Annotated in this window: 113 protein-coding genes and 1 riboswitch (2 of these 114 running past the window's edge); of the genes, 108 read left to right on the top strand and 5 right to left on the bottom strand. The window is 37.6% G+C overall.

The window, feature by feature from the left end; genetic code table 11:
- The 97 genes from codY to hfq form a co-directional block, all read left to right on the top strand.
- Positions 1 to 38, top strand: partial view of a GTP-sensing pleiotropic transcriptional regulator CodY gene (codY, locus tag RGB74_RS10780; protein ID WP_310261701.1) — the 3' end only. The gene continues 742 nt to the left of window position 1, outside the view; only the last 38 of its 780 coding nucleotides appear in the window; the start codon falls outside the window, past its left edge; its stop codon occupies positions 36 to 38.
- A gap of 607 nt (positions 39 to 645) precedes the next feature.
- Positions 646 to 1,008, top strand: a complete 363-nt coding sequence (gene flgB, locus RGB74_RS10775) for a flagellar basal body rod protein FlgB (protein WP_310762843.1) — start codon at positions 646 to 648, stop codon at positions 1,006 to 1,008.
- 2 nt (positions 1,009 to 1,010) lie between these two features.
- A complete protein-coding gene (gene flgC, locus RGB74_RS10770; RefSeq protein ID WP_310759320.1) occupies positions 1,011 to 1,460 on the top strand; it encodes a flagellar basal body rod protein FlgC in 450 nt (149 codons plus the stop codon).
- A gap of 12 nt (positions 1,461 to 1,472) precedes the next feature.
- A complete protein-coding gene (gene fliE, locus RGB74_RS10765) occupies positions 1,473 to 1,772 on the top strand; it encodes a flagellar hook-basal body complex protein FliE (RefSeq protein ID WP_310759319.1) in 300 nt (99 codons plus the stop codon).
- A 77-nt stretch (positions 1,773 to 1,849) separates the two neighbouring features.
- Entirely contained in the window at positions 1,850 to 3,442 is a 1,593-nt protein-coding gene (fliF, locus tag RGB74_RS10760; protein WP_310759318.1) for a flagellar basal-body MS-ring/collar protein FliF, read from the top strand.
- A gap of 13 nt (positions 3,443 to 3,455) precedes the next feature.
- Positions 3,456 to 4,469, top strand: a complete 1,014-nt coding sequence (gene fliG, locus RGB74_RS10755; protein ID WP_310759317.1) for a flagellar motor switch protein FliG — start codon at positions 3,456 to 3,458, stop codon at positions 4,467 to 4,469.
- Positions 4,462 to 5,259, top strand: coding sequence for a flagellar assembly protein FliH (fliH, locus tag RGB74_RS10750; RefSeq protein WP_310759316.1), 798 nt, complete (start codon positions 4,462 to 4,464; stop codon positions 5,257 to 5,259). The genes fliG and fliH overlap by 8 nt, the downstream gene beginning before the upstream one ends.
- The gene (gene fliI / locus RGB74_RS10745) at positions 5,256 to 6,575 is read left to right on the top strand and encodes a flagellar protein export ATPase FliI (protein ID WP_310759315.1); all 1,320 of its coding nucleotides are present in this window, start codon (positions 5,256 to 5,258) and stop codon (positions 6,573 to 6,575) included. The genes fliH and fliI overlap by 4 nt, the downstream gene beginning before the upstream one ends.
- On the top strand, positions 6,575 to 7,012 hold the full coding sequence (gene fliJ / locus RGB74_RS10740) for a flagellar export protein FliJ (RefSeq protein WP_310759314.1): 438 nt from the start codon (positions 6,575 to 6,577) through the stop codon (positions 7,010 to 7,012). Before fliI ends, fliJ begins: the two co-directional genes overlap by 1 nt.
- A 14-nt stretch (positions 7,013 to 7,026) precedes the next feature.
- Positions 7,027 to 7,596, top strand: a complete 570-nt coding sequence (locus RGB74_RS10735; RefSeq protein ID WP_310759313.1) for a MotE family protein — start codon at positions 7,027 to 7,029, stop codon at positions 7,594 to 7,596.
- Positions 7,597 to 7,610: 14 nt separating this feature from the next.
- Positions 7,611 to 8,774 carry a flagellar hook-length control protein FliK gene (locus tag RGB74_RS10730; protein WP_310759312.1) on the top strand — a complete coding sequence of 388 codons (1,164 nt, stop codon included), beginning with the start codon at positions 7,611 to 7,613 and terminating at the stop codon, positions 8,772 to 8,774.
- A gap of 6 nt (positions 8,775 to 8,780) precedes the next feature.
- A complete protein-coding gene (flgD, locus tag RGB74_RS10725) occupies positions 8,781 to 9,236 on the top strand; it encodes a flagellar hook assembly protein FlgD (RefSeq protein WP_310759311.1) in 456 nt (151 codons plus the stop codon).
- Between the two features lie 14 nt (positions 9,237 to 9,250).
- The gene (locus tag RGB74_RS10720; protein ID WP_310759310.1) at positions 9,251 to 9,625 is read left to right on the top strand and encodes a TIGR02530 family flagellar biosynthesis protein; all 375 of its coding nucleotides are present in this window, start codon (positions 9,251 to 9,253) and stop codon (positions 9,623 to 9,625) included.
- A gap of 85 nt (positions 9,626 to 9,710) precedes the next feature.
- Complete coding sequence (gene flgG, locus RGB74_RS10715; RefSeq protein ID WP_310759309.1) at positions 9,711 to 10,505, top strand: flagellar basal body rod protein FlgG; 795 nt, start codon at positions 9,711 to 9,713, stop codon at positions 10,503 to 10,505.
- A 47-nt stretch (positions 10,506 to 10,552) separates the two neighbouring features.
- Positions 10,553 to 10,768, top strand: a complete 216-nt coding sequence (locus RGB74_RS10710) for a flagellar FlbD family protein (RefSeq protein WP_310759308.1) — start codon at positions 10,553 to 10,555, stop codon at positions 10,766 to 10,768.
- Positions 10,769 to 11,197: a flagellar basal body-associated protein FliL gene (gene fliL / locus RGB74_RS10705; RefSeq protein ID WP_310759307.1), complete on the top strand. Its 429-nt coding sequence runs from the start codon at positions 10,769 to 10,771 to the stop codon at positions 11,195 to 11,197.
- A 32-nt stretch (positions 11,198 to 11,229) separates the two neighbouring features.
- Entirely contained in the window at positions 11,230 to 12,225 is a 996-nt protein-coding gene (gene fliM / locus RGB74_RS10700; RefSeq protein ID WP_396135960.1) for a flagellar motor switch protein FliM, read from the top strand.
- Positions 12,219 to 13,349, top strand: coding sequence for a flagellar motor switch phosphatase FliY (fliY, locus tag RGB74_RS10695; protein ID WP_310759305.1), 1,131 nt, complete (start codon positions 12,219 to 12,221; stop codon positions 13,347 to 13,349). Before fliM ends, fliY begins: the two co-directional genes overlap by 7 nt.
- A 20-nt stretch (positions 13,350 to 13,369) precedes the next feature.
- Positions 13,370 to 13,732, top strand: a complete 363-nt coding sequence (locus tag RGB74_RS10690; RefSeq protein WP_310759304.1) for a response regulator — start codon at positions 13,370 to 13,372, stop codon at positions 13,730 to 13,732.
- Positions 13,733 to 13,741: 9 nt separating this feature from the next.
- Entirely contained in the window at positions 13,742 to 14,392 is a 651-nt protein-coding gene (locus RGB74_RS10685) for a flagellar biosynthetic protein FliO (protein WP_310759303.1), read from the top strand.
- Positions 14,385 to 15,065: a flagellar type III secretion system pore protein FliP gene (gene fliP / locus RGB74_RS10680; RefSeq protein ID WP_310759302.1), complete on the top strand. Its 681-nt coding sequence runs from the start codon at positions 14,385 to 14,387 to the stop codon at positions 15,063 to 15,065. Before RGB74_RS10685 ends, fliP begins: the two co-directional genes overlap by 8 nt.
- 18 nt (positions 15,066 to 15,083) lie before the next feature.
- Complete coding sequence (fliQ, locus tag RGB74_RS10675) at positions 15,084 to 15,356, top strand: flagellar biosynthesis protein FliQ (protein WP_310759301.1); 273 nt, start codon at positions 15,084 to 15,086, stop codon at positions 15,354 to 15,356.
- 1 nt (position 15,357) lies between these two features.
- The gene (gene fliR / locus RGB74_RS10670) at positions 15,358 to 16,131 is read left to right on the top strand and encodes a flagellar biosynthetic protein FliR (protein ID WP_310759300.1); all 774 of its coding nucleotides are present in this window, start codon (positions 15,358 to 15,360) and stop codon (positions 16,129 to 16,131) included.
- 1 nt (position 16,132) lies between these two features.
- Complete coding sequence (flhB, locus tag RGB74_RS10665) at positions 16,133 to 17,209, top strand: flagellar biosynthesis protein FlhB (protein WP_310759299.1); 1,077 nt, start codon at positions 16,133 to 16,135, stop codon at positions 17,207 to 17,209.
- Between the two features lie 23 nt (positions 17,210 to 17,232).
- Positions 17,233 to 19,266: a flagellar biosynthesis protein FlhA gene (gene flhA, locus RGB74_RS10660; protein WP_310759298.1), complete on the top strand. Its 2,034-nt coding sequence runs from the start codon at positions 17,233 to 17,235 to the stop codon at positions 19,264 to 19,266.
- Entirely contained in the window at positions 19,266 to 20,387 is a 1,122-nt protein-coding gene (gene flhF, locus RGB74_RS10655; RefSeq protein ID WP_310759297.1) for a flagellar biosynthesis GTPase FlhF, read from the top strand. The genes flhA and flhF overlap by 1 nt, the downstream gene beginning before the upstream one ends.
- Positions 20,380 to 21,237, top strand: a complete 858-nt coding sequence (locus RGB74_RS10650) for a MinD/ParA family protein (RefSeq protein ID WP_310759296.1) — start codon at positions 20,380 to 20,382, stop codon at positions 21,235 to 21,237. The genes flhF and RGB74_RS10650 overlap by 8 nt, the downstream gene beginning before the upstream one ends.
- A 9-nt stretch (positions 21,238 to 21,246) precedes the next feature.
- The gene (locus tag RGB74_RS10645) at positions 21,247 to 22,293 is read left to right on the top strand and encodes a protein-glutamate methylesterase/protein-glutamine glutaminase (protein WP_310759295.1); all 1,047 of its coding nucleotides are present in this window, start codon (positions 21,247 to 21,249) and stop codon (positions 22,291 to 22,293) included.
- Positions 22,294 to 22,310: 17 nt separating this feature from the next.
- Positions 22,311 to 24,311: a chemotaxis protein CheW gene (locus RGB74_RS10640; RefSeq protein WP_310759294.1), complete on the top strand. Its 2,001-nt coding sequence runs from the start codon at positions 22,311 to 22,313 to the stop codon at positions 24,309 to 24,311.
- 15 nt (positions 24,312 to 24,326) lie between these two features.
- Positions 24,327 to 24,797 carry a chemotaxis protein CheW gene (locus tag RGB74_RS10635; protein ID WP_310759293.1) on the top strand — a complete coding sequence of 157 codons (471 nt, stop codon included), beginning with the start codon at positions 24,327 to 24,329 and terminating at the stop codon, positions 24,795 to 24,797.
- A 1-nt stretch (position 24,798) separates the two neighbouring features.
- On the top strand, positions 24,799 to 25,428 hold the full coding sequence (locus tag RGB74_RS10630) for a chemotaxis protein CheC (protein WP_310759292.1): 630 nt from the start codon (positions 24,799 to 24,801) through the stop codon (positions 25,426 to 25,428).
- Positions 25,425 to 25,913: a chemotaxis protein CheD gene (locus RGB74_RS10625; protein ID WP_310759291.1), complete on the top strand. Its 489-nt coding sequence runs from the start codon at positions 25,425 to 25,427 to the stop codon at positions 25,911 to 25,913. Before RGB74_RS10630 ends, RGB74_RS10625 begins: the two co-directional genes overlap by 4 nt.
- A 31-nt stretch (positions 25,914 to 25,944) precedes the next feature.
- A complete protein-coding gene (locus RGB74_RS10620) occupies positions 25,945 to 26,709 on the top strand; it encodes a FliA/WhiG family RNA polymerase sigma factor (RefSeq protein ID WP_310759290.1) in 765 nt (254 codons plus the stop codon).
- 14 nt (positions 26,710 to 26,723) lie between these two features.
- Positions 26,724 to 28,091: a flagellar assembly protein A gene (locus RGB74_RS10615; protein WP_310759289.1), complete on the top strand. Its 1,368-nt coding sequence runs from the start codon at positions 26,724 to 26,726 to the stop codon at positions 28,089 to 28,091.
- A 24-nt stretch (positions 28,092 to 28,115) separates the two neighbouring features.
- Complete coding sequence (locus RGB74_RS10610) at positions 28,116 to 28,391, top strand: hypothetical protein (protein WP_310759288.1); 276 nt, start codon at positions 28,116 to 28,118, stop codon at positions 28,389 to 28,391.
- A gap of 10 nt (positions 28,392 to 28,401) precedes the next feature.
- Positions 28,402 to 28,821 (top strand): DUF6115 domain-containing protein, encoded by a 420-nt coding sequence (locus RGB74_RS10605; protein WP_310759287.1) that lies wholly within the window; start codon positions 28,402 to 28,404, stop codon positions 28,819 to 28,821.
- Between the two features lie 158 nt (positions 28,822 to 28,979).
- A complete protein-coding gene (gene rpsB, locus RGB74_RS10600; RefSeq protein ID WP_310759286.1) occupies positions 28,980 to 29,705 on the top strand; it encodes a 30S ribosomal protein S2 in 726 nt (241 codons plus the stop codon).
- Between the two features lie 96 nt (positions 29,706 to 29,801).
- Positions 29,802 to 30,680, top strand: a complete 879-nt coding sequence (tsf, locus tag RGB74_RS10595) for a translation elongation factor Ts (protein WP_310759285.1) — start codon at positions 29,802 to 29,804, stop codon at positions 30,678 to 30,680.
- A 310-nt stretch (positions 30,681 to 30,990) separates the two neighbouring features.
- Positions 30,991 to 31,716: a UMP kinase gene (pyrH, locus tag RGB74_RS10590; RefSeq protein WP_066393724.1), complete on the top strand. Its 726-nt coding sequence runs from the start codon at positions 30,991 to 30,993 to the stop codon at positions 31,714 to 31,716.
- Positions 31,716 to 32,273: a ribosome recycling factor gene (gene frr, locus RGB74_RS10585; protein WP_310759284.1), complete on the top strand. Its 558-nt coding sequence runs from the start codon at positions 31,716 to 31,718 to the stop codon at positions 32,271 to 32,273. Before pyrH ends, frr begins: the two co-directional genes overlap by 1 nt.
- A 200-nt stretch (positions 32,274 to 32,473) precedes the next feature.
- On the top strand, positions 32,474 to 33,232 hold the full coding sequence (locus RGB74_RS10580; RefSeq protein WP_310759283.1) for an undecaprenyl pyrophosphate synthase: 759 nt from the start codon (positions 32,474 to 32,476) through the stop codon (positions 33,230 to 33,232).
- A 9-nt stretch (positions 33,233 to 33,241) separates the two neighbouring features.
- Complete coding sequence (locus RGB74_RS10575) at positions 33,242 to 34,030, top strand: phosphatidate cytidylyltransferase (protein WP_310759282.1); 789 nt, start codon at positions 33,242 to 33,244, stop codon at positions 34,028 to 34,030.
- Positions 34,031 to 34,046: 16 nt separating this feature from the next.
- On the top strand, positions 34,047 to 35,204 hold the full coding sequence (dxr, locus tag RGB74_RS10570) for a 1-deoxy-D-xylulose-5-phosphate reductoisomerase (RefSeq protein ID WP_310759281.1): 1,158 nt from the start codon (positions 34,047 to 34,049) through the stop codon (positions 35,202 to 35,204).
- Between the two features lie 5 nt (positions 35,205 to 35,209).
- Positions 35,210 to 36,472: an RIP metalloprotease RseP gene (rseP, locus tag RGB74_RS10565; RefSeq protein WP_310759280.1), complete on the top strand. Its 1,263-nt coding sequence runs from the start codon at positions 35,210 to 35,212 to the stop codon at positions 36,470 to 36,472.
- 27 nt (positions 36,473 to 36,499) lie between these two features.
- Entirely contained in the window at positions 36,500 to 38,209 is a 1,710-nt protein-coding gene (locus RGB74_RS10560) for a proline--tRNA ligase (RefSeq protein WP_310759279.1), read from the top strand.
- Positions 38,210 to 38,342: 133 nt separating this feature from the next.
- Positions 38,343 to 42,641 carry a PolC-type DNA polymerase III gene (locus tag RGB74_RS10555; protein ID WP_310759278.1) on the top strand — a complete coding sequence of 1,433 codons (4,299 nt, stop codon included), beginning with the start codon at positions 38,343 to 38,345 and terminating at the stop codon, positions 42,639 to 42,641.
- A 155-nt stretch (positions 42,642 to 42,796) separates the two neighbouring features.
- Complete coding sequence (rimP, locus tag RGB74_RS10550; protein WP_310759277.1) at positions 42,797 to 43,267, top strand: ribosome maturation factor RimP; 471 nt, start codon at positions 42,797 to 42,799, stop codon at positions 43,265 to 43,267.
- A gap of 18 nt (positions 43,268 to 43,285) precedes the next feature.
- The gene (gene nusA, locus RGB74_RS10545; RefSeq protein ID WP_310759276.1) at positions 43,286 to 44,392 is read left to right on the top strand and encodes a transcription termination factor NusA; all 1,107 of its coding nucleotides are present in this window, start codon (positions 43,286 to 43,288) and stop codon (positions 44,390 to 44,392) included.
- Positions 44,393 to 44,412: 20 nt separating this feature from the next.
- Entirely contained in the window at positions 44,413 to 44,679 is a 267-nt protein-coding gene (gene rnpM, locus RGB74_RS10540) for an RNase P modulator RnpM (protein WP_310759275.1), read from the top strand.
- The gene (locus tag RGB74_RS10535; RefSeq protein ID WP_310759274.1) at positions 44,676 to 44,981 is read left to right on the top strand and encodes a YlxQ family RNA-binding protein; all 306 of its coding nucleotides are present in this window, start codon (positions 44,676 to 44,678) and stop codon (positions 44,979 to 44,981) included. Before rnpM ends, RGB74_RS10535 begins: the two co-directional genes overlap by 4 nt.
- Before the next feature lie 15 nt (positions 44,982 to 44,996).
- Positions 44,997 to 47,282, top strand: a complete 2,286-nt coding sequence (infB, locus tag RGB74_RS10530; protein WP_310759273.1) for a translation initiation factor IF-2 — start codon at positions 44,997 to 44,999, stop codon at positions 47,280 to 47,282.
- Positions 47,279 to 47,557, top strand: a complete 279-nt coding sequence (locus tag RGB74_RS10525; protein WP_310759272.1) for a DUF503 domain-containing protein — start codon at positions 47,279 to 47,281, stop codon at positions 47,555 to 47,557. The genes infB and RGB74_RS10525 overlap by 4 nt, the downstream gene beginning before the upstream one ends.
- A 34-nt stretch (positions 47,558 to 47,591) precedes the next feature.
- Positions 47,592 to 47,984: a 30S ribosome-binding factor RbfA gene (gene rbfA / locus RGB74_RS10520; RefSeq protein ID WP_310759271.1), complete on the top strand. Its 393-nt coding sequence runs from the start codon at positions 47,592 to 47,594 to the stop codon at positions 47,982 to 47,984.
- Between the two features lie 97 nt (positions 47,985 to 48,081).
- The gene (gene truB, locus RGB74_RS10515; RefSeq protein WP_310759270.1) at positions 48,082 to 48,993 is read left to right on the top strand and encodes a tRNA pseudouridine(55) synthase TruB; all 912 of its coding nucleotides are present in this window, start codon (positions 48,082 to 48,084) and stop codon (positions 48,991 to 48,993) included.
- A 24-nt stretch (positions 48,994 to 49,017) separates the two neighbouring features.
- Positions 49,018 to 49,959: a riboflavin biosynthesis protein RibF gene (gene ribF / locus RGB74_RS10510; RefSeq protein WP_310759269.1), complete on the top strand. Its 942-nt coding sequence runs from the start codon at positions 49,018 to 49,020 to the stop codon at positions 49,957 to 49,959.
- 138 nt (positions 49,960 to 50,097) lie between these two features.
- Entirely contained in the window at positions 50,098 to 50,367 is a 270-nt protein-coding gene (rpsO, locus tag RGB74_RS10505; RefSeq protein WP_310759268.1) for a 30S ribosomal protein S15, read from the top strand.
- 183 nt (positions 50,368 to 50,550) lie between these two features.
- A complete protein-coding gene (gene pnp, locus RGB74_RS10500; protein WP_310759267.1) occupies positions 50,551 to 52,665 on the top strand; it encodes a polyribonucleotide nucleotidyltransferase in 2,115 nt (704 codons plus the stop codon).
- A gap of 346 nt (positions 52,666 to 53,011) precedes the next feature.
- Entirely contained in the window at positions 53,012 to 53,986 is a 975-nt protein-coding gene (locus tag RGB74_RS10495; RefSeq protein ID WP_310759266.1) for a polysaccharide deacetylase family protein, read from the top strand.
- Positions 53,987 to 54,066: 80 nt separating this feature from the next.
- Complete coding sequence (locus tag RGB74_RS10490; RefSeq protein ID WP_310759265.1) at positions 54,067 to 55,311, top strand: M16 family metallopeptidase; 1,245 nt, start codon at positions 54,067 to 54,069, stop codon at positions 55,309 to 55,311.
- Between the two features lie 327 nt (positions 55,312 to 55,638).
- Positions 55,639 to 56,532 carry a dipicolinic acid synthetase subunit A gene (gene dpaA, locus RGB74_RS10485; RefSeq protein WP_310759264.1) on the top strand — a complete coding sequence of 298 codons (894 nt, stop codon included), beginning with the start codon at positions 55,639 to 55,641 and terminating at the stop codon, positions 56,530 to 56,532.
- A gap of 6 nt (positions 56,533 to 56,538) precedes the next feature.
- Positions 56,539 to 57,126 carry a dipicolinate synthase subunit B gene (gene dpaB, locus RGB74_RS10480; RefSeq protein WP_310759263.1) on the top strand — a complete coding sequence of 196 codons (588 nt, stop codon included), beginning with the start codon at positions 56,539 to 56,541 and terminating at the stop codon, positions 57,124 to 57,126.
- 140 nt (positions 57,127 to 57,266) lie between these two features.
- Entirely contained in the window at positions 57,267 to 58,310 is a 1,044-nt protein-coding gene (gene asd / locus RGB74_RS10475) for an aspartate-semialdehyde dehydrogenase (RefSeq protein ID WP_310759262.1), read from the top strand.
- Between the two features lie 21 nt (positions 58,311 to 58,331).
- A complete protein-coding gene (dapG, locus tag RGB74_RS10470; RefSeq protein ID WP_310759261.1) occupies positions 58,332 to 59,594 on the top strand; it encodes an aspartate kinase in 1,263 nt (420 codons plus the stop codon).
- Between the two features lie 17 nt (positions 59,595 to 59,611).
- Positions 59,612 to 60,490, top strand: coding sequence for a 4-hydroxy-tetrahydrodipicolinate synthase (dapA, locus tag RGB74_RS10465; RefSeq protein ID WP_310759260.1), 879 nt, complete (start codon positions 59,612 to 59,614; stop codon positions 60,488 to 60,490).
- A gap of 287 nt (positions 60,491 to 60,777) precedes the next feature.
- Positions 60,778 to 60,927, bottom strand: a riboswitch (cyclic di-AMP (ydaO/yuaA leader).
- A gap of 180 nt (positions 60,928 to 61,107) precedes the next feature.
- Entirely contained in the window at positions 61,108 to 62,373 is a 1,266-nt protein-coding gene (gene gltP / locus RGB74_RS10460; protein WP_310759259.1) for a glutamate/aspartate:proton symporter GltP, read from the top strand.
- Between the two features lie 297 nt (positions 62,374 to 62,670).
- Positions 62,671 to 64,338, top strand: coding sequence for a ribonuclease J (locus RGB74_RS10455; RefSeq protein ID WP_310759258.1), 1,668 nt, complete (start codon positions 62,671 to 62,673; stop codon positions 64,336 to 64,338).
- A 93-nt stretch (positions 64,339 to 64,431) separates the two neighbouring features.
- The gene (locus RGB74_RS10450) at positions 64,432 to 65,184 is read left to right on the top strand and encodes a ClpP family protease (protein ID WP_310759257.1); all 753 of its coding nucleotides are present in this window, start codon (positions 64,432 to 64,434) and stop codon (positions 65,182 to 65,184) included.
- Positions 65,181 to 65,390 (top strand): YlzJ-like family protein, encoded by a 210-nt coding sequence (locus RGB74_RS10445; RefSeq protein ID WP_310759256.1) that lies wholly within the window; start codon positions 65,181 to 65,183, stop codon positions 65,388 to 65,390. The genes RGB74_RS10450 and RGB74_RS10445 overlap by 4 nt, the downstream gene beginning before the upstream one ends.
- Before the next feature lie 119 nt (positions 65,391 to 65,509).
- A complete protein-coding gene (locus tag RGB74_RS10440; protein WP_310759255.1) occupies positions 65,510 to 67,864 on the top strand; it encodes an FtsK/SpoIIIE family DNA translocase in 2,355 nt (784 codons plus the stop codon).
- 303 nt (positions 67,865 to 68,167) lie between these two features.
- Complete coding sequence (locus RGB74_RS10435) at positions 68,168 to 68,893, top strand: GntR family transcriptional regulator (protein WP_310759254.1); 726 nt, start codon at positions 68,168 to 68,170, stop codon at positions 68,891 to 68,893.
- Positions 68,894 to 68,980: 87 nt separating this feature from the next.
- Positions 68,981 to 70,042, top strand: coding sequence for a BMP family lipoprotein (locus RGB74_RS10430; RefSeq protein WP_310759253.1), 1,062 nt, complete (start codon positions 68,981 to 68,983; stop codon positions 70,040 to 70,042).
- Between the two features lie 88 nt (positions 70,043 to 70,130).
- Positions 70,131 to 71,657 carry an ABC transporter ATP-binding protein gene (locus RGB74_RS10425; protein WP_310759252.1) on the top strand — a complete coding sequence of 509 codons (1,527 nt, stop codon included), beginning with the start codon at positions 70,131 to 70,133 and terminating at the stop codon, positions 71,655 to 71,657.
- A complete protein-coding gene (locus RGB74_RS10420) occupies positions 71,647 to 72,699 on the top strand; it encodes an ABC transporter permease (protein ID WP_310759251.1) in 1,053 nt (350 codons plus the stop codon). The genes RGB74_RS10425 and RGB74_RS10420 overlap by 11 nt, the downstream gene beginning before the upstream one ends.
- Positions 72,699 to 73,661, top strand: a complete 963-nt coding sequence (locus tag RGB74_RS10415) for an ABC transporter permease (protein WP_310759250.1) — start codon at positions 72,699 to 72,701, stop codon at positions 73,659 to 73,661. The genes RGB74_RS10420 and RGB74_RS10415 overlap by 1 nt, the downstream gene beginning before the upstream one ends.
- 395 nt (positions 73,662 to 74,056) lie before the next feature.
- Positions 74,057 to 75,355, top strand: a complete 1,299-nt coding sequence (yfmF, locus tag RGB74_RS10410; protein WP_310762840.1) for an EF-P 5-aminopentanol modification-associated protein YfmF — start codon at positions 74,057 to 74,059, stop codon at positions 75,353 to 75,355.
- Positions 75,336 to 76,625, top strand: coding sequence for an EF-P 5-aminopentanol modification-associated protein YfmH (gene yfmH, locus RGB74_RS10405; RefSeq protein ID WP_310759249.1), 1,290 nt, complete (start codon positions 75,336 to 75,338; stop codon positions 76,623 to 76,625). Before yfmF ends, yfmH begins: the two co-directional genes overlap by 20 nt.
- Positions 76,626 to 76,685: 60 nt before the next feature.
- Positions 76,686 to 77,411, top strand: a complete 726-nt coding sequence (gene ymfI, locus RGB74_RS10400; RefSeq protein ID WP_310759248.1) for an elongation factor P 5-aminopentanone reductase — start codon at positions 76,686 to 76,688, stop codon at positions 77,409 to 77,411.
- A gap of 69 nt (positions 77,412 to 77,480) precedes the next feature.
- Positions 77,481 to 77,738: a DUF3243 domain-containing protein gene (locus RGB74_RS10395; RefSeq protein ID WP_310759247.1), complete on the top strand. Its 258-nt coding sequence runs from the start codon at positions 77,481 to 77,483 to the stop codon at positions 77,736 to 77,738.
- A 135-nt stretch (positions 77,739 to 77,873) separates the two neighbouring features.
- Complete coding sequence (locus RGB74_RS10390) at positions 77,874 to 78,650, top strand: DUF3388 domain-containing protein (protein ID WP_310759246.1); 777 nt, start codon at positions 77,874 to 77,876, stop codon at positions 78,648 to 78,650.
- Between the two features lie 18 nt (positions 78,651 to 78,668).
- Positions 78,669 to 79,523: a helix-turn-helix domain-containing protein gene (locus tag RGB74_RS10385; RefSeq protein WP_310759245.1), complete on the top strand. Its 855-nt coding sequence runs from the start codon at positions 78,669 to 78,671 to the stop codon at positions 79,521 to 79,523.
- Positions 79,524 to 79,565: 42 nt separating this feature from the next.
- Positions 79,566 to 80,144 (top strand): CDP-diacylglycerol--glycerol-3-phosphate 3-phosphatidyltransferase, encoded by a 579-nt coding sequence (gene pgsA, locus RGB74_RS10380; protein WP_310759244.1) that lies wholly within the window; start codon positions 79,566 to 79,568, stop codon positions 80,142 to 80,144.
- Between the two features lie 157 nt (positions 80,145 to 80,301).
- Positions 80,302 to 81,543, top strand: coding sequence for a competence/damage-inducible protein A (locus tag RGB74_RS10375; protein WP_310759243.1), 1,242 nt, complete (start codon positions 80,302 to 80,304; stop codon positions 81,541 to 81,543).
- 130 nt (positions 81,544 to 81,673) lie between these two features.
- A complete protein-coding gene (gene recA / locus RGB74_RS10370; protein WP_310759242.1) occupies positions 81,674 to 82,714 on the top strand; it encodes a recombinase RecA in 1,041 nt (346 codons plus the stop codon).
- A gap of 291 nt (positions 82,715 to 83,005) precedes the next feature.
- The gene (gene rny / locus RGB74_RS10365) at positions 83,006 to 84,571 is read left to right on the top strand and encodes a ribonuclease Y (protein ID WP_310759241.1); all 1,566 of its coding nucleotides are present in this window, start codon (positions 83,006 to 83,008) and stop codon (positions 84,569 to 84,571) included.
- A gap of 471 nt (positions 84,572 to 85,042) precedes the next feature.
- On the top strand, positions 85,043 to 85,168 hold the full coding sequence (locus tag RGB74_RS10360) for a hypothetical protein (protein WP_310759240.1): 126 nt from the start codon (positions 85,043 to 85,045) through the stop codon (positions 85,166 to 85,168).
- On the top strand, positions 85,156 to 85,416 hold the full coding sequence (gene spoVS, locus RGB74_RS10355) for a stage V sporulation protein SpoVS (protein ID WP_010193268.1): 261 nt from the start codon (positions 85,156 to 85,158) through the stop codon (positions 85,414 to 85,416). The genes RGB74_RS10360 and spoVS overlap by 13 nt, the downstream gene beginning before the upstream one ends.
- Positions 85,417 to 85,826: 410 nt before the next feature.
- Positions 85,827 to 87,569: a 2-oxoacid:acceptor oxidoreductase subunit alpha gene (locus tag RGB74_RS10350; protein WP_310759239.1), complete on the top strand. Its 1,743-nt coding sequence runs from the start codon at positions 85,827 to 85,829 to the stop codon at positions 87,567 to 87,569.
- 1 nt (position 87,570) lies between these two features.
- Complete coding sequence (locus RGB74_RS10345; protein ID WP_310759238.1) at positions 87,571 to 88,437, top strand: 2-oxoacid:ferredoxin oxidoreductase subunit beta; 867 nt, start codon at positions 87,571 to 87,573, stop codon at positions 88,435 to 88,437.
- Positions 88,438 to 88,618: 181 nt separating this feature from the next.
- Positions 88,619 to 89,659 carry an L-threonine 3-dehydrogenase gene (gene tdh / locus RGB74_RS10340; protein WP_310759237.1) on the top strand — a complete coding sequence of 347 codons (1,041 nt, stop codon included), beginning with the start codon at positions 88,619 to 88,621 and terminating at the stop codon, positions 89,657 to 89,659.
- 17 nt (positions 89,660 to 89,676) lie between these two features.
- Positions 89,677 to 90,852, top strand: a complete 1,176-nt coding sequence (locus tag RGB74_RS10335; protein ID WP_310759236.1) for a glycine C-acetyltransferase — start codon at positions 89,677 to 89,679, stop codon at positions 90,850 to 90,852.
- 334 nt (positions 90,853 to 91,186) lie between these two features.
- Positions 91,187 to 92,719: a tRNA (N6-isopentenyl adenosine(37)-C2)-methylthiotransferase MiaB gene (gene miaB / locus RGB74_RS10330; RefSeq protein ID WP_396135959.1), complete on the top strand. Its 1,533-nt coding sequence runs from the start codon at positions 91,187 to 91,189 to the stop codon at positions 92,717 to 92,719.
- Positions 92,719 to 93,165 (top strand): YlbF/YmcA family competence regulator, encoded by a 447-nt coding sequence (locus RGB74_RS10325; RefSeq protein ID WP_310759234.1) that lies wholly within the window; start codon positions 92,719 to 92,721, stop codon positions 93,163 to 93,165. The genes miaB and RGB74_RS10325 overlap by 1 nt, the downstream gene beginning before the upstream one ends.
- 532 nt (positions 93,166 to 93,697) lie before the next feature.
- The gene (locus RGB74_RS10320) at positions 93,698 to 94,270 is read left to right on the top strand and encodes an outer spore coat protein CotE (protein WP_310759233.1); all 573 of its coding nucleotides are present in this window, start codon (positions 93,698 to 93,700) and stop codon (positions 94,268 to 94,270) included.
- Between the two features lie 458 nt (positions 94,271 to 94,728).
- Positions 94,729 to 97,323: a DNA mismatch repair protein MutS gene (gene mutS / locus RGB74_RS10315; RefSeq protein ID WP_310759232.1), complete on the top strand. Its 2,595-nt coding sequence runs from the start codon at positions 94,729 to 94,731 to the stop codon at positions 97,321 to 97,323.
- A 14-nt stretch (positions 97,324 to 97,337) separates the two neighbouring features.
- The gene (gene mutL / locus RGB74_RS10310; RefSeq protein WP_310759231.1) at positions 97,338 to 99,209 is read left to right on the top strand and encodes a DNA mismatch repair endonuclease MutL; all 1,872 of its coding nucleotides are present in this window, start codon (positions 97,338 to 97,340) and stop codon (positions 99,207 to 99,209) included.
- A 9-nt stretch (positions 99,210 to 99,218) separates the two neighbouring features.
- Positions 99,219 to 100,169 carry a tRNA (adenosine(37)-N6)-dimethylallyltransferase MiaA gene (gene miaA / locus RGB74_RS10305; protein WP_310759230.1) on the top strand — a complete coding sequence of 317 codons (951 nt, stop codon included), beginning with the start codon at positions 99,219 to 99,221 and terminating at the stop codon, positions 100,167 to 100,169.
- Between the two features lie 31 nt (positions 100,170 to 100,200).
- On the top strand, positions 100,201 to 100,437 hold the full coding sequence (gene hfq, locus RGB74_RS10300; RefSeq protein ID WP_251322232.1) for an RNA chaperone Hfq: 237 nt from the start codon (positions 100,201 to 100,203) through the stop codon (positions 100,435 to 100,437).
- Between the two features lie 52 nt (positions 100,438 to 100,489).
- Here the strand turns inward: hfq and RGB74_RS10295 are convergent, their stop codons facing one another.
- Complete coding sequence (locus RGB74_RS10295; protein ID WP_310759229.1) at positions 100,490 to 101,467, bottom strand: tyrosine-type recombinase/integrase; 978 nt, start codon at positions 101,465 to 101,467, stop codon at positions 100,490 to 100,492.
- Positions 101,468 to 101,572: 105 nt separating this feature from the next.
- Between RGB74_RS10295 and RGB74_RS10290 the strand changes: the two genes are divergently transcribed.
- Positions 101,573 to 102,166: a YhcN/YlaJ family sporulation lipoprotein gene (locus RGB74_RS10290; protein ID WP_310759228.1), complete on the top strand. Its 594-nt coding sequence runs from the start codon at positions 101,573 to 101,575 to the stop codon at positions 102,164 to 102,166.
- Positions 102,167 to 102,292: 126 nt separating this feature from the next.
- Here RGB74_RS10290 and RGB74_RS10285 read toward each other — a convergent pair whose 3' ends face one another.
- Positions 102,293 to 102,913: a YitT family protein gene (locus RGB74_RS10285; protein ID WP_310759227.1), complete on the bottom strand. Its 621-nt coding sequence runs from the start codon at positions 102,911 to 102,913 to the stop codon at positions 102,293 to 102,295.
- Positions 102,914 to 103,184: 271 nt separating this feature from the next.
- Between RGB74_RS10285 and spoVK the strand changes: the two genes are divergently transcribed.
- The 9 genes from spoVK (at position 103,185) to RGB74_RS10240 (ending at position 111,560) form a co-directional block, all read left to right on the top strand.
- Positions 103,185 to 104,135 (top strand): stage V sporulation protein K, encoded by a 951-nt coding sequence (spoVK, locus tag RGB74_RS10280; RefSeq protein ID WP_310759226.1) that lies wholly within the window; start codon positions 103,185 to 103,187, stop codon positions 104,133 to 104,135.
- A gap of 39 nt (positions 104,136 to 104,174) precedes the next feature.
- Positions 104,175 to 105,431 (top strand): GTPase HflX, encoded by a 1,257-nt coding sequence (gene hflX, locus RGB74_RS10275; RefSeq protein ID WP_310759225.1) that lies wholly within the window; start codon positions 104,175 to 104,177, stop codon positions 105,429 to 105,431.
- 1 nt (position 105,432) lies between these two features.
- The gene (locus RGB74_RS10270; protein WP_310759224.1) at positions 105,433 to 106,701 is read left to right on the top strand and encodes a methionine gamma-lyase family protein; all 1,269 of its coding nucleotides are present in this window, start codon (positions 105,433 to 105,435) and stop codon (positions 106,699 to 106,701) included.
- Between the two features lie 122 nt (positions 106,702 to 106,823).
- Positions 106,824 to 107,216 carry a MerR family transcriptional regulator gene (locus tag RGB74_RS10265; protein ID WP_310759223.1) on the top strand — a complete coding sequence of 131 codons (393 nt, stop codon included), beginning with the start codon at positions 106,824 to 106,826 and terminating at the stop codon, positions 107,214 to 107,216.
- A gap of 70 nt (positions 107,217 to 107,286) precedes the next feature.
- Positions 107,287 to 108,621, top strand: a complete 1,335-nt coding sequence (gene glnA, locus RGB74_RS10260; protein ID WP_310759222.1) for a type I glutamate--ammonia ligase — start codon at positions 107,287 to 107,289, stop codon at positions 108,619 to 108,621.
- Between the two features lie 422 nt (positions 108,622 to 109,043).
- Complete coding sequence (locus tag RGB74_RS10255) at positions 109,044 to 109,544, top strand: MerR family transcriptional regulator (protein WP_310759221.1); 501 nt, start codon at positions 109,044 to 109,046, stop codon at positions 109,542 to 109,544.
- Positions 109,545 to 109,559: 15 nt separating this feature from the next.
- Positions 109,560 to 110,018 (top strand): SRPBCC family protein, encoded by a 459-nt coding sequence (locus tag RGB74_RS10250; RefSeq protein ID WP_310759220.1) that lies wholly within the window; start codon positions 109,560 to 109,562, stop codon positions 110,016 to 110,018.
- A gap of 110 nt (positions 110,019 to 110,128) precedes the next feature.
- The gene (locus RGB74_RS10245) at positions 110,129 to 110,797 is read left to right on the top strand and encodes a Type 1 glutamine amidotransferase-like domain-containing protein (protein ID WP_310759219.1); all 669 of its coding nucleotides are present in this window, start codon (positions 110,129 to 110,131) and stop codon (positions 110,795 to 110,797) included.
- A gap of 244 nt (positions 110,798 to 111,041) precedes the next feature.
- A complete protein-coding gene (locus RGB74_RS10240; protein ID WP_310759218.1) occupies positions 111,042 to 111,560 on the top strand; it encodes an AAA family ATPase in 519 nt (172 codons plus the stop codon).
- A 500-nt stretch (positions 111,561 to 112,060) separates the two neighbouring features.
- On the opposite strand, the gene RGB74_RS10235 is transcribed toward RGB74_RS10240, so the two are convergent.
- Complete coding sequence (locus tag RGB74_RS10235) at positions 112,061 to 112,225, bottom strand: hypothetical protein (protein ID WP_310759217.1); 165 nt, start codon at positions 112,223 to 112,225, stop codon at positions 112,061 to 112,063.
- 186 nt (positions 112,226 to 112,411) lie between these two features.
- Between RGB74_RS10235 and RGB74_RS10230 the strand changes: the two genes are divergently transcribed.
- Positions 112,412 to 113,287: a LysR family transcriptional regulator gene (locus tag RGB74_RS10230; RefSeq protein WP_310759216.1), complete on the top strand. Its 876-nt coding sequence runs from the start codon at positions 112,412 to 112,414 to the stop codon at positions 113,285 to 113,287.
- Between the two features lie 266 nt (positions 113,288 to 113,553).
- Here RGB74_RS10230 and RGB74_RS10225 read toward each other — a convergent pair whose 3' ends face one another.
- Both RGB74_RS10225 and RGB74_RS10220 read right to left on the bottom strand, forming a co-directional pair.
- On the bottom strand, positions 113,554 to 114,756 hold the full coding sequence (locus RGB74_RS10225; protein ID WP_310759215.1) for a glycosyltransferase family 2 protein: 1,203 nt from the start codon (positions 114,754 to 114,756) through the stop codon (positions 113,554 to 113,556).
- Positions 114,757 to 115,122: 366 nt separating this feature from the next.
- Positions 115,123 to 115,343: the 3' portion of a glycosyltransferase family 2 protein gene (locus tag RGB74_RS10220; RefSeq protein ID WP_310759214.1), read on the bottom strand. It continues 946 nt past the right edge of the window; only the last 221 of its 1,167 coding nucleotides appear in the window; its start codon lies beyond the right edge, outside the window; it ends in the stop codon at positions 115,123 to 115,125.

The following is a 115,343-nucleotide window of genomic DNA, read 5'->3' as shown; positions in this document are numbered from 1 at the left end:
AATTCCTGCTGGAGCTTGAAAAATTAAAAACTTCTTAATATTGATATGTTATGTAAAAGCTGATTCAAAGGGTATTGCGTTTTCCCTTCGAATCAGCTTTTTTCTATATAAGAAGCTGTCGTTTCCACGAGGGTTAAGGTGAGATGGCTAAATTCAGCCTATGGGATTCACCTGTCTAGATGACTAGTTAGTTGAGTTTATCATCTAATTATTCCAGATGACAAAGTGCTCCTTCCTAGTTTTCAACTTATGCTGGTCAGACCTGAGCAAGCTGTCTTCTCTTTTCGGCTATCACGCTGCTCCCGGAGAAGTCTTGTACCTTGCACTCAAAAAATTTTTAGTGGTTTTGAAGAACAATGAGGTAACATATATCACTCGTCAAAATATGACAAATTTAACCAAAATAAAAAATATTTCCAATCTTTAAAATACTGCTTGAGTGCAGGATTTTTATCCTATATGATTAATTAGGTATTAAGGACTAGTCGAAACATAGTGCTTTCTATCGAAAAAAGTCATTTTAGGGAAAAATACATAGACACTTTTTGGATATATCACGTAAAATATGGTAGAGATGTAAGAATTAACAGAAATAGATTTATAGTAAGAAAGAGGGAAGTGGTTTACTTGTTCTCTAGCTCAGTTATGAGAAATTTAGAAACGGCATTAGACGGAGCGGCTTTAAAGCAAAAAACGGTATCCAATAATTTAGCGAATATCGATACTCCGGGATATAAAGCAAAAGAAACGGTTTTTAAACAGGAGTTCGATAGAAGCTTAAAAGCTTACCGTACAGATCAAAGGCATTTTGCCTTTAGTACGCAGACTCCTTCGTCTTTTTATGTAAAAGAACAAAGAAACACGACAATGAATAATAATGGAAACAATGTAGATGTTGATAAGGAAATGGCTGAATTAGCTAAAAATCAACTCTATTATCAAACGCTTGTACAACGGATCAATGGGAAATTCAATTCAATTAAGATGGTTGTTAAAGGTGGTAGATAACGATGGGAGTATTTGATGCACTTAACTTCTCAGCATCTGGACTTACAGCACAAAGATTGAGAATGGACGTAGCCTCTTCAAACATGGCAAATGTAGATACGACTAGAGGGAAGTTCGTAGACGGAAAGTGGCAGCCTTATAAAAGGAAAATGGTTGTACTAGGTTCTGAGGATTCCAATTTTAAATCTATGTATAGCAATGCTATGAATAAAGATGTAAATGTAAACGGTGTTAAGGTAAACGGAATTGTAGAGGATAAGGCACCTTTTAAGTCAGTTTATCAGCCTGACCATCCCGATGCGGACGAAAATGGCTATGTACAGCTGCCTAATGTGGACCCATTAAAAGAAATGGTAGATCTAATGAGTGCAACTCGTTCTTATGAAGCAAATGTAACCGCCTTAAATGCAGCAAAAGGAATGTATTTAAAAGCTCTAGAAATAGGCAGGTAGGAGTGGTGAAACATGGATAAAATTTCATTTGGGGCACTTCAAAGTACAAATCAAGTGGCTTCATCAGCCAAAAGTACACCTTTTGAAGCGCAAAAAAGCTTTCAAAACTATCTTGAAGGAGCTTTAGAGAAGGTGAATCAAACACAGATTGATTCCAATAAAGCTACACAGGATTTAATGAATGGGAATATGGATAACCTTCATCAAGTCATGATTACAGCAGAAAAGGCTAGTGTAACTTTACAAACTACTCTCGAAATTCGCAATAAAGTAGTAGAAGCGTACCAGGAAATCATGAGGATGCAGATTTAACTAATACATATTTCGCAGGGTACATTCCCTTTTGGGGGTAGACCAAAAAATATTTATTGCGTTTATCGGGGGATGAAATGAACGAAAAGTTGAAACAAGTCACCAAGCAAATAACAGAACGGTTCAAAGCACGTTCTACAAAACAAAAAGGTATGATTCTTGGAGGGATTTTCCTTTTTATCGCGGCAGTACTTTTTTTATCAATCGCAGTATCACAACCCAAAATGGTCCCATTATATTCAAATCTTTCACCTCAGGAAGCAGGCCAAATTCAAGAAAGTCTGACTACTCGCGGTGTGAAGAATGAGGTTTTAGACGGAGGAAAGACCATTTTAGTCCCAGAAGAAGAAGTAAATAACCTTCAAGTAGAACTTGCAGCAGAAGGGCTGCCGAAGAGTGGTAATATTGATTATTCCTATTTTGGAGAAAAATCAGGTTTCGGGATAACGGATAAAGAATTTAACGTTCTTGAACGTGAAGCTACACAAACGGAAATCGCGAATTTAATTAAAAGTATTAACGGAGTAGATGAGGCCAGCGTTATGATAACGCTCCCCGAGAGCAGTGTGTGGGTAAATCAGAAAGATGAGAAAGCCTCAGCATCTGTTGTATTAGCATTAAGTCCAGGTGCAACTTTAAACGAAGAACAAGTAAAAGCACTATATCATCTTGTTTCAAAAAGTGTACCCAATCTTCCTGTAGAGAATATCGTCATAACTGACCAATACTTTAATTATTATGATCTAAATAATTCTTCAACAGCAAATGGCTCCGGTTCCAAATATGAGGAACAGCGAAAAATCAAACAAGATGTCGAGCGTGACCTTCAGCGACGTGTACAGCAAATGCTAGGAACGATAATGGGCCAAAACAAAGTAGTTGCTACTGTAACTACTGATATTGATTTTACAGAAGAAAAACGAGAAGAAACATTAGTTGAACCAGTTGACAAAGAGAACATGAAAGGTCTTGAAGTCAGCGTTGAAAGAATCAAAGAAACATATACCGGTAAAGGTGCTTCTGCCGGGGGAGTAACTGGTACAGGTGATTCAGAGGTAGCCAACTATCCAGGTGCTTCGGATGGATCTGATGGTGATTACGAAAAAGTTGAAGAACGAATTAATAACGAGGTTAACAAAATTAAAAAAGAGATTGTTGAGAGTCCATATCAAATAAGGGACTTAGGTATTCAAGTAATGGTGGAACCGCCAAATCCTAAAGATCCTAAATCATTGCCTCAAGAAAGAATGGATGATATCGAGCAAATCTTAAGTACGATTGTAAGAACGACTATTTCAAAAGATGTCAGCAAAGATCTTACTGATGATGAAATAAAGCAAAAGGTATTCGTATCATCACAGCCGTTTAATGGAAAACAGGAAGTATCAGCTTCTTCAAAAGGAATTCCATTCTGGATTTACGTAATTGGCGGAATATTGCTGCTCATCATTATTCTTCTAATCTTCTTATTGACTCGTAAAAAGAGAACAGTGAATGATGGCGTTAGTATACAAGAGTATGAGATGGAACAGCAAACCTATTTCGTACCTGATGTAAATAAGGAACACGAATCAGAAGGCACGGTAAGAAAAGAACAGCTTGAACGGATGGCGAAGGATAAACCGGAAGAGTTTGCCAAACTCGTACGAACTTGGTTATCAGAGGAATAGGAGGTAACGAACGATGAGCAGAGCAGCAAAAGAGTTGTCAGGAAAAGAGAAAGCAGCAATCCTCGTTATCTCTTTAGGACCTGATGTAGCAGCTCAAGTATATAAACATCTTAGTGAAGAAGAGATTGAGAGACTTACACTTCAGATTTCACAAGTAAGAAAAGTAGATTCATCATTAAAAGAAGAAATCATCACACAGTTTCACCAATTGGCACTTGCGCAAGACTATATCACACAAGGTGGGATCGGTTACGCAAAAACCGTTTTGGAAAAAGCCGTGGGTAAAGAAGAAGCGATGCAGATTATTAATAGGTTAACGTCAACACTGCAAGTCAGACCGTTTGATTTTGCCAGAAAAGCTGATCCTGGACAGATTCTTAATTTTATACAAAACGAACATCCCCAGACGATTGCTTTGATATTGTCATATCTAGACGCCAACCAAGCTGGACAAGTCTTATCAGAATTGCCTAATGACATGCAGGCAGATATCGCGAGAAGAATTGCATTAATGGATGTAACGTCGCCAGAGATTATAAATGAGGTAGAGCAGATTTTAGAAAGAAAATTGTCTGCTACTGTTACTCAAGATTTTACTCAAGCAGGCGGTGTAGAAGCAGTTGTGGAAGTTTTGAACGGAGTGGACCGCAGTACAGAAAGAACGATACTCGATGCGCTTGAAATTCAGGACCCTGAACTGGCAGAAGAGATAAAGAAGAGAATGTTTGTGTTTGAAGATATAGTTACGCTTGATAACCGGGCAATTCAGCGTGTTATACGTGAAGTACAGAATGAAGATCTGCTCCTTGCTCTACGTGCTTCGAGTGAAGAAGTAAAAGAAGTTATGTTTACGAACATGTCTCAGCGTATGGCAGAGAATTTTAAAGAAGAGATGGAATTTATGGGGCCAGTACGATTGCGTGATGTAGAGGAAGCACAATCTAGAATCGTTGGCACAATCCGTAAATTAGAGGAAGCAGGAGAATTAGTTATTGCTCGAGGCGGAGGAGATGATGTGATTGTCTAAGATCATTAAGTCTTTTAACAATCACAAAGACTCTATAGTAAAAAAAGACCAAGAAGTGGTTATTGGTTTACAGCCAATTTCAAATTATACAATCAACCGACCATATGAAAATGAAGATGAAGAATCAAGATTTGCTCGGTTAAAAAGAGAATCTGACAGACTATTAGAAAAAGCAAGAGATGAGGCAGCTCAAATCAGGGCTGAAGCAGAGGCTTTTCGACAAAGTCAAAATGAGAAGCTCGAAGCAGACAAACAAGTATTCCATATTCAAATGGAACAAGAAGCCGAACAAGCAAGGCTGAAAGGTTATGAAGTTGGATATCAAACCGGCGTTGAGCAAGGACTTGGAAATTGGCAAACAAAGCTAGATGAAGTAAAGCTGTTTATCGAAAAAACAAAACAAGACTATTACCAAATTTTAACGGATGCTGAACCCCAGATGATTTCATTGGCTGTTAAAACAGCAGAGAAAATTATAGGTGATAAATTGCAAGAAACACCAGAAACATGGGCTTCTATCATTAAACAGCTTGTAAAAGAAGTTCGTGAATCTCATGAGATTAAACTCTATGTTCCAACAGACTGGTTTGAGACTACTCTGGCATATCGTGAGGAACTAAAAAATTTGCTTCAAGCAAATGCAAATTTATTTATTTATCCAGATGAAACTTTAATCGAGAATGGCGCAGTGATTGAATTTCCTTTTGGGAAAATTGATGCTAGCTTAGATATTCAACTGAAAGAGATTCGAGAAAAACTGTTAGAACAAATTGAGGTGTCTGGAAATTGAACGTTGATCACCTGATCGATTCCTTAAAAACGCTGGATTCTTATAAGAGGTATGGAAAAGTAATACGTGTTGTCGGATTAATGATTGAATCTAAAGGACCTAAAACTTCTATAGGGGATGTTTGCTTTATCCATACAACGACTGGGAAGAAACAAAAGATTAAAGCAGAAGTGGTAGGTTTTCAAGAAGAAAATGTACTGTTAATGCCTTTTTCATATGTAAAAGATATTTCAGTAGGGAGTCTTGTAGAAGCAGCCCATCGTCCTCTTGAAATTAGAGCGGGTACCTCTTTAATCGGAAAAGTCTTAGATGGTATGGGAGTACCGCTTGATGGTTCAGCGCTGCCTAAAGGTTTGAACCGTATACCTACGGAAAATGATCCTCCAAATCCTATGGAACGTCCGCGGATAAACGAGAGTATCCAACTCGGTATTCGGTCAATTGATAGTTTGCTGACAGTTGGTAAAGGGCAGCGGGTAGGGATTTTTGCAGGAAGCGGAGTAGGAAAAAGTACCCTTTTAGGAATGGTTGCCAGAAATTCAACGGCAGATTTAAATGTTATAGCTCTTATTGGAGAACGGGGCCGTGAAGTTCTTGACTTTATAGAACGCGATCTAGGTGAGGAGGGTCTTAAGCGGTCAGTTGTTATTGTGGCTACATCTGATCAGCCCGCGTTGATGAGAATAAAGGGAGCACAAACTGCAACAGCTATAGCCGAGTACTTTAGAGATCAAGGCAAGAACGTCATGCTAATGATGGACTCTGTAACACGTGTTGCTATGGCACAGCGCGAAATAGGTTTAGCTGTAGGAGAACCTCCTACAACAAAAGGTTATACACCTAGCGTTTTTGCTATCTTGCCTAAATTATTGGAGAGATCAGGTACGAATCGTCAAGGGACGATCACTGCTTTTTACACCGTACTAGTTGATGGAGATGACTTCAATGAACCAATTTCGGATACAGTACGTGGTATTTTGGACGGTCATTTCATCCTGGACAGGGATCTGGCAAATAAAGGACAGTTCCCTGCTGTGAATATATTGAAAAGCATCAGCCGTGTCATGAATGATATTGTTCCGAATGAACATAGGAAAGCAGCAGACAAATTCAGAGAACTTCTTTCTTCATATGTAGATGCGGAAGATCTTATCAATATTGGCGCCTACAAACGAGGTTCTTCAAAGATAGTTGATGAAGCGATTCAATCTTATCCAAAAATGGTTTCTTTTCTGAAGCAAGAAGTTGACGAGGATGTAAGTTTCGATGATGCCGTACAAAGATTGTTGATGGAATTCAGAAAGGATGAACAGTAATGTCGTTTCAATTCTCGATGGAAAAAGTTCTTTCAATCAAACAAAAAGAGAAAGAATCGATTGAACTTGAGCTTGGAGAAGCAGTTCAGGCATTTGAGAGTATTGCTGAAGAAATTTACAGTCTATTAAAACGAAAAGAAAATATTGAAAATCAATCAAACTTGCAATTCCAGCAAAAAATTGTAATTAACGATCTGCAAAACACACAGCGCTTTATTTTATCCATGACGAATAAGATCAAAGAGCTTCAGCCTATTTTGCAGCGTGCAAGAGAACGAATGCAAGTTATTCAGCAGAAACTTTTACAGCAAACAATAGAAGTGAAGAAATATGAAAAATTAAAAGAAAAACAATATAAATCCTACGAAGTGAGTCAAAATTGGCAAGAGTTAAAGCAAAACGATGAGTTTTCTATGCTGCGTTTTGCGAAGTCGTAAAAACAGGTGAGCAAATGAATCAAGAAGAAAGAACAAGCACGTTTAAATGGATTCTTTACGTAATCATTGTTCCAGCTATCTTTGCTATTACGATCTTTGTTATTTTTCTTTCATTCACTGGAGTGGATGTCGCTGAAAAAGCAAAAGATACCGGTAAAAAAATACCGTTCATAAAAAATATATGGGGCGAGAATGCTGTATCGACTGCTTCAAACAGTCAAGATGTGGAAAAACAATGGCAATCAAAATTTAAAGAGCAGGAAGATTATATAAAGATTCTTAATTCAGATCTACAAAAAAAAGAAAAAGAAGTCTCTGATTTGAAATCAGATGTTGCGCTTTTAGAAAAACAAACAGAAGAAGTAGAAACAACAGTGAAAGATGAAAAAAATGTTCAATTAAAAAAGCTTTATGAATCTATGTCTGCAAAAGATGCATCAGCAGTATTATCAGAAATGAATAATGCAGACATTTTACAAATTCTTTCTCTTCTTAAGCCTGAAACACAAGCAGAAATACTTTCAAAATTAGAACCTAAGCGCGCTGCGGAAATAACAGAACTAATTGCAAGCGATTCTCTTTGAAGGAGGTGATATTCATGCAAGTAATGAATAGTCAGTACGCTTCAACCATTCAATTATCTGCGCCTGTACAAAAAAAAGCAGGAGATGCAACAAATCTGTTTTCTCAAATATTAGGTACTACTGAAGAATCTGGGTCGCAAAACAATAACGGGATAGGCGCAATTATTCAATCGGTATTAACTGTGAAAGATATTTTAGATTTGTTCTGCAGCGATCATGCTATTGAAAATGAAGACATCGAATCAATTCTAAATGAGCTGCCACCTGAGATTAAAGAATTGCTGGAAGAAAAGTTGGATGAACCAATAGATGCAAATGATCTTTTAAATAATCCAGGACCTGAAATGAAAATTGTTTTTCTTTTGCAAGCACTTTATAACGAACAAAATCAACTTATATCTGAGCCAATGAAAAAAGAAATAAATATCCTTGTTGGTAAATGGTTTCCAAACCTAAAAGTGGATCCAAAAGATTCGTTAACAAGGCAGGTAAAACAAGTTATTGAACAAGTAATGCAGCAAATGGATGCTCAAGGAAAACAAGATAAAACATCATTCCATAAAGCAGTAGAAAGCCTAAATGCTGAAAAGAAACTTCTATCATTTGCTGAGCAAGCCTTTCAGCGGTATGTTCCAACAAAGCAAAACGATCAAAAGGGCCCCGCTCTGAAAGAATTGCAAAATTTCCAAAGTGCATTACAGCCTTTAGAACAATTGGTTTTAAAAGTTCCTGTTTCAGCTGAGGAAGGTCAAAAACAGCAATTTGCAAGAGAAATTCAGCAAATTATCTCCAAGGGGAAGATTGTAGTATCTGAAACAGGTTTTGCAAAAATGCAAATTAAACTCAATCCAGAACATTTAGGAACAATCGATATTCAGCTTATTCATAAGCAGGGTGAGATTACAGCTAAAATTATAGCTTCCAGCCATGCTGCCAAAGAGGCTTTGGATAGTCATATTTCACAATTAAAACAGGCTTTTTCAGGACAAAATATTGATTTTGAAAAAATCGAAGTCTTTATTCATGGTGAGGAGCAGGCCTTCAGTTTCAATGATCAGGGAAACCAAAGTCAAGAAGATCAAAATCAGCATGGAAACCAATCGAAGGAAAGTTCTGATAACAGTCATGTGACTTTTGAAGAACAATTATCTCAAATGGTTTTAAATGAAAAGGTGTGATGAATAGTGAATAATAAGATTTCAGAAGATTTATTGCTTACAAACTTTCAAGCAAAAACAAAACAAACTGGTTCTAGCATCTTAGGCAAAGATGACTTTATGAAGATTCTGATCACTCAGCTTCAGAATCAAGATCCGACAAGCCCAATGCAGGACCGCGAATTTATTTCACAAATGGCTAGCTTTTCATCACTTGAACAAATGACGAATATGAACCAAACGATGCAGAATTTTCTTAATTTCCAATCAGAGTCCAATTTGCTTCAGCAAAGCCAAATGATCGGGAAACAAGTCACCTATGAAGTGGAAACTACCGATACAAATGGTGAAAAGAAGTTAGAAGAAAAAGACGGAACCGTTAAATCTGTTTTATTTGAAAAAGGTTCAGTGTTATTGGAGATGAACGACGGATCAAAGATTACTAGTCTGCAAGTGATAAAAATTACAGATCCAAGTGTTTAATAGGAGTTGATACAATGAGCGAACGCATACACGTTCATCAAATGTACCAGCCTGCACTGTTGCCGAAACGGATAACCCATTCAGAGGGTGAAATTACGTTTCAGTCGTTGTTGGATAAACAATTAAACCCGAGCATTACAATAAGTAAGCATGCGAAACGTCGGCTAGAAGACAGGAATATTCAAATCACAGATGCAAGCTGGAATAAAATTGGTATGAAAATGAAAGAAGCAGAGAAAAAAGGAGTAAAAGATTCACTTGTCATCTTAAAAGATGTCACATTGGTCGTGAATGCACCAAATCAAACGGTTATTACGGCATTAACAAGAAGTGAAGCGCACTCTCAAATTTTCACAAACATAAATGGTGCGATCGTTATAGACGCTTAAAAAATGAGCTGGACCTTTACAGGAGGCTCACAAACACTGCAGATTGACTGACGCAGTACTAACCAAGTAGAGGAGATAAAATAAAATGTTACGTTCTATGTACTCTGGAATTAGCGGTATGAAAAACTTTCAGACAAAGCTTGATGTAATCGGAAACAATATTGCCAATGTAAACACATATGGTTTTAAAAAGGGCCGTACAACATTTAAAGATCTTGTGAGCCAGCAAATTTCTGGTGCTGCAGCACCAACTAACGGCCGGGGAGGTGTAAACCCAAAGCAAGTTGGACTGGGTTCGCAGCTGGCAAGCATTGATACTGTTCATACACAAGGAAGCTTGCAAACAACAGGTCGTCCACTAGATTTGGGTATTTCTGGTGATGGTTTTTTTGAAGTTTCCGATGGAACAAATACCTATTACACTCGTGCTGGGAATTTTTATTTAGATCAATCCGGAGATTTAGTTACGAGTGACGGGTTGTTCGTAAAGGATACTGCAGGCAACAATATCAATATTCCTGTTACGGCTCAAAGTTTTAGTATCGGGTCTGATGGAAAAGTGAATTTTATCGATGGAGGTACATTAAACCCGACACCGCAAGTCATAAAATTAGTTAAATTTAGTAACACAGGCGGTTTAGATAAAGCAGGATCAAATAACTATATGGCAACCACAAACTCCGGAGCTCCAACAGATGGCGCCCCTGGTGACACAAATGGTTTAGGAGTTGTACAAGCTGGAACACTTGAAATGTCAAACGTTGACCTTTCAGAAGAATTCACAGATATGATTGTTGCACAGCGTGGTTTCCAGGCAAATACTAGAATAATAACAACATCTGATGAGATCCTTCAAGAATTAGTAAACCTAAAACGTTAATGTGAAGGGAGGAGGGTTAAGCACCTGATGCTTAACCCTATGTTCATATGATTTCATTAACACAGTTAAATGGTAATAGTTTCACTTTGAATGCGATTTATATCGAACAGATTCAATCTTTTCCTGATACTACAATTACGTTAACGACAGGGAAGAAGTTTGTGGTGAAGGAAAGTGAAGCAGCAGTTACGGAAAAGATAACTGCGTTTTATCGGGATATTACTTTGCTTCCGATGAAGAGTAATAAAAGGGAGGATCTGTAGTTGGGTAAAAACAAAGCAGTGACGATTATGGTCTCGATGCTTTTAGCAATATCACTTATTGGTACAGCAGGCTATTTTGCTTTCAAACAATTTTCACCTAAAACAGAAGCAGCCGAGCCAACAGCTGAAGACCTTGAAGAATTAATGGTAGAAACAGAAGAAATTACAACGAACTTATCAGATCAGGCATATATCAAAATAAAATTTAAGATTCAAGCTGAAAACACAGATGCTAAGGAAGAGTTAGAAAAACGACTATTTCAAGTGAACAATCTGATTATCTATGAAATTTCCAACATGGAAACAGCCGATTTATCTGGGCAAAAAGGTTTAATTCACCTTGAAGATGTTCTAAAAGATAAAATCTCAAAACTTATGCAAGAAGGAAAAATAGTGAGAGTCTACACGACACAGAAAATAATTCAATAATTAATAAAACTCCATGAAAAGAGGTGAGACTCTTGGTAGATGTTTTATCACAAAATGAAATTGATGCTCTTCTTTCCGCGCTTTCAACTGGAGAGATGGATGCTGAAGAGCTAAAAAAAGAGGAAACTGAGAAAAAAGTAAAAGTTTACGATTTTAAAAGGGCACTTCGTTTTTCAAAAGATCAAATTCGAAGTTTGACTAGACTTCATGAAAACTTTGCAAGGTTATTGACCACTTATTTCTCTGCACAGTTAAGAACATATGTACAAATAGGTGTCGCTTCTGTAGACCAGCTTCCATATGAGGAATTTATTCGATCTGTACCGAAGATGACATTGTTAAACGTGTTTGAAGCACACCCATTTGAAGGACGCATATTAATGGAAGTTAATCCGAACATCGCCTATTCAATGCTGGACAGAGTTATGGGCGGAAGCGGAACTGGTATGAATAAGATTGAAAATTTAACCGAGATTGAAACAAAGATAATGACACAGCTTTTTGAGAATACCCTTGAAAGTTTTAAAGAAGCTTGGTCAAGCGTAATTGATCTGGATCCATTCATGCTGGACCTGGAAGTAAACCCGCAATTTTTGCAAATGGTATCTCCTAATGAAACAGTTGTTGTTATTTCATTAAATACTACAATTGGGGAAACTTCGGGAATGATTAACATCTGTCTTCCTCACGTTGTAATCGAACCGATCATTCCCAAACTTTCTGTTCATCATTGGATGCAGAATAATAAACAAAAGAAACGCGTTCCTGGTGAAACGGAATTTATTGAACAAAAACTTAAAAACGCTTTTTTGCCTTTTAAAGTTGAGCTTGGATCTTCAGAGATGTCAATTGAAGAATTTTTACATCTTTCGCTCGGAGATTGCATAGAGCTTGACCAAAAAATTAATGCACCAGTTGTTATAAAAGTGGAAAACAATCCAAAATTTTATGGACAGCCAGGTAAGGTAAAGAAAAGAATGGCTGTGCAAATACTGGATTTTATTAAGGAGGATGAGGATCAATGGTAAGTGGGGATATGCTGTCACAAGATGAAATTGATGCTTTGCTGAATGGTGGAAGTTCTTCCTCGTCCATAGTAGACCCGAGTGAAGATTATCTATCTACTATTGAGAAAGATGCATTAGGTGAGATTGGAAATATATCGTTTGGAAGTGCCGCAACTGCTCTATCAACTCTATTAAATCAAAAGGTAGAGATTACGACACCTGTAGTCTCAGTTGTTAAAAGAGATGAACTGAAGGATGAATTCCCTATACCGCATGTTGCCGTTCAAGTTACGTATACAGAAGGTATTGAAGGAGCAAATTTGCTCGTTATAAAAAAAACAGATGCTCAGATCATTGCAGATTTAATGTTAGGCGGAGAAGGAACGAATCCTTCACCTGACTTTGGTGAACTCCAGCTTAGTGCAGTTGGTGAGGCAATGAACCAAATGATGGGGTCTGCATCTACTTCCATGTCAACGATGTTTAATATAAAAGTGGATATATCACCTCCTAAGATAGATTTTTTGGATGTTGAATCTGACAATAGTTTAATTCCGAATGAAGAAATATTAGTAAAAGTATCTTTTCGTTTGAAAGTTGGAGATTTGATCGATTCCAATATCATGCAATTGATCGATGCTGAATTTTCAAAGAGTCTTGTACATAGGTTAATGAATCCTGAACCTGTAGCTGAACAAGCACCTGTTGCCGATTATAATCTGGTAGAAGAGCCTATCAAACAAAAGAATCAACCTGAATATCAAGCGCCTGCTATGAGGAATGATGTACATTCACAGCCATCTTATCAGCCGTCGATGAGAGATGTTTCTGTACAGCCTGCCAGTTTTTCAGATTTTGATGATTTTGGGTCAAGACAGTCAGAATCAAAGAATTTGGATATGTTATTAGATATTCCTCTTCAAGTGACTGTGGAACTAGGAAGAACAAAAAAGACGATCAAAGACATTTTAGAGATGTCGGCAGGTTCCATTATTGAATTAGACAAGCTAGCGGGTGAACCTGTTGATATATTTGTGAATCATAAAATGATCGCAAAAGGAGAAGTCGTCGTCATTGATGAGAATTTTGGTGTTCGTGTAACAGAAATATTAAGCCAGCGAGATCGTTTAGAACAACTTAAATAAAAAAACAGGAGGTCATTTTGATGAGTCAACGTATTTTAATCGTAGATGATGCAGCATTTATGAGAATGATAATTAAGGATATTCTAGTGAAAAACGGATTTGATGTAGTAGGGGAAGCAGCAGATGGAGCACAAGCTATTGAAAAATTTGCTGAATTAAAACCTGATCTTGTAACGATGGATATTACAATGCCTGAAATGGATGGAATAACAGCATTAAAAGAAATCAGAAAGACTACACCAGATGCAAAAATCATTATGTGTTCAGCTATGGGCCAGCAAGCTATGGTAATCGATGCAATTCAGGCAGGCGCAAAGGACTTTATCGTAAAACCATTTGCAGCTGACCGTGTAATTGAAGCAATTAAGAAAACATTGGGATAGGCTCATTCCATGTTGAAATGGTTGTTCATTATTTTTGCAGCAGTATGCCTTTCGTTTGTACCAATCGTGGTACAGGCGGAAGGCAGCGGTCAAGGGAAAAGTGTTTGGGACAACGTACATGACACAAAGAAAAGCGATGATTCGGTAACCCAAACAAACAATGATGTCACAGATCAATCTGAAAGTGGAAGCACATTCTTTATGCTTGTTAAGCTTATTTTCATGTTAGGCATCGTGTTGGCCATTTTGTTCTTTGTATTAAAGTTTATACAAAAAAAATCAGTCAGTTTTCAGGATGGCAAAAACCTGCAATCTCTTGGTGGAATTGGTGTTGGGCAAAATCGTTCGATTCAGCTCATAAAAACAGGGAACTCTGTATTGGTTGTGGGGGTTGGCGATACTATCACACTATTAAAAGAAGTATCTGATGATGCTGAAGTTAAATTGTTGATGGAACAGCACTCTGTACAAAATGTAAGCACAGTTGCCAGTCAATTGAAGGATAGATTGCTGAAGCAGAAGGAAAATCATGTTAAGAGTGAACATTCTGATGGTCAGACAGTTAACTTTAAAAACATGTTGAATTCTATTATGAGTGAACGGAAAGAGGAGCGCAAAAAAGCAGAGAAGGCGTTTGAAGAAGGTAAACATAATGAATAATTTACTACCAGGTTTAGACTTGAATTTCTTAAATAATACTGATCCAGGAAATATGGAAACAACGATTCAGCTTTTGCTTCTTCTTACAGTTTTGTCACTGGCACCTAGTATTCTAATACTCATGACCTGTTTCACACGTATTATTATCGTTCTATCTTTTGTCAGAACGTCATTAGCTACCCAGCAGATGCCGCCTAATCAAGTGTTAGTGGGAATTGCTCTATTTTTAACCTTTTTTATCATGGCGCCTGTAATACAAGATGTAAATAAAGAGGCAATCCAGCCTCTCGTGAAAGGCAAAATAACACAAAAAGAGGCTTTTGATAAAGGGAGTATACCCATTAAAGAATTTATGTCAAAGCATACACGCCAAAAAGATTTAAATTTGTTTTTAGAATATTCTGGAGCACAAGAACCTAAGAGCATTAAAGACATTCCTTTAACAACGTTAGTTCCGGCATATGCAATCAGTGAATTAAAAACAGCTTTTCAAATGGGCTTTATGATTTTTGTCCCGTTTCTAATTATTGATATGGTTGTGGCTAGTGTGTTGATGGCAATGGGTATGATGATGCTTCCGCCAGTTATGATATCGCTGCCTTTTAAAATATTACTTTTTGTACTAGTAGATGGCTGGTATTTAATTGTTAAGTCATTATTACTAAGTTATTAAAAAGGAGCAGGTGGAATCATGGATACTCAATTTGTAATATCTCTAGCTGAAAAAGGTGTTTATATTACCTTGCTCATGTGTGCACCATTGCTTGCTTTAGCGTTAGTGGTAGGATTGATCGTCAGTATTTTTCAGGCGACAACGCAGATTCAGGAACAAACTCTTGCTTTTATTCCAAAAATCGTGGCCGTTTTAGTAGGGCTTGTATTTTTTGGACCGTGGATGCTATCGCAAATATTGTCGTTCACAGCGAATATTTTTCAAAACTTAAACTCATACATAGGGTTATAGCATGATAGATTTAGTGTCTTTTCCTGCGTTTTTATTAATCCTAACTAGAGTATCGGCATTTTTTTTAACAATTCCTGTGTTTTCGAATAAAAATTTACCGGCGGTACACAAAATTGGTCTTTCATTATTTTTATCGTGGATCATGCTATACACGGTTAAACCTGATCCAATTGCAATAAACGGATCTTTTCTGCTGCTGGTAATAAAAGAAACAATGATTGGGCTTTCGATTGGATTTACAGCAGCGGTCGTATTTTATGCGATACAAGTAGCGGGGGGATTTATAGATCTGCAGATGGGGTTTGCAATTGCCAACGTCTTCGATCCGCAGACTGGTATTCAGACACCATTGATGGGCAGATACTTATATACTTTTGCAATGCTTTTTTTGCTGGCTACAGACGGTCATCATATGCTCTTGGACGGTATCTTTTACAGCTATAAATTTCTGCCATTGGATTCTCCGATGATCCATTTTGGGGATGGCAGTGCTGCAAAGCATATAATCAGTGTTTTTTCAGGTATGTTTCTGGTTGCATTACAGATGGCTATTCCAATCGTTGGAACACTGTTTTTAGCTGATTTAGCTCTCGGTATTGTAGCTCGAACGGTTCCGCAGATGAATATTTTTGTAATTGGTCTGCCGGTAAAAATATTAATTGCACTCGTTTTATTTATAGTTGTTTTGCCTGCTTTTTTTGTTTCCATCGAGATGCTGATTGAACAAATGCGTGATGCGATGATCAACTTAATGGAATTGTTAGGGGCTGCTTAGTTTGAAATTTCAATTTAACCTTCAATATTTTTCACAAGAAAAAACGGAAAAAGCAACCCCGAAAAAAAGGGATGAAAGCAGAAAGAAAGGGCAGGTTGCAAAAAGCGCAGATGTAAATGCAGCACTCGTTTTGTTTGTGTCAGTCATGTTTTTATCGATTATGGGTGGTTGGATGGGTGAACGGTTATTACACTTATTCACTAACGGTTTGGATAAAAATCTGCTATATGATCTTTCGGAATCGAGTATTGCTAAGCTTTTTGGTGAACTGTCTGTCGAAGTCGCCATTATTTTAGCTCCAGTCATGCTTGCAGCTATGGCAGCAGGGGTACTTGGAAATTATATCCAAATTGGTTTTTTATTTTCGGCAGAAGCGATTCAAATGAAATTGGAAAGACTGAATCCTTTATCCGGTTTTAAAAGAATATACTCTGTCCGTGCACTTGTTGAACTTTCGAAATCATTGTTGAAAATTGTGCTGATCGGCGGAGTAACTTTCTTCGTGTTATGGATGGAAAGAGATACATACTTAAGAATGTCTCTGGTAAGCATTCAATCAACCTTGCCTGTATTTGGAGGGCTTGCAGTAAAAATGGGATTTGCTGCTTCAGTGGTTTTACTCTTTCTTGCGTTTCTCGATTATATGTATCAAAAATTCGACTTTGAAAAAAACATACGAATGTCTAAACAGGACATAAAGGATGAATATAAAAAATCCGAAGGTGACCCAAAAATTAAGGGGAAAATCAAAGAAAAACAAAGGCAGATGGCAATGAGGCGGATGATGCAAGAAGTGCCTAAAGCAGATGTAATCATCACTAACCCGACACATTATGCGGTTTGCCTTAAATATGAGGACGGTATGGATGCACCGGTTGTGGTTGCTAAAGGTGTTGATCTTATTGCGCAAAAAATCAAAGAAGTCGCGAAAGAAAATGATGTTGTTACGGTAGAGAATAAGCCGCTTGCAAGAACGCTATATGCCCAAGTTGATATAGGCGGAGTGATTCCAGAAGACTTATTCAAAGCTGTTGCCGAAATATTAGCCTTTGTTTACCGCATCAAGAAAAAAGTGTAAGGAATGAATAGGAGAGAATACAGATGAAAGCTAGAGACATAAGTGTTTTGGCAGGTGTTATTTTAATCATTGCCATGCTCGTCATACCGATGCCGACTTTTATGTTGGACTTTTTGATCATAATAAATATATCTCTGGCGCTATTAATCATTTTAATTGCCATGAACACTACAAAACCTCTGGAATTTTCAATTTTCCCTTCCTTACTTTTGCTTGTTACCCTATTTAGACTGGGGCTGAATGTATCTACTACTAGAAGCATCCTTTCGCATGGTAAAGCTGGTAATGTGGTACATACATTTGGGGAGTTCGTAGTTCAAGGTAACATACTTGTTGGTATAGTCGTGTTTTTTATACTTGTTATTATTCAATTTATCGTAATAACAAAAGGGTCTGAACGTGTATCTGAGGTTGCCGCAAGATTCACCTTGGACGCCATGCCTGGTAAACAAATGAGCATAGATGCTGATCTTAATGCAGGTATGATATCAGATCGAGAAGCGAAAGAAAGACGTGAAACGGTTGAACGTGAAGCGGATTTTTATGGTGCGATGGATGGTGCTAGTAAGTTCGTAAAAGGGGATGCAATAGCTGGTATTATCATCGTTCTCATTAACATGCTCTTTGGAATTATTATTGGAATGGTCCAAATGGGTTATAGCTTTGGTGAAAGTGCAGAAACTTTTACTAGATTAACTGTCGGGGATGGATTAGTGTCTCAGATTCCTGCACTAATTATATCTACAGCAACAGGTATTATCGTTACACGCGCAGCTTCAGAAGGAAACCTTGGATTTGATATTACAAAGCAGCTTTTGGCATATCCGATCATGTTGTTTGTAGCTGGCGGTACGATTATCATGCTTGGACTTTTTACACCAATCAACGACTTTTTCACTTTAGCTGTAGGAGGCATGCTTGCTGTTGGTGGATATTTATTATTGAAAGCTGAACGCGAACAGAAAGAAAGAGAAGAAGTTGTCGAGGAAGATATACAAACGGAACAGCTGAAAAGTCCAGAATCAGTTGTGAATCTCCTGCAAATTGACCCGATTGAGTTTGAATTTGGATATAGTTTGATTCCGCTTGCAGATACCTCTCAAGGCGGAGATCTCCTGGACAGAATTGTCATGATAAGGAGACAGCTGGCACTCGAACTTGGAATGATCGTACCGGTCGTTCGAATCCGCGATAACATCCAGCTGCAGCCTAATGAGTATAGAATCAAAATTAAAGGCAGCCAAGTCGCTAAAGGTGAACTTTTACTAGATCATTATTTAGCTATGAGTCCCGGTATAGAAGACGAGGAAATACAAGGTATTGAAACAATGGAACCTGCATTTGGATTGCCAGCCATTTGGATTGGTGAAGAAATGAAAGAGCGTGCTGAATTCTCTGGCTATACCGTAGTAGATCCGCCTTCAGTCGTCTCAACTCATCTTACAGAAATAATAAAGAAACATGCACATGAATTAATTGGTCGTCAGGAAACGAAGCAATTAGTTGAACATTTAAAAGAAACTTATCCTGCAGTTGTGGAAGAAGTTACTCCTGATGCTCTGACGATTGGGGAAGTACAAAAAGTATTATCTAAGCTTTTAAAAGAACGCATTTCCATACGTAATCTTGCCGTTATTTTTGAAACAATGGCTGATTTTGCAAAAATGACGAAAGACACTGATCTTCTAACGGAGTATGTACGTCAAGGCCTGTCCAGACAAATCTCAAAAAGCTATACAGTTGAAAACGAGCCGCTGCATGTTATTACTTTAGGCGGATCTGTAGAAAAGAGAATTGCTGACTCTGTTCAGCAAACTGAGCACGGCAACTATTTATCACTTGATCCAAATGACTCGCAAATGATTTTTGACAGCATAACACGAGAACTTGAAACAGGAAGGACATTTGATCAATCTCTCGTCATTTTATGTTCTCCCGCTGTTAGGATGTACGTACGGCAGCTGATCGAAAGATACTTGCCTGATGTTCCAGTATTGTCTTATAACGAATTGGAGCCAGAATTGGAAGTTAAAAGTGTAGGGGTGGTGAATATTTAATGAAAGTAAAAAAGTACTCAGCCAGCAACCTGCCGGAAGCTATGAAATTGGTAAGGGCAGACCTTGGCAGCGGGGCCGTTATTTTAAATACGAGAGAAGTACAGGTTGGGGGCTTCCTCGGATTTTTCACAAAAAAGAATGTAGAGGTTTTTGCAGGACTTGATCAGGATGTTGAATATCGATCAGTTAAAAAATCCGTCTTTCCTGATAAAACGCCAGTGACGACGGAAAAACCTCAAGATACAGAGCTTACCCAGGAAATCAGGCAGCTAAAAAAAATGGTGCAAACGTTAAGTAATCAAAACAAAGAGCAAAAAGATTTACCGGATTTGATTGAAGAATGGCGTACATACTTTATGGAACATGAAGTAGATGCGAGTTTAATAGATGAACTCATCGATGTAATGAATAAAAAGTATGAATCATTTGATCAAGAAGAAGCAAAAAAATACGATTGGAATAAGTGGCTGACAGATTGGCTAAGTGCCCGCATGAAAAAAAGTGAGTTTGGGGGCTTTCGATACGAAACAAAATTTTTAAATTTAATCGGACCTACTGGTGTAGGTAAAACCACAACAATCGCTAAAATCGGAGCGAAAGCCGTTTTAAAGGATGGTAAGAAGGTCGCTTTTATTACAACAGATACTTACAGGATTGCCGCGATTGAACAACTAAAAACTTATGCGGAAATTCTCAATGTTCCATGTGAGATCGCTTATACAGCGGATGATTTTAGAAAAGCAAAAGAAAAGTTTATAGACTATGATCTTGTTCTGGTAGATTCTGCAGGAAGAAATTTTTTAAATCGGTTTTATGTTGAAGAGCTTCAAAATATCGTGAATTTTGATAAAGATATGAAAAACTATCTTGTATTATCTCTGACCTCAAAATTTAAAGATATGGAAACGATATATAACCAATTTAGTAGTCTTCCTGTCGATAAAGTGATTTTCACTAAAAGAGATGAAACGGCCACATATGGAGCATTAGTGAATTTAGCTGTCATACATGGCGTTTCTATTGGATATATAACAAATGGTCAAAATGTGCCGGACGACATGTATGAAGCAGACGCAGAAGAATTAATACGTGATTTTTTAAAGGGAAAACAAAATGATTGATCAAGCGGAGAGTCTTCGAAAACAACTATTAGCAGTGAGTACAGAAGATGCGAGGGTATTAGCCGTAGTGAGCGGGAAAGGCGGTGTAGGAAAAACAAATATTACCGTCAATCTAGCTCTTTCATTAATAAAGCTCGGCAAAAAAGTTCTCATCATTGATTTAGATGTAGGAATGGGAAATGTAGATCTTATTTTAGGAAGAAAAGCACAGCACCACATTATGAATATGCTGGAAAATAAACTTTCTGTTTGGGAAATCATTGAAGAAGGAAAAGAAGGGCTCCATACTATCGCAGGAGGGAGAAATTTTACTTCTTTAATAAATATAACTGATGTTATGCTAAATCATTTTGTTAAACAGCTTGAGGAACTCGGCAGCTTTTATGATTTTATCTTTCTTGATATGGGTGCTGGAGTAACAGATACAGCATTGAAGTTCATTTTATCCAGCCATGAAATATTAGTGATTGCAACTCCTGAAATCACATCCATAACAGATGCGTACTCGATGATGAAGTTTATTTATTCTAAAGAAAAAACCCTTCCTTTCTATCTAGCAGTAAATCGATGCGAAAATGAAAAAGAAGGTCAGGATACCTCGGCTAAACTAAGAAATGTTTGTAAACAGTTCTTACAGAAAGAACTTGTTTGTCTAGGAACGATCCCTATGGATCCAACAGTATTAGAATCAGTAAAAAAGCAGATCCCGTTTATTATAAATAAACCACATTCCCAAGCGTCACAATCAGTTCTGGAACTTGCAAGAACTTTTGCTGGAGTTTCGAAGCAGCAAAAAGCATCCTATACATCTTTTATCACAAGGTTAAAGTCATTTTTTACTGAGAGGTAGGGAGCGATATTGAAGCAAATATCTGTTCTTATAGTCGATGATTCTGCTTTTATGAGAAAGCTCATTAAAGACTTCTTGAATGAAGATCCAAGAATTACTGTTTTGGACACAGCAAGAAATGGTGAGGAAGCGGTAAAAAAAACAATACAATTAAAACCTGATGTAGTAACAATGGATGTCGAAATGCCTGTTTTGGATGGTATTGAAGCCGTAAGAGAGATTATGAATCGCAGTCCGGTTCCAATCATTATGCTTTCAAGTACTACAAAAGCGGGAGCTGAAAATACGTTACTGGCCATGGAAGCTGGAGCTTTGGATTTCATTTCTAAGCCATCAGGTGCGATCTCTCTGGATTTACATAAAGTTAAGGAAGCGTTAATTGAAAAAGTAATAGCGGTTTCTAGAGTGAACGTTACGTCTAAAACGAGTTTTAGGGCAAACTCTCAAAACTATGAAACACGCGTTGCAAAGAAAAAAAATGAGCTGCCAAAACTCATTTTAATAGGTACGTCTACCGGAGGTCCGCGTGCCCTTCAGGAAGTGGTAACAAAACTACCTGCAAATATTCAGGCACCAGTCGTAATTGTACAGCATATGCCTCCTGGCTTTACAGAGTCATTAGCAAATCGGTTAAATTCACTATCAAATGTTTTTGTAAAAGAAGCGGAACAAGATGACATTCTTATGCCTGGTACGGTATACATAGCTCCTGGCGGCTTTCATTTAAGACTTATACAAAAAGCTGCCGGCAAAACATTTGTGGCTTTAGATAAAGAACCTCCCGTAGGAGGACACAGACCAGCAGTTAATGTTCTTTTTGAAAGTGCAGCAAAATTAAAAAACTATGAAAAGATCGCAGTGATTTTAACAGGAATGGGATCAGACGGGACACTTGGTCTCTTAAAACTTAAAGAATCAGGTGAAGCAACTGTAATAGCAGAAGCTGAGGAATCATGCATCGTATATGGAATGCCTAAGTCTGCAGTATTGACCGAAAAAGTAGATGAGGTTGTCCACATTAACTCTATTGCTGCTGCCATTCAGAATTATCTATAAAATTGGAGGTTAGTATTATGGAAATGACACAGTATCTTGATATTTTTATAGAAGAAAGCAAAGAACACTTACAATCGATTAACCAGCAAGTATTATTACTTGAAAAATCGCCTGAAGAATTAACGATTGTTAATGAAATTTTCCGTTCAGCACATACACTGAAAGGGATGTCTGCCACAATGGGCTATGAAGACCTTGCGAATCTGACTCATTGTATGGAAAACGTCTTGGATGCGATTCGTAATAAAAAAATCACCGTTACATCTGATGTGCTTGATGTACTTTTTGCGTCACTCGATCATTTAGAAGCCATGGTATTAACAATCTCAGAAGGCGGTTCTGGAAAACGTGACGTTTCTGAAACAGTGCTTCAATTAGAAACACTGGAAAAAGGTCAATCAATTCAGTCACCTGCTGTAAATACGGCAGTTTCTGACACAGCACTTTCTAATTCGTACGACCAGTATGAAAGACAAATTATTCTTCAATCGAAAGAACAAGGGTTTCAAGCCTATGAAATGAAAATCAGCCTTCGAAACGATTGCATCTTAAAAGCTGCTCGCGTTTATATGATCTTTGAAGTGTTAGAACAGATCGGAGAAATTATTAAAACATTGCCTTCGGTAGATAAGCTGGAACAGGAACAATTTGAAAATGATTTTAAACTTTCGCTCCTTACGAAGGAAACGAGTGAAGAAGTAAAACAAAGAATATTAAAAGTTTCCGAGGTCGATGAGGTTTTAATTTCAGAAATAAATGGAATTGAAAACCAAAAGGAACCGACTGATCCTTTGGTGCATAACGCAGCTGAGCATGATGTGAAAAAGACGGAAAAAACGAAAGAAGAGTCATCATCAAATCATGCTGGGAGTAACAAAACAATCCGGGTAAACATCGAAAGACTCGATCAGCTCATGAACTTGTTTGAAGAACTTGTTATCGACAGAGGCAGATTGGAAGAAATTTCAAAAAACCTTAAGAATTCTGACTTGAATGAAACGGTTGAAAGAATGGCCCGAGTTTCAGGGGACCTTCAAAGCATTATACTGACGATGCGAATGGTTCCGGTTGAAACTGTTTTTAACCGTTTTCCAAGGATGGTACGGGGTCTATCAAAAGATCTGCAGAAGAAGGTTAATCTAGAGATCATCGGTGCAGAAACGGAGCTTGATCGTACTGTTATTGATGAAATCGGAGATCCGCTTGTACATTTGCTTAGAAATTCTATCGATCATGGAATTGAAAAGCCTGACACAAGACAATCATCAGGAAAAAATGAAACGGGTACGATCTACTTGAGAGCTTATCATAGCGGTAATCATGTCTTTATTGAAATTGAAGACGATGGAGCCGGCATTAATAAACAAAAAGTAGTAGAGAAAGCTTTGGAAAATGGCATTATCACGAGAGAAATGTCAGAAAATTTGACGGATAAACAGTGTTTTGAATTATTATTCGCTTCAGGATTTTCAACTGCTGAAGTGATTTCCGATATATCTGGCCGCGGAGTGGGACTGGATGTAGTGAAAAACAAGATTGAATCTTTAGGCGGCATCATAACAGTTGATTCAACTCCCGGATATGGAACAATTTTTTCTATTCAGCTGCCTCTAACCTTATCGATCATGTCTGTCATGCTGATTGAAGTACAAAAAGAAAAGTATGCGATACCACTTTCTTCCATAATAGAAACAGCTATTATCAAAAAAGAAGAAATCCTTACTGCTCATAATCAGAAAGTGATCGACTTCAGAGGTAAAGTTGTACCTTTAGTTTTCTTAAAAGAAATCTTTGAAGTACCTTTAACGCTTGGCGAAAGCAGTCACTTACCAGTTGTCATAGTGAAAAAAGGAGATAAGATGGCTGCACTGGTTGTTGATTCATTCATTGGCCAGCAAGAAATCGTGCTAAAATCTCTCGGTGAATATTTAACCTCAGTCTTTGCAATTTCAGGAGCTACGATATTAGGTGATGGACAAGCGGCTTTAATTTTAGATTGCAACGCTCTTATTAAATAACAAGGGGTCGATAAAATGTCAGAAATAAATGATCTAAAAGTAATTGTTTTTCAATTAAAAGATGAAGAGTACGCAGTACCAGTTCAGGATGTAAAATCCATTGAAAGAATGCAGCACATTACAAGAATTCCAAGAACGGCTCCTTTCATTAAAGGGGTAATTAATTTAAGAGGGATTGTTACACCGATTATTGATTTGCGATCACGGTTTGAATTAGAAGAAATGGAATATACAGATTCAACACGTATCATAATTGTATCCGTTGGAACGATGGAAGCAGGATTGATTGTAGATGCTGCAAACGATGTGCTCGACTTAAATGCTGAAACTATTGAAGCGCCGCCAGAAGTAGTTGGGGGTGTAGATGCAGAGTATATCAAAAGTGTAGCAAAAGTGGATAAAAGACTACTTGTGTTAGTGGATCTTTATAAAGTGCTTAATCCAGAAAAGCTGGATGTAATGACGCATTCAGAAAGAAGCAGGTAGGATGGATTTCACAAAAATTAAACCTATACATCTCGATATCCTTCGTGAAATTGGAAATATCGGAGCGGGTCATTCTGCGACTGCTCTTTCTACCCTATTAAATAAAGCAGTTGATATGAAGGTGCCATCCGTCAAAGTAATTTCATTTGATGAGATTACTGAAATGGTTGGTGGCTCTGAGAATATTGTAGCCTCCGTTTTTTTAAGAATTGTAGGAGAAGCTCCAGGCTGTATGTTCTTTATGCTTCCTTTAAAACAGGCTGAACAGCTGCTTTTTGATATTTTTGGAGGGCATGATATACAGCTCGAGGATGGTTTTACCTCTGAAATGTCTCTATCTGCACTGCAAGAGATAGGCAATATATTATCAGGGTCTTATCTAACAGCGTTTTCTGATTTTACAAAACTGAACCTCCAGCCTTCTGTTCCTGCGACAAGTATTGATATGGCAGGAGCTATTCTCAGTTTCGGTTTGTTAGAAATATCAACTGTGAGTGATTTTGCAATTGTAATTGATACTGCTTTTGTTGACATGAAAAATGATGACGAAGTTAAAGGACACTTTTTTCTGCTGCCTGATCCAGGATCGTTTGAAAAAATTTTTAAATCACTAGGAGTTCCATTGGCATGAGTGACATCGTAAAAGTGGGGATTGCTGAGTTAGATCTTGCAGTACCACCTGACACTATTAGGACAACAGGTCTAGGATCTTGTGTTGGTGTTGTTCTGTATGACGAAGTAAAAAAAATAGCTGGCCTGGCTCATGTTATGCTGCCAGATTCCACTTTAGCAAAAGCAGCCTCCCTTAATATTGGAAAGTATGCAGATACAGCCATCAAAACGTTGTATGACATGCTAATAAAAAAAGGGGCTATCAGAAGAAATCTGAAAGCAAAGATTGCTGGTGGAGCGCAGATGTTCCAATTTACTTCTGGCAGTGAAATGATGAGAATTGGACCAAGAAATGTAGAGAGTGTAAAAACAATGTTAGCAGAGTTAGGTATACCTATTATTGCAAGTGATGTTGGCGGTTCAAGCGGCAGAACAATTGAATTTAATCCTGAAAGTGCACAACTGTCAATCAAAACTGTGAACATGGGTACAAAAATTTTGTAAGGAATTTCACTAATAAAAGAGGAGGATTACCATGACGGAGCCATCTTTAGTAGAAGAACAATCTTGTTGGGAAAAATGGAACAAGAGCCGTGATCGTGAAGCAGGTGATGTACTGCTTCGTGCATATATGCCCCTTGTTAACTATCATGTACAGCGTATATCGGTAGGCCTGCCTAAAAGCGTCAATAAAGATGAGCTTCGATCACTCGGGATGCTCGGGTTATATGATGCATTAAAGAAATTTGAGCCGGAGCGAGATTTGAAGTTTGATACATATGCATCTTTTAGAATCAGGGGTGCAATACTTGATGGACTTCGAAGGGAAGATTGGCTACCGCGCAGTATGCGAGAAAAAACAAAAAAGGTTGAAGCGGCTATTGAAAGGTTAGAGCAGCAAAACCTTCGTACTGTCAGCCCGAAAGAAGTAGCAGAGGAAATTGGGTTTACAGAAAATGAAGTCACATCTGTTATGTCTGAGAGTTTCCTTGCTAATGTTCTATCGATCGATGAGGAGAACAAAGAATCGGATAGCCGCGAAAAAGTCTCGTATACCATTGAAGATAAAAAGGTAATAACACCTGAGAACAGTCTTCTTCAAGAAGAGCTCCATAAGGAACTTGCAAGTGTAATTAAAGAACTATCAGAAAAAGAACAGCTTGTTGTAAGTTTGTTCTATTACGAAGAATTAACATTGACTGAAATCGGCCAAGTGCTTGGTTTATCCACATCTAGAATTTCACAAATTCACTCAAAAGCATTGTTTAGAATTAGGCAGGTTCTTAAACGTTATATGTAAGGGGTTAAGGAGAAATGGATCAGTGGTTCAGCATTGAAACTAAAGACAAAGATACGAAAGCAATTTTGTTTAAAAAAGATCATGTTGATTTTTCAAACATAGATATCACGGAAGATATGGTATCAAAATGGTTAAAAGAAAAAAACATTCAACACGGAATTCGATCTGAAGTTGTTTATCAGTTGATGCAAAACCTTGAAGGCATTCATTTTCCGGTCATTATAGCTGAAGGGAAGCTTCCAGAAGATGGGGCTGCTGCACAGCTAGTACCTGTCATTGGTACAGAATTTACTATTGAACATGATAGTAATGTCAGAATAGATTTTAAAAGGCTCTTAAAGATTCCTACCGTTTCGTCTGGACAGCTGATTGCCCGCAAAAAAACCGCTACTGAAGGAAGACCTGGAATATCAGTCTTTGGAAAACCGATTCCTGCTAAAAACGGGAAAGAAATAAATATAAAAAATGGAGAAAATACGTTTTTTCATTTGGAAGATCTGGGAATCTATGCAACGGCTGACGGAGAGGTGAGTTTTAATACTCATAGTGTTAATGTTTATCCGGTTTATCGAGTGAATGGCGATCTGTCATTGAAAACGGGTCATATAGATTTTATAGGAAATGTGCATGTAACAGGAGATGTACCTTCTGGCTTTAAAATTCAAGCTAAAGGTGACATCCGTATTGAAGGCCTGGTAGAAGCAGCTGAAATTACTACTCCAGGGTCAATCGTAATCGCTGGAGGTGTTTTAGGACAAGGGAAAGGCTCCATTCGATGCGGGGGGAATTTCACAAGTCTTTATGTGAACCAAGGCAGGATTTTAGCGGGGGAAAGTATTGAAGTGGCACAATCGATCCTCTACAGTCACTGTGAAGCAGGAAATAACATTTTTTGTGTAACAGCTAAAGGGAATATTTCTGGTGGGACAATTAAGGCAGGAAACCAGATTCATGCAAATGAAATCGGAAATGAAACGTATACAAAAACGTTTATATATATGGAAGAGCAAGAGTTAGACAACCAATCAATAATGGAAATAGAACAAAAAATTACCGAGTTGCAGAAAACTTTAGAAAAGCTTCAACAATTAAAAGATGCGATTGTGAGACAATCAGCACAACCATCGGGTTCAAGCCAATCAACGATAAATAGAATTGAAATGACTTTGAATCAAACGGCTGAGCAGTTATCAATGTTGAATGTAGAAAAAATCAAGCATATTACTTCAGAACAGAATGAGAAAGCTCAAATTACGATAAAAGGAACCTTATATCCAAATGTAGAAATTAGTATGGGGAAGTATAAACGAAAAGTTCAGTCCCCATTTCACTCAGCAAAAGTATTTATGGAAGATAAGGAAATCGTAATACATTCCCTATAAAGCTGTAATGAGGATGTGAAGCCTGTGAGTTTGAAATTAATTGAACTTCAAGTAGCTATTCCAAGGACGATTGATGCTGCAAAAACAGCAAATGATCTTTCGCAAAAAGGATTGCTTCAACAATTTCATACAACAGAATCCAATCGCAAAAGCTCTCATTTGGATTCAAAGAAAGTAACGAAAAAAGAGAAAACAGATCAAAGTGTATTTCATAAAAACAATCAGGAAAATCTAACAGACAAAAATTCTGCGGGAAACAAGCATCCGTACATAGGCATGAATATCGATTATTCGGGGTAGGTGATTACCGATGAGCATTTTTATTTTTATAAGTATACTACTGCATATTGCCTCACTTTATTTTATCTTTATATTATGGAAAAAAGGTGAGCAAATTAAGACCAGTTCGTTAAATGGACAAGAAATGCAAGACATAGAAATACTCTTAGAAGAGTTCTCTGTGGAAATGAAAGACGAGAATGAAAAATTAAAGCAACTTATTTTAAAATATCAATATGAATCAAATTTAAAACAAAATGATGAAACTGAGCCTATTACAAATAACGATTCTGATTCATCTTCAATTCTACAAAATGAAAAGATAGATGAAGATAAAGACAAAAAAGAAGTCATAATATTGTCGAAACAAGGGTTTTCTTCAACTGAAATTGCGAAAAAGTTAAATCGCGGCAAAGGAGAAATTGAGCTCCTTTTAAGATTTTATGGTTAAACAATGATTAAGGACTTGCGGAAACAACGCGAAATATGTTATATTATTTCTCGGTGTTAATCACACACGTTTGTGGATTTAAGCAATGTGGTGCTGCTTATTTGCAGTTATTGCTTGAAGCTGAAACAAACGGAGGAAAAAACCTAGGAGGTGCCATTATGGCAGTAATTTCAATGAAACAATTGTTAGAAGCTGGTGTACACTTTGGTCATCAGACTCGCCGTTGGAATCCGAAAATGTCTCGTTACATTTTCACAGAAAGAAACGGTATCTACATTATCGATCTTCAAAAGACGGTAAAGAAAGTAGAAGAATGCTACAATGTTATGCGTAACATCGCAGCAGACGGCGGAAAAATCCTTTTCGTTGGTACTAAAAAGCAAGCTCAAGATTCAGTTAAGGAAGAAGCTGAACGTTCTGACATGTACTACATCAACCAACGCTGGTTAGGTGGTACATTAACTAACTTCGGTACAATCCGCAAGCGTATCAACCGTTTGAAGGATCTTGAAAAAATGCAAGAAGATGGTACTTTTGAAGTACTTCCTAAGAAAGAAGTTATCCTTCTTAAAAAAGAAATGGAACGTCTTGAAAAGTTCTTAGGCGGAATTAAAGAAATGAACAAGCTTCCAGATGCATTATTCGTAGTTGACCCTCGTAAAGAGCGTATTGCGATTGCTGAAGCTCGTAAATTAAACATTCCGATCATTGCTATCGTTGATACTAACTGTGACCCGGATGAAGTAGATCACGTTATCCCTGGTAACGATGACGCTATCCGTGCAGTTAAACTTCTTACTGGTAAGATGGCTGACGCTATCATCGAAGCTAACCAAGGCGGAGAAGAAGTAGCAGAAGCTGCTGAAGAAGAAACAACTGCTTAATTAATTAAATGGAATGCACAAGGGTGGTAGAGGGGATGACCCTTTATCACCTTTTTAAATGTAAAGAACTACATATTACACAAGGAGGCAAAAATCATGGCTATTACAGCACAAATGGTTAAAGAATTGCGTGAAAAAACAGGCGCAGGTATGATGGATTGTAAAAAAGCATTAACTGAAACTGATGGAAACATGGAACAAGCGGTTGATTATCTTCGTGAAAAAGGTATTGCGAAAGCTGCTAAAAAAGCAGACCGCATCGCTGCTGAAGGATTAACTTCAGTTGTTGTTGATGGCAACAAAGCGGTAATCCTTGAAGTGAACTCTGAAACAGATTTCGTTGCTAAAAACGAAAACTTCAAAAACCTGATTGCTGAACTAGGAGAACATATCTTAGCTACTGAGCCTGCTTCTGTAGAAGACGCTTTGGCATCAGAATACAAAGGTTCTTCAGTTAATGATTACATTAACGCTGCTATTGCTAAAATTGGAGAAAAGTTAACTCTTCGCCGTTTTGAAATCTTGAAAAAAGATGAAAATGCTGCGTTTGGTGCATACCTTCACATGGGTGGAAGAATTGGTGTTCTTTCTGTTGTTGAAGGAACTACAGATGAGGGTGTTGCAAAAGATGTAGCGATGCATGCTGCTGCTGTTAACCCTAAATATATCTCTCGCGATCAAGTGAGTGAAGACGAAGTGGCTCGTGAGCGCAAAGTATTGACTGAGCAAGCTCTTAACGAAGGCAAGCCGGAAAATATCGTAGCTAAAATGGTTGAAGGACGTCTTGGGAAATACTTCGAAGATATTTGTATGAATGACCAATCTTTCATCAAAGATCCAGACCAAAAAGTTGGTAAGTATGTAGCTTCCAAAGGTGCTACTATTAAAGCCTTCGTTCGTTTTGAAGTTGGAGAAGGTCTTGAGAAGCGTGAAGACAACTTCGCTGAAGAAGTTATGTCTCAAGTGAAAAAGTAAGCACTAGTTTGAAAAAGGGGAGCACGTTGTGTTTCCCTTTTTTCACTATAATCATATAAAACCAATTTAAGGCTCTTATCTAAAAGATTGTTTTCTTCATTGAAAAGGTTAATTGTAGTGGAAGATGCGAGACTCCTGCGGGATCAGTGGGCCAGGTGAGACCTCTCTAGGCGCAAAGTGCCGAGGGCTCTCCGCACACCCCGCGGAAAGCGAGCAATCTGCAACGGAAATTAACCTCATTCAAAAGCAACAAAGTTTGCGAAAACAGCCTTTTATAAAGAAAATAATGTTTAAGGTGATGGAGGGACAAATGACTACTTCAAAATATAAACGAGTCGTCTTGAAATTAAGTGGAGAAGCTTTAGCAGGTGAGCAAACATCGGGTATCGATCCCAAAATTGTTCAATCTATCGCTGAGCAAGTAAAAGAAATTGTAGAATTAGACGTAGAAGTTGCTGTAGTTGTAGGCGGCGGTAATCTATGGCGCGGAAAAACAGGCAGTGAAATGGGTATGGACCGTGCATCAGCAGACTACATGGGAATGCTTGCTACTGTTATGAATTCTTTAGCACTTCAAGACAGTCTCGAAAATATCGGGGTTCAAACAAGAGTACAAACATCTATTGAAATGCGTCAAGTTGCTGAGCCTTATATCAGAAGAAAAGCCATTCGTCACCTAGAAAAAAAACGCGTGGTCATTTTTGCTGCAGGAACTGGTAATCCATACTTCTCTACTGATACAACAGCTGCACTAAGAGCAGCAGAAATCGAAGCAGAAGTCATCCTAATGGCGAAAAACAATGTAGACGGTGTTTATTCCGCAGATCCAAAACTTGATGAAAATGCTGTTAAATACACAACTTTATCTTATCTTGATCTTCTAAAAGATGGATTAGCAGTAATGGATACAACGGCTTCTTCATTATGTATGGACAATGATATTCCGTTAGTTGTTTTTTCCATCATGGAAGAAGGAAACATTAAACGTGCAGTTGCTGGTGAAAAAATTGGAACAGTTATAAGGGGGAGAAACTAATGGCAAAGGAAGTTTTAACTCAAGCAGAAGAAAAAATGCAAAAAGCGATTGGTTCATTAAGACGTGAATATTCAACGCTTCGTGCAGGAAGAGCAAATCCTTCATTGTTAGACAGAGTTCAAGTTGATTATTACGGAACACCAACTCCTATTAACCAATTAGCTGGTGTTACTACACCTGAAGCAAGACTTTTAGTTATTCAGCCTTATGATAAAACAGCAATGGGGGATATTGAAAAGGCGATTCTGAAATCAGATCTTGGCCTTACACCGTCTAATGACGGCCAGGTGATTCGTATCGCTATCCCAGCTCTAACGGAAGAAAGAAGAAAAGAGTTAGTTAAACTTGTTAAGAAGTTTGCTGAAGAAGCAAAAGTAGCTCTGCGCAACATTCGCCGTGATGCTAATGACGATTTGAAGAAACTTGAAAAAGAAGCTGAGATTACAGAAGATGAACTTCGCCGCTACAATGATGATGTTCAAAAACTTACTGACAAATATACTTCAGAAGTTGATTCTGTAAGTTCAAATAAAGAAAAAGAAATCATGGAAGTATAAAGCTTTTCCATGTACAATTAAATAAAAAAAGCCCTCTTTAAAGGGGGCTTTTTTATTAGAGACAATATTACCTGGTTGATTAGAATTTTATTGAATTATCAGGTGATATAGGCAATAAGGAAACATGCATAGCTGATAGAATGTAATTGTAAAGTTCAGTTAAGTTTCTTTATGAAGTCTGGAAAGATGGAGGCTTATACATGCTTGACAAGCTTTTCTTTAGAAAAAAAAGTCATGAACAAAAATGGGATGTAAATGATAATATCCCATCACATGTGGCAATAATTATGGATGGAAATGGCCGATGGGCAAAAAAGAGAGCAATGCCCAGAATTGCTGGTCATCATGAAGGAATGAAAACTGTAAAAAAAATCGTTAAAGAAGCCAATAAGATCGGGATAGAAGTGCTCACACTTTATGCTTTTTCAACTGAGAACTGGAAGAGACCGCGTGAAGAAGTAGACTTTCTTATGAAGCTTCCCGGAGAATTTTTAAGTACATTTCTACCGGACCTGATTAAAGAGAATGTACAAGTTAGAATCATGGGAAAGAAAGAATTGCTGCCTCTGCATACGATTAAAGCAGTAGATCAAGCAATTGATAAGACAAGCGGTAATACAGGAATGATTTTGAATTTTGCTCTAAATTACGGCAGCCGCGATGAAATAACAGAAGCAGTCAAATCGATCGCTACAGATATTAAAAGCGGAAAAATTGATCCATCACAGATTAATGAATCAACAATCGAAGGGTTCTTAATGACGAATGATTTAAGAGATCCCGATCTTCTAATTCGAACTAGCGGAGAAATACGGTTAAGCAATTTTATGCTATGGCAGCTCGCCTACTCCGAATTTTGGTTTACTGATGTATTATGGCCGGATTTTTCAGAAGATCATTTAAGACAGGCTGTATCACAGTATGCACAGCGCGGCAGAAGATATGGCGGTATAAAATAAGGAGGACATATGAAACAAAGGATTATTACAGGTGTGATTGCGGCTGTTCTATTTATAGGAATCACACTCTTCGGAAGCTGGCCATTTTCACTTCTTATTCTCCTGCTTGCAGGTATTGGGATATATGAGCTTTTAAGAATGAAAGGCATGCAAAAAACTTTTGTTGGAATTATTGGTTATCTATTAACGATTTTCCTAGCTTTGCCTGAACAGTGGATGGAGTATGTCGAACCTTTTTCGAAAATAGATGCACTTATACTTTCCGTACTTATTTTATTGGTTGTTACAGTTGTGCAAAAAAACGAAACTGAATATAATCATATTTCTTTTGTATTGTTTAGTACGATATATGTTGGTTTCGGATTTTATTATTTAGCTGAAACAAGGCTTTTAGAAAATGGGATACAGATATTGTTTGTTATCCTTTTTATGATTTGGGCTACTGACTCTGGAGCATACTTTGTAGGGAAATCAATGGGTAAACGCAAACTATGGCCGATTATCTCTCCGAATAAAACGATAGAAGGTGCAATCGGAGGAATATTTTTCTCCATCATAGTCGCTATGATTTGTTATTTTACAAGCTTTGTTGATTTATCACTGCCTGCGATTCTTGCAATATCCGTTTTAGTAGGTATATTTGGTCAAATAGGTGATCTCGCTGAGTCTGCATATAAACGAATTTATGATGTGAAGGATTCAGGTAATCTTCTCCCAGGTCATGGCGGAATTCTAGACAGACTGGACAGTGCCTTATTTGTATTTCCGTTGTTACACGTGCTTCATTTGTTAGGATGAGCTTAAGGGGGATATTATGAAGTCTATAAGTTTATTAGGTGCTACAGGTTCAGTAGGACAACAAACACTTGATGTGATTGCATCACATCCTGAAGTCTTTAAGCTTAGTGCGATGTCAGTAGGTAGAAACATCGATGCTGCAGAAGAAATCATTCAGAAATTCAAACCTGAAATTTGTGCAGTTCAGAACGAAGGGGAAGCCAGCAAACTGCGGTCGCGAATAAATACGGGGACAAAGATTGTTTCTGGAATGGACGGGCTTATAGAAGCTGCCATCTCTACAGATTCTTCGATCGTTGTTAATGCAGTTATTGGCAGTGTTGGTCTGCTTCCGACTTTAAAAGCCATCGAATCGAGAAAGACAATCGCACTTGCAAATAAAGAAACGCTTGTCACTGCTGGTCATTTAGTAATGGAAAAAGCTAAACAGCATAATGTTGCGATCCTTCCTGTTGATTCTGAGCATTCAGCTATCTACCAATGTTTAAAAGGAGAAAAATTAGAACAAGTTGAGAAATTAATCTTAACAGCATCAGGCGGCAGTTTTAGAGATAAATCTCGGGATGAATTGAAAAATGTTACTGTAAAAGAAGCCTTGAACCATCCTAATTGGTCAATGGGGGCTAAAATTACGATCGATTCGGCTACGATGATGAACAAAGGGCTAGAAGTGATCGAGGCACATTGGCTATTTTCATTCAATTATTCAAAAATAGACGTCATTTTACATAAGGAAAGTATCATACACTCTATGGTAGAGTTCGCTGATACAAGCATTATTGCTCATCTGGGACAACCGGATATGCGAGTGCCGATTCAATATGCGCTTACACATCCAGAGAGACTTGAATTAGTTAGCGGGAAAAGGTTAAACTTATGGGAAGTCGGTAAGCTGCATTTTCAAAAAATGGATTATGACCGTTTCAGATGTTTAAAGCTTGCCTTTGAAGCAGGAAACATGGGCGGATTAATGCCTACTGTATTAAATGCTGCGAATGAAAAAGCGGTAGAATTATTTTTAAATGGTCATATAACATTTCTTGAAATAGAGGAAATGATTGAACAAGCTCTGCTCAAAGCAGTAAATGTCAGCAGACCAGAATTAGATGCAATTCAAGAAACAGACCAAAGGACTCGGGAGTTTGTAGAGTCACTATTAAACAAAGGCAGGTAATGGAAATGAACACTGTGATAGCCATTATCATTATTTTAGGGGCTTTAATTTTCTTTCATGAATTAGGACACCTTTTACTGGCTAAACGCGCCGGTATTTTGTGCCGGGAATTTGCAATTGGATTTGGCCCGAAAGTGTTCGCATTCAAAAAAGGGGAAACAGTTTATACAATTCGTCTATTACCACTTGGGGGATTTGTTCGTATGGCTGGGGAAGACCCTGAAGGAATCGAATTAAAGGCAGGTCACAGAGTTGGATTGATTTTCAACAATGCTAATGTAGTGGAAAAAATAATTGTGAATCATCGGGAAAAATACCCTGTACAAAAAACAATAACGATAGAAAAAGCAGATCTTGAACATGATTTAACATTGTCTGGCTTTGAAAATGAAGAAACAGGTTCAACTACTTATAAAGTAAAAGAAGATGCACTATTTGTAGCAGATCATCAAGAAATGCAAATTGCTCCTTATAATCGTCAATTCGGATCAAAAACGATTATGCAAAGAACACTTGCTATTTTTGCAGGTCCGTTAATGAATTTTTTACTTGCTTTCATAATTTTAGTTACCTTTTCACTTATCCAAGGCATTCCAACGAATGAGTCAAGACTTGGAACTCTTCAAGAAAACGCTGCAGCCGATAAAGCAGGTCTTCAAAAAGGGGACAAAGTGGTTGCCATCCAAGGCGAAAAAATGAACGACTGGAAAGAGCTTGTGTCTGTCATACAGCAAAATCCTGGCGAAAAAATGATGTTTACGATCAAACGAGATGGTAAAGAAAAAGTAGTTCCGATTACTTTAGGTTCTCGTAAAGGGGCTGGCGACCAGAATGAAGGCTTTATTGGTGCGCATCCTTATACTGAATCATCGGTACTTGGTTCTATTCAATATGGTGCAAAACAAACTTGGTTTATGACAACAGCCATTTTTACAGGGCTCAGTGAACTCATCACAGGTCAGCATGGAATTGATCAATTATCCGGTCCATTAGGAATATATGAATATACGGATCAAGCAGCAAAAGCAGGAATTTTTATGCTGCTGCAATGGGCTGCAATCTTAAGTATTAACCTGGGGATTTTTAATTTGCTGCCTCTCCCGGCACTTGATGGCGGAAGATTGTTGTTTTTAGGTGTTGAAGCACTAAGAGGAAAGCCAATTGATCCGCAAAAAGAAGGATTAGTTCATTTTATTGGTTTTGCATTTTTAATGCTTTTAATGCTGGTTGTTACATGGAATGACATACAGAAAATTTTTCTTAGCTAAAACAGGGTTATTTGAGGAGAAGAGATAATGAAACAAAGTCAGTTGTTTTTGCCAACACTAAGAGAAGTACCTGCAGATGCTGATGTGAAAAGTCATCAGATGCTCTTAAGAGCAGGTTTTATTAGACAAAACGCAGCAGGGATCTACTCATTTTTGCCACTTGGTAAAAAGGTGCTGCATAAAATAGAAAATATCGTACGTGAAGAAATGAACCGTGCTGGTTCACAAGAAATGATGATGCCGGCACTGCAGCTTGCTGATCTTTGGCAAGAAAGCGGAAGATGGTATAGTTACGGCCCTGAGCTGATGAGACTAAAGGACCGCCATGAACGGGATTTTGCGCTAGGAGCAACACATGAAGAAGTAATTACGAGCATTATCCGTGATGAAGTAAAATCATACAAAAAACTTCCATTAAATTTGTATCAAATTCAAACAAAGTTCAGAGATGAAAAACGTCCCCGTTTTGGTCTCTTGCGCGGACGAGAATTTATTATGAAAGATGCTTATTCCTTCCATGATAAACAAGAAAGCCTGGATGAAACATATGAAACCATGAAAGGTGCATATTCTGCTATCTTTAGACGCTGCGGCCTGAATTTCCGAGCAGTACTTGCCGATTCAGGATCAATTGGCGGTAAGGATAATCATGAATTTATGGTTTTATCAGAAATCGGAGAAGATTTAATTGCCTATTCCACAGAATCAGATTTTGCGGCAAACATAGAAATGGCTCCTGTTGTATTAAATGAAAAAGCAGATGCAGAACAACAGCGAAAAATGGAAAAAGTTGAAACGAAGGATGCTAAGACTGTGGAAGAACTTTCTGCTTTATTAAATATTCCTACTTCAAAGATTATTAAATCATTGCTTTATTTAGCCGATGGACAACCTGTACTTGTTTTGGTCCGGGGTGACCATGAAGTAAACGAGATTAAATTAAAAAATGTACTATCAGCAGATGAAGTGTCTCTTGCTTCTGAAGAAGATGCAGTAAAATGGTTAAATACAAAACCAGGTTCAATTGGTCCTGTTTCAGTTGATAAAGAAGTGAAAATTATCGCAGACCAAGCAATTCCATGTATGGTGAATTCTGTTTGCGGTGCGAATGAAGAAGGCTATCATTATATTAACGTAAATGCAGAAATCGATTTTGAAATCCATCAAACGGCAGATCTGCGGTTTGTCATTGAAGGTGATCTTTCACCAGATGGAAGAGGAACGATTGTTTTTGCAAAGGGAATTGAAGTAGGACATGTCTTTAAGCTTGGGAAAGTATATAGTGAACCTATGAAAGCTTCTTATTTAGACGAAAACGGAAAAAACCAAATCATGACTATGGGCTGTTATGGTATTGGAGTTTCAAGAACTCTTGCCGCTGTGGCAGAAGAAAACAATGACGAAAATGGTTTAGTTTGGCCGCTTGCTCTTACACCTTTTGATATCCATTTAATAGCTGTTAACAGCAAAAATGCAGAGCAATCTTCATTATCGGAAGAATTATATGAACAGCTGAAAAGCCAAGGGTACGATTGTTTATATGATGACCGTAATGAGCGTGCAGGGGTTAAATTCACAGATAGTGATTTAATCGGTATACCTATTCGTGTTATGGTAGGGAAGAAAGCAGGAGAAGGTATTGTAGAAATAAAAATTCGCAAAAATGGTGAATTAATGGAAGTGCCTGTTTCTGAACTAATCGAAGTATTGAAAAGGGAATATGATAAGCTGGCTTAATTATTAAGAAGGTGCCTCAATTTCTGGGGTACCTTTACCTTTGTATTTTAAGTATGCTGTACTCCGATAAAAATGACTATAATTTTATACGATAATAAGGTTAGTTTCTTAATCTCTTAAAAAGGAGGTTCTTATGAGCGGAGAGTTACAAATCAGAAAAGAAAGACTTTTGCTTCTTTTAGAGCAGCTTTCGATACCAGAAGATATGAAAAGCGAATTTTCAGATGGAAAAATCGAAAGACTTACAATAGATAAAGTGAACCGCAGCTGGCATTTTTCAATAGGGTTAACACGACCATTATCTCCTGCTGCCTTTGCTTGGTTTCATTCCAGTTTGCTTCAAACGTTTAATCATATTGCTCAAGTCTCTTTCTCCTTGCAAACGGAAGGGAAATTCCAATCAGAAGATGTATTGTCTTACTGGCCACTTTGTAAGGAAAGAATTTTAGAAAAAGCCATTCCAAGTTTAGCAGGTTTGCTTTCTAGTCAAGAGCCGGCAACGGAAGGGAATTTCTTATTTTTAACAGTAAGAAATGAAGCTGAAGAAGCACTTGTTCACCGTAAACTAGGACCGATTGTTAAAGAAATGTACAATCAATTCGGTTTTCATTCAGTTTTACTAAAAACTGAAATAAAACATTCTGAAGAAGATTATCAGAAGTTTATCGAACAAAGAAAGCAAGAAGATCAAAATAAAGTAATGGAAGCTCTTGTCGAGAAAGAAAAAGCTTCTAAAAGGTCTGATGCATCTGCAGCAAAAACTGATATCATGATCGGCTATTCCATCAAGGATGAGCCTGTTCCAATCCAGACGATCCAAGATGAAGAACGCAGAATTACGATTCAGGGATATGTGTTCCATTCAGAAACACGCGAACTTAGAAGCGGACGTACATTACTAACATTTAAAATTACAGATTACACAGATTCACTTCTAATAAAAATCTTCTCTCGTGATAAAGAAGATATTCCGATTCTCCAAGGAATTCAAAAAGGAATGTGGGTAAAAGTACGTGGAGGTATTCAAAATGATACCTTTGTAAGGGATCTTGTTATGATCGCAAATGATATTAATGAGATTAAACCTGAATCACGCAAAGATATATCTGAAGAAGATAGGAAAAGAGTAGAACTGCACCTTCATACTCCTATGAGCCAGATGGATGCAACATCTTCTGTTTCTTCATTAGTTTCACAGGCGAAAAAGTGGGGACATCCTGCCATCGCGATTACGGATCATGCCGGTGTTCAGTCATTTCCAGAAGCTTATTCAGCTGGAAAGAAAAATGATATAAAAATTCTTTACGGAGTTGAAGTAAACCTTGTAGATGACGGTGTTCCGATCGCCTACAATGAAGCACCAAGAAAACTTACAGATGAAACTTATATTGTTTTTGACGTTGAAACAACGGGCTTATCGGCAGTTTATAATAAAATCATTGAACTAGCAGCTGTAAAAATACGAGGCGGAGAAATCGTTGACAGGTTTGAAGCTTTTGCTAATCCCCATGAATCATTATCTCAAACTACTATTGAATTAACTGGCATTACTGATGATATGGTTGAAAATGCACCGGAAATTGGAGAAGTTCTTCGCGATTTTCACCATTTTATCGGGGATGATATTCTTGTTGCACATAATGCTAGTTTCGATATGGGTTTTTTAAATGAAGGCTTGAGAAAAATAGGTCTTGATGAAGCAAAGAATCCCGTTATTGATACCCTGGAATTAGCTAGATTTCTACTTCCTCAATTAAAAAATCACAGACTTAACACGTTATGTAAAAGGTATGATATCGAGCTTGTTCAGCATCACAGAGCGATTTATGATGCTGAAGCCACTGCATACCTATTATGGAAGTTGCTTAAAGAAACATTCGAAAAAGAAATTTTTTATCATGATCGACTAAACGATAACATGGGACAAGGTGGTTTTCAGCGTTCACGTCCTTCACATTGTATTTTATTGGCTGCTTCACAGGTAGGTTTGAAGAATCTATACAGACTTGTTTCAGAATCCCACCTATCTTATTTTTATAGAACACCTCGTATACCGAGATCACGATTAAGTAAACTTCGTGAAGGGATACTTGTAGGTTCTGCATGCGACAAAGGTGAGGTTTTTGAAGGAATGATGCAAAAACCGATGGAAGAGGTAGAAAAGATTGCTTCTTTTTATGATTATTTGGAAGTGCAGCCTCCAAGCAATTATTATCACTTAATAGAAAAAGAACTTGTACAAGACGAGATGAACCTAAGAGATATCTTGTCCAACATCGTTAAGTTAGGCGAAAAACTCGATAAACCAGTAGTTGCTACAGGTAATGTTCATTACTTAAATCCAGAAGATGCTATTTATAGAAAAATATTAATATCTTCACAAGGTGGAGCGAATCCGCTAAACAGACAAACACTTCCAGAAGTACATTTCAGAACGACTGATGAGATGCTGGATTTGTTTGCATTTCTTGGAGAAGAAACTGCTGAAAGAATAGTTATCGAGAACACAAATCAAATAGCTGACTCTATCGCTGATATTAAGCCTATCCCTGATGACCTCTATACTCCTAAAATTGAGGGAGCAGATGAGGAAATCCGATCTATGAGTTATAACATGGCTAGAAGCATATATGGAGAAGATCTTCCTGAACTAGTGGAGAAAAGACTTGAAAAAGAATTAACGAGTATTATTGGGCACGGATTTGCAGTTATCTATTTGATCTCACATAAGCTAGTTAAAAAATCGTTAATTGATGGTTATTTGGTTGGTTCACGTGGATCGGTCGGTTCTTCTTTCGTTGCAACAATGACTGAGATAACGGAAGTAAATCCTCTACCTCCACATTATGTGTGTCCAAACTGCAAAGAATCACATTTCTTTAATGATGGTTCAGTTGGTTCTGGTTTTGACTTGCCAGATAAAGAATGTCCGGATTGCGGCGTTTTATATAAGAAGGATGGACAGGATATACCATTTGAAACGTTTCTTGGATTTAAAGGGGATAAAGTACCGGATATTGACTTGAACTTCTCAGGAGAATACCAGCCTAGAGCGCATAATTATACGAAAGAACTTTTTGGAGAAGAATTCGTATATCGGGCAGGAACAATTGGAACAGTTGCTGAAAAAACAGCTTATGGATACGTTAAAGGGTATGCTAGTGATCATAACATGACGATCCGTTCGGCTGAAGTGGATCGGCTAGTAGCAGGATGTACGGGTGTGAAAAGGACAACTGGCCAGCATCCGGGTGGTATTATCGTTGTGCCGGACTATATGGATATTTACGATTTTTGTCCAGTCCAATTTCCTGCAGATGACAGTTCTTCAGAATGGAAAACAACACACTTTGATTTCCATTCTATTCATGATAATTTGCTAAAACTAGATATATTAGGACACGATGATCCAACCGTTATCCGTATGCTTCAGGATTTGAGCGGCATAGATCCGAAGACCATACCAGCTTCTGATACTGAGGTCATGAAAATATTTTCAGGCCCAGAAGTTCTAGGTGTAACAGAAGAACAGATACTTTGTAAAACGGGGACACTTGGAATACCCGAATTTGGAACTAAATTCGTTAGGCAGATGCTCGAAGAAACAAAGCCAAGCACATTTTCTGAACTCGTACAGATCTCTGGTTTGTCACATGGTACAGATGTGTGGCTAAACAATGCAAACGAACTTATTGCGAATGGTACATGTGTACTAAAAGATGTAATCGGATGCCGTGATGACATAATGGTATATCTTATCTATAAAGGACTTGAGCCATCACTTGCGTTCAAAATTATGGAAAGCGTTCGTAAAGGGAAAGGTCTTCCAGATGATTGGATAGAAGAGATGAAGAATAATGACGTACCGGACTGGTATATTGGCTCATGCTTAAAGATTAAATACATGTTTCCAAAAGCCCATGCAGCCGCATACGTATTAATGGCTGTTCGAATAGCTTATTTTAAAGTCCATTATCCAATCTTTTTCTACGCAGCATATTTTACTGTCAGAGCAGATGATTTTGATATCGAGGCAATGATACGCGGTTCTAAAGCGATCCGTATAAAGATAGAAGAAATCTCTGCAAAAGGATTAGACGCTTCTACTAAAGAAAAGAATTTGCAGACAGTACTCGAACTCGGATTAGAAATGTGTGAAAGAGGTCTTTCTTTCCAGAAGATTGATCTTTACCGATCAAGTGCATCAGAATTTCTTGTAGAAGGCGACTCACTAATACCTCCTTTTAACTCCATTGCAGGACTTGGTACAAATGCTGCACTCAATATCGTCAGAGCGAGAGAAGATGGAGAATTTCTCTCGAAGGAAGACTTGCAGCAGCGCGCTAAATTATCAAAAACAATCATTGAATATTTAGATGACCAAGGGTGCTTGGAAGGACTCCCGGATGCCAACCAGTTATCGCTCTTTTAAACCGCTCAGGCAACGGGCATAAAGTTGCAGTATTTTATTGGTTATGGTATAGTATTTTTGGAAATACTGTTGGATGAATAATTGTCGGCGAAAGAGTGGGGATTCCCCGCTCTTTCGTTACGTTTAAAGGTCATTCAGTAAAAAGGAGGGCAGCTATGAGTCAAAAGATTACGGAGCTTACAACTGATCTTGTAACTCCTATCGTTGAAAAACTAGGATTAGAACTTGTTGATGTAGAATTTGTTAAAGAGGGTAAAAACTGGTTCTTGCGGGTTTTTATTGATTCCCCTGGTGGTATTGATATAGAAGAATGCGGAACGGTAAGCGAACAATTGAGTGAAAAGTTAGATGAACTTGATCCGATTGAACAGCCCTACTTTTTAGAGGTTTCTTCTCCAGGTGTTGAAAGGCCGCTCAAAAAACCTGAAGATTTGAAAAATGCAATTGGTAAAAATGTGAATATTAAGTTATACGAGCCAATTAATGGTGAAAAAGTGTATGAAGGAATTTTGAAAGATTTTGACGGTGAAACGCTGTTTATGGAAATTAAAGTGAAAACGCAAGTCAAAAAGGTAGAATTGCCTTATTTAAAAGTGGCAAATGCCCGTCTTGCGGTTGTTTTTTAAGAAGAGGGGAGTATAAAAATGAGTACCGAGCTGTTGGATGCACTTACATTATTAGAAAAAGAAAAAGGGATTAGTAAAGATGTAATCATTGAAGCGATAGAAGCTGCTTTGATTTCAGCTTATAAGCGAAACTTTCATCAAGCGCAAAATGTACGTGTAGATTTTAACCGTGATACGGGAAGCATCCGTGTTTTTTCCAGAAAGACAGTTGTTGAAGAAGTGCTGGACGATCGTCAAGAGGTTTCAGTTGCGGAAGCACAGGCTATTAACCCTGGATATGAGATTGACGATATTGTAGAAGAAGAAGTTACACCAAAAGATTTTGGGCGTATTGCAGCTCAAACTGCTAAACAAGTTGTAACGCAGCGAGTTCGTGAAGCTGAAAGAGGAATTATTTTTTCAGAATTTATTGACCGCGAAGAAGATATTATAACAGGTATCGTTCAACGTCAAGACCACCGTTATATTTATGTAAGTCTTGGACGTGTTGAAGCATTATTGCCTGCAGCTGAACAAATGCCTGGAGAAACACATACAACAAATGATCGTATTAAAGTTTATATTACAAAAGTTGAAAAAACGACAAAAGGACCTCAGATTCTTGTATCTCGTACTCATCCTGGTCTATTGAAGCGATTATTTGAGCTTGAAGTTCCTGAGATTTATGACGGAACTGTAGAGATTAAGTCGATAGCACGTGAAGCAGGCGACAGATCAAAGTTAGCTGTATTTGCTTCAGACCCAGAAGTAGATCCAGTTGGATCATGTGTCGGTCAAAAAGGTGCTCGTGTACAAACAATCGTAAATGAATTGAGTGGCGAAAAGATTGACATTGTTCGATGGAGTGAAGACCCTGTCGTTTATGTAGCTAATTCATTAAGTCCTGCTAAAGTATTGGAAGTTCAAGTGAATGAAGAAGATAAAATGACAACTGTCATCGTACCAGATTACCAACTATCACTTGCGATTGGTAAACGTGGACAAAATGCGCGTCTTGCTGCAAAGCTGACGGGTTGGAAGATTGATATTAAAAGTGAATCTGAAGCAATTGAGTCAGGAGTTTATGATCCATCAAATGCCCAGAACGAAGCTTTAATGGAATCTTCTCTAGAGGATCAAGAGTAAGAGAAGGCGAGGTTGGGACAATGAAAACCCGCAAAATTCCAATGAGAAAATGTGTTGCCTGCCAAGAAATGAAAGAAAAAAAAGAGCTGACACGCATCGTCAGAACACCTGAAGGAGATGTCTTTGTTGACTTATCCGGTAAGAAATCCGGTCGAGGAGCTTATCTTTGTCATGAGGTAGCTTGCATCGAGTCTGCACAAAAGAAAAAAGTTCTTGAATCACACTTAAAAACAAAGATTCCGGCAGAAGTCTTTGAGCAGCTCCAAAAAGGAAGTAAAACATCTTGAAAACAAGTAATTGGGAAAATTTTCTTGGGTTAGCAGCACGAGCAGGGAAAGTGATATCCGGTGAAGAGCTTGTTGTAAAAAGCATCCAAAAACAAAACGCAAAAATAGTTTTGCTATCAAAAGATGCATCAGACAACACCAAGAAAAAAGTAACGGATAAATGTCTTTTTTATAATATCGATTTCGTTTGGATTGAAGATCGCGCTGTATTAGGAAAAGCGATCGGTAAAGAGCAGCGAGTTGTCGTTGCTGTAAATGATCAAGGATTTTCTAAGCGTCTAAAGGAACTTCTTGATCACTAACACGGGGGTGAACATATGAGTAAAATACGCGTATACGAATATGCGAAACAGAAAAATGTTCAAAGTAAAGACATAATTGAAAAGCTGAAAACAATGGATGTCCATGTTGCCAATCATATGTCAATGATTGATCAAGCTGCATTGAAAAAGTTGGATGAAGCCTATAACCCAAAGACTTCAAAAGAACAATCAGCAAAACCTAAAAATCAAAACCAACCTCCTAGAACAGATAAGAAGACAACTAACACTGGTTTAGACACCAAATCTACTAAAAAGGAAGTTCAAAAAGAGAATAATATGAAAATTAAAAAAGAGACTACTAATAGTAATACTACACAGCCAAAGGGTCCCCAAAAAGGGGCAAAACCAGGTGCAAACAATCAGAATGCATCTAAGAACAATAATTCCAAAAACAACAATAATAACCGAAACCAAGGCAACAATAGAAACAATAACAATAACAACAGAAACCAAAATAACAACAGAAACAAGCAAAATCGAGGTGGAGGAAGCGGTCAGCCAGCTCCTCAAAAGAAAGTACTTGAAACACCGAGTAAAATTACTTTCTCCGAATCACTTCAAGTTGGTGAGTTAGCTAAAAAATTAAACAAAGAAACATCAGAAATCATTAAAAAGCTAATGGGTCTAGGAATAATGGCAACCATTAACCAAGAGCTGGATAAAGAAGCGATTGAATTAATTGCTGCAGATTATGATGTAGAAGTTGAAGAAGAAATCATCGTCGATGAGACTGAATTCGAAAACTATGAAGTAGTAGACGATGAAAAAGATATGCAGGTTCGTCCTCCAGTTGTTACAATCATGGGGCACGTTGACCATGGTAAAACAACACTTTTAGATGCAATTCGAAACACAAAGGTTACGGCCGGTGAAGCAGGCGGAATCACACAGCATATTGGTGCATACCAAATTACGAACAACGGAAAAGTTATTACGTTCTTGGATACACCAGGACATGCTGCATTTACAACAATGCGTGCTCGTGGCGCTCAAGTAACGGATATTACAATCCTTGTAGTAGCTGCAGATGATGGTGTTATGCCTCAAACCGTTGAAGCGATCAACCATGCCAAAGCTGCTGAAGTACCAATCATTGTTGCTGTTAACAAAATGGATAAGGAAGCCGCTAATCCTGATCGAGTAATGCAGGAATTAACTGAACACGGTCTTGTATCAGAAGCGTGGGGCGGAGATACAATTTTTGTTAATGTATCTGCCATTAAAGGTGACGGAATCGATGACCTTCTTGAAATGATCAATCTTGTTTCTGAAGTCGAAGAATTAAAAGCTAATCCTAACCGTACAGCTGCAGGAACAGTTATTGAAGCACAGCTTGATAAAGGCCGCGGTTCTGTAGCAACGCTTCTTGTTCAATCAGGAACTTTAAAGGTTGGTGATCCGATCGTAGTTGGTCATACATTTGGCCGTGTACGTGCGATGGTGAACGATTTAGGCCGCCGAGTAAAAACTGTTGGACCTTCAACACCTGTAGAAATCACAGGTTTAAACGATGTACCGCAAGCTGGTGATCAGTTTATGGTATTTGCTGATGAGAAGAAAGCTCGTCAAGTTGGAGAATCACGATCTAAGAAACAACAAGATGCACAACGTAAGGAATCTTCTAAACTAAACCTCGATGATCTCTTTAATCAAATTAAAGAAGGCGATATCAAAGAGATTAACGTAATCATTAAAGGGGACGTTCAAGGTTCTGTTGAAGCTCTTGCTGGATCACTTCAGAAAATTGATGTTGCAGGCGTTAAAGTAAAAATCATCCACTCTGGTGTAGGTGCAATCAATGAGTATGACATCATGCTTGCTTCTGCTTCAAATGCCATTGTAATTGGATTTAATGTACGTCCTGATAACGGAGCAAAACGTACGGCTGACGCAGAAAAAGTAGATGTACGTCTGCATAGAATTATTTATAACGTTATCGAAGAGATTGAATCAGCGATGAAAGGTATGCTTGATCCTGAATACCAGGAAAAAGTTATCGGCCAAGTTGAAGTAAGAACAATTTTTAAAGTATCCAAAGTAGGAACAATCGCTGGCTGTTACGTAACAGAAGGAAAGATCACAAGAGATTCTACTGTACGTTTAATCCGTGATGGCATTGTAAGTTATGAAGGCAAGATCGATGCTTTAAAACGATTTAAAGATGATGCCAAAGAAGTATCCGCTGGTTACGAGTGCGGGATTACTCTTGAGAAGTTCAATGATATTAAAGAAGGCGATATTATTGAGGCTTACATCATGGAAGAAATTAAAGTAAAATGATCGGGCTATTAACGGTTGAGGTATTTATTTATGATGCACAGTCGTTAAAAGATAAGCGTTCAGTTGTTCAAAAAGCGGTTAACAGACTTCGGCAGCGCCTAAATTTAGCTGTTTCTGAAACGGACTTTCAGGATTTATGGCAACGATCCGAAATTAGTATGGTAACCGTTTCTTCGGACAAAATAATAGCAGAAAAAGAATTGCAAAAGGCACTTGCAATCATTACATCTATTACAGAGCTAGAAGTAACAAGTTCCCATGTAGAATGGCTGTAAATTGCCTCTCTGAAAGAAACGGGGTGTATTAAATATGAGCAAAATCCGTTCCAATCGTATCGGGGAACAGATGAAAAAAGAGCTTAGTGATATTATAGGCCGGAAAATCAAAGACCCCCGCGTTGGTTTTGTGACAGTTACGGCAGTTGATGTTACTGGTGATCTGCAGCAAGCAACTGTTTATGTATCAGTATTTGGTGATAGTGACCAAAAAGAGCAGACATTGCGAAGTCTTGCTAAAGCCACTGGTTTCATTCGAACTGAGATCGGTAAACGTATCCGTATGCGTAAAACACCAGACATCTTCTTTAAATTTGACGAATCATTAAGCTACGGAAGCAAAATCGAAAGTTTATTATCTGATATTAAACAAAAAGATAATGAGGATAATGACAGCGACGAAAACGAAGATTATCCGAAATCATAAATCTTATATGGATAGGCAATTACATTAATTGTCTATCCTTTTTGCTTGTTACGACCAAAGCAGCAAAGATGAATGTAAAGTAAAAGGAGAAATACCTATGACAGCTAGGCAAGGGATCTTAGCGTTAAAAAAGCCTGCAGGAATGACATCACATGATTGTGTTGCTAAAATCAGGAGAATATTTTCTACCAAAAAAGTAGGACATACTGGAACTCTGGATCCAGAAGTAACAGGTGTTCTGCCTATTTGCATTGGCCGAGCAACAAAAATTGCAGAATATATGTCCGATTATGGAAAAGAATACGTCGGTGAAGTGACTCTTGGTTTTTCAACAGAAACTGAGGATGCGCACGGAGAGAAAGTAGAAGAAAAAGAAGTAAAATCAAATATCAGCTTTCAAAAAGTTAAAGAAATCCTCCTTTCTCTAACCGGTGAGATCGACCAAGTACCTCCAATGTATTCTGCAGTGAAAGTAAATGGGAAGAAACTTTACGAATATGCGCGACAAGGGATCAATGTCGAACGCCCAAGCCGGAAAGTAACTATTTATGACCTTGAGCTGCTAAGTCAAGAAGAAGAATTACGCAAAGAAAGACCCGTGTTTTCTTTCCGAGTGAAATGTTCAAAAGGAACCTATGTCCGTACGCTTGCAGTTATGATAGGGGAAAAACTTGGCTACCCTGCACATATGTCGTCATTGGTACGAACAGCCTCTGGTCCTTTCAATCTTAATGAATGTGTTACCTTCGAGCAGCTCGAAAACACAGAAGTTCCATTAGATGATTATTTAGTCCCGCTTGAGAGGGGAATCTCCCATTTTCCAAAATGGCAAGTTAATGAAGAGATTGAAGCTCAAGTTAGAAATGGTTCAGTTTTAGAAAAACCAAAAGAATTGGAACAAAGCCCGTTTGGTGTTTATAATGAAGAAGGGAAATGTCTAGCCATATATCAGTTTCACCCTTCAAAACCTGGTTTGATCAAGCCAGAAAAAGTGTTAGCCATTGAATAATGTAACAGGTTAGTAGGTGAGTTTTTGGAAACGATCGTCATTAATCACCCACATCAATATCATCAAGAAACAATGCCGCCGTTAATTTTGGCACTTGGTTACTTTGATGGTATTCATAAGGGTCATCAGCGTGTAATTGAAACAGCTGTCGAGCTTGCAGAAAGTTGCAATGCATATCCGGCAGTTATGAGTTTTCACCCTCATCCATCAGTTGTATTAGGAAAAGCGGATGAAAGCTGGACATACATTACACCTCTTGAAGAAAAGAAAATGTTATTAGAAAGACTAGGAGTAAAGAAATTCTTTATTGTGAAATTTGATCTTAACTTCGCCTCACTTTCTACACAACAATTTGTAGATCAATACATTGCAGGGTTGAACGTTCAGCATGTTGTAACAGGCTTTGATTTTTCATATGGAAAGTATGGAAAAGGGAACGTACAGACGTTAATGCAAGAAGCGAATGGAAGATTCGGTCAGACAATTATTGAAAAAATTGAAAAAGAAGGACAAAAAATTAGTTCAACACTTATTCGCCAATGCTTAAAAGAAGGATCAGTTGAAAGAATTGTTTCTTTTTTAGGCAGAAAATATTCATTAAACGGCACAGTCATACACGGTGATAAAAGAGGGAGAACAATTGGCTTTCCTACTGCAAATCTGCAAACAGATGATTATACACTTCCAAAAGTAGGAGTGTATGCAGTAGAAGCATATGTCGATCAAAAGAAATATTATGCTATGGCTAATGTAGGATTTAAGCCAACTTTTAAAGATAATCAGCTTAAACCTTCTTTAGAGGTCCACATTTTTGATTTTAATAGCGAAATCTACGGTAAGACGGTAAGGATTAACTGGTTAAAAAGAATAAGGGATGAAGTGAAATTTAGTTCAATTGATGCTTTGATAAACCAGCTTGATGATGATAAACGTAAAACCTTAGAAATTATCCAATCAATTGATTAAAAAAACTTGCAATAGACGTTAAAAAGGTCTATGCTAATACTTGTACATTTTTAATGTGCAGATAACCGTTGCTTGGCAAATCGAGTCACCGACGTTTGCTCGGTAATAGGTGTTTCTAAAATTAAGGAGGTGAAAAGGATGGCAATCTCTCAAGAGCGCAAAAATGAGCTTATTAGTGATTATAAGGTACATGATACGGACACTGGATCTCCAGAAGTTCAAATCGCTATCCTTACTGAACAAATTAATGAGTTGAATGGTCACTTACGTACACACAAAAAAGATCATCACTCACGTCGTGGTCTATTGAAAATGGTTGGTAAGCGTCGTAACTTGTTAACGTACCTACGTAACAAAGACATCACGCGTTACCGCGAATTGATCGGAAGACTAGGATTACGTCGTTAATCCAACAAAAGCGGGAGTTAATCCCGCTTTTTTTATTGGATTGTTTCTTAGCGAAAAAAAACAAAATTAGCATAAGTTAGTAAATTCTTTGTAGTTTTTCTTTTTAGGAAGGACTACGTTAGGATATAATAGAACCATAATAAAACAGGATTTTTCTAAGTGTTGAGAGGAGTACCAAGTAAAATGGATCAACAAAAACGAACTTTTACTATGGACTGGGCGGGAAGAACGCTTACGTTCGAAATTGGAGAACTGGCAAAGCAAGCAAATGGTGCAGTTATGGTTAGATATGGAGATACTGCAGTATTATCAACAGCTGTAGCTTCAAAGCAGCCTAAGAATCTAAGCTTCTTTCCGTTAACGGTTAACTATGAAGAAAGATTATATGCGGTTGGTAAAATCCCTGGAGGATTTATTAAACGTGAAGGCCGTCCGAGTGAAAAGGCAGTCTTAGCAAGCCGATTGATCGACAGACCGATTCGTCCATTATTTGCTGATGGGTTCCGTAACGAAGTACAAGTTGTGAGCACTGTAATGAGTGTGGATCAAAACTGTTCTTCAGAAATGGCTGCAATGATCGGGTCATCTCTATCTTTGTCAATTTCGGATATTCCATTTGAAGGACCGATTGCAGGTGTAACAGTAGGCCGTATTAACGGTGAATTCGTTATTAACCCAACTGTTGATCAAAATGAAAACAGCGATATCCATTTGATTGTTGCTGGTACAAAACATGCAATAAACATGGTAGAAGCTGGTGCAGAAGAAGTTTCTGAGGAAGTAATGCTTGAAGCAATCATGTTCGGTCATGAGGAAATCAAGAAATTAATTGCGTTCCAAGAAGAGATTGTTGCAGAAATCGGTAAAGAAAAAATGGAAATTGTACTGCATGAACTTGATAAAGATCTCGAGCAGGAAGTACGTGATTTTGTAGGCGGCGATGTAAAAGAAGCAGTTAAAGTAATTGAGAAACATGCACGTCAAGAAGCACTTGATGCTGTTGGTGCAAATTTAAAATCTCGCTATGAAGAAGATGAAGAAAAAGCTAATGAAGCAAAAGAGATTTTACATAAACTAATCAAGGAAGAAGTTAGACGCTTAATCCTGAAAGAGAAAATTCGTCCAGATGGAAGAAAGACAGACGAAATTCGTAAACTTTCTTCTACAGTCGGTATTTTGGCAAGAACACACGGTTCTGGTTTATTCACTCGTGGACAAACTCAAGCGTTAAGCATCTGTACGCTAGGTGCACTTGGTGATGTTCAAGTGCTTGATGGTCTTGGAGTAGAAGAGTCAAAGCGTTTCATGCACCAATATAACTTCCCTCCATTCAGCGTAGGTGAAACTGGATTTATGCGCGGACCAGGAAGACGTGAAATTGGTCACGGTGCATTAGGTGAACGTGCGTTAGAACAAGTAATTCCAAACGAAGAAGAATTCCCTTACACGATTCGTCTCGTATCTGAAGTTCTTGAATCTAATGGTTCAACATCACAAGCTAGTATTTGTGCAAGTACTCTAGCATTAATGGATGCAGGTGTTCCAATTAAGGCACCAGTTGCAGGTATTGCGATGGGTCTTATCTCTGATGGTGAAGACGTAACAGTATTAACTGATATTCAAGGTATGGAAGACCATCTTGGAGACATGGACTTTAAAGTAGCTGGTACACCAAACGGTATAACTGCACTTCAAATGGACATTAAAATTTCTGGTATCAACCGTGAAATCCTGCAAGAAGCACTGACGCAAGCAAAAGAAGGCCGTATGATCATTTTGAAGTCGATGCTTTCTACGCTTTCAGAATCACGTCAAGAGCTTTCAAAATATGCGCCTAAGATTTTAACAATGAAGATTAATCCTGATAAGATCCGTGATGTTATCGGGCCAAGTGGGAAAATCATCAATAAAATCATTGAAGAAACCGGCGTTAAAATTGATATCGAACAAGACGGAACAATCTTTATTGCTTCCACAGATGAGCCAATGAACAAAAAGGCTAAGAAAATCATTGAAGATATCGTTAGAGAAGTCCAAGTGGGAGAATACTACATGGGCAAAGTTAAACGTATTGAAAAATTCGGTGCTTTTGTTGAATTGTTCAGCGGAAAAGATGGTTTAGTACACATTTCTGAACTTGCTGAAGAACGCGTAGGCAAAGTGGAAGATGTATTGAAACTTGGTGATGAAATCCTTGTAAAAGTCATGGAGATCGACAACCAAGGCCGTGTAAACTTATCACGCAAAGTTGTTTTAAAAGAAGAAAAAGCAAAAAATGAAGAACAGCAAAAAGCTTAATGAAATAGATTGAAACGGAATCGACCCCAAAAGGTGCCATATTTGCTCCTTTTGGGTCTTTTTTTCGTTATTTTGAGAGTGCACTGACCAAGCAAGTATTCGATAATCCAACGAGTTTCAACTATAATCCAACGGTTTTTAGCAATAATCCAACGAATTCCGACCATAATCCAACGAGTTTTTCTCATATACCCGCGGACTTACAAAAACCGACAAAAATTTTACATGACTCTATCACAAATTCTATTTACCGATTGATAAATTTCATTTATTTGAAGCAGCATGTCTTTTCAAACGTTCTAACCTGTCCCAGTCATACATACGTTGATACAGGGAGGGGAAGATCGTGAAAAAATCAATTCTGAATTGGTCCATTATCGTTTTAATGCTTACTGCTATCGGATTAACGCTTCATAATCCCTTTACTAGTACGTATATTGAAAGTATTAAAGCACAGGGTACTGCAGTGTCTCAATTGGAGTCTAATTCGATTTACAATCAAATAAAACAGCGAGCAAAAGATTTGAACAAACCACCGCAAAATGCAGAAATAGATCCAGTTTGGAAAGCCACTCCCGGATATAATGGACTTGTTGTAGATATGGATGAATCTTTTAAAGCAATGAAAAAAGAGAATGAATTCGATGAAAAGAAATTAGTAGTAAAACAAATTGAACCTGCTGTTCATTTAGATAATTTACCTGCTTCACCCATTTATCGCGGAAATCCTGAAAAGCCGATGGTTACTCTTCTTGTAAATGTTGCATGGGGTAATGAATTTTTACCGGGAATGCTTCAGACGATGAAAAAATATAATGTACATTCAACCTTTTTTTTGGATGGTTCATGGGTTAAAAAAAATCCATCCCTTGCCAAAATGATAAGAGAAGAAGGGCATGAGATCGGTAATCATGCATACTCACACCCGGATTTAAAAAAAATGACGAACGCGCGAATTACCGAAGAACTCAAGCAAACAAATGAAGTCATAAATGCTACACTTGACCTAACACCAAAGTGGTTTGCCCCTCCAAGTGGCAGTTACCGTAATGATGTAGTACAAATTGCAAATGAATTAGGTATGAAAACGATTCTATGGTCGGTTGACACTGTGGATTGGCGTAATCCTGATCCGAAGGTAATGAGTCAGAAAGTATTGAATAAAGTCCATCCTGGAGCCATGATCTTGATGCATCCTACAAAATCCTCTGCCGCTGGACTCGAAGAAATGATTAAAGGAATAAAGGAAAAAGGCTTAAGCATCGGCACCGTATCCAGTTTGATGGATGAAAAAAGGTTGTTGCCTAAATCGGTGAAGTAAAGTTGTACAGGAGATTAGGAAATGGTATATTGTTCCTATGATGAATCGATGGTACATCTGACAGCTAGGAGGAAACAAATTTGATAATTAGGCATACGTGTTCAAACGGCGTAAGAGTCGTTTTGGAAAATATTCCAACGGTCCGATCTGTAGCAATCGGGGTATGGATTGGAACTGGTTCTAGATTTGAAAATACTAAAAATAACGGAATATCTCACTTTTTAGAGCACATGTTTTTTAAAGGTACAAAAACGAGAACAGCCAGGGAGATCGCTGAATCGTTTGACAGCATTGGCGGTCAAGTAAATGCGTTCACTTCAAAAGAATATACATGTTACTATGCGAAAGTATTAGACACTCATGCACCTTATGCTCTTGAAGTTTTAGCAGATATGTTTTTTAACTCAACTTTTGAAGAAAATGAGTTATTAAAAGAAAAAAATGTTGTTCTAGAGGAAATAAAGATGTATGAGGACACACCAGATGATATTGTTCACGATATGCTCAGCAGAGCAAGTTTTCAAAATCATGAATTAGGATATCCAATATTAGGTACAGAGGAAACACTTAACTCTTTCACAGGGAATACACTGCGTGATTATATGAATACTCATTACGTTCCTGAAGAAGTTGTAGTTTCAATAGCAGGAAATATTGATGAAAGCTTTATTCAAAAAGTTGAAGAATGGTTCGGTGACTATAAAAGCAGCAATCCATTTGCTAAAACGGAAATTCATTCACCCGTATTTCACCCATCTAAATTAACACGTAAAAAAGAGACGGAGCAAGCTCATTTATGTCTAGGTTATCCTGGATTATCTTTGAAAGATAAAAGAAGCTATAGCTTAATCATCTTAAATAACATTTTCGGTTCAAGCATGTCGAGCCGATTGTTCCAGGAAGTCAGAGAACAACGAGGGCTTGCGTATTCAGTTTTTTCCTATCATTCTGCCTTTGTTGATAATGGGATTTTTACGATTTACGGCGGAACGGCTCCTCAACAGCTTGATGAATTATATGATACGATTAAAAATATTGTAGAAGATCTTAATGAAAACGGGATTACTGATAAGGAACTCAAGAATTCGAAAGAGCAAATTAAAGGAAATTTAATGCTCAGCCTAGAAAGTACAAACAGCAGAATGAGCCGTAATGGCAAACATGAACTGATATTAGGCTATCATCGAAGCTTGGATGATATGGTTGAGTCCATTGATAAAGTTACAAAAGAACAAGTGAACGAGCTGATTCAGTCTATATTTACAGAAAGCTGCTCAGCTTCTCTAGTAAGTCCGCAAGGTGAGCTTCCAAAAGGGCTGCAATAAAATACGAAATTGAAATCCGGGAAATTTCCCGGATTTTTTTTGTTTAAGAATTTATAAAAAACTAACTTCTTATAACAACGAAGATTGCGATTACAGCCTTTTAAAAAAATAGGCGATAAAGCTATCCGTTGCCCCAAACATGAATATGTCACATGAATATAATGAAGATGATTGATAAATGACTTTAAAATAATGAATCAAAAGTTAATTGTATTGCCGTTGTATTTATCTGGTTTTAAGTAACCATATAGGCGGGGCGTTCATAATATGATGAATGTGGATAGTAATCCCCTGCAATAATGGAACAACGGAGAAAGGGGAGAAAGAATGTTAACAGATTTGCACATCGCAGTTATTGGTGGCGATGCAAGACAGTTGGAAGTTATTCGTAAATTAACTGAATTAAATGCCGTATTAACTCTTATTGGCTATGACCAGCTGGACCACGGATTTACTGGGGCTTCTAAAATGGATATGGAAGAAGTGGATTTTTCAAAACTAGACAGCATAATTTTACCGGTGAGTGGAACAGGATTGCAGGGGGAAATCGATACTATTTTTTCGAATCGGCAAATTGTTCTAACGGAAGAACAATTAAAGAAAACAAAGAGTCACTGCCAGATCTTTTCAGGAATCAGCAATGCTTACTTGAATACAATCGTCAAAAATAGTGATCGAAAGCTTACAAAGCTGTTTGAAAGAGATGACGTTGCTATCTATAACAGTATTCCAACTGTAGAAGGCACAATCATGATGGTCATTCAGCATACAGACATTACGATTCATCAATCGAACACTGTTGTCCTCGGCTTTGGCCGGGTAGGGATGAGCGTAGCTAGAACATTTCAGATGCTTGGAGCTAATGTAAAAGTGGGGGCAAGAAAGTCTGAACATATTGCAAGGATTACAGAAATGGGAATGGTGCCCTTTCATTTAGATGATTTAAAGACAGAAGTGTTCGATACAGATGTTTGCATTAATACAATTCCTACTCAAATTGTAACAGCTGAGGTGATTTCTAAATTACCTTCTCATACATTAATAGTCGATCTCGCATCAAAACCAGGTGGTACTGACTTCAAATATGCAGAAAAACGCGGAATAAAAGCTCTGCTTGCCCCAGGATTACCAGGTATAGTCGCACCAAAAACAGCAGGTAAAATTGTTGCAAATGTTCTTTCGCAATTATTAATTAATGAATTTGTTAAGCGGAAGGGGTAGTTTCATATGGAGGTTAAAGGTAAACATATCGGTTTCGGATTAACCGGATCTCATTGTACGTATGACGCAGTTTTTCCTGAAATTCAAAGGCTTGTAGATCTAGGTGCAAAGGTGACACCTTTTTTTACACATACAGTACAAAATACGACAACTAGATTTGGTGTGGGTACAGAATGGATTGATCGTATTAAAGAGGTTACAGGAAACGAACCGGTGGATTCAATTGTGAAAGCTGAGCCGTTTGGACCGCGGACACCTTTGGATTGCATGGTCATTGCACCATTAACAGGAAACTCTATCAGTAAGTTTGCAAATGCTATGACAGATTCACCTGTACTTATGGGAGCAAAGGCAACATTAAGAAATCAAAAACCAGTTGTTTTAGGGATCTCAACAAATGATGGATTAGGATTGAATGGTGTAAATATAATGAGATTAATGGCAACGAAAAATATTTATTTTATACCATTTGGCCAGGATGACCCGGTATTGAAACAAAATTCACTCGTAGCACACATGGATACTCTGGTCGAAACGATCGAATACGCACTTGAAGGAAAGCAATTTCAGCCTGTTCTAAGGGTTACAAAATAATACAGCAGAAAAAACGTTCATAGAACCCTAGTTTATGATAAAATATGATAAATTATATGGGTATACAAGGAGAAACAAGAATTCGTGTTTCTCCTTCTGTTGTAGCTTGCTAACCTAATTGTATAAAGGAGTTTTATGAAATGAGCCAAAGAACATATCACGTAGCCGTAGTAGGAGCAACTGGTGCGGTTGGGCAGCAGATGCTGAATACATTAAAAGAGAAGAATTTCCCAGTAGGAAAATTATCACTTCTTGCCAGCAAAAGATCGGCAGGACAGGTCATTGCATATAATGGTGAAAATTTTACGATTCAAGAAGCTACGCCTGAAGCTTTTGAAAGCGTAGATCTTGCGCTGTTTTCAGCAGGCGGATCTGTTTCAAAGGAACTTGCGCATGAGGCTGTAAAACGAGGAGCTATTGTGGTAGATAACACAAGTGCCTTCCGTATGGATCCTAACGTACCGCTAGTTGTTCCTGAAGTGAATGAACAAGACTTAAAGAATCATAACGGAATTATAGCGAATCCGAATTGCTCTACAATTCAAATGGTTGTAGCCCTAAAACCTCTACATGAAAAATATGGATTAAAGAAAGTTATTGTATCCACTTACCAAGCGGTTTCTGGTGCAGGTGCAAAAGCGGTTGAAGAGCTTAAAGAACAAGCAAAATCAATTTTAAAAGATGAAGCATTTGAACCAGCGATCATGCCATGTGCATCTGATAAGAAGCATTATCAAATCGCATTTAATGCTGTTCCGCAAATAGATAAATTTCAAGATAACGGCTATACGTTTGAAGAATTAAAGATGATGAATGAGACAAAGAAAATCATGCATCTGGAGAATCTAGAAATTGCAGCAACTTGTGTCAGACTGCCGGTTGAAACGGGACATTCTGAGTCTGTTTACGCTGAATTTGAGAATGGAACTCCTTCAGTTCAGGAAATCAAGGATTTATTAAAAACAGCAGAAGGGGTAACTTTGCAAGATGTACCAGAAGAGCAAATTTATCCGATGCCAGCCTTAGCTGCCGGATTGCCAGATGTATTTGTTGGCAGAATCCGCAAAGACCTAGATCGTGAAAACGCCATTCATATGTGGGTAGTTTCTGATAACTTATTAAAAGGTGCTGCTTATAACTCAGTTCAGATTGCAGAAAGTTTAATCAAGCTAGGATTGCTTTAATTATATAAAGAAGGTGCATCCATGAAGATAATTGTTCAAAAGTTCGGGGGAACCTCTTTAAAAGAAAATGACGGACGTACGCAAGCAGTCCGGCATATTCAAAAAGCGGTTGATGAAGGTTATAAAGTAGTTTGTGTTGTTTCTGCGATGGGCAGAAACGGAGATCCATATGCAACAGATACACTTTTAGAATTACTAGATGGAAATAATAAAATATCGAACCGGGAACAGGACCTTCTTTTGTCTTGCGGAGAAATCATCTCTTCTGTTGTTTTCTCTGGACTGCTTAATGCATCAGGATTATCAGCTGCTGCATTAACTGGGCCACAAGCTGGTTTTCGAACAAACGATGATTTTACAAATGCCCGAATTATCGATATGAAGTGTGAACGGATTAAATCAGAGCTTCAGAGCAATGACGTTATTGTAGTTGCCGGTTTTCAAGGTCAATCTAAAAATGGTGATATAGCAACATTAGGCAGAGGTGGCAGCGACACTTCTGCCTCTGCGCTCGGAGCAGCTCTAGAAGCAGATTTTATCGATATTTTTACAGACGTTGAAGGCGTCATGACTGCAGACCCTAGACTTGTAAAAAATGCTAGACCACTTACTGTCGTAACATATGCTGAAATCTGTAATATGGCCTATCAAGGTGCTAAAGTTATACACCCTAGAGCTGTGGAGATCGCGATGCAAGCAAAGATACCGCTGCGTATCCGTTCAACTTATTCTGATTTGCCTGGCACACTTGTTACATCAGCGATAAAAGGTCCTGCCGGAAAAGATGTGCAAGAATCCTTAATCACCGGGATTGCTCACGTTTCAAATATCACACAAATAAAAGTATATGCGAATGATGGCCAGTATGATCTTCAGACAAAAGTATTTAAAGCGATGGCTCAAGAACAGATATCAGTCGATTTTATTAACATAAGTCCTAAAGGCGTGGTCTATACGATTATGGAAGATAAGACAGATCTTGCTTTGGCTAAATTAAAAGCACTTGGCTATGAGCCTGAAGTTACAAGAAATTGTGCGAAAGTTTCTGCTGTAGGTGCAGGAATTGCGGGAACACCTGGTGTAACTGCAGCTATCGTTGAATCACTTTCAAGCAGAAACATACAAATTCTTCAATCTGCAGACTCCCATACTACAATCTGGGTTCTCGTTAAGAAGGATGATTTAATTGAATCAGTTAACGCTCTTCATACAACTTTTCGGCTGAATGAAGAAGGAATTACGGCTAATTTGCAAGAAATTGTACAACAACAGTTTATTGAGTAGTAGAGGAGTGAACCCTAATGAGTTTCGGAAGTATTAGCACTGCAATGGTAACCCCCTTTGACAGTAAAGGGAATGTAGATTTTGCAAAAACCACTAAATTAATTAATCATCTCATCGATAATGGCAGCGACAGTCTTGTCGTTTCAGGAACAACAGGCGAATCACCTACATTGACAACTGAGGAAAAGATTGCATTATTTAAGCACGTAGTAAAGGTAGTTGCAGGTAGAGTTCCTGTTATTGCAGGTACGGGAAGCAATAATACAAAAGCATCAATTGATTTATCCAAAAAAGCTGAAGAAATTGGTGTGGATGCACTTTTAATAGTAGCTCCATATTATAATAAGCCTAGCCAGGAAGGAATTGTTGCTCATTATAAAGCAATTGCTGATGCCGTTAGAATTCCGATTATGGCTTATAATGTTCCAGGAAGAACGGTTGTTTCAATTGGTGTTGATACTGCTGTACGCCTTTCGGAAATTCCGAATGTGACAGCCTTGAAAGATGCTGGTGGAAATTTGGATGTAATGAGTGAGATTATTGAAAAAACATCAGATGACTTCTTCGTATACAGTGGAGATGATGGATTAACACTCCCGTCACTCGCAGTTGGCAGCGCTGGAATAGTTTCTGTAGCATCGCACGTTATAGGGAATGAAATGCAAGCTATGATTCAGGCTTTTAATAGAGGCGAGAACAAAGAGGCAGCAGGTATTCACCGTAAATTGCTGCCGGTCATGATTGAGATGTTTAAAGCTCCTAGCCCGGCACCAATAAAGACTGCTCTTCAACTAAAAGGCCTTGATGTCGGAAGTGTCAGACTTCCATTATTGCCGTTAAATCAAGCAGAACGCAGTTCACTGGCAGCAACATTATCAACGTTAACAAATGTATAAATAAGAAAAGGAGCCCCGTGAAGGGCTCCTTTTCTATTTTTGATTCTCTTGCTTTGTTTTCTATCGTATCAAAAAATTCGATAATTGTTTTAACGAAAATAGACTTGAGGAAATTTTGTAAGGATAAGAAACACCAAATAATAACACATTCTCAAATAAATGTTTTAGACCTTTAATTAAAATTGTGTTACAAGAAGCATTTTGCACATTAGTATTTTGGTGGAAAATGAGAAAATTAACAGCAAAAAAAGACCTCAACACATGCGAGTCTTTTTCCAGACGAAAAATGACATCCTGAATAACGCTTACGGTGTTAGCTTACGGATTAGGGACTGCAGTTATGCCCTTAAAATAAGCATTTTGATTCAATCCAAGTATCGATTTGAGGATGCAAAATGGTCCCCTCGTTTTAAGATAGAATTCAGCGATTTAAGGCATATTATTTATATGATGTACTTAATTTAGTCCGTAGAAATAAAGGTGTCAATACTAATTTAATGTGTATTAACAATTTAATTTTTCTGAATTTTCAATTTGACAAGCTTGATAAATCTTGTTTAAAATACGACTCGTGGCAACGAACTCCGAAGTTTTTTACAACATAGAGAGGTGATAGGATGAAAAAAATCAAAATAAGTTTAGCCTGGCAAATCCTTATTGGATTAATATTAGGGATAGCTGTTGGAGCATTATTTTATGGAAATGAATCTGTACAAACATATCTTCAGCCAGTCGGGGATATATTTATACGTCTTATTAAAATGATTGTAATCCCTATTGTAATTTCAAGTTTGATTGTCGGTGTTGCTGGTGTAGGGGATATTAAGCAACTTGGCCGTTTAGGCGGAAAGACAATTCTTTACTTTGAAATAATTACGACATTGGCGATTGGGATTGGACTATTAATCGCAAATGTATTTCATCCGGGTACTGGAGTTAATATGAAAGCGTTATCGAAAGGTGACATCTCCAGCTACATGGAAACAACGAAGTCAGTTGAAAGTCACGGATTTGCAGATACTTTTTTAAATATTGTTCCTGAAAATTTATTTCATTCATTAACCAACGGTGATATGCTGCCAATAATCTTTTTCTCTGTATTATTTGGATTAGGTGTAGCCGCGATCGGTGAACGCGGTAAGCCTGTACTAGCTTTCTTCCAAGGTACGGCAGATGCTATGTTCTATGTAACAAACCAAATTATGAAATTAGCTCCTATTGGCGTTTTTGCTTTAATTGGAGTGACCGTTTCAAAATTCGGTGTTGAGTCACTTATTCCGTTAAGTAAATTAGTGATCGTCGTATATGGAGCAATGATTTTCTTCGTTATTGCTGTGTTGGGATCGGTAGCAATGTTTGTCAAAGTAAACATTTTTACATTGATCAAAATTTTAAAAGATGAGTTGATTTTGGCATATTCTACGGCAAGCTCAGAAACAGTATTGCCAAGACTTATGGAAAAAATGGAGAAGTTCGGGTGTCCTAAAGCAATCACATCATTTGTTATTCCAACAGGATATTCTTTCAACCTTGATGGATCAACCCTCTATCAAGCCATTGCTGCATTATTCATTGCTCAGCTTTATGGAATCGATCTTTCGATTTACGAGCAATTATCATTATTATTAGTTCTTATGGTAACCTCTAAAGGTATAGCAGGAGTTCCAGGCGTTTCATTCGTAGTTCTCCTTGCAACTCTAGGATCAGTAGGGATACCACTTGAAGGACTGGCGTTTATCGCTGGTGTTGACCGTATCCTTGATATGGCCAGAACAGCTGTTAACGTAGTAGGAAACTCTCTTGCTGCTGTTGTGATGTCCAAATGGGAAGGGAAATATAACGACCTAAAAGGACAAAATTACGCTGAATCTGAAGTAGGCTAATAGTAAAAAAATAGTAAAAACCGCGTCCATGTGAAGTGGATGCGGTTTTTTTTGCTTTTTTCTACAAGTTTGCAGCTTTTAGAAAACAGTCATCATTGACAAGTTGATTGGAGTGCAAGGTGCGAGACTCTTATTTTAAACAAGGTTGATAACCAGCACCTATAAAAGGCATGTTTTGCTGAAAATTTTCATTTTTACTTCTCTATTCTTGTTTTGTGCTCATTTGATAAGTTATAATGAGTTTAAGTGACGTGATCGGGAATATTTTTTACATACAACATAGGAGGAATATACACATTGTCAAAACAAAATAGAGAGAAAATTAAAGTTTTTGCCTTGGGCGGAGTCGGTGAGATTGGCAAAAACATGTATGTAGTGGATACAGGTGAAGAGATTTTTGTAATGGACGCTGGTCTAATGTTCCCACAGGAGGAAATGTTAGGTATCGACATCGTTATACCTGACGTAACATACTTAAAGGAGAACCTAGAGCGTGTTACCGGAATCTTTTTAACACATGCCCATGAAGACCATATTGGCGGACTTCCTTATGTGCTGCGTCAAGTTCCTGTACCTGTATATGGAACACGCCTTACATTAGGACTAGTCGAAGCAAAATTAAAAGAAGCGGGTCTATTGCGATCAACACAGTTAAATTTAATTGAAACAAACATGAAGCTTTCATTTAACAGTGCTCAAGTAAGCTTTTTTCATGTGAATCATAGCATTCCAGATGCAGTGGGTATTGCAATACACACGTCACAAGGGATTATTGCAAATACGGGTGATTTTAAAATTGATCATTCTCCAATCGATGGACAGCATACGGAATTTGGGAAAATTTCCGCACTGGCTGATCAAGGTGTGCTTTGTTTGTTATCAGACAGCACAAACGCTGAGCGCCCTGGATCTACAGGTCCTGAAGCTCAAGTTGGACAGGAAATCTTAGATGTTTTTGAAGCTGCAAAAGGGCGTATTATTATTGCATCTTTTGCTTCGAACGTTCATCGTGTTCAACAAGTTATGAATGCTGCAGCAAAAACGAACCGGAAAGTGGCTGTCAATGGCCGAAGCATGGTTAAGGTCGTTGATATTGCGACTCAACTTGGTTATTTAAACATTGAAAAAGACCTTCTCATAACAATAGATGCAGCAAATGATTACAGTGATGACCGTGTAGTAATACTTACTACAGGAAGTCAAGGTGAATCGATGGCTGCATTGTCAAGAATGGCTCAAAAATCACACAAACAAATTTCCTTGCGACCAACAGATACAGTTGTTATTGCCGCTACCCCGATACCTGGCAATGAAACATCTGTTGCAAAAATGGTTGATTTATTAATGCGCACTGGGGCTGATGTTGTTTTCGGCCAGAAAAAAGTACATGTTTCAGGACACGGAAGTGCAGAAGAGTTAAAATTTATGCTTAGCTTAATGAAACCAAAGTATTTTATTCCTGTTCATGGCGAGTATAAGATGCAGAAAGCTCATCAAAAACTTGCTATTGAAGTAGGTGTAGAAAAAGACAATATTTTTGTTATTGATAAAGGTGAAGTAGTTGAATTCTCAAGCGGACAAGCACAAAAAACAGGGAAAGTTCCTTCTGGAAACGTTCTTGTTGATGGATTGGGTGTTGGAGACATCGGAAACATCGTTCTTCGTGACAGAAAGCTTCTGTCACAGGATGGTATTCTAGTAGTAGTCGTAACAATAAGCAAGGATTCACAACAGCTGATTTCAGGGCCTGAAATTATTTCGCGCGGATTCGTATATGTTCGTGAAAGTGAAGCGCTTCTTCAAGAAGCAAATCAAAAAGTTCGGGATGTTCTGGAAAAGTGTATGAGTGAAAATATGAAAGAATGGTCTTCCTTAAAATCTAATGTCCGGGATACATTAAGTCAGTATCTATTTGAAAAGACGAAACGTAGACCAATGATCATGCCTATAATCATGGAAATTTAACCTGCTGCCTACAGCAGGTTTTATTTTTTTCTCATATGATTGGAAATTACGCCCATACTAAGTACAACGCTGAAAAATAAAGGGGTAATTATTATGGATCAGACACCTGAAACTGAAACACCATCACACCCGGAAGCACCGCCAAAAAAACAAGACGAAAACAGCTCCGGGCTAATACAGAAAATACAGTCTTTAGGACAAACAAATGTACCGCAATTGGAAGGGTCTAGCATACACTGTTTGACAATCGTCGGACAAATTGAAGGTCATATGCAGCTCCCGCCAAACAATAAAGCTACTAAATATGAACATCTTATCCCTCAATTGGTTGCAATTGAGCAAAATCCTAAAATTGAAGGACTTCTAGTAATTCTAAATACGGTAGGAGGAGATGTTGAAGCAGGGTTGGCAATTTCTGAGATGATTGCATCATTATCGAAACCGAGTGTGTCACTCGTTCTTGGAGGCGGTCATTCAATTGGAGTTCCGATTGCTGTTAGCGCACATTATTCATTTATTGTTCCTACAGCGACTATGACGATTCACCCAGTACGTTTAACAGGTCTCGTAATCGGTGTTCCACAAACATTTGAGTACCTGGATAAAATGCAGGAACGAGTTATTTCATTCGTTACAAGCCATTCAGAAATTAGTGAAGAACGTTTTAAAGAGCTAATGTTTTCAAAAGGAAATTTAACGAGAGACATTGGAACTAACGTTATTGGAACAGATGCCGTAAAAGATGGTCTAATAAATGAGGTTGGTGGCGTAGGGCAAGCGTTAAAGAAATTAAATGAGCTTATCGAAGAACAAAATAATAATGAAAATAAAGGTCTGAAACAATGACTTGGTATACGATGCAGCCTTATCATTTGATGTTTCCTGAAGAAGGAAAAGACATGAATGCGCAGAATGTAATACTCTATAATACCATTCCGGTACTTGTTGAAAGAACGGGTGATGAAACAAAGATCATTCAGGTTATGAGCACAGATCCTTTTCACTATTTGCGTGAGGATTGTCAGCCAGGAATGACGCTGCGAAACTTGTAAGAGTCATCTTAGAAATATGCTATAATTATTTTAAGCAGCAGCCTTCTATATGCAAGGCTGCTTTTCTTCCTTATTTAAATACATAATCGTAAATTCAACATGAGTGTGAGGTGAAATTAGTGGCAAAAAACAAAAAGAAAAAAGCAAAAAATAAAGGTAGATGGAAAGAACAGATCACCTTTGAAATTGCAGGGCTTTCGCTTTTAGCATTAGCTTCTTTAGGGCTTGCTAAAATGGGGAACGTAGGAATGGCGTTTGTTCATCTGCTGCGTTTTTTTAGCGGTGAATGGTACGGCGTTTTATTATTGGCATGTATTGTATTATCCTTTTATTTAATTTGGAAAAGAAGCTGGCCTCGTTTAATTTCTAAAAGGCTTGCTGGAGTATACATCCTATTTTTCTCATTCTTGGTATTAAGTCATTTAACACTGTTTGAGCATCTGACAAATGGCGGTGCTTGGAAAGATGCATCTGTTATAAGGAACACCTGGGATCTTTATTGGCTGCAGCTTCAAGGATCGACATCCACGAATGATTTAGGCGGCGGGATGATCGGATCAATTGGCTTTGCACTTTTTTACTTTTTATTTGGTTCTGCCGGTACAAAACTCGTTATTTTTTTCTTGATCATTGGAAGCTTATTATTGATTACTGGAAAGTCATTGTCTGTCTTTTTAGAGAGGTTTGTTGAAGGTACAAACGGGTTATCTGAAAAGCTGAAAGAGGGTTATAAAGAAAAGAAAAAAGCTGTTAAAGAAGAACGGATTAAAAAGGTCAAAGAAAAGTCAAACGAAGCATCATTACCAGAAGATGATGATACCGAAGAAATTTTAATTTCAGAAGATCCTGTCATTGAAGATTTTACGAAAAGGCTTCAGCAAACGGAAAGTGGAATTCAGTTGAAGTTTGCATCTCAAGGTTTTCATGATGCTGTACAAGCTGAAAAGAAATCAAAGGATCAAGGTGAAGAACAAGAAGCACCACCATCACCACTGCCAGCAAATTTTGGAGATGGAGTAATTCAGAATGAACATTATAAACTTCCGACCATGAATCACCTTCGGATTCCAAAAAGCAACGGTCAGCACAAAGATAAACAATATGCAGCGAGTAAAAGCAATGCTAAAAAACTTGAGAAAACCTTTGAAAGTTTCGGAGTGAAAGCGAAGGTGCTGAAAGTTCATTTAGGACCTGCTGTTACAAAGTACGAAGTGTACCCGGATGTTGGAGTTAAAGTAAGCAAAATCGTTAATTTAACAGATGATCTTGCACTTGCATTGGCTGCGAAAGATATTCGAATAGAAGCTCCTATCCCAGGGAAATCAGCAGTAGGTATTGAAGTGCCTAATCAGGAAATATCAATGGTAACGTTGCGGGAAGTTTTAGAAGCACCTCAATTCTCAGGTAATCAATCGCCTCTCGCAATTGGGTTAGGAAGAGATATTTCAGGTGAACCTATCATTGCAGATCTTTCTAAAATGCCGCATTTGCTTGTCGCTGGGGCAACAGGCAGCGGTAAGAGTGTATGTGTAAATGGAATAATTACAAGTATCCTAATGCGAGCAAAACCGCATGAAGTGAAAATGATGATGATTGACCCTAAGATGGTAGAGTTAAATATGTACAATGGGATTCCGCATTTACTAGCACCCGTTGTAACAGAGCCTAAAAAAGCAGCCCAGGCGCTAAAAAGAGTAGTATCAGAAATGGAGAGAAGATATGAACTATTCTCTCACAGCGGTACAAGAAATATAGAGGGATATAACGAATCCATTAGAAAGCAAAATGGAAGAAGTGATGCTAAGCAGCCATTTTTGCCATATATCGTGGTCATCGTTGATGAACTTGCAGATTTAATGATGGTTGCCTCAGGAGACGTTGAAGATGCTATTACGCGTTTGGCACAGATGGCACGGGCGGCAGGAATTCATTTAATAATTGCAACTCAGCGTCCTTCTGTAGATGTTATAACAGGCGTAATTAAAGCCAACATTCCTTCAAGGATTGCATTTAGTGTATCCTCTCAAACGGATTCCAGAACGATTTTGGATATGGGAGGTGCCGAAAAATTATTAGGACGAGGAGACATGTTATTCTTCCCATCTGGTGCTCCGAAACCTGTCAGAGTTCAAGGTGCTTTTCTTTCTGATGAAGAAGTTGAAACCATTGTTGAGCATTGTGTAAGTCAGCAAAAAGCGCAATATCAAAAAGAAATGATTCCTACCGAAGAAGCAGAACAACCTGTCATGGAGTCTGAAGATGAACTATTTTCAGATGCTGTTAAACTCGTGGTTGATATGCAAACAGCTTCAGTATCTATGCTTCAAAGAAGATTTAGAATCGGCTACTCTAGGGCAGCTAGATTGATTGATTCAATGGAGTCAAAAGGGATCGTCGGACCGTATGAAGGAAGTAAACCTCGAGAAGTATTGATATCGTCAGTTCCAGAAGAAAAAGAAGCATCGAGTTCATGATAAAACGGGCGTAAAAGCCCGTTTTTTTTTACACGATTATAAAGTATAACTTGTTAACATGGTGATGTGCGAACCAGCATAAAGTCAAAGTCTATAGTAAAAGTGCAACTAAGGCTGACGATTAAAGCTTTGAGTCAGCCCCGTTTTCTTTAACTACGAACATAAAAAGGAAAATAAAGTAATTTACTCTTAAAAATTTGCAAAAATAGTATTTATTTATAAGAGTAAAAATGGTATATTAATGTCGATTATTCAAATAATTTGTCTTTTAAACGTGATTATAAGCTAAGGTGTGGTATTTAGATGTCAATAAAAGCGGATCATCGCTTGTTGTATATAAAAGTTATAGAAAAAATAAAAAAAGATATTGAAGAAGGATTTTATAAAGAAGGACAGAAGCTTCCTTCAGAATTTGAGCTTTCAAAACAACTAGGAATCAGCCGTGCGACTTTAAGAGAAGCATTGCGTATTTTGGAAGATGAAAACGTACTCATTCGAAAACACGGAGTTGGAACTTTTGTAAGAACGCGTGCACTTTTTTCTTCTGGTATTGAAGAACTTTACAGTGTAACCGATATGATTGAAAGAGGCGGCAAAAAAGCTGGGACGATTTTTCTTTCTTCACAAAAAGAAGAAGCGAATGAGGATTTGTTCAACAAATTCAATAATCATCTGCCTGATGGTTTAATGATGATGGAACGTGTAAGAACAGCAGATGAAGAACCAGTTGTTTTTTGTAAGGACCTAATGCCTGCACATTTGTTTCCGGCGAAAGGGATGCATGAATATGAGTCTTTCCTAGAAATGCTTGAAAAAGAAACAGGCAAACGTGTAATGTATGCGGTTACAAATATTGAGCCTATTGGGTACCATGAGCACATCTCAGAAATATTGGAAAGTGCAGAAGGAGTTCCGCTTCTTGTGCTAAAACAAATGCACTATGACCAATTTGATGAACCTGTTTTATATTCATGTAATTATTTTAGGTCAGATAAATTTCTCTTTTCCGTTCTAAGAAAGAGATTTTAACTGTAAGTCTTTTTAGGGGGTGATCGGTAAACAACTGCAGCAATGGTTAAGTCACAATAATGAAAACATTACTAGGGGGAGAAATAGTTGAAAAAGAAATTAGGATTAATGGTAACTGCATTGTTAACTGCCGGTACAATCTTGTCCGGATGTGGAAGTTCCGATGAAGGAAAATCTTCTGGGGACAAAAAAGACTTTAAAGTAGCTATGGTAACAGATACAGGCGGTGTTGATGATAAGTCATTCAACCAGTCTGCATGGGAAGGTTTAACAAAATACGGAAAAGATAATGGATTAACAGAAGGAAAAGAGTTTAAATACTTACAATCAACACAACAAAGTGATTATAAGCCAAACTTGAATTCATTAGTACGCCAAAAATATGATCTAGTTTTCGGTATTGGTTTCTTAATGGGATCTGATGTTGAAACTGTTGCAAAACAACAGCCTGATGCTAAGCTTGCAATCGTTGATATGGTTGTTAAAGGCGATAACGTAGCAAACATCACGTTCAGTGAGCATGAAGGATCTTTCTTGGTAGGTTTAGTAGCTGGTCTTCAAACAAAGTCTAATAAAGTAGGTTTTGTTGGAGGAGTTAACAGTGAACTTATCAAGAAATTTGAAAACGGTTTTAAAGCTGGTGTGAAAACTGCAAATCCTAATGCAGAAATCATGGTTCAATATGCAGAAGACTTCAACAAAGCAGAAAAAGGCCAGCAAATCGCCAACACATTCTATGAGCAAGGTGCTGATATCATCTATCACGCTGCAGGCGGAACAGGTATGGGTGTGTTCACTGAAGCGAAAAACCGTGCAAAAAATGGACAAAAAGTTTGGGTAATCGGTGTTGACCGTGACCAGCACGAAGAAGGTATGCCAGAGAATGTAACGCTTACTTCAATGGTAAAACGTGTTGATAAAGCTGTATTTGAAGTATCTGAACAAACAGCAAAAGGCAAGTTCCCAGGTGGTAAAGTAGTAGAATTCGGTCTTAAACAAGATGGTGTAGGTATTGCTCCTACAACAGAAAATGTTTCTAAAGATGCATTAGCTAAAGTAGATGAATACAAAAAGAAAATTATTGACGGTGAAGTAAAAGTTCCAAAAACAGATGATGAATTCAAAGAGTTCCAAGCAAACTTAAAGTAAACCTTATGAATTTATTTATATAACTGGCCAGGACTTGGCATAAGCCAAGTCCTTCCTTATGCAAAAAATAGGGGGGAGAAACTTTAAGATGGAATATGTTATTGAAATGCGTAATATTCGCAAAGAATTTCCAGGTATTGTAGCTAATGATGATATTACCCTTCAAGTTAAAAAAGGTGAAATACACGCACTTCTTGGTGAGAATGGTGCAGGTAAATCAACATTGATGAATGTTCTTTTCGGTCTTTATGAACCTGAAGAAGGTGAGATCTATGTAAAAGGCAATAAAGTAGTGAACAATGATCCGAACATAGCCAACTCGCTTGGGATTGGGATGGTACATCAGCACTTTATGCTCGTAGATAAGTTTACAGTTACTGAGAATATCATTTTAGGGAAAGAGCCTACAAAAGGCGGGAAAGTTGATCTAAAGTCAGCTGCTAAAGAAGTTCAAGCCCTTTCAGACCAGTACGGGCTTAGAGTAAATCCGTATGCAAAGGTTGAAGACATTTCTGTAGGGATGCAGCAGCGTGTAGAAATTTTGAAAACGCTTTATAGAGGAGCGGATATTCTTATTTTCGATGAACCGACAGCAGTACTGACTCCTCAAGAGATTTTAGAGTTGATTCAAATAATGAAAAAACTCGTGAGTGAAGGTAAATCAATAATACTGATTACACATAAGCTGAAGGAAATTATGGAAGTATGTGACCGCTGTACAGTTATTAGAAGAGGTAAAGGAATCGGAACAGTAGATGTTAAAGATTCTAATCCGGATTCACTTGCAGCGATGATGGTTGGTCGTGAAGTGAATTTTACTGTTGCTAAAGGGTTTGCTGATCCAAAAGAATCCGTACTTACGATTAAAGACTTAGTCGTTTTAGACAGCCGAAAGGTACCTGCCGTCAATGGACTGAATTTAAATATCAGAGCAGGTGAGATTGTTGGTATAGCTGGTGTTGATGGCAACGGACAATCCGAACTTCTTGAAGCAATTACTGGACTTAGAAAGATAAGCGAAGGATCTATTCATTTAAGAGATTCAGACATTACGAATAAGACACCAAGAAAAGTGACTAGAACCGGACTTGCACATATACCGCAAGACAGACACAAACATGGACTCGTTCTCGATTTTTCAGTAGGTGAAAATATGGTTCTTCAAACGTATTATGAAAAACCATATTCAAAGAATGGGATTTTGAAATTCTCTCCCATTTTTGAAAAAGCAAATCAATTAATTACTCAGTATGACGTTCGTACTCCTGATGCTCATACGCCTGCAAGGGCACTTTCTGGCGGTAATCAGCAAAAAGCTATTATTGCAAGAGAAGTAGACCGTGATCCTGATTTCTTAATTGCGGCTCAGCCTACACGCGGTCTTGACGTCGGAGCTATTGAGTTTATTCATTCCAAACTAATTGAACAACGAGATAAAGGGAAAGCGGTTTTACTCGTTTCTTTCGAGTTAGATGAAATAATGAACGTCAGTGATAAAATCGCGGTAATGTATGAAGGTAAAATCGTTGCTGAAGTGGATCCAAAGCAAACAACTGAACAAGAACTCGGCTTATTGATGGCTGGCGGAAAGAGGGGTACTACAGATGCAGAATAACAATAACAAAATAAAATTCCTCGTTCCTCTCGTTTCCGTTTTCCTGGGATTGCTGATCGGCGGAATCATCATGCTGGTGAGTGATTATCATCCGATAGAAGCGTATGTTGCGTTATTTCAAGGAATAGTCGGCGGACCTTACTTTATCGGAGAAACGATCAGACAGATGTCTCCACTCATTCTTGCAGGGCTGGCAGTTGCATTTGCTTTTCGAACAGGCTTATTCAACATCGGCGTTGAAGGTCAGCTTTTAGTAGGATGGCTTGCATCAGTCTATGTAGGAGTTTTTGTGGATGCACCAGCATTTATTCATATTCCTCTTGCAATATTAGCTGCAGGGGTAGCTGGAGCTCTTTGGGGAGCGATTCCAGGGATACTTAAGGCGAAATTCAAGGTTCATGAAGTTATTACGACAATCATGATGAACTATATTGCATTATATAGTACAAATGAGATCATTAGACAATTTATGCTTGCTCCTGGTGAACGTACAAAAAGCGTCAAAGAAACGGCGTCACTTTCATCGCCATTTTTACAGGATATTACAGATTATTCCACTTTGCATTACGGAATATTTGTTGCTTTAATCGCTGCAGTTATCATGTGGTTTATTTTGTGGAGAACGACATTAGGCTTTGAATTAAGAGCTGTTGGATTTAATCAGCATGCTTCACAATACGCTGGAATCAACGTTTCAAAAAACATAGTATTGTCAATGGCTATTTCAGGAATTTTCGCTGGAATTGCCGGAAGTATGGAAGGACTCGGTACATACCAATACATGACGATTAATGCAGCATTCACTGGTGTTGGTTTTGATGGTATCGCTGTTGCACTTCTAGGTGCTAATAGTGCAATCGGTGTGGTTTTAGGGGCAGCTCTTTTCGGAGGGTTGAAAATAGGGGCACTGAATATGCAGTCAATCGCAGGTGTTCCTACAGAGTTAGTCGGAGTAGTTATTGCATTAATCATCTTCTTTGTTGCATGTAGTTATATTGTTCATTGGCTGATGAATCGTGTTAACAAAGGAGGTAAAATCTAATGAGTTTTATGGATATTCTAGCATTAATCGTACCAGCTGCAATTGTTTCAGCAGCTCCTCTAATCTTTACGGCATTGGGCGGTGTTTTCAGCGAAAGATCCGGAGTAGTTAACATAGGACTTGAGGGTTTGATGTTATTCGGTGCTTTCACGGGTGCAGTAACGATCTATTATGGTGAACAGCTAGGACTAGGTTCTGCGTCACCTTGGGTAAGTTTCCTGGTAGCTATGATTGTAGGTGCATTGCTTGCGTCAATACATGCGATTGCCAGTATTACATTAAAAGCTGACCAAGTAGTCAGCGGAGTTGCATTAAACTTTTTAGCTGCTGGACTAGCAATTTTCTTAACTAAAAAGATCTTTCATGCAGGTCAGACACCAGTCATTTCTGAAAGAATTTCCAAAAGTGATATTCCGTTTTTATCTGATATTCCTTTTATCGGAAAATTATTCTTCTCAAACGCTTATGCAACATCTTACGTAGCAGTTTTGTTTGCAGTTATCGTTTGGTATGTACTATATAAAACGCCATTTGGTCTTCGTCTCCGTTCAGTTGGTGAGCATCCTATGGCAGCCGATACAATGGGAATCAAAGTTCCTAAAATGAGATATATCGGAGTATTACTCAGTGGTGCTTTTGCTGGTTTAGGAGGGGCAGTATATGTTGCTTCTATCTCAGGGAACTTTACACATTCTACAATCACTGGTCAAGGTTTCATGGCACTCGCTGCAATGATATTCGGGAAATGGCATCCGCTTGGAGCACTTGGAGCAGCATTGTTCTTTGGTTTAGCACAAGCAATCAGTATTTCAGGATCTCACATTCCATTTTTAGAGGACATTCCAAAAGTATTTTTGCTAATTGCTCCTTACGTTCTTACAATCCTAGCACTAGCAGGACTTGTTGGACGAGCAGATGCGCCAAAAGCATTGGGTACTCCGTATGAAAAAGGTAAAAGATAAACTATTCGTTTTAGAGTTCGTCAATATGACGGACTCTTTTTGTTTATATACGCTCTATTCTATAGGCTGTTTTCTAAAAAAGTGTAGCTTGTTAATTTTTTATAATTGCCTTCTTCTTTGACAGTTGGTTGGAGTGGAAGGTGTGAGACTCCTACGGGAAAGGCGGGCAGGTGAGACACTTATACGTGAAACGTACGAATGTGGCTCACCGGCTGCCCCGCGGAAAGTGAGCAACCTGGAACGGAGATCATCTGCACTCAAAAACAACAATGATTGCGAAAGCAGTCTTTTATCAAATGAATTTTTTGATTTAAGAAGGATTGTCATGCTCCATATCGAAATTGGGTAAACTAGGATGTAGGCTATAATTGAAAGGGGTAACGTATCCGATGGCGATTGTAAATCATAAAAAAACAGATCTTGATGGAATAACCTTACATACAATTGAAACAAAAAAGTACAAAACCACTTCATTTGTTCTTCAAATCAAACAAACCATAGATGAGAGCACAGTTACAAAAAGAGCTTTGCTACCATCAGTACTTCAGAGCGGCACAAAGGATTTTCCATCCAGTAAAGAATTAAGAAGTGCATTAGATGATCTTTATGGAGCTACTTTAAATACTGATTTGTCCAAAAAAGGCGAAAATCAGGTGATCAGTATCCGGATGGAAGTAGCCAACGAAAAGTTCTTAAATAATTCTGAACCTGTATTAGACAAAGCTTTTCATCTTTTATCACAAGTCCTATTAGCTCCTGCCCAAGAAAACGGTGTGTTTAAAGAAAGTATTATTAAAAAAGAAAAACGAAATCTTAAACAGCAGATAGAATCCATCTATGATGATAAAATGCGTTATGCCAACAAACGTCTGCTTGAAGAAATGTTCGAATCAGAATCTTATCGATTAAATGTATATGGAAATGAAGAGGAAGTAGATGGCATTACATCCAAAGATCTTTATGAATATTATCAGCACGTTATTTTGAGAGATAAGATAGATTTATATGTGATCGGTGATATATCCTCAGATGAAATGGCTGAAAAAGTGAAAAAGCATTTCCGGTTTCCTCAAAAGCGGAATGAAGATCAGTCTTCAGAAAAGAAAGTTACAGATGAAAAGAAAATTTCTAAAATAAAAGAGATCTTTGAAGAACAAGATGTACAGCAAGGAAAACTGCATATGGGTTATCGGACTTATACAACTTACAGTGATAAGGATTATTTTGCCCTGCAAGTATTTAACGGTGTTTTTGGCGGATTCTCTCATTCCAAACTATTTATAAATGTAAGAGAAAAAGCGAGTTTGGCATATTATGCAGCATCACGATTCGAAAGTCATAAAGGAGCTATATTTGTCATGAGTGGAATTGAGACAGCTAATTATGAGAAAGCTGTTAAGATCATTAAAGAACAACTGGATGAAATAAAGAATGGCAATATAACTGATGGTGAATTCGAACAAACTAAAGCGATGATTACTAACCAGATTTTAGAGACAATTGATTCTACGATTGGGCTTTCAGAAGTGTTGTATCATAATGTCGTTGCAGGTACAAATAGAACAATTGAAGAGTGGATAGACGGTATTAAGAATGTGACAAAAGAAGATGTTGTTGAAGTTTCGAAAAAAGTAGCGCTCGATACGATCTTTTTCTTGAAAGGAGCAAGCACGAATGGGAACGAAAACATTTGATCAATTAGACGAAACATTACATTATGAAGAATGTGAGAATGGATTAAAAGTCTATGTATTAGAAAAAAAGGGATTCAATAAAACTTTTGCCACCTTTACCACGCATTATGGATCAGTTGATAACCATTTCAAACCTCTAGGTAAACAAGAAAATGTTAAAGTGCCTGATGGAATCGCGCATTTTTTAGAGCATAAACTTTTTGAAAAAGAGCAAGGCGATGTTTTTCAGGATTTTAGTAAACAAGGTGCATCAGCAAATGCCTTTACTACTTTTAATCGAACAGCTTATTTATTTTCAACAACGAGTGATGTGAAAACAAATTTAACAACTTTAATCGACTTTGTTCAAGAACCCTATTTTACTGAAAAAACAGTTGAAAAAGAAAAAGGGATCATTGGGCAGGAAATCAGAATGTATGATGACAATCCTGATTGGAGAGTATATTTCGGTCTGATTGAAAACATGTATCATAATCATCCTGTAAAAATCGATATTGCGGGAACAGAAAAATCAATTGCAGATATCACAAAAGATGATCTGTATGAATGCTATGAAACGTTCTATCATCCAAGCAATATGATTTTATTTATAGTAGGTCCTGTTAATGCGAAAGAAATTTTGGATTTCGTAAAAGAAAATCAAGCGAAGAAAACATTCAAGGAAAAAGCACCCATTGAAAGGTTCTTTGATGAAGAACCTTCAAGTGTTGCAAAAAAAGAGAAAGTGATTGAAATGACCGTTCAAACACCAAAATGTTATATGGGATACAAAGAAGCATCTCCAAACCGAAAAGGAAAAGACTTAATGCGCCATGAGCTTTGTGTGAACCTTGCTTTGGAGATCATGTTTGGAAAAAGTTCTCCAAATTATGAAGCGTTGTATGAGGAAGGTCTCATCGATCAAACCTTTTCTTTTGATTACACAGAAGAGAATGGTTTTGGCTTCAGCATGCTTGGCGGAGATACAAAATCACCTGACGAGTTTGTAAAGCGCGTCTCTGAAATGATTGAAAGCTTTAAAATGCAGACTCTATGTGAGGAATCGTTCGATCGTGCTCGCAAAAAGAAAATCGGAGCTTTCTTGCGGTCTTTGAATTCACCTGAATTTATTGCGAATCAATTTACAAGATATGCCTTTAATGAAATGGACCTTTTTGATGTAATTCCCGAATTTGAGGGTTTACGGGTTTCCGATGTCGAGGAAGTTCTTCAAAGCCATTTTAATAAAGAAGCTATGAGTGTTTGCCAAGTGCAAAAAAAGAAGTCATAATAAAAAGAAAAAAGCATCCACTAAAGGGGTGTTTTTTTCTGTTAAAGAAGGGATATTCAATTGAAGACAGCACTTGTCACCGGGGCAACCGGTTCAATCGGAACTGCAATTTGCCGGATGCTTGCAAAAAAAGGATATTTTTTGTACATTCATTTCAATAAGAACGAAAAAAAAGCGAAAATGCTGCAAAAAGAATTACATGAGTCATTTGATGTGAAAAGTTCTATCTTACAGGCAGACCTTTCTAAAACAGATGGTCCTGAGAAATTAGTGAATCAGATTACCGAAAATGTTGATGTATTTATTTATAACTGTGGAAGTACCCACTATGGATTATTTACTGATTTTACAAATGAATCAATACGGGAAACGATGCAGCTTCATCTACTCAGTGCAATCGAGATCACTAAATCGCTTGCGAGGAGTATGATAAATCAAAAATACGGGAAAATCATCATGATCTCCTCGGTATGGGGAGAGGTTGGTGCTGCTTGTGAAACTGTCTATTCTTCTGCAAAAGGAGGTTTGGATACGTTCGTAAAAGCACTGGCTAAAGAGCTGGCACCGAGCAATATAAATGTTAACAGTATCGCACCAGGAGTCATTGAAACACCGATGCTGGATCAATTTTCTGATGATGAAAAGCATGATCTTGTCTATGATATACCAGCTGGCCGTTTCGGGCAGCCAGAAGAAGTAGCATATGCGGCTGAGTATTTGATCAGTGAGAAATCAGCTTATATTTCGGGTCATATTCTTTCAATAAACGGGTCGTGGTTTACTTGAAAATGAATGTATAAAAAACAATGAATTATGGGATATTAATGCTGTATCAACCTTGAAGGAGGAGACAGCATGTCTGTATTAGACAACTTTGGCCAATGGAAAAGTTTCTTGTCCGATCGCCTGCAGCACGCAGAGCATGATGGCATGAATCATGATGCTATTTCTAATTTAGCAACTGAAATCGGTGGGTATTTAGCAAATCACGTTGAACCTAAAAACGATGAAGAAAAAATACTTGCTGATCTTTGGAAAGTGGCAGATGATAACGAAAAACACGCCATTGCTAACATGATGGTAAAGTTAGTACAAAACGACTCAAGCCACTAAGCGCAAAAGAGGATGTTAAGATTTTTTTCTTAACATCCTTTTATTTTGCTTTCATAATAAATTGAAATCATTTATTATTAGAAACAAGAATATTTGATGAAATTTGTTTTATTTTGAAGAATAAGGAGATGAGCAATGGGAGAGCAGGAATGGTATTTAGAGTATGAAATACATAAAAACCGCCCGGGCCTCCTTGGGGATATATCATCCTTGCTAGGCATGCTCGGTATTAACATTGTTACGATTAACGGGGTAGATAACGAACGGCGAGGCATGCTGTTAATTATTGATAACGATGAAAAGATAACAAGATTAAAGTCAATATTGGATTCGATGGATAATATTACGGTCACAAAATTCCGCAAGCCGAAACTTCGAGATCGTTTAGCAGTTAGACATGGAAGGTATATTGAACGAGATGCTGATGACAAAAAAACATTTCGTTTTATTCGTGATGAGCTTGGTATATTGGTTGATTTTCTTGCCGAATTATATAAAGTAGAAGGACATAAATTAATCGGAGTCAGGGGTATGCCTCGCGTCGGGAAAACTGAGAGTATCGTAGCTTCGAGTGTTTGTGCAAATAAGAGATGGGTCTTCATTTCTTCAACTTTATTAAGGCAAACCGTCAGAAGTATGCTTGCAGATGATGAATATGATTCTGATCATGTATTTATTATTGATGGGGCGGTGTCTGCACGAAATATGAGTGAAAAACATTGGCAGTTAATTCGTGAAATAATGCGATTGCCTGCTGCCAAGGTTGTTGAACATCCAGATCTCTTTGTGCAGCAGACGGAATATACGTTAGATGATTTTGATTATATTATTGAGCTTAGAAGTCATCGTGACGAAGAAATTACATATGAAGCTCTAAAACAAGATTCAACAGGATTCGGAAATTTAGAATGACGTAAGTGGGTGGGAAGGTTGACAGAACTCGGAAATTTATTAAAAGAAAAACGTGAAGAAAAAGGATTGTCATTAGAAGAACTTCAAACAGCAACAAAGATTCAAAAACGTTATTTAGCTGCCATTGAAGATGGGAATTATGATGTACTTCCTGGGGCTTTCTATGCGAGAGCATTTATAAAGAATTATTGTGAAGCTGTCGGGCTGCATTATGAAACCATTTTTGACCAATATAAACATGAGATACCACAAGCAGCGAAAGAACCATCAACAGAATTCGAACCCCGCTCTAAAAGGCAAAACCCGCCGCTATCAGACGGAAATACTATAGTTAAGCGTATCGTTCCTTTTGCAATTATCGCTCTAGTTATCATTGCTCTCTTATTCCTTGTTTTGAAATGGCTTCCAGATGGAAAAGATGAAGCCAAAAGCGCAGATAGCAATGTGAAGTCGGTTGACTTAGAGGCGGATAAAGATAAGCCGAAGAAAGAAGAAAAAGCGAACGAAGAAGAGAAGAAGAACGATGAGCCTGAAGAGAAAGTAGAAACTCCAAAGCAGACTTTGACAAAACTGCAGACAAGCGGCATAGTAACAACATATGAATTAAAGGATACCGACAAATTGATCATAGATCTTTCAGCGTCAGGACCAAGTTATATCGGCATCAAAGATGAAAATGGAAAGAGTCTGCTTGAGAAACAATTAAGTAAAGGCGAAAAACAGACAGTAGATTTATCTTCTGCAAAAGAAGTGACATTTAACATTGGTGCTGCTCATGTCACAGCTATTAAAATAAACGGTGAAGATTTTGCGTACCCAGTATCGCCGGCTCAACGGGTTCACCAGAAGATCGTTATCAAAAAAATGCAATAATTATGCATGAAAGATTTTTACCGCAATTTGGAGGAAAACGTATTGAATTTACCTAACAAAATTACCATTTCACGTATTTTGCTTATACCCATCTTTATGATTATTTTATTAGGCGGGTTTAATTGGGGCACCTGGTCTCTTGCTGGTGAAGAATTGCCAGTCACTCATTTTATCGCTGCCCTTATTTTTATTTTTGCATCCAGTACAGATTGGGTAGATGGATATTACGCGAGAAAATATAACCTAGTAACGAATTTGGGGAAATTTTTGGATCCTTTAGCAGATAAACTTCTTGTTTCAGCCGCTCTTATCGGTTTGGTCGAACTTGGTAGTGCGCCCGCATGGATGGTGATTGTTATTTTAAGCCGTGAATTTGCTGTAACAGGTATTCGCGCCGTTGCTGCTGCTGAAGGTGATGTAATTGCAGCTGGTCAAATGGGAAAACTAAAAATGTGGATTCAGATTATCGCGATATCTGCATTGCTGCTTCATAATCTGCCTTTTGCATGGATCGGGTTACCCTTTGCAACAATCAGTTTATGGCTCGCTACTTTAATCACGCTGTACTCCGGCTGGGAGTATTTCGTAAACAGCAAGCATATTTTATTAAAATCTAAGTAAATGGAAGTAAATGAGAAAAACAGGAGCTTATTAACTCCTGTTTTTTTATTCGTCTTAGAATAAATCAACCAAAACAAGAAGGAAACAAATCATTATTTCTATTCTTGCAATTTGAACTATAATATAATGGCGGTACAATTTAAGGAGAGTGGCAAATATGAACGCAGAGATCATAGCTGTAGGAAGTGAATTGCTTTTAGGGCAAATTGTTAATTCGAATGCTCAATTTATCTCGAAAAACCTAGCAGATATCGGTGTGAATGTATTTTACCATTCTGTAGCAGGAGATAATGCCAAGAGGCTTGCATCTGTCATTCAAATTGCCAAAACACGATCAAACCTTTTGATTTTCACGGGAGGACTTGGACCTACTAAAGATGACTTGACGAAAGAAACGATTGCTGATGTTTTTCAAAAAGAGCTTGTGCATGACGAACGATCACTGCAGTACATAAAAAATTATTTTGTACAGACTAATCGAAAGATGACGCCTAATAATGAGAAGCAAGCGTTGATTATTAAAGATTCTGTAGTATTCCCAAATGAAAATGGAATGGCCCCTGGGATGGCATTTTCTGATGAAGGAATGACTTGTATCTTGTTGCCTGGCCCTCCGAGCGAAATGAAACCGATGTTTCAAAAATTCGTGATTCCATTTTTGGAGTCTCAATCCGAAACGAAAACAAAACTTTATTCCCGTGTATTAAAGTTTTTTGGAATCGGGGAATCTGCATTGGAAACAGAGCTTCAAGATTTAATCGAAAAACAAAGTAACCCAACCATCGCACCATTAGCTTCAGAGCATGAAGTAACAATTCGATTAACGGCTGTTCATTCTGTTCAACTTGAAGCAGAAAAACTGCTGGACGAGACGGAGGAAAAAATATTAAGCAAAACATCCTCCTATTTTTATGGGTATGATCTTGATACATTAGAGGGTTGTGTGATAGATTCATTGCTTAAGAAAAATGCCACTATTGCGTCAGCCGAGAGTTTAACAGGCGGACTTTTTAGCAAAGTTATTACGGATATCCCTGGTGCATCTGCTATTTTTAAGGGAGGCGCAGTTGTTTATTCGAATGAATTAAAACAAACCCTTCTTGGTGTGCCTGAGAAACTTTTGAAGCAGCATGGTGCTGTGAGTAAGGAATGCGCTGAATGGATGGCTGAAAAAATTAGAAACATGACAAATGCAGACTATGGAATAAGTTTTACAGGAGTAGCAGGTCCTGAGAAACAAGAAGAGAAAAATGCAGGAACTGTATTTATAGCGATTTCTAATGCCGGAGAAACAATATCTTTCTCTTTACAGCTTGCAGGCTCAAGAAAAGCTATTCGGGAGAGAACGGTAAAATACGGATTTTTCTATATGAATCAAATGGTCAAAAAAGGTCAATGAATTTATCGAATAAATGTTCGTAAAATGATTGGCAAATGCGCTAAAAAGAGATATGATAGAAAAGTAGTAAACAAACAAAGAAATAATGACTTAAAAATAAATGTGTGAACAATTTAGAGGAGTGAATGTAATGAGCGACAGAAAAGCGGCTTTAGATATGGCGCTTCGTCAAATTGAAAAGCAATTTGGTAAAGGTTCCATTATGAAACTTGGAGAACAAACAGAACAGCGAATTTCTACAGTTTCCAGCGGTTCTATCACCTTAGACATTGCATTAGGTATCGGCGGTTATCCGAGAGGAAGAATTATTGAGGTTTATGGACCAGAATCTTCAGGTAAAACAACTGTTGCGCTTCATGCGATTGCTGAAGTACAGCGAAATGGCGGACAAGCAGCATTTATTGATGCTGAACATGCATTAGATCCTGATTATGCACAAAAGCTCGGTGTAAATATTGATGAGTTATTGTTATCTCAGCCCGATACAGGAGAACAAGCTTTAGAAATTGCAGAAGCATTGGTTCGAAGCGGAGCTGTTGATATTTTAGTCATTGACTCTGTTGCGGCGCTTGTTCCAAAAGCTGAAATTGAAGGTGAGATGGGTGACTCTCACGTTGGTTTGCAGGCTCGACTTATGTCTCAAGCATTGCGTAAGCTTTCTGGAGCGATTAATAAATCGAAAACAATTGCGATCTTTATTAACCAGATTCGTGAAAAAGTCGGAGTTATGTTCGGAAACCCAGAAACTACACCAGGGGGAAGAGCATTAAAGTTCTACTCATCTGTTCGTTTGGAAGTTCGACGTGCTGAACAGCTTAAACAAGGTCAAGACGTTGTTGGTAACAAAACAAAGATTAAAGTTGTTAAAAACAAAGTAGCTCCACCATTTAGAACAGCTGAAGTTGATATCATGTATGGAGAAGGAATTTCCTATCAAGGTGAAATTCTGGATATCGGATCAGATATTGATATCGTTCAAAAAAGTGGTGCTTGGTACTCATATGAAGGTGAGCGTTTAGGGCAAGGCCGTGAAAACTCTAAACAATTTTTAAAAGAAAATCCAGAAATTGCTTCTGCCATTGTTACTGAAATTCGTAACTATTATCAATTAGAGGGCAAAGGGGAAATTGAAGCTCCTGCTCCTACAGAAGAGTTTGAACTAACGGAATAAAACGCAAAGACCGGTCGATTAAGATCGGTCTTTTTATTTGTTTTACAGAAAAAAATGCTAATTTATGTCACATAATGCTCCTTGCTATTTTTATTTCAAGCAATTATTATAGAAGATTGACTCTCTTGACAAGCATTTGGGACACCTATAAAATGGAGATATATTTTGATTTCTTATGAAATTAAAAGATATGTATAGTATTTGTACGACATGAATGGTGCACAGCACATGTAACACGAATGACGCCAAGAAATGCAGTATGAAAAGCAGAAAGCAAGAGGAGGTGGAAATATGCCGAGTCTTTTAGTATTCATCTCCAGTTTGCTTATCTCATTAGGTGTCGGTGCAATTGTCGGATATCTTGTTAGGAAATCCATTGCTGAAGCGAAGATTTCAAGCGCAGAGCGAGCAGCTGCGCAAATTGTTGAAGATGCAAAGCGCGACGCTGACGCAAACAAGAAGGAAGCGCTGTTAGAAGCAAAAGATGAAATCCATAAGATGCGAACCGAAGCAGAGCGCGAAATTCGCGAACGTCGAAGCGAGCTACAAAAACAAGAACATCGATTGGTTCAAAAAGAAGAGATTCTTGACAGAAAAAGTGAAACTCTAGACAAGAAAGAAGAAACGTTAGAGAGGCGCGAAGAATCTCTCACCAAAAAACAACGACAAATTGAAGAGATTGAAAGCAAAGTGGAGGAATTGCTGGAGGAACAGCAACGAGAGCTTGAGCGCATTTCCAATATTACCAGAGATGAAGCACGCCAAATTATCATGACTGAAGCAGAAAGTGAAATGACACATGAATTGGCAATGATGGTAAGAGAAATGGAAAACCGTGCAAAAGAAGAAGCGGACAAGAAAGGGAAAGAAATTCTTTCACTGGCTATCCAACGCTGCGCAGCCGATCACGTAGCAGAAACAACGGTTTCTGTTGTAAATCTTCCGAATGATGAAATGAAAGGAAGAATTATTGGACGTGAAGGTCGAAACATCAGAACACTTGAAACACTAACCGGTATTGACTTGATTATTGATGATACTCCGGAAGCAGTCATTTTGTCTGGTTTTGATCCAATTCGTCGAGAGATTGCGCGAATGGCATTGGATAAGCTTGTACAGGATGGAAGAATTCATCCTGCGCGAATTGAAGAAATGGTTGAAAAATCACGAAGAGAAGTGGATGAGTACATTCGTGAAGTTGGAGAGCAAACTACTTTCGAAGTTGGAGTTCATGGACTTCACCCTGATCTTATCAAAATCCTTGGCCGCTTGAAGTATCGTACTAGCTACGGTCAAAATGTTTTGAAACACTCCATCGAAGTTGCTTATTTAGCTGGTCTAATGGCAGCGGAAATCGGAGAAGATGTACATCTTGCTAGACGTGCTGGACTTCTTCATGATATCGGAAAGGCAATTGATCATGAAGTTGAAGGAAGTCACGTAGACATTGGTGTTGAATTAGCAACGAAATACAAAGAACATCCAGTAGTTATTAACAGTATAGCGTCACATCATGGTGATACAGAACCAACTTCAATTATTGCAACCCTTGTAGCAGCAGCAGATGCTTTATCAGCTGCTAGGCCAGGTGCAAGACGTGAAACTTTAGAAACGTATATCAGAAGACTTGAAAAGCTAGAAGAGATTTCCGAATCTTTCGAAGGAGTAGAAAAATCTTTTGCTATTCAAGCTGGTCGTGAAATACGAATTATGGTAAAACCTGATTTGATTGATGATGTAGCTTCATACAGGCTAGCTCGTGATATTACGAAGAAAATCGAAAACGAACTGGATTATCCAGGTCATATTAAAGTAACGGTCATTCGTGAGACAAGGGCAGTTGAGTACGCAAAATAAAAGTGGTGGATTCCCGCCACTTTTTTTATTTTGATTTTGGTATGTAACTATTACTGATGAGTGTATTTCAAGATTCTTCGGCGGATGAATAGCCGAGTTTTCTCGCTCGTTTAAAGCCCTATTTTCTGAGAATTACCTAAAACAATAGAGTCTAACAGAACATACTTTTGAAAATATATTCTAAACAAGAACGATTCTTCTAAAAATGAGGAATCGTTTTTTTTTACAAATTATACTTGGAAAAGCTGCACATTGTTGAAATATAGTTATTTGGGTGAAAAATACCATATGTGACGAACAAAAGGCGAATCTTACCTTCTCTTTTTTATTAAAGCATGACTTTTGATCACTGAAAATTACAAATAATACTAATAAATTTATCAGATAAGTTATCTGCCCTTAGTTAAGATAGGTTTGAATGAAAACGGTTAAGGGAACAGATAACCGGGGTTTATTAGGAAGACTGCCTGCATGGGGACAATTATTAATAAAGAGATAGAATGTAATTTTGCCGCCGCAGGAATACAAGCCATAATCAATGAATATAGTAGAACAGGTATCTATCCTGAAGGAGGTTCAAAACAATGGAAATATTAAAAGTTTCAGCAAAATCCAACCCTAATTCTGTAGCTGGTGCACTTGCTGGCGTTCTCCGGGAAAGAGGAGGCGCTGAAATTCAAGCAATCGGAGCGGGTGCATTGAATCAAGCTGTAAAGGCAGTAGCGATTGCTAGAGGATTTGTTGCACCGAGCGGAGTTGACCTCATTTGTATACCAGCTTTTACAGATATCTTAATTGACGGGGAAGAAAGAACGGCAATCAAACTAATAGTTGAACCACGATAACGTGGATAACCTGCTTACCTTTTTTAAAAAGAGCAAGCAGGTTTTTTTGTGATTAAATATAAGAGATAGGTGAGAAAAATTTTGGAAAGTTCTAGGGAATTGAATGGCAGAATTCGAAATTTGAGTTTTTTTTAAAGTAAGTACTTTAGTTGAAGGAATATAAACGGCAGCTCTAGAAATGAATGTTATGATTGATAATTTTTATCCGTTTTACATGTATTTACTTTTTTTGAAATTGTTTGAATAATTTACCCTGAATACTTGCATTTTTATTAAGTTAAGTCTAGAATTGTAGACGTTTAGTACATAATTATATTAACGCATCAAACGTTGGATACAGCATGATGCAATACATGCATAAATGATTTGATTTTAACAATAACGTTTGGGTAACTGAAAGGGTGGAGTACATGATTGATCAACTTTCTTGGAAAGTTGGCGGACAGCAAGGGGAAGGTATTGATAGCACAGGTGAAATTTTTGCGATTGCAATGAATCGACAAGGTTATTATCTTTATAGCTATCGTCATTTTTCTTCGAGAATTAAGGGCGGTCATACCAACAATAAAATTCGTGTAAGCACAAGTGAAACCCGTTCTATCTCTGATGATTTAGATATTTTAATTGCTTTTGATCAGGAAACGATTGACGTAAATGTTCATGAGTTGCGTTCAGGCGGAGTTGTAATTGGTGATTCGAAATTCAATCCTACCGTACCAGAAGATTCTAATGTCAGATTATATGCGGTGCCATTCACCGAGATTGCAACTGAATTAGGCACATCACTTATGAAAAACATGGTCGCGATCGGTGCAACTAGCGCTGTATTAGGATTGCCTGTTGAAAGTTATAAAGAAGTAGTAGAAGAGATTTTTTCTCGTAAAGGGGAAAAAGTTGTTGAAAAGAACATGGAAGCGATCCAAAGAGGTGCTGATCGTTTCAATGAACTTGCCGGCGGTCAAATTGATGGATTCCAGCTTAATAAAGCTGATGGAAAGAAAAGAATGTTCATGATAGGGAATGACGCAATCGCTCTTGGTTTTGTAGCCGGTGGTGTTCGTTTCATGTCAGCTTACCCGATCACACCTGCTTCAGAAATTATGGAGTATTTGATCAAAAAGCTCCCTGAATTCGGCGGTACAGTTATACAAACAGAAGATGAAATCGCAGCGTGTACGATGGCGATCGGTGCTAACTATGCAGGTGTAAGAACAATCACTTCATCTGCTGGGCCAGGATTATCGTTAATGATGGAAGCTATCGGTCTCTCAGGTATGACTGAAGTGCCATTAGTTGTTGTTGATACCCAGCGTGGTGGACCTTCAACAGGATTGCCGACAAAGCAAGAACAATCGGATCTGATGGCCATGATTTATGGAACACATGGAGAAATTCCAAAAGTAGTCATGGCTCCAAGTACGGTAGAAGAAGCTTTTTATGATGCGGTAGAAGCACTAAATATTTCAGAAGAATTCCAATGTCCTGTTATTCTATTAACAGATCTTCAGCTTTCATTAGGAAAGCAGTCTGTTGAACCGCTGGACTTTAGTAAAGTAGAAATTCGCCGTGGAAAACTTGACCCGTCTCAAGAATTGCCTGATTCCGACGATAAAGACGGATACTTCAAACGTTATGAAGTTACTGAGGATGGCGTATCACCAAGAGTTATTCCTGGAATGAAAAATGGTATTCACCATGTAACTGGTGTAGAACATGATGAGACAGGAAAACCATCAGAGGTGGCAGCTAACCGCCAAAAACAGATGGATAAGCGTCTTCGCAAGCTTGATAGTCTTAAATTTAATGTACCTGTAGTAAAACAAACACCTCATGAAGAAGCTGATATTTTATTAGTAGGTTTCAACTCTACAAGAGGAGTTATAGAAGAAGCAATGCCTCGTTTAGAAGCTGAAGGATTTAAAGTGAACCATGCGCATATTCGTCTTGTTCACCCATTCCCAGCTGATGAAATGAAAATGCTGGTAGAGAGTGCTAAGACCGTTATCGTTGTGGAACATAATGCTACTGGTCAACTGGCTAATATTCTTAAGATGAATGTAGGTCAGCATGAAAAGATTAGAAACTTGTTAAAATATGATGGGAATCCATTCCTTCCATCTGAAGTTGTCATGAAATGCAAGGAGCTGGTTTAATATGGCTACATTTAAAGAATTTCGTAATAGTATCAAGCCCAACTGGTGCCCGGGATGCGGAGACTTTTCAGTACAAGCTGCCATTCAAAGAGCAGCAGCAAATGTTGGACTAGAGCCTGATAATCTAGCTGTAGTATCTGGTATTGGCTGTTCTGGTCGTATATCAGGTTATATAAAATCATATGGATTCCATGGTATTCATGGGCGATCCCTTCCTATTGCACAAGGCGTTAAGATGGCAAATAGAGATCTTACAGTTATAGCATCTGGCGGTGACGGTGATGGATTTGCTATTGGTATGGGCCACACTGTTCATGCAATCAGAAGAAATATCGATATTACATATATCGTAATGGATAACCAAATCTATGGATTGACAAAAGGTCAAACATCTCCTCGATCAGATGTTGGATTTAAAACAAAGAGTACACCTGAAGGTTCCGTTGAATCAGCTATCGGAGTCATGGAATTGGCTTTAACAGCTGGCGCTACTTTTGTTGCACAAAGCTTCTCAACTGATTTAAAAGAACTGACTTCCATTATTGAAGCAGGTATTAACCATAAAGGTTTCTCTCTCATCAACGTATTCTCGCCTTGTGTTACTTATAACAAAGTAAACACATACGATTGGTTTAAAGAACATCTCGTAAGTCTCAGCACGATTGAAAATTATGATTCTTCCAATCGCATGATGGCTATGCAGACATTGATGGAAAACAAAGGTCTAGTAAAGGGAATTATTTATCAAGATAAAGTAAAACCTTCATATCAAGATCTTGCTCATGGATACAGTAAAGAAGCTCTTTCAAAGGTTGATTTAAATCTACCAGAAGAAAAGTTCAATCAGTTGATGACAGAATTTATGTAACAAGATGCCTTACTTCTTTTAATAGGAGTAAGGCTTTTTTTCTCGCAAAAAAAAATTTCGGATATTTTTTTTGGTATCTGCTAATGTCCGCCTCAGATGAACACCGCCCTTTACCTCACAAAATTTTAAATGTACAATATGGGTGGAAATGATTTTTTGATTTTTGTGAGGAGTGTTTATATTGCAAGGGAAAATGAAAGCGATTATCAAGCACCATGCGGGTTATGGTGCCAAGTTAGAAACAGTGGACATTCCAGAAATTAAAGAAAATGAAGTTTTGGTTAAGGTAAAAGCAACTTCAATCTGTGGAACAGATGTCCATATATACACTTGGGACGAGTGGTCTCAAAGCCGTGTTAAACCGCCTTATGTATTTGGTCATGAGTTTTCAGGTGTTGTAGAAAAGATTGGAAGCGCTGTTACAAATGTGAAACTTGGAGATCATGTTTCAGCTGAAACACATATTGTATGTCATTCTTGTCCACAATGTTTAAAAGGACAGTACCATATTTGCAAAAACACAAAAATAATCGGTGTCGATACCAATGGCTGCTTTGCGGAGTATGTGGCTATGCCTGCGGAAAATATTTGGAAGAACGATCCTGACATGCCTTTTGAACACGGCTCTATTCAAGAGCCGATGGGCAACGCTGTTCACACTGTTTTAGCAGGTGATGTAACAGGGAAAACGGTTGCTGTTATTGGTTGTGGTCCAATTGGTGTCATGGCTGTAAATGTTGCCAAAGCTGCAGGCGCAAGCCAAGTGATCGCTATTGATCTAAATGAATATCGTCTGGACCTAGCTAAAAAAGTCGGAGCTTCAACAGTAATCAATCCTAAAAACGAGGATCCTGTAGAAAAAGTGCTGGAATTAACAGACGGAAATGGTGTAGATGTTGTTTGTGAAATGAGCGGACACCCGGTTGCGATCAATCAAGGATTTAAGATGATCACAAACGGAGGAAGAGTATCCATTCTGAGCCTTCCCGTAAAGCCTGTTGAAATTGACTTGACGAATGACGTTGTTTTCAAAGGAGTAACAGTTCAAGGGATAACAGGAAGAAAAATGTATGAAACGTGGGAGCAAGTTTCAGGACTTCTTAAATCCGGCAGCATGCAGCCAGAGGCAATTATTACGCATACACTTCCTATGGAACAATTTGAAGAAGGTTTTGACCTAATGATTAAAGGTAATTGTGGAAAAGTAGTTCTTATTCCTTAGAAAGGGGTTTGATAGTGATGAAAGGTTTCGAATACTTACAAGAAGAATTGGATCATATGAAAGAAGAGGGTACGTTCAGAAAGCTTGTACCACTTGAATCAGAACAAGGATCAAAAGTAGTGATTAATGGCGAAGAGGTTATTCAGCTATCATCAAATAACTACCTAGGCTTAACTAGCCATCCGAAAATGAAAAAAGCAGCACTTGAAGCTGTTGAAGAATTTGGGGTTGGAACTGGTTCAGTTCGTACGATTGCAGGGACTCTTTCTATGCATGAGGAGTTTGAAAAAAAACTTGCTGAATTCAAACATACTGAAGCATGTCTTGTATTCCAATCCGGTTTTTCAACAAACCAGGGTATACTTTTTGCGATTCTTACAGATCAAGATGTGGTCATTTCAGATGAATTGAACCATGCATCCATTATTGATGGAATCCGATTAACAAAAGCAAAAAGAAGAATTTATAAACATGTTGATCTAGAAGATTTAGAAGCAGCTTTAAAAGAAACACAAGAATTTAGAAAAAGAATTGTTGTAACAGACGGTGTGTTCTCGATGGATGGCAACATCGCACCGCTCCCGGGTATCGTTGAACTTGCAGAAAAGTATGATGCTCTTGTGATGGTAGATGATGCCCATGCAAGTGGTGTACTTGGAACGAACGGACGGGGAACAATCGATCACTTTAACTTGAACGGACGTGTCCACATTCAAGTTGGTACATTGAGTAAAGCAATTGGTGTACTTGGCGGATACATCGCTAGTACTCAAACTTTGAGAGATTATCTCATTCATAAAGGACGTCCATTCTTATTCAGTACATCACATCCACCTGCAGTTATTGCAGCTAGTTCAGCAGCAATTGATGTACTTGAAGAAGAACCAGAACATATGGAACGTCTATGGGAAAATACAAAGTTCTTCAAAGCGGGCTTAAAGCAATTAGGATTCAACACCGGCGTGAGTGAAACTCCAATTACTCCAGTGTTAGTTGGGGATGATGCACTAGCTCATAAATTATCAGATACACTGCTAAAGTATGGTGTATTTGCTCAAGGTATCGCTTTTCCAACTGTTGCTAAAGGCAAGGCACGTGTTCGTACAATTGTTACAGCACAGCATACGAGAGAAGAATTGCAAACTGCACTGGACGCTTTTGAGAAAGCTGGAAAAGAATTAGAAATTATATAAAAAAAGGAGGGATGTTTCCCTTCTTTTTTATTTTTATTTAAGGCTCTATTCTAAAAGGCTGTTGCATTTGGCTGTTATTGTTCATTCACACCAGTGAAAAGTTGATTAGAGCGAGCAGACTGAAGCGGAAATCAACCACTTCCAAGAGCAGCAAAGATAACGAATACAACTTTATTTATAATAAACAAACAGACTATTTACCATATTAATATTATGTCAACTAAAAGTAATTCTCGTTTTAATAAAACCAAATATTTGATATAATGTTACAGTTAGTGATAAAGATAAAATGATGGGTTGATAGATGCAGCAAATCAGAGTTTGGCAGTAAGGAGTGAAAGATGTCTTGGAACCAACTAAAGACAAGCAAAATTCATTAAAACAAGATACAAAACGAGATTACTCACAATATTTTCAAAGCACGTACGCACCTCCGTCTTTAAAAGATGCTAAAAAAAGAGGAAAAGAACAAACCCAGATATTAAAGGACTTTACAATTCCTGAAAATCTAAAAAATATCGGTATCGGAAAAAAATTCTATATTCGCACATACGGCTGTCAAATGAACGAACATGATACAGAAGTTATGGCTGGTATTTTAAATGAGATGGGTTATGAAGTTACCGATTCTACCGAAGATGCAGATGTAATCCTTCTAAATACTTGTGCAATTCGTGAAAATGCAGAAAATAAAGTATTTGGCGAGCTGGGGCATCTAAAGCACACGAAAGCAAATAACCCTAATCTCTTGTTGGGAGTATGCGGTTGTATGTCCCAAGAAGAATCAGTAGTTAACCGAATTTTGTCAACATACCCGCAAGTTGACATGATTTTTGGTACACACAACATTCATCGTTTACCTCAAATTATTGAAAACGCGTTATTTTCTAAAGAAATGGTAGTTGAAGTATGGTCCAAAGAAGGCGACATCGTTGAAAACCTTCCGAGAAAACGTAAGGGAAATGTTAAGGGCTGGGTTAACATTATGTATGGATGCGATAAATTCTGTACGTATTGCATTGTACCTTATACGCGAGGCAAAGAGAGAAGCAGAGATCCACGGGATATTATTGAAGAGGTTCGTCAGCTGGCAAGGGAAGGGTATAAAGAAGTTACTTTGCTTGGTCAGAATGTAAATGCATATGGGAAGGATCTTGAAGGAATTGATTACGGATTAGGTGATCTCATGGATGAAATCCGTAAGATCGATATTCCTCGTCTTCGCTTTACGACAAGCCATCCTCGCGATTTTGATGATAGACTGATTGAAGTTCTGGCTAAAGGCGGCAACATTGTTGATCATATTCATCTACCTGTTCAGCATGGCAACAGTGATATCTTAAAATTAATGGCTCGTAAATATACACGAGAGCATTATATGGAACTTATTAATAAAATAAAGGCTGCAGTACCTAATGCTGCTTTAACGACAGATATCATAGTAGGTTTCCCAAATGAAACGGATGAGCAATTCGAAGAAACAATTTCGCTTGTTAAAGAAGTAGAATATGATGCAGCTTATACGTTCATTTATTCTCCACGTGAAGGAACACCAGCTGCAAAAATGCAAGATAACGTACCGATGGAAGTAAAAAGAGAACGTCTTCAGCGCTTGAACAGTGTGCTGAATGATATTTCCCTTCGCAAAAACCAAGCATATATCGGGAAGGTTGTTGAAGTGTTGGTTGAAGGTGAAAGCAAAAAGAATCCAGATGTTTTAACAGGTCATACTGGTGCGAATAAAGTAGTAAACTTTAAAGCTCCAAAACACCTAATTGGTGAAATTGTTAAAGTGAAAATTACAGATGCAAAAACATGGAATCTCGGTGGAGATTTGATTGAAGAAAAATCAGAGGTGGTAAGCTAATGACTACGTATACTAAAAGTGAAATTTTAAATAAAGCTCACGAATTGGCAAAAATGATCGCAACTACAGAAGAAGTAGATTTCTTTAAAAAAGCAGAAGCACTTATTAATACAAATTCTGAAGTTGCCAAATTAATGGGACAAATTAAGAACTTGCAAAAGCAAGCTGTAAATCTTCAGCACTATCAAAAACATGAAGCATCAAGAGAAGTAGAAGGAAAAATTGATGCATTAATGGAAGAATTGGACAGTATCCCTGTCGTACAGGAATTCAAACAATCACAAAGTGATGTAAACGATATCCTGCAAATGGTTTCCATTACAATTTCTAATAAAGTTACCGATGAAATTATTGAATCTACTGGCGGTGATCTTCTAAAAGGAACTACAGGATCACAAGAAAACCCATTAGACGGATGTTCAACTGGCAGCTGCGGCTGTTCATAATTAAATGAAAAGCACGGTACCCAAAAAGGTATCGTGTTTTTTATTTTATAGTTGAATAGTTGATGAAGAACGGTGTGTATTAATTGTGTCGAATTTTGTAGGAAGACTTAATTATTTGTAATGAGACTTAATTTTGAATAATTAGACCTAATTATTGTTCAAAGAGACTAAATTGATCTTCAATCAGACTTAATGAGTAAACCGGGAAGTTCGAAATAAGCTGAAAATCAACTCTTATTGCTTTGTTCTTATCATAGCGCCATTGTGTTTTTCGTGTGTGTCACTGAAAGCACTTCAATAAAATAAAAAATTGATCATTTTGTTTATAAAAAATGGCCAATCTAAAGTGAAGATCGGATATTGCTGATCATTATTAATAATTTCACGTACCGTATTAGGTGTATTAAATTTGATACCATTCGTATATAAGCAAATCATTTCTTCAGACTTTCAATGTTTTAATAAATATAGGCACAATAGGCATCCGCCCTGCATAAAATAGAGTGAGATTTGCAGAGGAGGGATTCTTTCTATGTCCAGACGTGTTGAACAAGAATTAACTTACAGAGAAATCATTACTAAAGCTGTTTGCGGTAAAGGACGAAAATTCTCACAGGAAACTCACACAATTGCACCGACTCATCGACCTACAAGCATTTTAGGATGCTGGATCATCAACCATACCTACAAACCAAATCGAAAAGATGATTGTGTTGAAGTTGAGGGCTCATATGATATTAATGTTTGGTATTCTTATAATGACAATACGAGAACAGAAGTAGTAACTGAAACGATTCAATTTAAAGATACAGTTGTTCTTAGTGTCAGAGATAAGCATGCGATGGGTAAACAATTTGAAGTTTATTGCAGAGCCCTGCAGGAACCTAATACACTTGAAGCTACTATTTCACCAAATGGCAATAAAGTAATCGTGCAAGTAGAAAGAGAGTTTGTATGTGAAATAATCGGTGAAACAAAGGTTTGTGTATATGTAAATCCAGATGGTTTTGATGATGAGAACACAAGAGATTGGGAATATGATGTAGATGAAGAAGATTTTAATGACCTTGATCCTAATTTTTTAGTTGGAGATTTAGAGGAATAAGAAAAAACGGGGTATTGTTTCCCGTTTTTTTGTTTGGTTTGGTAATTGATAAGCGTCGAATCTCTTCGTCAGTCTCGTTTCTGTGGTACTCACGTATTTGTAATACGCTGTGTTCCTCAAATCTTTACTTCCTTGACCTTCTTGCTTCTAAATTACCAAACGACTCTAATTGATAAGCGGCGAATCTCTTCTTCAGTCTCGTGCTCTGCGATTACTCGTCGCAACTCGCAGTCTATGTGCAAGTGTTGCTCGTTCCTGTGGTACTCACGTATTTGTAATACGCTGTGTTCCTCGAATCTTTACTTCCTTGACCTTCTTGCTTTTAAATTGCTAAAGATTTAAAAAGTTAAGCACTAATCTCTAGGAATTAACTATGGTTTCTAATTGTTTAGAAGGTAAAGGCTTGTTAAATTATGATATAATGGCAACATTGAAATGTTATGAAAATAGGTGAAAAAATGTCGCAATATACTCCAATGATGCAACAATATTTATCCATTAAGGCAGCTCATCAAGATGCCTTTTTATTTTTTAGATTAGGTGATTTTTATGAAATGTTTTTCGAAGATGCTGTTAAAGCATCACAGATATTAGAAATTACATTAACGAGCAGAGAAGGCGGCCAAAATGGACGTATTCCTATGTGTGGCGTGCCATATCATTCATCTGCAGGATACATAAAAGTACTTGTTGAAAACGGCTATAAAGTGGCGATTTGTGAACAGGTAGAAGATCCAAAACAATCCGTAGGGGTAGTTAAAAGGGAAGTTATTCAAATTATTACTCCGGGAACAGTAATTGATGACCATTTATTGCAGGATCGTGAAAATAATTATCTTGTTTCTATAGAAAAACAAGATCAATCGTATGCTTATATTTTGTGCGATTTATCAACTGGTGAAATGAAAGGTTATTTATATGAAGGAAGTCATTTGCCATTTATTCAGCTTCTCTTAAGTCATGGGGTTAAAGAAATCGTGGGAGATGAAGCATTACATAATGAATGGAATGAATATATCTCACAACATGGCCAAGCATCTATTTCTATAAAAGAAGAAAATGAAATAGATGATAAATTCAATCATTTAGCTGAAAATATTACACAGCCATTATTAATAAATGCTGCAGGTAGATTGTTTCATTATTTAAGCTTTACGCAAAAAAGATCGTTTCATCATTTGAAGGCAATTGAATATCAGCAAAATGAAAAAAGAATGAAATTAGATGCCTTTTCTAAAAGAAATCTAGAATTAACAGAATCAATTCGTGCAAAAGGAAAAAAAGGATCTTTACTTTGGCTGCTAGATGCAACGATGACAGCGATGGGGGCAAGAAAGCTTAAACAATGGGTAGAAGAGCCTCTATTTGTAAAAGAGACAATTGAAAAACGTCTACAATTAGTGGAAAACCTTATCGGCGAATTTTTTATTCGGGAAGAAATGAAAGAACAGCTGAAATCTGTTTATGATATGGAGAGGCTCATTGCAAAAATCTCGTATGGAAATGCGAGCCCAAGAGACTTGGTTCAGCTTAGACGTTCATTACAAAGTGTTCCTGTCATTAGAGAAAAGATGAAGCAGATTGATGGAGATTACGCCAATGCACTTTATGAAAAGATGACAGATCATGGTGAACTTGCTGATTTCCTGCAATCAGCTCTTTGTGAAGAAGCTCCGATTCAAATTAAAGAAGGCGGAATTATAAAGAAGGGCTTTAATGACAAATTAGACGAGTATAAAGACGCGAGCACGAACGGAAAAGAGTGGATCGTTTCTTTAGAGCAGAAAGAAAAAATATCGACGGGGATTAAGTCGTTAAAAATTGGATTTAATAAAATATTTGGCTACTATATTGAAGTAACGAGATCGAATTTGTCTATGGTGCCCGATCGGTATGAACGAAAACAAACATTAGCTAATGCAGAACGCTATGTAACTCCTGAATTAAAAGAAAAAGAAAGTATCATTTTAGAAGCAGAAGAGAAAATATCAGGTCTTGAGTATTCACTGTTTTTAGAAGTAAGAGAGCATGTGAAGCAATATATTCCTGGGCTACAGCAACTTGCTTCAGCTATTTCTGAACTGGATGTTGTTCAATCTTTTGCGTCGATCAGTGAACAATATCATTACGTAAGACCAGTTATTTCTGAAAATGGGAAGGTAACAATCATTGGCGGCCGGCATCCTGTTGTTGAAAAAGTAATGGATGCACAAGAATATGTTCCAAACGATATACATTTAAATAATGACCGCAATATGCTGCTGATTACAGGTCCTAACATGGCAGGTAAAAGTACTTATATGCGCCAGTTGGCACTCACTTCTGTTATGATGCAGATTGGTTGTTTTGTTCCTGCAGAGAGCGCAGAGCTCCCGATGTTCGATCAGATTTTTACACGGATTGGTGCTGCAGATGATCTTGTAGGCGGTCAGAGTACCTTTATGGTAGAAATGCTGGAAACGAACTTTGCTCTTACAAGCGCAACTGAAAATAGCCTAATTTTACTTGATGAAATAGGAAGAGGTACATCTACTTATGACGGTATGGCCCTTGCGCAATCCATCATCGAGTTTATACATGGAAAAATAAATGCAAAGACATTATTTTCGACTCATTATCATGAGTTAACCGTTTTAGAAAATACACTTTCCTCTTTAAAAAATGTATTTGTAAGTGCTATAGAAGAGAATGGAAGACTCGTATTTTTGCATAAAGTAATTGACGGACAAGCAGATAAAAGTTTTGGTATTCAAGTTGCAGAGCTGGCAGAGCTTCCAGAAGAAGTGATATGTAGGGCAAAGACGATATTAAATTCTTATGAGAATCAGCAAAGTAATGGGCCAGATCCTTCCATAAAAGAAGTTTCGGCAGCCGCAGAAGAAGAATTTATAGAAAGTCAGTTAAGTTTATTCTCAGAAAAACAATCGCAAAGAAAACTTAAAGACCCAAAAGAAATCGATGTAATTAAAGAGCTGAAATCCATTAATCTTTTAGAAATGACACCAATGGATGCAATGAATGTGATTTACAAGCTTCAAGGAAAGCTGAAATAAAGGAGGCGTATCAGATGGGCAAAATCGTACAGATGGATGAACATTTATCAAACAAAATCGCTGCTGGTGAAGTAGTCGAGCGCCCGGCCTCTGTTGTTAAAGAATTAGTTGAAAATTCAATTGATGCAAACGCCTCAAGAATTGAAGTGGAAGTGGAAGAAGGTGGTCTTTCACTCATCCGTGTATTAGATAATGGAGATGGAATTGAACCAGAAGATTGTGTGCTCGCTTTTAACCGTCACGCGACGAGTAAAATAAAAAGCGAACAAGATCTCATTCACATCCGAACAATGGGATTTAGAGGAGAAGCGTTGCCGAGTATCTCTTCTGTTTCACAAGTAGAGCTAAAAACATCAACAGGAGATCGGCCGGGAACGTATCTATTTATCGAAAATGGCAGAATTGTAAAACAAGAGCAAACCAGCAGCAGAAAAGGTACTGATGTAAACGTTAGAAATTTATTTTACAATACACCTGCCCGTCTTAAACACTTAAAAACGATTCAAACGGAGCTTGGAGCTATAACCGATCTTATGAATCGCCTAGCGTTGGCTAATCCGCAAGTTGCTTTTCGCTTAAAGCATAACGGAAAAGAGTTGCTACAAACTTCTGGTAATGATAACCTTCAGCAGATTATCGCTTCTGTTTATGGCATTCAAACAGCCAAAAATATGATTCCGGTATCGTTTTCATCACTCGATTATGAAGTTACTGGTTTTATTGCAAAACCAGAGGTGAACAGAGCTTCTAGACAATATATTTCTCTTTTCATGAATGGACGGTATATAAAAAATTATTCACTATCAAAAGCTATTCAAAATGCGTATCATACGTTTTTGCCAATTGGAAGGTTTCCGATTGCTGTATTATCAATCAAAATGGATCCTACGATCATTGATGTGAATGTTCACCCTTCCAAACATGAAGCTAGGTTAAGTAAAGAAACAGAGCTAGTCCAGCTCGTGGAAAATGAACTAAGAAAAACGATTAAAGCGCAGCAATTAATTCCAGACGTTCATATACCAAGAAAAGAACAAAGACCCAAAGATATGGATTATCAATCTGCTTTTTCATTTCAATACAGCCAAACAAATGAAGGATCTAATCCTAACTATCAGCCATCTGAAACTAGTCCAACTGGATTTCAACAAACTAGATTGGCTGAAACAGTGTCTGATGATACAGAAAATAAGCATATTAGAGAAATGGTAGATACTTTGTTGGAAGATAAAACGACTATTCAACAAGTCCAACATTCAGGTAATCAAATGGATGATAATAACAATGTTGATAATGAAAATGAAAAGCTTCCTGTACTATATCCGATCGGACAAATGCATGGTACTTATATACTGGCACAAAATGAAAATGGACTTTACTTAATTGACCAGCATGCTGCTCAGGAGCGGATTAAATATGAATTTTTCAGAAAAAAAGTAGGACGGGTAGAGCGCGAGGTTCAGCTTTTGACTGTACCTTACACATTTGAATATACGAGTCATGAAGCTGCTTTCATAAAGGAAAACCTGGATTTCTTCGCACAAGTCGGATTGTTCTTAGAGCCATTTGGACAAAATACGTTTATTGTAAGAGAACATCCGCAATGGTTCCCGAAAGGCTATGAAAAAGAAACGATGTTAGATATTATTCAGCAAGTATTGGATAACAAAAAAATTAATATTGAAAAACTTAGAGAAGAAGCAGCGATTATGATGTCTTGCAAAGGTTCAATTAAAGCAAATCATCACTTAAGAAATGATGAGATTTTCGCATTATTGCAATCCCTGCGTGCGGCCGAGGATCCCTATACTTGTCCGCATGGAAGACCTGTTACGATTCATCTATCAACTTATGAACTTGAAAAAATGTTTAAAAGAGTCATGTAGGAGTTTATTATGAAAGAAAAATTAGTTGTGATAGTAGGACCAACTGCTGTAGGAAAAACAAAGACGAGCGTTGAACTTGCAAAAGCTATTAACGGTGAGATCATCAGCGGGGATTCTATGCAGATTTATAAGGGGCTGGATATTGGAACTGCTAAGATTTCAGAAGCTGAAAAAGAAGGAATTCCACATTACTTAATAGATATAAAAGAACCGACCGAATCTTTCTCGGTGGCAGAATTTCAAGAGCTTGCAAGAGAACGGATACATGACATCAACAGAAGAGGGAAAATCCCGATTATTGTTGGCGGAACAGGCCTTTATATCCGTGCAGTAACCAATCGCTATGAATTTTCTGAAGCAACGAGGAATGATGAACTTAGAAATCAATTACAGCATAAAGCAGATGAGTTTGGTGCGGACAGTTTGCATGAAGAATTAAAGAACGTAGATCCGATCCGTGCAGCTGAAATTCATCCCAACAATGTTCATCGAGTAATACGTGCTTTAGAAATTTACTTTGAAACTGGAAATATTCCTTCGAATGAACAGAAAAACAAAGGCAATGATCTTGAAACAATGTATGACCTTGCATTAGTTGGTCTGACAATGGACCGTGAAATGTTGTATGAACGGATTAATCATCGTGTTGATCTTATGATAAAGCAAGGCGTAATAGATGAAGCGAAATGGTTATTAACGATGGACATTTCAAACAGTCTTGCAGCAAAAGCGATCGGTTATAAAGAACTATTTCCTTACCTTTTAGGAGATAGTACGCTGGAAGAAGGGGTATCAACGTTAAAAAGAAATTCTCGTAGGTATGCAAAGAGACAGTTTACATGGTTTTATAATCAAATGGATATTGAATGGTTTTCGATGGATAAAGCTCCGTTTGATAAAAAATTTCGAGAAATTCTGCACTTTGTTGAAGGGAAATTAAAAACTTCCGAGAATGTATAGAGGTAATGCCCAAAGAGGAGGATCTGTTCACATGAAGCAATCTATCAATTTACAGGATCATTACTTAAACCAGTTACGGCGTGAAAACATATATGCGACCGTATACTTGCTGAATGGCTTTCAGCTTAAAGGTTTAGTTAAGGGGTTTGACAACTTTACGGTCGTACTTGAGGCAGAAGGGAAACAGCACCTCATTTATAAGCATGCCATTTCAACGTTTACCCCACATCGAAATGTAGATCTATCATCTGCAAATATGAATGAATAAAAAAATTACTCCCAGCATTCTCTAAAAAAGAGTGCGGGGAGTTTTCGCTTTATTAAACGATCGTTTCTTTTTCTCTTATATAATGTTCATACCTATTTACAGTTAGTGGAGACTTCAGACCAAACCATGCCTGTATTTCCTTAGTAGAATTATTTCTTACAGCAAAATTTAATATCGCTGTTCTTCTTAAGTGATGGGAACTTACGCCATCTCTTAGGCCAGAGCGTTTAATTTCCTGCCTTAACATTTTTTGAATCGCAATAACTGTTAATGGTTTTGGTTCATAATTACTGTAATCAAAGCGATATGTACCTCTCTGGTAATCAAAAGCTATAAAAAATCGATCTGAAGAATATTTCCTTGGCTTTATAAGATCTGGAATGTTTTCCAAATACGCATATAACAATCGCTGTATTTCTTTTTCCAGAGATAGGGTCCGTTTGTTTTCATTGTTCTTCACTGTTAACAGATGCTCTGTAAATTTAACATCTTTCATCTCGATATTGGCTAATTCCTGAAGGGTAAGTCCATATTTGTAAAGCAATGTTACAATTGCTTCGTTTCTTTTTATTAATAAATGTCTGAACTTTTGCTGTTTTTCAGTTAATCCTTCATAAGACGAAAGAATTTGAAAAAGCTGTACATATTCTTCTTCTGTTATAAAATCCTCATTTTTAAAGTGTTTGTCTTCTTCCCATTTTTGATCAAAGTCCTTAAAAGGGTTTTCTTTTATTAGTTTTTGAACTTGGAGAAAGTGAAATAAACTTTTCGTTACAGTAAATACCCTATTTGTCGTGGATGCGCTGTATTCTCTTTGCTCTGTAAGAAATAGAAAATACTCACTTAATTGTTCTTTATTTAGGTTTTGGATAATGTTAAGATCATCACTCTTTTTCATCACTCTAATCCAAGCAAAAAAATCAAGTAAATCATAATAATATCTTTTTATAGTACTTTTTTTTCGGTCTTTTTTTTGTAAATGGTCAATAAAGAGCTGAGCATAATCCGGTAAATGTGGATACTCTTCCATTATTGCCTCCTGTAACCTGTTTTTCCCATTATAACAAAGGTGCATTATTTTGCATATTTCACTTAACTTCATACAAACACTAAGTAAAAAAGGGATGGAAAATAAATGAGAAAATATTTTGGAATCTTACTGGCACTTTTTATAGTATTAACAGGATTAACAGCTTGCGGAACGAATAAAAAGCCCAACCAAGAAAGCACAGAAGAAACAAAGCAAATTAAAAATACAAAAGCTGGAAGAGAACCAAACTCACAAATCGATTCACCTTTAGTGGAAAGAAAGAGTGGGGAGGTTCACCAATCAAAAGATTTAGTTAAGCTTGCTGAAAATATTCCAGGCGTTAAGAAGGCTTATGTAATCGTAAGCGGGACATTTACGTTAGTTGGAATTGATCCACTTACAAAAGTACAGCCTGGACAAGAAAACGAAAAACTGAGAACTGAAGTTTATGATGTATTAAAAGAGAATGCGCAAGGCAGGAATGCAGCAATTACGACGGATCCAGACAAAATTGCCGACATCAAGCGACTTGGAGAAAAGGTTGCGCAAGGTAAGCGTCATCAGCTTCACAGAGGGGTTTATAACGAGATGGGGCAAATTATTAGTAAGATAAAACCAGTTAAAGGTCAATATCAATCAACAGAAAGACAAGAAATGCATGAAAATATGGATCAACATCGAGATGATCTGTATGAATAATTATTTCCTAAGCAAGCGCACAAAATGACATAAAAGGACAGCATTAATACAAGGTTACATAATGTATGTTATGTAACCTTGTATTCAAATTAAAAAGCATTCTCCATAATTTAATGGAGAATGCTTTTAATTATTTCTTACAGCATCTATTGATTCATCAACTTCATATTCAATGGCAGGAGATTTAGCTTTTAATTTACCCACTATGAATGAGGCAATTGATATAGAAAAAATAGATATAAATGCATTGTTAAAACCTACAATAACAATAGCAGAAGATACGATCATAAAATCAGTTACAAATAATGTGAGGCCGCGGTTAATATTTGACTTTTGTTCCAGGTATAAAGCTAATATGTGTATTCCGCCTAATGAAGCACCGGAATTTAACACCAAACTAACACCAACACCTATTAATGTTCCTGCGAATAAAGACGCAAAGATAGGTGTGACCGTTGGGAAATGGATGTAGGTTAATAAATCTGTAATGGCCGAAACAAGCAATATACATAAAAATGTAGATATTGAAAATGTCCATCCTAATTTTCTTATCGAAAGGATGAAAAATGGCAGATTAACAATTAAAAATAATATTCCCCAAGACCAATTGCTTAAGAAAGAGCCTAAAGTCGCAATTCCGGCCGTTCCGCCAAAAGTTAGCGAATGAATGTTTAAGATCTTCATTCCCGCTGCAGTTAAAAATAAGCCGGCTAAGATGGCTAAGCTTTTTTGAATTTTTGTATTCAAATCCTGTCTTCCTTCTTCCATATAAATCTATACTTGGTTCATTCCATACATAACATATCATGGAAAAGTTACATTCTTGAGTATTTTTATTCATCTGAAAATAGTAAGCGCTTACAGTTATGAAATCGAAAAACAATTTGGACATTGTAGTAGATTATGACTTTCAATCATAAATTGATAATAGTGCAATGCAAATGAAATAGGCATTTGTCACATAAGATTAGAAAAATGCGATAAATGTTTTGAATGGCTTAAAGAGGGGTGGACGCATTTGAATGAACCAATGGCTATTAAAAAGCAGCGGCAAATTAACATTGTACTGAATCAGGGCAATGAAAAAATAAGAGTTGATGAAGCAAGTGCGATGGTTGGTAAAGCTAAAGCATTAGATCAGCATCTCCCATTACTTAAAATTGAACAAGACTTGAATAAGCTAGTTGGAATGGAAGAATTAAAATATCATGTAAAAGAAATCTATGCATGGCTTCACATTAACAAATGCCGTCAAGAAATGGGAATGAAAGCCGAGAAACAATCACTTCATATGCTGTTTAAAGGCAACCCGGGTACAGGAAAAACGACTGTTGCACGCAAATTAGGTACACTATTCCATGAAATGAAGGTATTAACGAAAGGTCATTTAATCGAAGCTGAAAGAGCGGATCTTGTCGGTGAATATATTGGTCATACTGCACAAAAGACAAGAGAATTATTAAAAAAAGCCAGTGGTGGAATCCTATTTATAGATGAGGCCTATTCTTTAGGAAGAGGCGGTGAGAAGGATTTTGGAAAAGAAGCCATCGATACATTAGTGAAAGCGATGGAGGACCAGCAGCATGATTTTATTTTAATATTGGCTGGCTACTCTAATGAGATGGAGCGTTTTTTAAAATTAAATCCAGGTTTGCCCTCTAGGTTTCCTTTAGTCATTTCTTTTCCTGATTATAATATTGATGAATTGATGGAAATCAGTAAAAGAATGCTGCTTGATCGTGAATATGTTTTTACGAAAGAATGTGAATGGAAATTTAAACAGCACATTGAAAGAGTTAGGACTTCAGCCAGCACTACCTTTTCAAACGGAAGATACGTTAGGAATATGATTGAAAAGGCAATAAGAAGACAATCTGTAAGACTTCTGAAAAATGTTCAGCCAGATAAGAAAACCTTGATGACAATTCAAAGTGATGACCTGGTGCTAGAAGAACCTGAATTGATTTGATATGATGATAGGAGACTATGGAAAGCAGGGATCGTTACTTTGAACAGACATAATGATTCAGTTCAGGAAAAAGCTATTCTCGTCGGCTGTCAACTTCCTAGACAGAACGACGAGCGTTTTTTTTATTCAATGGAAGAATTAAAATCACTTACAAAAACAGCTAATGGAACAGTATGTGCGGTTGTTTCGCAAAAAAGAGAAAGGTATGATTCAGCTACTTTTATTGGTAAAGGAAAGGTAGAAGAAATTATTGCTCTTGAAGAAGAACTTGAAGCAGATTTAATCATTTTCAATAGTGAATTATCACCATCTCAAGTACGTAATTTATCAAACCATTTCAACGCGAGAATTATTGATCGCACTCAATTGATTTTAGATATTTTTGCGCAGCGTGCTAAAACTCGTGAAGGAATATTGCAAGTGGAGCTAGCACAGTTAGAATATTTATTGCCAAGACTTTCTGGAATTGGAGCAACACTGTCCAGGCTTGGGGGAGGAATTGGGACAAGAGGTCCTGGTGAAACAAAACTTGAAAAAGATAGACGACATATTCGTTTCCGCATCCATGAACTTAAACAGCAGATTAATCAAGTTGTCAGCCATCGAGAAAGATATCGAGAACGCAGAAAGCATCAGGGTGCTTTCCAAGCGGCTCTTGTAGGATATACGAACGCTGGTAAATCAACGATTTTTAATAAGCTGGCAGAAGCAGATAGTTATGAAGAAGATAAGCTTTTCGCTACTTTGGATCCGTTAACTCGTAAAGTAAGGCTCAAAAGTGGATTTCAGATGCTTCTTACTGATACGGTCGGTTTTATTCAAGATCTTCCAACTTCACTGATTGCAGCCTTTAGATCTACTTTAGAAGAAGCTGCAGAAGCAAATCTTCTCATTCACGTAATTGACGGCTCAAGTGAGGATCGTTCACAGCATGAAAAAACAGTAAATCGTATACTGAACGATCTTAAAGCAAGTCACATTCCGATGTTGACCGTTTACAATAAGAAAGATCAATTTGGTAATCAATTCATTCCTGAAAACCCTTCGATCTCTATTTCTGCCCTTTCAGAAAATGATATTTCTGAGCTTCTTTCTGCTATTGAAAAAGAGGTAGTAAAGCAACTAACGTACTATCAAATTGAAGTGCCTGCACATGACGGGAAACTGCTCTCAAGACTCCGCTCAGAAACCATCATGCTCAATCAGGAATTTAACAAAGAGAAACAAACTTATGAATGCAAAGGGTATGCACATGCATCAACATCAATAGAGTCTATAAGCAACAAAGGAGAGTAATATGTATTCATTATTTCAAAATGGCGATAATCTACGAAAGACAACAGAAAAAGTCACTGAAAAAATCAAAGAAGTTCATGCAGCAATTGATGAAATTGCACAATTTAATCAACTTAAAGTGCTCCGTGCCTTTCAAAAAAATCAGGTAGGAGATCATCATTTTCATCCTTCAACAGGGTATGGGTATGATGATTCTGGTAGAGATACTTTAGAAAAGGTGTATGCCGATGTATTTGGAGCAGAAGCTTCACTTGTGCGATCACAGATCATTTCGGGTACACATGCTATCTCTCTTTCTTTATTCGGTGTACTTCGTCCGGGTGATGAACTGCTTTATATTACTGGCAAGCCTTACGATACATTAGAAGAAATCGTCGGCATCAGGGGTACTGGAGAAGGCTCATTAAAAGAATACAATATTACATATCAGCATGTTGATCTTACAAGGGAAGGTACAATTAATTTTGAAGCCGTTCGGTCAGCAATTTCTGAAAAGACTAAGATGATTGGAATCCAGCGGTCGAAGGGATACGCAGACCGCCCTTCATTTACAGTTGATGAGATAAAAGAAATGATTCAATTTGTTAAGGGTATTAATAAGGATCTTGTCGTTTTTGTTGATAACTGCTATGGGGAGTTTGTAGAACAAATAGAGCCAACCGAAGCAGGAGCAGATATTATCGCAGGTTCTTTAATAAAGAATCCTGGAGGCGGCTTAGCTAAAACAGGAGGATATATTGCGGGGAAAGAATCACTTATTAACAGAATTTCCTTTCGTCTCACTTCTCCTGGAATAGGACGAGAAGCAGGAGCTTCATTATATAGTCTGCAAGAAATGTATCAAGGCTTTTTCTTAGCACCACATGTAACTGCACAAGCATTGAAAGGGGCTGTTTTCACTGCTGCTTTTCTTGAAGAGCTTGGTATGCAGACGCGCCCAGCGTGGAACGTTAAAAGAACGGATCTTATTCAATCTGTTATTTTTGAAGATCGTGACAGAATGATTAAGTTTTGCCAAGCAATACAAAAAGCATCTCCAGTCAATTCTTTTGCATTGCCATATCCTGACTATATGCCTGGTTATGAAGATGATGTGATTATGGCAGCCGGAACATTTATTCAAGGTGCGAGTATTGAACTAACGGCAGATGGTCCAATCCGTCCGCCTTATATTGCATTTGTTCAAGGGGGACTTACCTTTGAACATGTGAAAATCGCTGTTCTTTCAGCTGTAGATGAACTAGTGACACAAGGGTTAGTTACGGTATAGCTTGATAAAAAGAGGCTCTGGCCTTTTTTTTGTTTTATTCATGTTATTTTTTCTAACATATCGATTGACATGTTAGCTTTTATGACATAAGATATAAAATAAGTTGAAAGGAGGTAGTTAATATGAACGATATGAACAGAAGAAACCTACCTTTGTTTCCAATAAGTATTGTTATGCAGCTGACTGAATTATCAGCAAGACAAGTTCGCTATTATGAAGAGAACAAGTTGATTCATCCTGCAAGAACAGAAGGAAACCGTCGTTTATTTTCTTTCAATGATGTCGATAAACTGCTTGAAATTAAAGCGATGTTAGAGCAGGGTATCAATTTAGCTGGAATTAAACGTGTTTTTGAACTAAATGAACAAGCTGCAGAATTTATTAAGAATCAGCATGGAACTGAAGAAATTTCTGAATCAGCTTTGCATAGACGTTTAAAACGCGAATTGATTCATGCAGGCAGACACGGAAAGACATCTTTAATACAAGGAGAACTTTCCAGATTTTTTCATTGATTTTGATCAATAATACTTAACAGGTAATGATTCGCCATAAGGCGTTTTATATAATAAGGAGGAGAAAGATTTGTCAAAGTTTACTAAAGAAGATATTTACCAAAGCGTTAAAGAAGAAAATGTAAGATTTATCCGACTCCAATTCACAGACCTACTCGGTATAATTAAAAATGTTGAGATTCCAGTAAGTCAGCTGGAAAAAGCTCTAGATAACAAAATGATGTTTGACGGATCTTCTATTGAAGGTTTTGTACGAATTGAAGAATCAGATATGTATCTTTTCCCTGATTTAGATACTTGGGTAATCTTCCCTTGGACTTCTGAAAAAGGAAAGGTTGCTCGTTTAATCTGTGATATTTACAGCCCGGACGGAACTCCATTTAACGGGGATCCTCGTGGAATCTTAAAACGCGTTCTTAAAGAAATGGAAGACTTAGGTTTCACAGATTTCAATATCGGACCTGAACCTGAATTCTTCTTGTTTAAAAATGACGATAAAGGTGAACCAACTCTAGAATTAAACGATAAAGGCGGATACTTTGACCTTGCGCCAACAGATCTTGGTGAAAACTGCCGTAGAGATATCGTTTTAGAGCTTGAGGACATGGGCTTTGAAATCGAAGCATCTCACCATGAAGTTGCACCTGGTCAGCACGAAATCGATTTTAAATATGCTGATGCGGTAAACACATGTGATAACATTCAAACATTTAAACTAGCTGTAAAAACAATCGCACGTAAACATGGTCTTCATGCAACATTTATGGCTAAACCTTTGTTTGGAGTAAACGGATCTGGAATGCATGCTAATATGTCTCTATTTAAAGATGGAAAAAACGCATTCTACGATGAAAAGTCAGAGACTGGTTTAAGTGAAACAGCAATGCATTTCTTGGCTGGTATTCTAAAACACGCTCAAGACTTTACTGCGATTACAAACCCGACTGTTAATTCCTATAAGCGTCTAGTACCAGGTTATGAAGCACCATGCTACGTAGCATGGTCTATGCAAAACAGAAGCCCGCTTATCCGTATTCCTGCTTCTCGAGGAATCAGCACACGTATTGAAGTTCGAAGTGTTGATCCAACAGCTAATCCTTACCTTGCAATGGCTGTATTGCTTGCATCAGGACTGGACGGAATTAAGAACAAATTAGCCGCTCCAAAGCCAATCGACCGCAACATCTATGTAATGGATAAAGATGAGCGTGAGGCAGAAGGTATTAAAGATCTTCCGGCAACATTGAAAGAAGCACTTGTGAACTTAAGTAAAAGTGAAGTGTTAACAAAAGCTCTTGGAGAGCATGCAACTGAGCATTTCATTGAAGCTAAAGAAATCGAGTGGGATATGTTCCGCACACAAGTTCACCCTTGGGAACGCGAACAATATATGAGTTTGTACTAAAACCTGAAAACCCCTGACACCATTGGTGTCAGGGGTTTTTCTTATTCCTTAAAAAAGTAAGAGATATAAATCAATGCCCACCAGTTTACCCGCATTTTGCCCACCAAATTTTTTATGACTATTTTTATAATTCATTTGTAAACAATCAAATTTGAGTTGATCAATACATTTAATTAGAAAATTTTTGTTCAAAACCATAAAAAATTATTCAATTTAAAGGTCAGATTGTAGAGTAATCCTAAAAAGAATTTGTGTATTAAGGTTAAATTATATAGAGAATGGGTGCTCTATGGGGAATAGGACTCAGATAAAATTTTCCCATACTTTTATTAAAATAATTTTTATATATTAACTTGACCCTTACGTCACGTAATGGTTTATATTAAAACCACCGGTAATTAATAGTCGCGCGAAATGAGGGGATGATCATTGCAGGTAAGGAATATTGGAAAGTTGGGGAACTTGCCACATTAACAGGGTTAACCGTTCGAACATTACGGTATTATGATCAAATTGGCTTGTATTCTCCATCTGGTTATTCGAACTCAGGATACAGGTTATATAACGAATCCGATCTTTCACGTCTACAACAAATTCTCGTATTAAAGGAACTAGGTTTATCACTCGATGAAGTTAAATCGATTCTAGCTGATCACAATTACAGTCCATTCGAAATTGTATCGCTTCAAATAGATCGACTTCGAGAAAATATCAGAATTCAACAGAAGCTTTTAAAAGAATTACAAAATGTATCGGGTCTGGTGGAAATGGAAGAGCCGTTGACGGTTGAGGATTTCACAAAATTATTAAGCTTGATGAAAAAGAACCATGAAAATTTTTTTGCTGAACGACGATCTAGTATGGTGCACCGCTTCGACAGGCTTGACGACTTTCTCGACAAGCATTCAAATGAACCAAACTAAAGGGAGGATTAAATCATGAACAAACGCTTTGCAACACACGACACTTTTGTCATTGAAAAGACATTTAATGCTTCACTTGAACGAGTGTTCGCAGCCTGGACAGATTCCGCAGTCAAAGCAAAGTGGTTTCCTAAGGCTGACGAATTCGACTTTCGAGTTGGCGGGCGTGAGTACAGTCAAGGCGGTCCCAAAGGAGGACCAGTCTTTACCTTTGATGCTTGCTATCAAGAGATTGTTCCGAATCAGCGTATTGTCTATTCCTATACGATGGATCTTGATGAAACACGTATATCGGTATCCGTGACCACGGTGGAGTTCAAGCATGCAGAAGCTGGTACTCAGCTCATCTACACCGAGCAAGGAGTTTTCCTCGACGGCCATGATACGGTAACTCAGCGTGAACACGGCACGAAGGTCATGTTGGTCAAACTGGGCGAGTATCTACAGATAGAGTCAACAGTTGAGAAAAATTAATGACGAGCAATATGACCATGTCTAACCGATAGTTAGAAAAGTCAAACGGTTGAAGTCTTAGGAGTATGAATAACTTTGACAGTACTACACAACGACAAGGAGTTGATTTTATGAAGTTTCTCCTCACATCTGGAGGTGTCAATAACAAAAGTATTCACGACGCGCTGGTTGACATGCTGGGCAAACCGATCGCCGAATCCAACGCCCTATGCATCCCTACTGCGATGTACGGACATCCTTGGGTCGGACCAGGCGTGAAAACCTGGGAATTCATCAGTGGGAAAGAAGAGAATCCCATGGTTAATCTAGGCTGGAAGTCAGTGGGCGTGCTTGAGCTCACTGCGCTGCCAAGTATCGACAAAGATCGCTGGGTACCTTTGGTACGGGAGACGGACGTCCTGCTGGTGTCCGGCGGCGACGCTCTCTACCTGTATCATTGGATGCAGCAGTCCGGGCTGGCAGATCTCTTACCGTCGGTTCAGTCAGTTTATGTGGGAATGAGCGCCGGGAGCATGGTGATGGCACCTAAAATTGGAGAGATCTTCGTTGGCTGGACGCCACCCAACGGTGAAGATAAAACACTTGGTCTTGTTGATTTTGCCATGTTTCCACACCTTGATCACGAGATGCTACCGGATAACACCATGGCTACCGCAGAGCGATGGGCTGCCGAGATGCAGGTGCCAGCGTATGCGATTGACGATGAAACCGCCATCAAAGTGATCGATGGAGAGGTCGAAGTGATCTCCGAAGGGCATTGGAAGCTGTTTTCGCCTTGATATTTCTCATCTCCTAAAAATATCAAAATACGTATGCGAGATTCATTGTATTGCAATTTAGAGAGGATTGTATAGGGTTCTTTTCAATATATGGTGAAGGGTTTCACTAAAGCTAACTGGTGCGTTGATCCAAGAAGGATTAACGCTTCTTTTTGTTGAATTTAATTAAAGTAACGGTTTAGTTTAGCGACAGATAGACATATCTAATATAGTGTGCTTATCTAGTTGAATGGAGGGTCTAATCATGGGTATTAGAAATTATCTGATTGAAGGCGTATCCGGCGCTGGCAAAACTACGGTCTGCAACGAATTACAGCGGCTCGGCTACCATGCCGTTCATGGTGACCGTGAATTGGCTTATCAAGGCGATCCGGAAACTGGTACCCCGACGGATGGCTTTAAACCCGAACACCACATTTGGCATATAGATAAAGTAAAAGCTTTGGTCGCCAATCAGGATGAGGCGGTAACATTTTTCTGCGGCGGTTCGCGGAATTTTCCCAAATTCATCGATCTATTCGACGGCGTGTTTGTCCTTGAGGTCGACCTGGAAACCTGTCTTCGGCGGATTGATGAGCGAGTGGCACTGGATCCAACTGACTGGGGTGGCAGACCAGAGGAACGGGAAATCATTTCGCGCTTGCATCAAACGAAAGAAGGCGTTCCCAAAAACGGGATTATAATCGACGCCACCACACCGATCAATCAAGTCGTTAACGAGATCATCCGTCAAAGCGAAGAAAATAAACACCAACGACAGTAGACTTACGGTTGCGACAGCCCAATACACCGGTGCACCTGGATACGAATTTTATTTCAGAAGATGTTAATTTACTTAGGAAATACACTAGATATTTTTAGTATATTGGCACTGATTTTAGGGGTAGGGTATCTATTTTGGGGAGAAATTTATGCCTAGCAAGATACCAAAAATCAAAAAAATGAAAAACCCGTACTTCAACTAAAGGGTGCGATTGTGGAAGAAGTATGATGTGTAATTTCAGATACAATTCCACCCACCAAATCACCCACATTTTACACACAAAAGTATCAACTTTGATTTATTTTAATACACACTTATTTTTAGAAGTATTGATTTTATAGGGTATTAGCACGTATTTGTGCTTTTAAAAACACGTTGTATATGTTCCTTACACAAGTTCACCCTTGGGAACGCGAACAATACATAGCTTGTTCTAAAGCCTGAAAACCCCTGACACCATTGGTGTCAGGGGTTTTTCTTATCTTAGTCCATTAAAAAAATTACAAGTCTATTGCTGTTCGATCAAAAATGGACCAATATAAATTCACTTTAATACATCTTTTATACTCTTCATATACATCCATTGTGTCTTTTTTTATCTTTTTAGAAATAAGAGCATACACATCTGATGTGATTTGTATGCTTCCATGCACTAACTTGTACATATTTCATATCAGCTTTTGTTTCTAGAAATAAAAACATCATGTAAATGGAGTATGTAGTAATTAAATAAAATAATCTTACAAGGTGGAAGACTGATTTGTGCAGACTCACTATTTGTCGAAATATGATGAAAATGATTCATTTAATATGTTATATTATGAATAAAACTAATATAAAGAGGGATAGAATTGTCGATAGGCAAATATGAAATTTTTAATACTGTAGTAGAACTTGGCAGCTTAACAAAAGCAAGTGAATCGCTTAGCATTTCCCAATCAGGGGTAAGTCATGCCATTTCCAGCTTGGAAAAAGAACTTGGGTTTTCCTTATTAACCCGTAATAAAGCAGGCATCAAGCTAACTATAAACGGGGAGCGAATGTTGTTATATATTAGGGAGATTATATATTTAAATGAAAAAATGTTTCAGGAGGCTGCAGAAATAAAAGGGCTAGAAGTAGGTACAGTTAGAATCGGTACATTTTCATCTATTTCTGCTTTATGGCTTCCTGGAATATTAAAAAAATTCATGGAACAATATCCGCATATTAAATTAAACATTGTCGAGGGGAACCAGGAGGAAATCTCTCTGTGGATTTCTCAAGGGTTAGTAGATTTTGGTTTTTTAATGATGCCTGCTCCCGATCTGGAGGTTCTCCATTTAAAACGAGAAGCATTTTTCTGTATTGTGCCGGAAAATCACCATCTTGGTTCTGAAAATTCAATAAACCCAATTTCACTGAAGGAAGAGAAGCTGATTCTTCAAAATTCTTCCCTAAAAATAATACATAACATATTGAAATCCAATAAACTTTCTCCTGATATTGCTTTTCATTTAAAGGATGAACAGTCTGTTATCTCTATGGTAAAAAACTCGCTGGGTGTAGCGATTCTACCAGACATTGCATTGCACAATCTTCCTGATGGAGTAAGAAAAATACCTTTTTCAGATGATCGAGCAATTTCCTCTATTGGAATTGGTGCGATATCATTCAAAAATCTGCCGCCTGCTTCCGAAAAATTTATAGCAGCATCGACCTTATGGTTAAACGAACATTTCACATGATCCTCATAATTATTATCATAAATAAAGTTTATTCGAATTTTTTCATTACCTTTACAGTCTATAGCAATGTTATTTATATACGTTCAAAAGCACAGACTTTCCTCAACAACATCCTATGTTTTATCACATACACTCCGGTCATGTGGAGTGCTGTTCACTGCTTGTAAGGAAAGATTAGATTAACAGATATAACAGTGAGTAAAGAGCCTTCCTGTTATGGAAGGCTCCTTGTTTATGTTGAAATTATATGAAAAAGCGACAAATTTTTATAGACCGCTTAAAAAATCAAAGGCACAAACTAATTTGTCGAATGTTCCTAGAGATTTAACAGTATTTCGATCAGACTGGGTTAGTTCTTTTCTGTGATGACTTTTGGATCTTACAAACAGGTTTTTAATTGGATTACCTTCTATCAAAAATTTCGAAGCAGTCATCTTCGAAGCAGACTTCAATAATGCTGGAATGGAATCTTTAAAATTGGAAAATTGATTGGGGTATTCCTTTTCCAGTCTTTTATATTGTTTTAAAATCTCATCGATTTCCAATCGATCAAATTGCCCCATTAAAATAAATGCAATTACCAAAACATCGATATCTGGATGTTTTTCTTGGAATAGATAAAAGTTTTTTAGGGATGCCTCCCAATTACGATGATCCGTTACAGGATGTTCCTGATGATAACTTGCAACATTTTGACTATAGGCAAATGTTGCACCTAATTTATAAATTCGATAACCAAGCTCCCAATCCTCGAATCCCCATCCGTTGAATGTCTCGTCAAATTGACCGGCAGTTTGTAGAAGTTCTTTTCGTATAGAAACATTTCCAGTCAGAAAGGCTATCCAAGGTATTTGAAACCCCGTTAATTTTTCTCCAAACAATGTGATAGTATTTTTATCAATAGAAGATTGGGAAAAATAAGAAAGTTTTTGAAATCTTAACGAATCAATGTCTTCTTGAAAAACCATTTGTGTTGGGCGCTTGGTTTGGGTAAAGGTTTGAAATCGTTTTAAAAAGACTTCATCAAACTGTACTAATTTGGCGATTCGTTTTAATTCGACTTTATTAAATTGAGGAAAAATAAATGAAAACATGGAGTGGTACCCAAGTGCCCCCGTTAATACCATTTTCTTATAGGATTGATGATAATCATAATGATTTTGCACAAAGTCTGGGTTCACAATCATTTCGGCGTCTAAAAATACAATAATCTCTCCGTTTGCTTTTTCAATACCAATGTTCCTTGCCCTAGAGCGTCCCGTATTTTTTTCACATCTGATAAACTTAAATAAAAATAGGGGATGAAATATCTTAGGAATTTGAAATGTATCATCATTAGAGCCATCATCTACTAAAATAACTTCCATTTTAGAAGGGTCAAAAGTTTGGTTTTGTAATGAATAAAGCGTAAGCAAATTTTGAGGATACCGATTATAAGATGGAATGATGATACTTACTTTAATTCCCACTTAAGAATTCTCCCTTTTTTCTGATTTGATTTCATATAAACAAATCTCCTAACTTACTTTTTATGACAAAAAATTCTCTTGATTATTTATATTAAAATCCACTTGAACATGTCATAAAGGTATTGGAAGGGAAAGCTTTATACATTCTAAAAACCTTTGTACTACTTAATTTCATTAAAATCTTATATTCAATCAACAGCTTTTAACAATTTTTACTCATTATATGAAGGTCTTAAGAAAAAATTGAATAAAGGAAAAGTCAGACTTAATAAAACTAAAAATTCAAAAGACTCTTTCATCCTATTTGAAAGAGGCGGGCAACAATATTATAGATATAAATTGTGGGTTAGTATATTGACCTTACAATTATTGTAAGTGCATCTTCTTGGTCACCAAATTAAACGCGTGGAGAAAATTAGAGTATTTTCCTAATTTAAGAATCTCTATTTTTTGATTTCTTAACTTAATACGCTGTTGCAGCAAGTTTTGATCTAGTTTAAAAGGAACAGATGCTAATTCAGCAGCAAAATAATCCAGTCCATTTAGAAATACTTCGATTAATAATAAAAATTTATTCGGATGGTCGC

Source organism: Bacillus sp. NEB1478 (assembly GCF_031582965.1).
Taxonomy (GTDB): domain Bacteria; phylum Bacillota; class Bacilli; order Bacillales; family Fictibacillaceae; genus Fictibacillus.
This window is presented reverse-complemented; position numbering and strand designations above follow the sequence as displayed.

Excerpts from the sequence above, each read along its gene's own strand:
- flgB (WP_310762843.1), top strand. The coding sequence starts at position 646 with ATGAGAAATTTAGAAACGGCATTAGACGGAGCGGCTTTAAAGCAAAAA.
- flgC (WP_310759320.1), top strand. The coding sequence starts at position 1,011 with ATGGGAGTATTTGATGCACTTAACTTCTCAGCATCTGGACTTACAGCA.
- fliE (WP_310759319.1), top strand. The coding sequence starts at position 1,473 with ATGGATAAAATTTCATTTGGGGCACTTCAAAGTACAAATCAAGTGGCT.
- fliF (WP_310759318.1), top strand. The coding sequence starts at position 1,850 with ATGAACGAAAAGTTGAAACAAGTCACCAAGCAAATAACAGAACGGTTC.
- fliG (WP_310759317.1), top strand. The coding sequence starts at position 3,456 with ATGAGCAGAGCAGCAAAAGAGTTGTCAGGAAAAGAGAAAGCAGCAATC.
- fliJ (WP_310759314.1), top strand. The coding sequence starts at position 6,575 with ATGTCGTTTCAATTCTCGATGGAAAAAGTTCTTTCAATCAAACAAAAA.
- RGB74_RS10735 (WP_310759313.1), top strand. The coding sequence starts at position 7,027 with ATGAATCAAGAAGAAAGAACAAGCACGTTTAAATGGATTCTTTACGTA.
- RGB74_RS10730 (WP_310759312.1), top strand. The coding sequence starts at position 7,611 with ATGCAAGTAATGAATAGTCAGTACGCTTCAACCATTCAATTATCTGCG.
- RGB74_RS10720 (WP_310759310.1), top strand. The coding sequence starts at position 9,251 with ATGAGCGAACGCATACACGTTCATCAAATGTACCAGCCTGCACTGTTG.
- flgG (WP_310759309.1), top strand. The coding sequence starts at position 9,711 with ATGTTACGTTCTATGTACTCTGGAATTAGCGGTATGAAAAACTTTCAG.
- RGB74_RS10710 (WP_310759308.1), top strand. The coding sequence starts at position 10,553 with ATGATTTCATTAACACAGTTAAATGGTAATAGTTTCACTTTGAATGCG.
- fliY (WP_310759305.1), top strand. The coding sequence starts at position 12,219 with ATGGTAAGTGGGGATATGCTGTCACAAGATGAAATTGATGCTTTGCTG.
- RGB74_RS10690 (WP_310759304.1), top strand. The coding sequence starts at position 13,370 with ATGAGTCAACGTATTTTAATCGTAGATGATGCAGCATTTATGAGAATG.
- RGB74_RS10685 (WP_310759303.1), top strand. The coding sequence starts at position 13,742 with ATGTTGAAATGGTTGTTCATTATTTTTGCAGCAGTATGCCTTTCGTTT.
- fliP (WP_310759302.1), top strand. The coding sequence starts at position 14,385 with ATGAATAATTTACTACCAGGTTTAGACTTGAATTTCTTAAATAATACT.
- fliQ (WP_310759301.1), top strand. The coding sequence starts at position 15,084 with ATGGATACTCAATTTGTAATATCTCTAGCTGAAAAAGGTGTTTATATT.
- fliR (WP_310759300.1), top strand. The coding sequence starts at position 15,358 with ATGATAGATTTAGTGTCTTTTCCTGCGTTTTTATTAATCCTAACTAGA.
- flhA (WP_310759298.1), top strand. The coding sequence starts at position 17,233 with ATGAAAGCTAGAGACATAAGTGTTTTGGCAGGTGTTATTTTAATCATT.
- flhF (WP_310759297.1), top strand. The coding sequence starts at position 19,266 with ATGAAAGTAAAAAAGTACTCAGCCAGCAACCTGCCGGAAGCTATGAAA.
- RGB74_RS10650 (WP_310759296.1), top strand. The coding sequence starts at position 20,380 with ATGATTGATCAAGCGGAGAGTCTTCGAAAACAACTATTAGCAGTGAGT.
- RGB74_RS10640 (WP_310759294.1), top strand. The coding sequence starts at position 22,311 with ATGGAAATGACACAGTATCTTGATATTTTTATAGAAGAAAGCAAAGAA.
- RGB74_RS10635 (WP_310759293.1), top strand. The coding sequence starts at position 24,327 with ATGTCAGAAATAAATGATCTAAAAGTAATTGTTTTTCAATTAAAAGAT.
- RGB74_RS10630 (WP_310759292.1), top strand. The coding sequence starts at position 24,799 with ATGGATTTCACAAAAATTAAACCTATACATCTCGATATCCTTCGTGAA.
- RGB74_RS10625 (WP_310759291.1), top strand. The coding sequence starts at position 25,425 with ATGAGTGACATCGTAAAAGTGGGGATTGCTGAGTTAGATCTTGCAGTA.
- RGB74_RS10620 (WP_310759290.1), top strand. The coding sequence starts at position 25,945 with ATGACGGAGCCATCTTTAGTAGAAGAACAATCTTGTTGGGAAAAATGG.
- RGB74_RS10615 (WP_310759289.1), top strand. The coding sequence starts at position 26,724 with ATGGATCAGTGGTTCAGCATTGAAACTAAAGACAAAGATACGAAAGCA.
- RGB74_RS10605 (WP_310759287.1), top strand. The coding sequence starts at position 28,402 with ATGAGCATTTTTATTTTTATAAGTATACTACTGCATATTGCCTCACTT.
- rpsB (WP_310759286.1), top strand. The coding sequence starts at position 28,980 with ATGGCAGTAATTTCAATGAAACAATTGTTAGAAGCTGGTGTACACTTT.
- tsf (WP_310759285.1), top strand. The coding sequence starts at position 29,802 with ATGGCTATTACAGCACAAATGGTTAAAGAATTGCGTGAAAAAACAGGC.
- pyrH (WP_066393724.1), top strand. The coding sequence starts at position 30,991 with ATGACTACTTCAAAATATAAACGAGTCGTCTTGAAATTAAGTGGAGAA.
- frr (WP_310759284.1), top strand. The coding sequence starts at position 31,716 with ATGGCAAAGGAAGTTTTAACTCAAGCAGAAGAAAAAATGCAAAAAGCG.
- RGB74_RS10580 (WP_310759283.1), top strand. The coding sequence starts at position 32,474 with ATGCTTGACAAGCTTTTCTTTAGAAAAAAAAGTCATGAACAAAAATGG.
- RGB74_RS10575 (WP_310759282.1), top strand. The coding sequence starts at position 33,242 with ATGAAACAAAGGATTATTACAGGTGTGATTGCGGCTGTTCTATTTATA.
- dxr (WP_310759281.1), top strand. The coding sequence starts at position 34,047 with ATGAAGTCTATAAGTTTATTAGGTGCTACAGGTTCAGTAGGACAACAA.
- rseP (WP_310759280.1), top strand. The coding sequence starts at position 35,210 with ATGAACACTGTGATAGCCATTATCATTATTTTAGGGGCTTTAATTTTC.
- RGB74_RS10560 (WP_310759279.1), top strand. The coding sequence starts at position 36,500 with ATGAAACAAAGTCAGTTGTTTTTGCCAACACTAAGAGAAGTACCTGCA.
- RGB74_RS10555 (WP_310759278.1), top strand. The coding sequence starts at position 38,343 with ATGAGCGGAGAGTTACAAATCAGAAAAGAAAGACTTTTGCTTCTTTTA.
- rimP (WP_310759277.1), top strand. The coding sequence starts at position 42,797 with ATGAGTCAAAAGATTACGGAGCTTACAACTGATCTTGTAACTCCTATC.
- nusA (WP_310759276.1), top strand. The coding sequence starts at position 43,286 with ATGAGTACCGAGCTGTTGGATGCACTTACATTATTAGAAAAAGAAAAA.
- rnpM (WP_310759275.1), top strand. The coding sequence starts at position 44,413 with ATGAAAACCCGCAAAATTCCAATGAGAAAATGTGTTGCCTGCCAAGAA.
- infB (WP_310759273.1), top strand. The coding sequence starts at position 44,997 with ATGAGTAAAATACGCGTATACGAATATGCGAAACAGAAAAATGTTCAA.
- RGB74_RS10525 (WP_310759272.1), top strand. The coding sequence starts at position 47,279 with ATGATCGGGCTATTAACGGTTGAGGTATTTATTTATGATGCACAGTCG.
- rbfA (WP_310759271.1), top strand. The coding sequence starts at position 47,592 with ATGAGCAAAATCCGTTCCAATCGTATCGGGGAACAGATGAAAAAAGAG.
- truB (WP_310759270.1), top strand. The coding sequence starts at position 48,082 with ATGACAGCTAGGCAAGGGATCTTAGCGTTAAAAAAGCCTGCAGGAATG.
- rpsO (WP_310759268.1), top strand. The coding sequence starts at position 50,098 with ATGGCAATCTCTCAAGAGCGCAAAAATGAGCTTATTAGTGATTATAAG.
- pnp (WP_310759267.1), top strand. The coding sequence starts at position 50,551 with ATGGATCAACAAAAACGAACTTTTACTATGGACTGGGCGGGAAGAACG.
- dpaA (WP_310759264.1), top strand. The coding sequence starts at position 55,639 with ATGTTAACAGATTTGCACATCGCAGTTATTGGTGGCGATGCAAGACAG.
- dpaB (WP_310759263.1), top strand. The coding sequence starts at position 56,539 with ATGGAGGTTAAAGGTAAACATATCGGTTTCGGATTAACCGGATCTCAT.
- asd (WP_310759262.1), top strand. The coding sequence starts at position 57,267 with ATGAGCCAAAGAACATATCACGTAGCCGTAGTAGGAGCAACTGGTGCG.
- dapG (WP_310759261.1), top strand. The coding sequence starts at position 58,332 with ATGAAGATAATTGTTCAAAAGTTCGGGGGAACCTCTTTAAAAGAAAAT.
- dapA (WP_310759260.1), top strand. The coding sequence starts at position 59,612 with ATGAGTTTCGGAAGTATTAGCACTGCAATGGTAACCCCCTTTGACAGT.
- gltP (WP_310759259.1), top strand. The coding sequence starts at position 61,108 with ATGAAAAAAATCAAAATAAGTTTAGCCTGGCAAATCCTTATTGGATTA.
- RGB74_RS10450 (WP_310759257.1), top strand. The coding sequence starts at position 64,432 with ATGGATCAGACACCTGAAACTGAAACACCATCACACCCGGAAGCACCG.
- RGB74_RS10445 (WP_310759256.1), top strand. The coding sequence starts at position 65,181 with ATGACTTGGTATACGATGCAGCCTTATCATTTGATGTTTCCTGAAGAA.
- RGB74_RS10435 (WP_310759254.1), top strand. The coding sequence starts at position 68,168 with ATGTCAATAAAAGCGGATCATCGCTTGTTGTATATAAAAGTTATAGAA.
- RGB74_RS10425 (WP_310759252.1), top strand. The coding sequence starts at position 70,131 with ATGGAATATGTTATTGAAATGCGTAATATTCGCAAAGAATTTCCAGGT.
- RGB74_RS10420 (WP_310759251.1), top strand. The coding sequence starts at position 71,647 with ATGCAGAATAACAATAACAAAATAAAATTCCTCGTTCCTCTCGTTTCC.
- RGB74_RS10415 (WP_310759250.1), top strand. The coding sequence starts at position 72,699 with ATGAGTTTTATGGATATTCTAGCATTAATCGTACCAGCTGCAATTGTT.
- yfmH (WP_310759249.1), top strand. The coding sequence starts at position 75,336 with ATGGGAACGAAAACATTTGATCAATTAGACGAAACATTACATTATGAA.
- RGB74_RS10395 (WP_310759247.1), top strand. The coding sequence starts at position 77,481 with ATGTCTGTATTAGACAACTTTGGCCAATGGAAAAGTTTCTTGTCCGAT.
- RGB74_RS10390 (WP_310759246.1), top strand. The coding sequence starts at position 77,874 with ATGGGAGAGCAGGAATGGTATTTAGAGTATGAAATACATAAAAACCGC.
- RGB74_RS10375 (WP_310759243.1), top strand. The coding sequence starts at position 80,302 with ATGAACGCAGAGATCATAGCTGTAGGAAGTGAATTGCTTTTAGGGCAA.
- recA (WP_310759242.1), top strand. The coding sequence starts at position 81,674 with ATGAGCGACAGAAAAGCGGCTTTAGATATGGCGCTTCGTCAAATTGAA.
- rny (WP_310759241.1), top strand. The coding sequence starts at position 83,006 with ATGCCGAGTCTTTTAGTATTCATCTCCAGTTTGCTTATCTCATTAGGT.
- RGB74_RS10360 (WP_310759240.1), top strand. The coding sequence starts at position 85,043 with ATGGGGACAATTATTAATAAAGAGATAGAATGTAATTTTGCCGCCGCA.
- spoVS (WP_010193268.1), top strand. The coding sequence starts at position 85,156 with ATGGAAATATTAAAAGTTTCAGCAAAATCCAACCCTAATTCTGTAGCT.
- RGB74_RS10350 (WP_310759239.1), top strand. The coding sequence starts at position 85,827 with ATGATTGATCAACTTTCTTGGAAAGTTGGCGGACAGCAAGGGGAAGGT.
- RGB74_RS10345 (WP_310759238.1), top strand. The coding sequence starts at position 87,571 with ATGGCTACATTTAAAGAATTTCGTAATAGTATCAAGCCCAACTGGTGC.
- RGB74_RS10335 (WP_310759236.1), top strand. The coding sequence starts at position 89,677 with ATGAAAGGTTTCGAATACTTACAAGAAGAATTGGATCATATGAAAGAA.
- RGB74_RS10325 (WP_310759234.1), top strand. The coding sequence starts at position 92,719 with ATGACTACGTATACTAAAAGTGAAATTTTAAATAAAGCTCACGAATTG.
- RGB74_RS10320 (WP_310759233.1), top strand. The coding sequence starts at position 93,698 with ATGTCCAGACGTGTTGAACAAGAATTAACTTACAGAGAAATCATTACT.
- mutS (WP_310759232.1), top strand. The coding sequence starts at position 94,729 with ATGTCGCAATATACTCCAATGATGCAACAATATTTATCCATTAAGGCA.
- mutL (WP_310759231.1), top strand. The coding sequence starts at position 97,338 with ATGGGCAAAATCGTACAGATGGATGAACATTTATCAAACAAAATCGCT.
- miaA (WP_310759230.1), top strand. The coding sequence starts at position 99,219 with ATGAAAGAAAAATTAGTTGTGATAGTAGGACCAACTGCTGTAGGAAAA.
- hfq (WP_251322232.1), top strand. The coding sequence starts at position 100,201 with ATGAAGCAATCTATCAATTTACAGGATCATTACTTAAACCAGTTACGG.
- RGB74_RS10295 (WP_310759229.1), bottom strand. The coding sequence starts at position 101,467 with ATGGAAGAGTATCCACATTTACCGGATTATGCTCAGCTCTTTATTGAC.
- RGB74_RS10290 (WP_310759228.1), top strand. The coding sequence starts at position 101,573 with ATGAGAAAATATTTTGGAATCTTACTGGCACTTTTTATAGTATTAACA.
- RGB74_RS10270 (WP_310759224.1), top strand. The coding sequence starts at position 105,433 with ATGTATTCATTATTTCAAAATGGCGATAATCTACGAAAGACAACAGAA.
- RGB74_RS10265 (WP_310759223.1), top strand. The coding sequence starts at position 106,824 with ATGAACGATATGAACAGAAGAAACCTACCTTTGTTTCCAATAAGTATT.
- RGB74_RS10255 (WP_310759221.1), top strand. The coding sequence starts at position 109,044 with ATGATCATTGCAGGTAAGGAATATTGGAAAGTTGGGGAACTTGCCACA.
- RGB74_RS10250 (WP_310759220.1), top strand. The coding sequence starts at position 109,560 with ATGAACAAACGCTTTGCAACACACGACACTTTTGTCATTGAAAAGACA.
- RGB74_RS10245 (WP_310759219.1), top strand. The coding sequence starts at position 110,129 with ATGAAGTTTCTCCTCACATCTGGAGGTGTCAATAACAAAAGTATTCAC.
- RGB74_RS10240 (WP_310759218.1), top strand. The coding sequence starts at position 111,042 with ATGGGTATTAGAAATTATCTGATTGAAGGCGTATCCGGCGCTGGCAAA.
- RGB74_RS10235 (WP_310759217.1), bottom strand. The coding sequence starts at position 112,225 with ATGTACAAGTTAGTGCATGGAAGCATACAAATCACATCAGATGTGTAT.